General features: G+C 48.6%; 120 protein-coding genes, 8 tRNA genes and 3 CRISPR repeat arrays (2 of these 131 running past the window's edge). Of the genes, 93 read left to right on the top strand and 35 right to left on the bottom strand.

What is annotated here, in order from left to right; translation table 11 throughout:
* Together moaC and N186_RS02480 are read right to left on the bottom strand one after the other, a co-directional pair.
* Positions 1-357 carry the 5' portion of a cyclic pyranopterin monophosphate synthase MoaC gene (moaC, locus tag N186_RS02485; RefSeq protein ID WP_020962199.1) on the bottom strand. The gene continues 99 nt to the left of window position 1, outside the view, so only the first 357 of its 456 coding nucleotides appear in the window; its start codon is at positions 355-357; its stop codon lies off the left edge, out of view.
* 2 nt (positions 358-359) lie between these two features.
* Positions 360-905 (bottom strand): MogA/MoaB family molybdenum cofactor biosynthesis protein, encoded by a 546-nt coding sequence (locus tag N186_RS02480; protein WP_052885501.1) that lies wholly within the window; start codon positions 903-905, stop codon positions 360-362.
* 65 nt (positions 906-970) lie between these two features.
* Here N186_RS02480 and N186_RS02475 point away from each other — a divergent pair, with 65 nt between their 5' ends.
* Positions 971-1561, top strand: coding sequence for a hypothetical protein (locus N186_RS02475; protein WP_020962197.1), 591 nt, complete (start codon positions 971-973; stop codon positions 1559-1561).
* Positions 1509-2042 carry a DUF1947 domain-containing protein gene (locus tag N186_RS02470; RefSeq protein WP_020962196.1) on the top strand — a complete coding sequence of 178 codons (534 nt, stop codon included), beginning with the start codon at positions 1509-1511 and terminating at the stop codon, positions 2040-2042. The genes N186_RS02475 and N186_RS02470 overlap by 53 nt, the downstream gene beginning before the upstream one ends.
* A gap of 3 nt (positions 2043-2045) precedes the next feature.
* Here the strand turns inward: N186_RS02470 and N186_RS02465 are convergent, their stop codons facing one another.
* Both N186_RS02465 and psmB read right to left on the bottom strand, forming a co-directional pair.
* A complete protein-coding gene (locus tag N186_RS02465; protein WP_020962195.1) occupies positions 2046-3995 on the bottom strand; it encodes a beta-CASP ribonuclease aCPSF1 in 1950 nt (649 codons plus the stop codon).
* Positions 3996-4030: 35 nt separating this feature from the next.
* Entirely contained in the window at positions 4031-4627 is a 597-nt protein-coding gene (psmB, locus tag N186_RS02460; RefSeq protein ID WP_020962194.1) for an archaeal proteasome endopeptidase complex subunit beta, read from the bottom strand.
* A 115-nt stretch (positions 4628-4742) separates the two neighbouring features.
* On the opposite strand from psmB, the gene N186_RS02455 reads away from it, so the two are divergent.
* A complete protein-coding gene (locus N186_RS02455) occupies positions 4743-6014 on the top strand; it encodes a translation initiation factor IF-2 subunit gamma (RefSeq protein WP_020962193.1) in 1272 nt (423 codons plus the stop codon).
* A gap of 60 nt (positions 6015-6074) precedes the next feature.
* Positions 6075-6545 carry a UPF0179 family protein gene (locus N186_RS02450; RefSeq protein ID WP_240366752.1) on the top strand — a complete coding sequence of 157 codons (471 nt, stop codon included), beginning with the start codon at positions 6075-6077 and terminating at the stop codon, positions 6543-6545.
* Here the strand turns inward: N186_RS02450 and N186_RS02445 are convergent.
* On the bottom strand, positions 6475-7284 hold the full coding sequence (locus tag N186_RS02445) for a peptidylprolyl isomerase (RefSeq protein ID WP_020962191.1): 810 nt from the start codon (positions 7282-7284) through the stop codon (positions 6475-6477). The genes N186_RS02450 and N186_RS02445 overlap by 71 nt on opposite strands.
* Before the next feature lie 122 nt (positions 7285-7406).
* On the opposite strand from N186_RS02445, the gene N186_RS02440 reads away from it, so the two are divergent.
* The 6 genes from N186_RS02440 (at position 7407) to N186_RS02415 (ending at position 12837) form a co-directional block, all read left to right on the top strand.
* Entirely contained in the window at positions 7407-9605 is a 2199-nt protein-coding gene (locus N186_RS02440; protein ID WP_187147046.1) for a CDC48 family AAA ATPase, read from the top strand.
* A gap of 5 nt (positions 9606-9610) precedes the next feature.
* On the top strand, positions 9611-9859 hold the full coding sequence (locus N186_RS02435) for a hypothetical protein (protein WP_148681993.1): 249 nt from the start codon (positions 9611-9613) through the stop codon (positions 9857-9859).
* On the top strand, positions 9849-10889 hold the full coding sequence (fen, locus tag N186_RS02430; RefSeq protein ID WP_020962188.1) for a flap endonuclease-1: 1041 nt from the start codon (positions 9849-9851) through the stop codon (positions 10887-10889). Before N186_RS02435 ends, fen begins: the two co-directional genes overlap by 11 nt.
* Complete coding sequence (locus N186_RS02425) at positions 10874-11365, top strand: DUF371 domain-containing protein (RefSeq protein WP_020962187.1); 492 nt, start codon at positions 10874-10876, stop codon at positions 11363-11365. The genes fen and N186_RS02425 overlap by 16 nt, the downstream gene beginning before the upstream one ends.
* A gap of 151 nt (positions 11366-11516) precedes the next feature.
* Positions 11517-11906: a hypothetical protein gene (locus N186_RS02420; RefSeq protein ID WP_020962186.1), complete on the top strand. Its 390-nt coding sequence runs from the start codon at positions 11517-11519 to the stop codon at positions 11904-11906.
* Positions 11890-12837 carry a ParA family protein gene (locus N186_RS02415; protein ID WP_020962185.1) on the top strand — a complete coding sequence of 316 codons (948 nt, stop codon included), beginning with the start codon at positions 11890-11892 and terminating at the stop codon, positions 12835-12837. Before N186_RS02420 ends, N186_RS02415 begins: the two co-directional genes overlap by 17 nt.
* A 102-nt stretch (positions 12838-12939) precedes the next feature.
* Here N186_RS02415 and N186_RS02410 read toward each other — a convergent pair whose 3' ends face one another.
* Positions 12940-13146 carry a DUF433 domain-containing protein gene (locus N186_RS02410; RefSeq protein ID WP_020962184.1) on the bottom strand — a complete coding sequence of 69 codons (207 nt, stop codon included), beginning with the start codon at positions 13144-13146 and terminating at the stop codon, positions 12940-12942.
* Positions 13147-13292: 146 nt separating this feature from the next.
* On the opposite strand from N186_RS02410, the gene N186_RS02405 reads away from it, so the two are divergent.
* From N186_RS02405 to N186_RS09810, 4 genes are all read left to right on the top strand, one after another.
* Positions 13293-14699, top strand: coding sequence for a hypothetical protein (locus tag N186_RS02405; RefSeq protein ID WP_148681992.1), 1407 nt, complete (start codon positions 13293-13295; stop codon positions 14697-14699).
* Between the two features lie 180 nt (positions 14700-14879).
* Positions 14880-14956: transfer RNA gene (locus N186_RS02400), tRNA-Ile, on the top strand.
* 90 nt (positions 14957-15046) lie between these two features.
* Positions 15047-15138 (top strand) — tRNA-Asp (locus tag N186_RS02395).
* A 185-nt stretch (positions 15139-15323) separates the two neighbouring features.
* On the top strand, positions 15324-15668 hold the full coding sequence (locus N186_RS09810) for a type II toxin-antitoxin system HicB family antitoxin (protein WP_052887125.1): 345 nt from the start codon (positions 15324-15326) through the stop codon (positions 15666-15668).
* Between the two features lie 260 nt (positions 15669-15928).
* Here the strand turns inward: N186_RS09810 and N186_RS02390 are convergent, their stop codons facing one another.
* From N186_RS02390 to N186_RS02380, 3 genes are all read right to left on the bottom strand, one after another.
* On the bottom strand, positions 15929-17344 hold the full coding sequence (locus N186_RS02390; RefSeq protein WP_148681991.1) for an ATP-binding protein: 1416 nt from the start codon (positions 17342-17344) through the stop codon (positions 15929-15931).
* Entirely contained in the window at positions 17304-17585 is a 282-nt protein-coding gene (locus tag N186_RS02385; protein WP_020962179.1) for a ribbon-helix-helix domain-containing protein, read from the bottom strand. Before N186_RS02385 ends, N186_RS02390 begins: the two co-directional genes overlap by 41 nt.
* A 444-nt stretch (positions 17586-18029) precedes the next feature.
* Positions 18030-19133 (bottom strand): hypothetical protein, encoded by a 1104-nt coding sequence (locus N186_RS02380; protein WP_020962177.1) that lies wholly within the window; start codon positions 19131-19133, stop codon positions 18030-18032.
* Positions 19134-19370: 237 nt separating this feature from the next.
* Positions 19371-19652: a CRISPR direct-repeat array (repeat unit 26 nt; unit sequence GCTTTCAATTCTTTCTCAGTTGCATC).
* A gap of 420 nt (positions 19653-20072) precedes the next feature.
* Between N186_RS02380 and N186_RS02375 the strand changes: the two genes are divergently transcribed.
* The 3 genes from N186_RS02375 to N186_RS02365 all read left to right on the top strand — a co-directional run bounded on the left by N186_RS02375 (position 20073) and on the right by N186_RS02365 (position 21082).
* Positions 20073-20167 (top strand) — tRNA-Trp (locus N186_RS02375).
* Positions 20168-20304: 137 nt separating this feature from the next.
* Positions 20305-20718 carry a hypothetical protein gene (locus N186_RS02370; RefSeq protein WP_148681990.1) on the top strand — a complete coding sequence of 138 codons (414 nt, stop codon included), beginning with the start codon at positions 20305-20307 and terminating at the stop codon, positions 20716-20718.
* 61 nt (positions 20719-20779) lie between these two features.
* Positions 20780-21082, top strand: coding sequence for a hypothetical protein (locus N186_RS02365; RefSeq protein ID WP_052885500.1), 303 nt, complete (start codon positions 20780-20782; stop codon positions 21080-21082).
* Here N186_RS02365 and N186_RS02360 read toward each other — a convergent pair.
* The 3 genes from N186_RS02360 to N186_RS09435 form a co-directional block, all read right to left on the bottom strand.
* Positions 21079-23592 carry a DNA-directed DNA polymerase I gene (locus tag N186_RS02360; RefSeq protein WP_020962174.1) on the bottom strand — a complete coding sequence of 838 codons (2514 nt, stop codon included), beginning with the start codon at positions 23590-23592 and terminating at the stop codon, positions 21079-21081. The genes N186_RS02365 and N186_RS02360 overlap by 4 nt on opposite strands.
* 4 nt (positions 23593-23596) lie before the next feature.
* Entirely contained in the window at positions 23597-23812 is a 216-nt protein-coding gene (locus N186_RS02355; RefSeq protein ID WP_020962173.1) for a hypothetical protein, read from the bottom strand.
* Between the two features lie 75 nt (positions 23813-23887).
* Positions 23888-24043, bottom strand: a complete 156-nt coding sequence (locus N186_RS09435) for a 50S ribosomal protein L40e (protein WP_148681989.1) — start codon at positions 24041-24043, stop codon at positions 23888-23890.
* Between the two features lie 195 nt (positions 24044-24238).
* On the opposite strand from N186_RS09435, the gene N186_RS02345 reads away from it, so the two are divergent.
* A complete protein-coding gene (locus N186_RS02345) occupies positions 24239-25510 on the top strand; it encodes an ABC transporter substrate-binding protein (protein WP_020962171.1) in 1272 nt (423 codons plus the stop codon).
* Between the two features lie 32 nt (positions 25511-25542).
* Here the strand turns inward: N186_RS02345 and rimI are convergent, their stop codons facing one another.
* From rimI to N186_RS02330, 3 genes are all read right to left on the bottom strand, one after another.
* The gene (gene rimI, locus N186_RS02340) at positions 25543-25965 is read right to left on the bottom strand and encodes a ribosomal protein S18-alanine N-acetyltransferase (protein ID WP_187147074.1); all 423 of its coding nucleotides are present in this window, start codon (positions 25963-25965) and stop codon (positions 25543-25545) included.
* 97 nt (positions 25966-26062) lie between these two features.
* Positions 26063-26623 carry a TATA-box-binding protein gene (locus N186_RS02335; protein WP_052885627.1) on the bottom strand — a complete coding sequence of 187 codons (561 nt, stop codon included), beginning with the start codon at positions 26621-26623 and terminating at the stop codon, positions 26063-26065.
* A gap of 138 nt (positions 26624-26761) precedes the next feature.
* Positions 26762-27214, bottom strand: coding sequence for a signal peptidase I (locus tag N186_RS02330; protein ID WP_020962168.1), 453 nt, complete (start codon positions 27212-27214; stop codon positions 26762-26764).
* Between the two features lie 122 nt (positions 27215-27336).
* Between N186_RS02330 and thsA the strand changes: the two genes are divergently transcribed.
* Together thsA and N186_RS02320 are read left to right on the top strand one after the other, a co-directional pair.
* On the top strand, positions 27337-28974 hold the full coding sequence (gene thsA / locus N186_RS02325) for a thermosome subunit alpha (RefSeq protein ID WP_020962167.1): 1638 nt from the start codon (positions 27337-27339) through the stop codon (positions 28972-28974).
* A gap of 59 nt (positions 28975-29033) precedes the next feature.
* The gene (locus N186_RS02320) at positions 29034-29321 is read left to right on the top strand and encodes a DNA-directed RNA polymerase subunit K (protein WP_020962166.1); all 288 of its coding nucleotides are present in this window, start codon (positions 29034-29036) and stop codon (positions 29319-29321) included.
* Between the two features lie 5 nt (positions 29322-29326).
* Here the strand turns inward: N186_RS02320 and N186_RS02315 are convergent, their stop codons facing one another.
* Positions 29327-29737, bottom strand: coding sequence for an arcadin 1 (locus N186_RS02315; RefSeq protein WP_148681988.1), 411 nt, complete (start codon positions 29735-29737; stop codon positions 29327-29329).
* 316 nt (positions 29738-30053) lie between these two features.
* Positions 30054-30466: a CRISPR direct-repeat array (repeat unit 25 nt; unit sequence GATGCAACTAAGAAAGAATTGAAAG).
* Between the two features lie 102 nt (positions 30467-30568).
* Here N186_RS02315 and N186_RS02310 point away from each other — a divergent pair.
* From N186_RS02310 to N186_RS02300, 3 genes are all read left to right on the top strand, one after another.
* Positions 30569-30844 carry a ribbon-helix-helix domain-containing protein gene (locus tag N186_RS02310; RefSeq protein WP_240366750.1) on the top strand — a complete coding sequence of 92 codons (276 nt, stop codon included), beginning with the start codon at positions 30569-30571 and terminating at the stop codon, positions 30842-30844.
* Positions 30841-31311, top strand: a complete 471-nt coding sequence (locus tag N186_RS02305) for a PIN domain-containing protein (protein WP_148681987.1) — start codon at positions 30841-30843, stop codon at positions 31309-31311. Before N186_RS02310 ends, N186_RS02305 begins: the two co-directional genes overlap by 4 nt.
* A 344-nt stretch (positions 31312-31655) precedes the next feature.
* Positions 31656-31760 (top strand) — tRNA-Thr (locus tag N186_RS02300).
* Positions 31761-31858: 98 nt separating this feature from the next.
* Here N186_RS02300 and N186_RS02295 read toward each other — a convergent pair.
* Together N186_RS02295 and N186_RS02290 are read right to left on the bottom strand one after the other, a co-directional pair.
* Positions 31859-33343, bottom strand: coding sequence for a glycine--tRNA ligase (locus N186_RS02295; protein ID WP_187147044.1), 1485 nt, complete (start codon positions 33341-33343; stop codon positions 31859-31861).
* An 88-nt stretch (positions 33344-33431) separates the two neighbouring features.
* A tRNA-Val gene (locus N186_RS02290) sits at positions 33432-33538 on the bottom strand.
* Between the two features lie 382 nt (positions 33539-33920).
* A CRISPR array of direct repeats spans positions 33921-34744; the repeat unit is 25 nt; unit sequence GATGCAACTAAGAAAGAATTGAAAG.
* 220 nt (positions 34745-34964) lie between these two features.
* Here N186_RS02290 and N186_RS02280 point away from each other — a divergent pair.
* The 12 genes from N186_RS02280 to N186_RS02225 all read left to right on the top strand — a co-directional run bounded on the left by N186_RS02280 (position 34965) and on the right by N186_RS02225 (position 46103).
* Positions 34965-35057, top strand: a tRNA-Lys gene (locus N186_RS02280).
* 83 nt (positions 35058-35140) lie between these two features.
* Positions 35141-35383 carry a DNA-directed RNA polymerase subunit H gene (locus tag N186_RS02275; protein WP_020962160.1) on the top strand — a complete coding sequence of 81 codons (243 nt, stop codon included), beginning with the start codon at positions 35141-35143 and terminating at the stop codon, positions 35381-35383.
* Entirely contained in the window at positions 35380-38769 is a 3390-nt protein-coding gene (locus N186_RS02270; protein WP_020962159.1) for a DNA-directed RNA polymerase subunit B, read from the top strand. The genes N186_RS02275 and N186_RS02270 overlap by 4 nt, the downstream gene beginning before the upstream one ends.
* A 3-nt stretch (positions 38770-38772) precedes the next feature.
* Positions 38773-41445, top strand: coding sequence for a DNA-directed RNA polymerase subunit A' (locus N186_RS02265; RefSeq protein ID WP_020962158.1), 2673 nt, complete (start codon positions 38773-38775; stop codon positions 41443-41445).
* Positions 41438-42640, top strand: a complete 1203-nt coding sequence (rpoA2, locus tag N186_RS02260) for a DNA-directed RNA polymerase subunit A'' (RefSeq protein ID WP_020962157.1) — start codon at positions 41438-41440, stop codon at positions 42638-42640. The genes N186_RS02265 and rpoA2 overlap by 8 nt, the downstream gene beginning before the upstream one ends.
* Positions 42641-42645: 5 nt before the next feature.
* Complete coding sequence (locus tag N186_RS02255; protein WP_020962156.1) at positions 42646-42957, top strand: 50S ribosomal protein L30e; 312 nt, start codon at positions 42646-42648, stop codon at positions 42955-42957.
* Positions 42958-43001: 44 nt separating this feature from the next.
* Positions 43002-43403, top strand: a complete 402-nt coding sequence (locus N186_RS02250; protein ID WP_240366749.1) for a NusA-like transcription termination signal-binding factor — start codon at positions 43002-43004, stop codon at positions 43401-43403.
* A gap of 91 nt (positions 43404-43494) precedes the next feature.
* Positions 43495-43938 (top strand): 30S ribosomal protein S12, encoded by a 444-nt coding sequence (locus N186_RS02245; protein ID WP_148681985.1) that lies wholly within the window; start codon positions 43495-43497, stop codon positions 43936-43938.
* Between the two features lie 6 nt (positions 43939-43944).
* The gene (locus N186_RS02240) at positions 43945-44817 is read left to right on the top strand and encodes a DNA-directed RNA polymerase subunit D (RefSeq protein WP_020962153.1); all 873 of its coding nucleotides are present in this window, start codon (positions 43945-43947) and stop codon (positions 44815-44817) included.
* A gap of 45 nt (positions 44818-44862) precedes the next feature.
* On the top strand, positions 44863-45225 hold the full coding sequence (locus N186_RS02235) for a 50S ribosomal protein L18e (RefSeq protein ID WP_020962152.1): 363 nt from the start codon (positions 44863-44865) through the stop codon (positions 45223-45225).
* Positions 45226-45239: 14 nt separating this feature from the next.
* Positions 45240-45698, top strand: coding sequence for a 50S ribosomal protein L13 (locus N186_RS02230; protein WP_020962151.1), 459 nt, complete (start codon positions 45240-45242; stop codon positions 45696-45698).
* 6 nt (positions 45699-45704) lie between these two features.
* Positions 45705-46103, top strand: coding sequence for a 30S ribosomal protein S9 (locus tag N186_RS02225; RefSeq protein WP_020962150.1), 399 nt, complete (start codon positions 45705-45707; stop codon positions 46101-46103).
* 180 nt (positions 46104-46283) lie between these two features.
* On the opposite strand, the gene N186_RS02220 is transcribed toward N186_RS02225, so the two are convergent.
* On the bottom strand, positions 46284-46526 hold the full coding sequence (locus tag N186_RS02220; protein ID WP_020962149.1) for a DNA-directed RNA polymerase subunit N: 243 nt from the start codon (positions 46524-46526) through the stop codon (positions 46284-46286).
* Positions 46527-46587: 61 nt separating this feature from the next.
* Here N186_RS02220 and N186_RS02215 point away from each other — a divergent pair, with 61 nt between their 5' ends.
* Positions 46588-47334, top strand: coding sequence for a hypothetical protein (locus N186_RS02215; protein ID WP_020962148.1), 747 nt, complete (start codon positions 46588-46590; stop codon positions 47332-47334).
* 20 nt (positions 47335-47354) lie between these two features.
* Here N186_RS02215 and N186_RS02210 read toward each other — a convergent pair.
* Positions 47355-47429: transfer RNA gene (locus tag N186_RS02210), tRNA-Val, on the bottom strand.
* 722 nt (positions 47430-48151) lie between these two features.
* Between N186_RS02210 and rpsB the strand changes: the two genes are divergently transcribed.
* From rpsB to N186_RS02190, 4 genes are all read left to right on the top strand, one after another.
* Positions 48152-48796, top strand: coding sequence for a 30S ribosomal protein S2 (rpsB, locus tag N186_RS02205; protein WP_052885624.1), 645 nt, complete (start codon positions 48152-48154; stop codon positions 48794-48796).
* A gap of 61 nt (positions 48797-48857) precedes the next feature.
* Entirely contained in the window at positions 48858-49727 is an 870-nt protein-coding gene (gene amrB / locus N186_RS02200; protein ID WP_020962146.1) for an AmmeMemoRadiSam system protein B, read from the top strand.
* Positions 49728-49745: 18 nt separating this feature from the next.
* Positions 49746-50840, top strand: coding sequence for a type 2 isopentenyl-diphosphate Delta-isomerase (fni, locus tag N186_RS02195; RefSeq protein ID WP_020962145.1), 1095 nt, complete (start codon positions 49746-49748; stop codon positions 50838-50840).
* A gap of 18 nt (positions 50841-50858) precedes the next feature.
* Positions 50859-51296, top strand: coding sequence for an archease (locus N186_RS02190; RefSeq protein WP_020962144.1), 438 nt, complete (start codon positions 50859-50861; stop codon positions 51294-51296).
* Positions 51297-51302: 6 nt separating this feature from the next.
* Here N186_RS02190 and N186_RS02185 read toward each other — a convergent pair whose 3' ends face one another.
* Complete coding sequence (locus N186_RS02185; protein ID WP_020962143.1) at positions 51303-51692, bottom strand: HVO_A0114 family putative DNA-binding protein; 390 nt, start codon at positions 51690-51692, stop codon at positions 51303-51305.
* 73 nt (positions 51693-51765) lie between these two features.
* Here N186_RS02185 and N186_RS02180 point away from each other — a divergent pair, with 73 nt between their 5' ends.
* The 4 genes from N186_RS02180 to N186_RS02165 all read left to right on the top strand — a co-directional run bounded on the left by N186_RS02180 (position 51766) and on the right by N186_RS02165 (position 56203).
* Complete coding sequence (locus tag N186_RS02180; protein WP_020962142.1) at positions 51766-53214, top strand: RtcB family protein; 1449 nt, start codon at positions 51766-51768, stop codon at positions 53212-53214.
* Positions 53215-53271: 57 nt separating this feature from the next.
* Positions 53272-53874: a 30S ribosomal protein S7 gene (locus N186_RS02175; RefSeq protein ID WP_020962141.1), complete on the top strand. Its 603-nt coding sequence runs from the start codon at positions 53272-53274 to the stop codon at positions 53872-53874.
* 79 nt (positions 53875-53953) lie between these two features.
* Positions 53954-54931, top strand: a complete 978-nt coding sequence (locus N186_RS02170; RefSeq protein WP_020962140.1) for a replication factor C small subunit — start codon at positions 53954-53956, stop codon at positions 54929-54931.
* 6 nt (positions 54932-54937) lie between these two features.
* Positions 54938-56203: a replication factor C large subunit gene (locus N186_RS02165; protein ID WP_020962139.1), complete on the top strand. Its 1266-nt coding sequence runs from the start codon at positions 54938-54940 to the stop codon at positions 56201-56203.
* Here the strand turns inward: N186_RS02165 and N186_RS02160 are convergent.
* From N186_RS02160 to N186_RS02145, 4 genes are all read right to left on the bottom strand, one after another.
* Positions 56194-57504, bottom strand: a complete 1311-nt coding sequence (locus N186_RS02160; protein ID WP_020962138.1) for a Cdc6/Cdc18 family protein — start codon at positions 57502-57504, stop codon at positions 56194-56196. The two genes, N186_RS02165 and N186_RS02160, sit on opposite strands and share 10 nt — an antisense overlap.
* 88 nt (positions 57505-57592) lie before the next feature.
* Complete coding sequence (locus N186_RS02155) at positions 57593-58078, bottom strand: hypothetical protein (RefSeq protein WP_020962137.1); 486 nt, start codon at positions 58076-58078, stop codon at positions 57593-57595.
* Positions 58060-59172, bottom strand: coding sequence for an o-succinylbenzoate synthase (gene menC / locus N186_RS02150; RefSeq protein ID WP_020962136.1), 1113 nt, complete (start codon positions 59170-59172; stop codon positions 58060-58062). Before menC ends, N186_RS02155 begins: the two co-directional genes overlap by 19 nt.
* Positions 59163-60035 (bottom strand): GNAT family N-acetyltransferase, encoded by an 873-nt coding sequence (locus N186_RS02145; RefSeq protein WP_020962135.1) that lies wholly within the window; start codon positions 60033-60035, stop codon positions 59163-59165. Before N186_RS02145 ends, menC begins: the two co-directional genes overlap by 10 nt.
* A 104-nt stretch (positions 60036-60139) precedes the next feature.
* Between N186_RS02145 and N186_RS02140 the strand changes: the two genes are divergently transcribed.
* The 6 genes from N186_RS02140 to N186_RS02115 all read left to right on the top strand — a co-directional run bounded on the left by N186_RS02140 (position 60140) and on the right by N186_RS02115 (position 64190).
* Positions 60140-60227: transfer RNA gene (locus N186_RS02140), tRNA-Ser, on the top strand.
* A gap of 140 nt (positions 60228-60367) precedes the next feature.
* Positions 60368-60844 carry a 30S ribosomal protein S13 gene (locus tag N186_RS02135; protein WP_020962134.1) on the top strand — a complete coding sequence of 159 codons (477 nt, stop codon included), beginning with the start codon at positions 60368-60370 and terminating at the stop codon, positions 60842-60844.
* Positions 60845-60846: 2 nt separating this feature from the next.
* A complete protein-coding gene (locus N186_RS02130) occupies positions 60847-61356 on the top strand; it encodes a 30S ribosomal protein S4 (protein WP_020962133.1) in 510 nt (169 codons plus the stop codon).
* A gap of 2 nt (positions 61357-61358) precedes the next feature.
* Positions 61359-61847 (top strand): 30S ribosomal protein S11, encoded by a 489-nt coding sequence (locus N186_RS02125; RefSeq protein WP_020962132.1) that lies wholly within the window; start codon positions 61359-61361, stop codon positions 61845-61847.
* 232 nt (positions 61848-62079) lie between these two features.
* The gene (locus tag N186_RS02120) at positions 62080-62901 is read left to right on the top strand and encodes a hypothetical protein (RefSeq protein ID WP_020962131.1); all 822 of its coding nucleotides are present in this window, start codon (positions 62080-62082) and stop codon (positions 62899-62901) included.
* 83 nt (positions 62902-62984) lie between these two features.
* The gene (locus N186_RS02115) at positions 62985-64190 is read left to right on the top strand and encodes a pyridoxal phosphate-dependent aminotransferase (protein ID WP_020962130.1); all 1206 of its coding nucleotides are present in this window, start codon (positions 62985-62987) and stop codon (positions 64188-64190) included.
* A gap of 42 nt (positions 64191-64232) precedes the next feature.
* Here the strand turns inward: N186_RS02115 and N186_RS02110 are convergent, their stop codons facing one another.
* From N186_RS02110 to N186_RS02085, 6 genes are all read right to left on the bottom strand, one after another.
* Positions 64233-64595: a roadblock/LC7 domain-containing protein gene (locus tag N186_RS02110; RefSeq protein WP_187147043.1), complete on the bottom strand. Its 363-nt coding sequence runs from the start codon at positions 64593-64595 to the stop codon at positions 64233-64235.
* Between the two features lie 105 nt (positions 64596-64700).
* Positions 64701-65252, bottom strand: a complete 552-nt coding sequence (locus tag N186_RS02105; RefSeq protein ID WP_020962128.1) for a GTP-binding protein — start codon at positions 65250-65252, stop codon at positions 64701-64703.
* Entirely contained in the window at positions 65215-65631 is a 417-nt protein-coding gene (locus tag N186_RS02100; protein ID WP_020962127.1) for a roadblock/LC7 domain-containing protein, read from the bottom strand. Before N186_RS02100 ends, N186_RS02105 begins: the two co-directional genes overlap by 38 nt.
* Positions 65632-65656: 25 nt before the next feature.
* Positions 65657-66424 carry a hypothetical protein gene (locus tag N186_RS02095; protein ID WP_148681983.1) on the bottom strand — a complete coding sequence of 256 codons (768 nt, stop codon included), beginning with the start codon at positions 66422-66424 and terminating at the stop codon, positions 65657-65659.
* Positions 66425-66461: 37 nt separating this feature from the next.
* Positions 66462-67658: an HIT domain-containing protein gene (locus tag N186_RS02090; protein ID WP_148681982.1), complete on the bottom strand. Its 1197-nt coding sequence runs from the start codon at positions 67656-67658 to the stop codon at positions 66462-66464.
* A gap of 5 nt (positions 67659-67663) precedes the next feature.
* Positions 67664-69028, bottom strand: a complete 1365-nt coding sequence (locus N186_RS02085) for a hypothetical protein (RefSeq protein ID WP_020962124.1) — start codon at positions 69026-69028, stop codon at positions 67664-67666.
* Positions 69029-69172: 144 nt separating this feature from the next.
* Here N186_RS02085 and N186_RS02080 point away from each other — a divergent pair, with 144 nt between their 5' ends.
* The 26 genes from N186_RS02080 (at position 69173) to N186_RS09425 (ending at position 93256) form a co-directional block, all read left to right on the top strand.
* Positions 69173-70270, top strand: a complete 1098-nt coding sequence (locus tag N186_RS02080; protein ID WP_020962123.1) for an aminopeptidase P family protein — start codon at positions 69173-69175, stop codon at positions 70268-70270.
* Positions 70271-70276: 6 nt separating this feature from the next.
* Entirely contained in the window at positions 70277-70906 is a 630-nt protein-coding gene (locus tag N186_RS02075; RefSeq protein WP_020962122.1) for an endonuclease dU, read from the top strand.
* A 23-nt stretch (positions 70907-70929) separates the two neighbouring features.
* Positions 70930-71973: an S-methyl-5-thioribose-1-phosphate isomerase gene (mtnA, locus tag N186_RS02070; RefSeq protein ID WP_020962121.1), complete on the top strand. Its 1044-nt coding sequence runs from the start codon at positions 70930-70932 to the stop codon at positions 71971-71973.
* A gap of 84 nt (positions 71974-72057) precedes the next feature.
* Complete coding sequence (locus N186_RS02065) at positions 72058-72456, top strand: hypothetical protein (protein ID WP_148681980.1); 399 nt, start codon at positions 72058-72060, stop codon at positions 72454-72456.
* Between the two features lie 132 nt (positions 72457-72588).
* On the top strand, positions 72589-72987 hold the full coding sequence (gene rplX / locus N186_RS02060; RefSeq protein WP_020962119.1) for a 50S ribosomal protein L24: 399 nt from the start codon (positions 72589-72591) through the stop codon (positions 72985-72987).
* The gene (locus tag N186_RS02055; RefSeq protein ID WP_020962118.1) at positions 72971-73726 is read left to right on the top strand and encodes a 30S ribosomal protein S4e; all 756 of its coding nucleotides are present in this window, start codon (positions 72971-72973) and stop codon (positions 73724-73726) included. The genes rplX and N186_RS02055 overlap by 17 nt, the downstream gene beginning before the upstream one ends.
* A complete protein-coding gene (locus tag N186_RS02050) occupies positions 73726-74274 on the top strand; it encodes a 50S ribosomal protein L5 (RefSeq protein ID WP_020962117.1) in 549 nt (182 codons plus the stop codon). The genes N186_RS02055 and N186_RS02050 overlap by 1 nt, the downstream gene beginning before the upstream one ends.
* Before the next feature lie 5 nt (positions 74275-74279).
* Positions 74280-74444, top strand: a complete 165-nt coding sequence (locus tag N186_RS09430) for a 30S ribosomal protein S14 (protein WP_148681979.1) — start codon at positions 74280-74282, stop codon at positions 74442-74444.
* 13 nt (positions 74445-74457) lie between these two features.
* Positions 74458-74847, top strand: a complete 390-nt coding sequence (locus N186_RS02045; RefSeq protein ID WP_020962116.1) for a 30S ribosomal protein S8 — start codon at positions 74458-74460, stop codon at positions 74845-74847.
* Positions 74837-75334 carry a 50S ribosomal protein L32e gene (locus tag N186_RS02040; RefSeq protein ID WP_020962115.1) on the top strand — a complete coding sequence of 166 codons (498 nt, stop codon included), beginning with the start codon at positions 74837-74839 and terminating at the stop codon, positions 75332-75334. The genes N186_RS02045 and N186_RS02040 overlap by 11 nt, the downstream gene beginning before the upstream one ends.
* A gap of 5 nt (positions 75335-75339) precedes the next feature.
* Positions 75340-75792 carry a 50S ribosomal protein L19e gene (locus N186_RS02035; RefSeq protein ID WP_052885621.1) on the top strand — a complete coding sequence of 151 codons (453 nt, stop codon included), beginning with the start codon at positions 75340-75342 and terminating at the stop codon, positions 75790-75792.
* Positions 75785-76375, top strand: a complete 591-nt coding sequence (locus N186_RS02030; RefSeq protein ID WP_020962113.1) for a 50S ribosomal protein L18 — start codon at positions 75785-75787, stop codon at positions 76373-76375. The genes N186_RS02035 and N186_RS02030 overlap by 8 nt, the downstream gene beginning before the upstream one ends.
* Positions 76376-76418: 43 nt before the next feature.
* A complete protein-coding gene (locus N186_RS02025; protein WP_020962112.1) occupies positions 76419-77027 on the top strand; it encodes a 30S ribosomal protein S5 in 609 nt (202 codons plus the stop codon).
* 5 nt (positions 77028-77032) lie between these two features.
* Complete coding sequence (locus N186_RS02020; protein ID WP_052885620.1) at positions 77033-77503, top strand: 50S ribosomal protein L30; 471 nt, start codon at positions 77033-77035, stop codon at positions 77501-77503.
* A gap of 267 nt (positions 77504-77770) precedes the next feature.
* On the top strand, positions 77771-78235 hold the full coding sequence (locus N186_RS02015; RefSeq protein ID WP_052885619.1) for an uL15 family ribosomal protein: 465 nt from the start codon (positions 77771-77773) through the stop codon (positions 78233-78235).
* Between the two features lie 2 nt (positions 78236-78237).
* Complete coding sequence (gene secY, locus N186_RS02010) at positions 78238-79668, top strand: preprotein translocase subunit SecY (protein WP_020962109.1); 1431 nt, start codon at positions 78238-78240, stop codon at positions 79666-79668.
* A gap of 99 nt (positions 79669-79767) precedes the next feature.
* Positions 79768-79980 (top strand): FaeA/PapI family transcriptional regulator, encoded by a 213-nt coding sequence (locus N186_RS02005; RefSeq protein ID WP_020962108.1) that lies wholly within the window; start codon positions 79768-79770, stop codon positions 79978-79980.
* Between the two features lie 169 nt (positions 79981-80149).
* Entirely contained in the window at positions 80150-80983 is an 834-nt protein-coding gene (locus N186_RS02000) for a putative RNA uridine N3 methyltransferase (protein WP_020962107.1), read from the top strand.
* 738 nt (positions 80984-81721) lie between these two features.
* Positions 81722-82879, top strand: coding sequence for a type III-B CRISPR module RAMP protein Cmr4 (cmr4, locus tag N186_RS01995; RefSeq protein WP_020962105.1), 1158 nt, complete (start codon positions 81722-81724; stop codon positions 82877-82879).
* Positions 82876-83394, top strand: a complete 519-nt coding sequence (gene cmr5 / locus N186_RS01990) for a type III-B CRISPR module-associated protein Cmr5 (RefSeq protein ID WP_020962104.1) — start codon at positions 82876-82878, stop codon at positions 83392-83394. The genes cmr4 and cmr5 overlap by 4 nt, the downstream gene beginning before the upstream one ends.
* A gap of 9 nt (positions 83395-83403) precedes the next feature.
* Positions 83404-84861, top strand: a complete 1458-nt coding sequence (gene cmr1 / locus N186_RS01985) for a type III-B CRISPR module RAMP protein Cmr1 (protein WP_020962103.1) — start codon at positions 83404-83406, stop codon at positions 84859-84861.
* A gap of 97 nt (positions 84862-84958) precedes the next feature.
* Positions 84959-85795, top strand: coding sequence for a type III-B CRISPR module RAMP protein Cmr6 (gene cmr6 / locus N186_RS01980; protein ID WP_240366748.1), 837 nt, complete (start codon positions 84959-84961; stop codon positions 85793-85795).
* Complete coding sequence (cas10, locus tag N186_RS01975) at positions 85788-89093, top strand: type III-B CRISPR-associated protein Cas10/Cmr2 (RefSeq protein ID WP_020962101.1); 3306 nt, start codon at positions 85788-85790, stop codon at positions 89091-89093. The genes cmr6 and cas10 overlap by 8 nt, the downstream gene beginning before the upstream one ends.
* Positions 89090-90109 (top strand): hypothetical protein, encoded by a 1020-nt coding sequence (locus tag N186_RS01970; RefSeq protein ID WP_020962100.1) that lies wholly within the window; start codon positions 89090-89092, stop codon positions 90107-90109. Before cas10 ends, N186_RS01970 begins: the two co-directional genes overlap by 4 nt.
* 2 nt (positions 90110-90111) lie before the next feature.
* Positions 90112-91866 (top strand): hypothetical protein, encoded by a 1755-nt coding sequence (locus tag N186_RS01965; RefSeq protein WP_020962099.1) that lies wholly within the window; start codon positions 90112-90114, stop codon positions 91864-91866.
* A 1075-nt stretch (positions 91867-92941) separates the two neighbouring features.
* A complete protein-coding gene (locus N186_RS09425; protein WP_148681976.1) occupies positions 92942-93256 on the top strand; it encodes a hypothetical protein in 315 nt (104 codons plus the stop codon).
* 44 nt (positions 93257-93300) lie between these two features.
* Here N186_RS09425 and csx1 read toward each other — a convergent pair whose 3' ends face one another.
* Complete coding sequence (csx1, locus tag N186_RS01955; protein ID WP_020962097.1) at positions 93301-94956, bottom strand: CRISPR-associated CARF protein Csx1; 1656 nt, start codon at positions 94954-94956, stop codon at positions 93301-93303.
* A 1100-nt stretch (positions 94957-96056) separates the two neighbouring features.
* On the opposite strand from csx1, the gene N186_RS01950 reads away from it, so the two are divergent.
* From N186_RS01950 to N186_RS01930, 6 genes are all read left to right on the top strand, one after another.
* Entirely contained in the window at positions 96057-96254 is a 198-nt protein-coding gene (locus N186_RS01950) for a hypothetical protein (protein WP_020962096.1), read from the top strand.
* A 42-nt stretch (positions 96255-96296) separates the two neighbouring features.
* Complete coding sequence (locus N186_RS09860) at positions 96297-96425, top strand: hypothetical protein (protein WP_276114282.1); 129 nt, start codon at positions 96297-96299, stop codon at positions 96423-96425.
* A 172-nt stretch (positions 96426-96597) separates the two neighbouring features.
* Complete coding sequence (locus N186_RS01945; protein ID WP_148681975.1) at positions 96598-97605, top strand: 50S ribosomal protein L3; 1008 nt, start codon at positions 96598-96600, stop codon at positions 97603-97605.
* 7 nt (positions 97606-97612) lie between these two features.
* Positions 97613-98413 carry a 50S ribosomal protein L4 gene (gene rpl4p / locus N186_RS01940; protein ID WP_020962094.1) on the top strand — a complete coding sequence of 267 codons (801 nt, stop codon included), beginning with the start codon at positions 97613-97615 and terminating at the stop codon, positions 98411-98413.
* Positions 98410-98694, top strand: coding sequence for a 50S ribosomal protein L23 (locus N186_RS01935; protein WP_020962093.1), 285 nt, complete (start codon positions 98410-98412; stop codon positions 98692-98694). Before rpl4p ends, N186_RS01935 begins: the two co-directional genes overlap by 4 nt.
* Positions 98695-98705: 11 nt before the next feature.
* Positions 98706-99452 carry a 50S ribosomal protein L2 gene (locus N186_RS01930; RefSeq protein WP_020962092.1) on the top strand — a complete coding sequence of 249 codons (747 nt, stop codon included), beginning with the start codon at positions 98706-98708 and terminating at the stop codon, positions 99450-99452.
* 676 nt (positions 99453-100128) lie between these two features.
* Here N186_RS01930 and N186_RS01925 read toward each other — a convergent pair.
* Positions 100129-101301: an NAD(P)/FAD-dependent oxidoreductase gene (locus N186_RS01925; RefSeq protein WP_020962090.1), complete on the bottom strand. Its 1173-nt coding sequence runs from the start codon at positions 101299-101301 to the stop codon at positions 100129-100131.
* A gap of 295 nt (positions 101302-101596) precedes the next feature.
* Between N186_RS01925 and N186_RS01920 the strand changes: the two genes are divergently transcribed.
* The 8 genes from N186_RS01920 to rtcA all read left to right on the top strand — a co-directional run bounded on the left by N186_RS01920 (position 101597) and on the right by rtcA (position 110257).
* The gene (locus N186_RS01920) at positions 101597-101965 is read left to right on the top strand and encodes a 30S ribosomal protein S19 (protein WP_020962089.1); all 369 of its coding nucleotides are present in this window, start codon (positions 101597-101599) and stop codon (positions 101963-101965) included.
* 16 nt (positions 101966-101981) lie between these two features.
* Positions 101982-102488 carry a 50S ribosomal protein L11 gene (locus N186_RS01915; protein ID WP_052885618.1) on the top strand — a complete coding sequence of 169 codons (507 nt, stop codon included), beginning with the start codon at positions 101982-101984 and terminating at the stop codon, positions 102486-102488.
* A complete protein-coding gene (locus tag N186_RS01910) occupies positions 102485-103162 on the top strand; it encodes a 50S ribosomal protein L1 (protein WP_020962087.1) in 678 nt (225 codons plus the stop codon). The genes N186_RS01915 and N186_RS01910 overlap by 4 nt, the downstream gene beginning before the upstream one ends.
* Positions 103159-104046, top strand: a complete 888-nt coding sequence (locus N186_RS01905) for a 50S ribosomal protein L10 (protein WP_020962086.1) — start codon at positions 103159-103161, stop codon at positions 104044-104046. The genes N186_RS01910 and N186_RS01905 overlap by 4 nt, the downstream gene beginning before the upstream one ends.
* 58 nt (positions 104047-104104) lie before the next feature.
* A complete protein-coding gene (alaS, locus tag N186_RS01900) occupies positions 104105-106831 on the top strand; it encodes an alanine--tRNA ligase (RefSeq protein ID WP_020962085.1) in 2727 nt (908 codons plus the stop codon).
* Positions 106832-107614: 783 nt separating this feature from the next.
* Positions 107615-107968: a nascent polypeptide-associated complex protein gene (locus N186_RS01895; RefSeq protein WP_020962084.1), complete on the top strand. Its 354-nt coding sequence runs from the start codon at positions 107615-107617 to the stop codon at positions 107966-107968.
* A 20-nt stretch (positions 107969-107988) separates the two neighbouring features.
* Positions 107989-108630: an archaetidylinositol phosphate synthase gene (gene pgsA / locus N186_RS01890; RefSeq protein WP_020962083.1), complete on the top strand. Its 642-nt coding sequence runs from the start codon at positions 107989-107991 to the stop codon at positions 108628-108630.
* 574 nt (positions 108631-109204) lie between these two features.
* Positions 109205-110257, top strand: a complete 1053-nt coding sequence (gene rtcA, locus N186_RS01885) for an RNA 3'-terminal phosphate cyclase (RefSeq protein ID WP_187147041.1) — start codon at positions 109205-109207, stop codon at positions 110255-110257.
* Between the two features lie 3 nt (positions 110258-110260).
* On the opposite strand, the gene N186_RS01880 is transcribed toward rtcA, so the two are convergent.
* The gene (locus N186_RS01880; protein ID WP_020962081.1) at positions 110261-111049 is read right to left on the bottom strand and encodes an SAM hydrolase/SAM-dependent halogenase family protein; all 789 of its coding nucleotides are present in this window, start codon (positions 111047-111049) and stop codon (positions 110261-110263) included.
* Positions 111050-111065: 16 nt separating this feature from the next.
* Here N186_RS01880 and N186_RS01875 point away from each other — a divergent pair, with 16 nt between their 5' ends.
* A complete protein-coding gene (locus N186_RS01875) occupies positions 111066-111644 on the top strand; it encodes a hypothetical protein (RefSeq protein WP_148681973.1) in 579 nt (192 codons plus the stop codon).
* On the opposite strand, the gene N186_RS01870 is transcribed toward N186_RS01875, so the two are convergent.
* On the bottom strand, positions 111624-112217 hold the full coding sequence (locus N186_RS01870) for a THUMP domain-containing protein (RefSeq protein WP_020962079.1): 594 nt from the start codon (positions 112215-112217) through the stop codon (positions 111624-111626). The two genes, N186_RS01875 and N186_RS01870, sit on opposite strands and share 21 nt — an antisense overlap.
* 168 nt (positions 112218-112385) lie before the next feature.
* Between N186_RS01870 and N186_RS01865 the strand changes: the two genes are divergently transcribed.
* Complete coding sequence (locus tag N186_RS01865) at positions 112386-112637, top strand: hypothetical protein (protein WP_240366747.1); 252 nt, start codon at positions 112386-112388, stop codon at positions 112635-112637.
* 13 nt (positions 112638-112650) lie between these two features.
* Positions 112651-113236, top strand: partial view of a ribosome biogenesis/translation initiation ATPase RLI gene (locus N186_RS01860; RefSeq protein WP_020962077.1) — the 5' portion only. It continues 1226 nt past the right edge of the window; only the first 586 of its 1812 coding nucleotides appear in the window; it begins with the start codon at positions 112651-112653; the stop codon falls past the right edge of the window.

Below are 113236 nucleotides of genomic sequence, written 5' to 3'. Positions count from 1 at the left end.
CCAAATCGTGAGAAGGGCCACGCTGACACCCGTAAGGGCCTCCATCTCTACGCCTGTCCTGGCAGTTGTCTTCACGTTCACAGTGACCTTTGCCTCTTCGTCAAGCAACTCCACGTCAACCTGTACAGATGTTATTGGAATAGGGTGACATAGGGGTATAATTTCCCACGTACGTTTAACGGCAAGAATAGCCGCGGTCTTAGCCACGGAGACAACGTCGCCCTTTGGGACCTCGCCCCCTCTAATCTTCTCGATTGTCTCCCTGCGTAGCTTTATAGCTCCAACAGCCGTAGCCTCACGGTAGACCTCCTCTTTCCCAGTTATATCGACCATTCTCACTTTCCCGGCTTCAGACATAGCTACTTACCCCTAGCCAGCGACAGGATATGCCCGCTTTCGGGCAATATAAGTTTCTCCAATGCAAGTTTCACTGCGTTCGGCGAGCCAGGCAAGAGGAACACGAGCTTGCCAGAAAAGATGCCGGCAACACTGTTTGTTAGGAAGGCTGGAGGCCCTATCTCGTTGTAGCTAAGATATCTAAAGACGTCCCCAAAACCAGTCAGGGTTTTCTCGAGGACTTGTCCAAGCGTCTGGATCGTTACATCGCTGGGCGCGGGCCCCGTCCCGCCACTAAACACAATCACGTCTATATCCTCCCTGACTGCAAGCTCCAGGAATGCTTCAAGCAAGAGCCGCGGGTTGTCGGGAATCAAAACGTATTCTACAAGCGTGTCGCCGTTTGCCTCTATGAGCTTTTTAGCTACTTCTATGGACTCGTCGGGTATGGTTTTTTCTCCAAGCTTTGCCTCGAAGCGCGACGTGCTGACCGTGACAAAAGCATACCTGAGGTTTTTCAGGGCCTTGGCTTTGTGCTCATGCATCCCAGAATGGGTATGGTGCGGCATCGATTATTCACCAGTCTTAACTATGCGGCAAGAACTTTTATATTGTACGATGGTCAAAATAACGCGTGGAAGAACGGAAAACACAGCAAGAGCCACAGAAGATTATCGGCGAAGGCCGGCTGTCAGGCGACAAAGTAATAGTTACAGACAGCGATGCCGTTTCGAAGCTTGCCGAGAAGGGCTACGGTTTCCAGACGACGTCCGGGCTAGAACTTTCACTTGTTGAAGCCGCATACCTCCTCCACAGGGGCCTACTCAAAGTGAAAAACGAGAAGGGGGAAGAAGTCCAGTTCAGCGAACTTGTAAAGCTAGCGGCCCAGGGCGACCCCGACTTCTGGCTGAAGCTGAACGTGTATGCAGACCTGAGGAATAGGTCATTTATAGTCCGGCAGGGGGTAAACCCACGCGAGTTTCTCCTCGACTGGAAAAAGAAGAACAAGGTGCACCGCTTACTCATAAGGATCGTAGTGGAGGGCACAAAGATGGGGTTCGAAGAGTTTGAAGACATGTTTAGAAGGGCCCTAGAAAGCGACAGGGAGCTCGTCGTGGCAGTAGTAGATAAAGAGGGCGTCGTAACCTATTATACTGTTGAGGGTGGAAGCTATGAGCAAGTCTCCAAAGGAACTGAAGATAGTTTCGAGGTACCTTCTGAGTAAGAAGGACAGGAAGAAGCTAGAGGAAGAAGCAGAGAAGGAGCTTGGAAAAGACTACGTCGCTAAGATACAGGAAGCAGAACGCGTAGAAATAGCCATAGTCAAACATCCAGAGCTCAGCGAGCTCTACTTTCTAGACAACACCCTGGCATTTGTCAGGGTAACAGGGGACGGATTCATACCCTCTCTATACTATATCTACAAGGCTAATCTATCCCCAAGCTACCCCTCCGTATACGTTGATGCCGGCGCCGTGCCAAAAATCCTAAACGGTGCAGACGTAATGGTTCCAGGAATAAAAAAGATAGAGGGAGAATTCGGGCCCAACACAAGGGTCCTCGTAAAGGAACTAGACAAGGCCAGGACAATAGCTATAGGCTTATCCCTGATGAGTTCACAAGAAATCAAGACCAGCCAAAAAGGAAAAGCCATAAAAACGCTCCACTATCTAGGAGACGAGGTCTGGAACCTCTCAACAAAGTAGCCCCTATACGAGGCGTATACTCTCGGCGTTCTGCGGGGCCCTCACTTCGAAGCTTAGGCCAGACTTCTTCTTGAACCACTCGCTGCCAAGGTAACGCATAAACTCGTCTATCTTGCTTGTCTCGCCATGGTTGAGGATAACCGTTTTAGGTGTAGGCTCCATTCTACGTATAAAAGCCTCTAGCTGCCTCCTGTCGCTGTGCCCAGAAAAGCCCTCAACCCTGTATACCTGCATTTTTAGATCCTTTGTTATGGCTTTCCCAGAGGGGTCTGAGAACGTTATCTTCCTGAGGCCTCCAAGAATCTTTCGGCCAAGCGTGCCCTCAACCTGGTAGCTTACGAAGACAAGACTACTGTTCTCGTCGTCTGCAAGCATCCTTAGATAGTCCAACACGGGGCCGCCCGTAAGCATGCCGGATGTAGCGAGAATTATTGCCGGCCTCTTTTCTATCACGTCTTCGCGGGCCTCGCCACGTATAACGTGGATATTCTCAGAAGTGAACGGGTTTTCATCGTTATAGATCATGCCCCTGATTGTTGCCGAGAGGTATTCTGGGAAAGTCATGTGTACAGCTGAAACCTCGTCAATCATGCCCTCGATAAATATGGGTAGCTGTGGTATGGCCTGCTTCTTCATCAGGTCAAGCAAGGCCAGCAGAACCTCCTGGGCCCTGCCCACTGCGAGGACAGGTATAAGTACTATGCCGTTTCGCTGTGCAGTCTCCAGGACTATTTTCCCGAGCTCCAGCTTCGCGTCATCCTCGCTTGGCAAAACATCTGTCTTGGAGCCGTAGGTGCTCTCAATAATCAAGACCTCTGCCCTCGGGAACTTGTTGTATGCAGGGTCGAGAAGCATTGTCCTCGCATACTTCACGTCGCCAGTATATACTATATTTATCAGGCCGTCGCCTATATGTAGATGGATCATAGCTGATCCCAAGATGTGTCCAGCCCTGTAAAACGTCAGCCTAATCTCCGGTGCAATGTCGGTAACTTCTCCATATGTCATCGTGTACGTGTTGAGAATAAACGAGTTCACGTCACGCATAGAGTATAGCGGGTCTTTGCCTTCACGTTCAGACACCTTTACGTAGTCCTCCAAGAGGAGCTTCGCCAAGTGGAGGGTTGGCTCGGTCATGTATACGGGCCCCTTGTAGCCGTGCTTGAACAACACGGGCAGGGCGCCTATATGGTCGAGGTGCGCATGGGTAATAACGACCGCGTCCAGGTCGTCCACGTCGAACTCTGGCAAATCGAACAATGGTAGCTCGTCACCATTGCCCGTAGGCTTTAACCCAGCGTCCATGAGGATGTTTGCCTCCGGCGTCTGTACCAGGATGGCGCTCCTGCCGACCTCCCTTGCCGCGCCGAGCGAGACTATCCTGACCATCTGTGTCGGGAAAATAGGCTTCCTATAGACCTTGTAGCCAAGCTTCTTCAGGAAATCTATTCTCTCTTGCTTCGACGCCCTGTACAGGTCCCTGATCTCCTTCACGGTTCTCGAGTGGACCGGGGGCCTCCTCAATACACGTGGGGTCCAAAGCGTCTCGAAGAATATGGCGTTTAGTGCGTCCTGTGTAACTTTCTCCGGAAAGAGTACCTCTATTTCGACCTCGCCTGTGATATCGTTGAAGTAGACGTTTTTTAGCCCGGCCTCTGCTGGTATGAGCTTCTCGATTACTTCCTCTGTCTCTTTTTCGCTTTTTCTCTTTTCTGGGTCGCCCCGAATAATGACCCTCTTCTTAATTGTCTTGGCAATCTTCTTTACAAGCTCGCCGTCGTTTTCCAAGAACACTTGTGGGCGCCTCGTGTATATGGCTACCTTTGGCCCCTCAAAGTCTACCTTTGTTATCTCTGTATCCCTGGGCACCGTGCTGAATATTGCCTCACGGATTTCCCTGGCAACTGCAACTATTGATTCCAAGAATTTCACCTGGAAAAGGCTCTTAGCCAAATTGCTAGTGAAAAATCAAATATATAAACCCTAGCCTAGCGCCTTATCAGCTTTACTCCCTCCCTTGTAACTGTAGCCACGTCTACGCCCTCGCCGCTCCCGGGATCCCTTGCCAGGGCAACATTAACCGCCTTGACAGCGAGGTTAACGGCTTCCTCGAGCGTCATGTCTTCCCTGTATTCGTGCTCCAGCATCGAGACAGCGTAGGGAGACCCCGAGCCTGTAGCGGTGTATTTCTCCTGCGTAACCGTGCCGAGCCAGTCCACCGAGTAGAGGGATGGCCCGTCGCCGTCCAGCCCGCCTATAAGCATCTGGACGAGCAGTATTGGTCTATAATTGAATAGGATAAGCGACGTCAAGGTGGCTAGGCTCTTGACAGGTATAGGTGTCCCAACAGTCGTCTTGTAGTATCCAGCCTCAACCTTGAGCCTATCGATAAGCATTTGTGCGTCTCCAACAGTCCCAGCTATAGTCGCCGCTACATGTGAATCTATCTCGACTATTTTCCATACCTGCTTGTTGGCAATATAGCTCCCAGCCGTTGCCCTCCTATCAGCAGCAAGAACCACAAAGTCCTTACCCACTATTCCGACAGTAGTTGTGCCCTTCAGGAAGTTCTTTTCAATAGCCATACCTAACCCTAACCATCATGAACGCGATACATATAAATTAATATCTCTGCGGAGCTCCGGCTACACGTTCCCATCTGCTACAGGTTTAAATAGAGGACAATAATTTTTCCCCCATATGAGTGATGATGAATTTGCAGAAGCCATTAAAAAACAGCCACTAGTCAATATAGGTACCGCGGGACACGTCGACCATGGCAAGACAACGCTGGTCCAGGCGCTTACGGGTATATGGGCCTCGAGGCACAGCGAAGAGATAAAGAGAGGCATAACCCTAAAGATTGGCTACGCTGATGCCGAGATATACAGGTGCCCAAAGTGTCCCCCGCCGCAGGCCTACTATACTAGTGCCACGATGCCTAAGGACGGGAAGTGCAAGTATTGTGGAACTCCCCTAGAATTCGTTAGGAAAGTCTCGTTCGTCGACGTGCCGGGACACGAAATGCTCATGTCAATCATGCTTGCAGGCACAGCCCTCATGGATGGCGCACTCCTGGTCATCGACGCTACTAAGGAGTGTCCCCAGCCCCAGACCCGGGAACACTTGACGGCTCTCTCAATAATCGGCGTGAAAAACATAGTTATCGTCCAAAACAAGATAGACGTTGTCTCGAAGGAGCGTGCAAAGGAAAACTACGAAGAAATAAAGAGGTTTGTCGAGGGAACAGTAGCAGAAAATGCTCCAATTATACCTGTGTCAGCTCTACACAAGGTCAACATAGACGCGCTGATATGGGCCCTCGAGAAGTACATTCCTACCCCCAAGAGAGACACATCCAAGCCCCCCAGAATGTACGTGATAAGGTCATTTGACGTCAACAAGCCTGGCACCAGCGTCAAGGACATGGTTGGGGGAGTTCTGGGTGGAACAGTTGTCCAGGGCAAGTTCGAGCTTGGACACGAGATAGAGATAAGGCCTGGAATCAAGCTAAAGAAGGACGGCCAAGAGGTCTACGAGCCAGTCTACACCACTATAACCTCGCTAAAGACGGGGAACCAGCCGCTTGAAAAAGCCTACCCAGGAGGCCTAATAGCAGTGGGAACAACACTTGACCCAAGCCTCACAAAGGCAGACGCGCTGATTGGGAACGTTGTAGGCTACCCGGGCACTCTGCCACCGGCTCTCTACGACGTAGAGATAGATACATATCTTTTAGAGAGAGTCGTGGGAATTGATCAGCCCCTCAAGGTCGAACCAATCAAGGCGGGCGAAATACTGCTGATAAACATCGGCACCTCCCTGTCCATCGGGCAAGCGACAAGCACCAGAGACAACGTGGTACACTTGAAGCTCCGCATCCCAGTAGTGGCGGAAAAGGGCGACAGGGTCGCCATCTCTAGGCAGATCGCCGGCAAATGGAGGCTTATAGGCTACGGCTACGTAAAGTAATTCCCCCTTTCCATGTAGAAGCAGGAGCGTCGATGGGAAATGGGGAGAAAAACAATATCAATGGTAACCGAGTCCTTCGCGTCGAAGGGGTCAATTTTCCAGCCGATGCTTTCCAGCAAGTGCATTGGCTGTGAAAACTTCTCTGTATGCATAGGCGCGCTCAGGCCACTAGTCAGCTATAGGGTGGTCTCTACCCGGAACCACTACAACGTGTGCCCGGCGCTGGCGGAGAGAATGCAAGTAGTCGAGGTAGAAGAGTTGCCCTTCCAGGTGATTCTAGAAGCCCAGGTAGCGATACCGGGTGCATCTGTCCGATACACTAGGCCATCTTGTGGCGAGGACATAAAAAAGCAGTACCCCCTAGAGTGCAACCCGGTCTACCTAGAAGAAGGCGAAAAAATAAACGTTATAAAGCGTGTCGCAAAAGTCGGAGAAAACCTTTACCTATGCGAAGTGGAGGCTACTGCTCCTCCTTCGCCTCGGCTCTGGATTCTTGCGAAGCACTTTCTTGCCCAGCGGAAGACTCCTTAGACTCCTCCTTCGCTGCTTCTCCTTTCTTTTCTTCCTCCTTCTTTGGCCTCTCGATGGGCACCTTGGCTACGAATTCTACATTGTTGATATTTTCGAAGTGCCTCTGGACATCCCTCACAAAGCCGCTGAGTAGCGTGAAAGCGTTTTCAATGAGGAATATCGAGGTTGGCACCTCTATTTTTACTGTGTCTCCGGCTATCTCTGTCTTTATGTTTTCTTTGGGGATGTTCCTGAACCACCTGTGGAACAGTTCCCTAATTTTTTCTGCATCGTCCTTGAGGATCTTTTCGAGAGTCAACTCTACCTTGACCTTTTTGCCTGCAAATGGATGGTTAAAGTCTATTGTAACTCTGCCCGCGCCTATCCTTATGACGCGGCCCCTCCTTCCCTCGATCTCTACTTCTTCGCCGACCCTTGGTATGACCCCCCTGCTTGAAAGCTCCCTCGCTGGGAGAATCACGATGTTTTTAGGGTCTCTCTCGCCGAAGGCCTGGGAAGGCTCGAGGACGAACTCTCTCTTTTCATTCTCATTCATCTCTACAAGTACGTCCTCGATGGGTTTTATGACGAAGCCCTCCCCAATAATGACTAGTTCAGGCTCGAAGACTACGTTCTCGGTCTTGAGCCCAGCCTTCTCGGCAACCTCCTTGTAGGTGGTGTCAATAACTTTTTCCTGCGTGTCGTCGAGCACCGTGAGCGTGTAGTTGATCAGTACGAATTCTCCCTTCTGCAGTCCCATACTTTTATCGCCGCAGTGTCGAAGAATTCATCTAAATATTAATTTTACCTTTTCCAAGCCTCCATGAAAAGCAAATTTATAAGCACAGTTTCATCTTTGATTTTAGGTTTCTGGTGACTAATTTGAGTGATGGAGAAAAACCCCAAGAAATAGAGCTGAAGGTCTTGGAGGTCAGGCAACACGAGGCTGGAAGAGGCAGAGTAAGAATAGACGAAGACGCAATGGAGGCACTCGGCATCAGCGCGGGCGACGTCGTAGAGATAGAGGGCAAGAGAAAGACCGTGGCAGTGGCGTGGCCGGGCTACGCCGAGGACAAGGGGAAAGGAGTCATAAGGATGGATGGCTGGACACGTAAAAACGCCGGGGTAAGCATCGGCGACAAGGTGAAGGTGCGCAGGGCCGAAGTAAAGCCAGCAACGTTTGTCAGGCTGGCCCCAGTCTCAATGACGCTAGCGGTGGACGAGAACTTCATTGCATATGTCAAGAAACGCCTGCTCGACAGGCCGATAATAGAGGGAGACGTTATACAGATACCCGTACTTGGGCAAGTGATACACTTCACTGTCACAAACATAAAGCCAAAGGGAGTAGTAGTCGTAACCGACAAGACACAGCTAAAGATACTTGAAAGACCAGTAGACACAGGCAAAATACCAAGGGTCACCTACGACGACATCGGAGACCTAGAGGAGGCCAAGCAGAAGATACGTGAAATGGTCGAGCTGCCCCTCAGACACCCCGAGCTCTTCAAGCGCCTAGGCATCGACCCGCCGAAGGGCATCCTGCTCTACGGCCCCCCAGGCACAGGCAAGACCCTGCTGGCAAAGGCCGTCGCAAACGAGACAGACGCATACTTCATAGCAATCAACGGCCCAGAAATAATGAGCAAGTTTTATGGCGAAAGCGAGCAGAGGCTAAGAGAAATCTTTGAAGAGGCAAAAGAGCACGCCCCGGCAATAATATTCATAGACGAGATCGACGCCATAGCCCCAAAGAGGGAGGAAGTAACAGGAGAAGTAGAAAAGAGAGTAGTAGCACAGCTACTAGCACTAATGGACGGACTCGAGGCACGCGGAGACGTGATAGTCATAGGCGCAACAAACAGGCCCAACGCTGTTGACCCAGCCCTCAGGAGGCCTGGCAGGTTCGACAGGGAAATAGAGATAGGCATACCAGACAAGCGTGGACGCCTAGAGATACTCAAGGTACACACCAGGAGCATGCCGCTAGCAAAGGACGTCGACCTCGAGAAGCTAGCAGAGATAACACACGGGTACGTAGGCGCAGACATAGCCGCCCTCTGCAGAGAAGCCGCAATGAAGGCCCTGAGAAGGGTTCTCCCAAAGATAGACCTAGAACGCGAAGAAATCCCAGTAGAAGTCCTAGAGACAATCGAAGTCACAATGGAGGACTTCATGAATGCATACAGAGAAATAACTCCAAGCGCCCTCAGGGAAATCGAGGTAGAAGTCCCAACTGTACGCTGGACCGACATAGGTGGACTAGAAGAAGTAAAACAGCAACTCCGCGAGGCAGTAGAATGGCCACTGAAATATCCAGACTCGTTTAGGCGCCTAGGCATCGACCCGCCCAAGGGCATCCTGCTATATGGTCCGCCAGGCACTGGCAAGACCCTGTTGGCAAAGGCCGTAGCCACCGAGAGCGAGGCAAACTTTGTAAGCATAAAGGGTCCAGAAGTCTTCAGCAAGTGGGTAGGAGAAAGCGAGAGGGCAGTAAGGGAGCTCTTCAGGAAGGCCAGACAGGTCGCCCCAAGCATAATCTTCATCGACGAGATAGACGCCCTCGCGCCGATGAGGGGACTCGTCTCGACAGACTCGGGCGTAACAGAGCGCGTAGTAAGCCAGCTCCTCACAGAGATAGACGGCCTAGAAAGGCTTGAGGGCGTGGTCGTGATTGCCGCCACTAACAGGCCAGACATTATTGACCCGGCTTTGCTGAGGCCTGGAAGGTTTGACCGCTTGATATATGTCCCGCCGCCAGACGAGAAGGCCAGGCTAGAGATACTCAAGGTACACACGAGGAACATGCCGCTCGCAGAAGACGTAGACCTCCTAGAAATAGCCAAAAAGACAGAAGGCTACACAGGGGCAGACATAGAGGTGCTCGTGAGGGAGGCTGGTCTCCTAGCTCTACGAGAAAACATAAACATTGACAAGGTCTATGCCAGGCACTTCGAAGAGGCACTAAAGAAGGTCAAGCCGTCCCTCACACAGGACATTATAAAGTTCTACGAGGCCTGGAACGAGAGGGCCAGGAAAGTCTCCAAGCAACAGCTAACCGTAACAGGATTCTACGTGTGAAGAAAATGAACAACGAAGCCGTCCTATTCGTTCTCTCCGAGCTTAAACGGAACAACGGGACACTAAACGACAAAGACCTCTACGAAAACGTAAACAAGGCCCTAAAATACGTCGGGCAAGAAATCTCGCCCAAAGAGTTCAACAAGCTACTCCTCATACTCGAGACACGCGGCTATATAAGGGTCGAAGGCTCCAGGAAAAACATGAGGATAATCAAGCTACTAAAGAAAGAGGCGAACACAAGTGGGAGTTAAAATAAAGGAGCTAGTAGAGCCCGTAGCAAAGGAGGTAGACCTAGAATTCTTCGCCAAAAAGGTCATAGCCATAGACGCCTACAACATCCTCTACCAGTTCCTCGCAACAATAAGGCAGAAAGACGGCACACCCCTAATGGACGCACAGGGCAACATAACCAGCCACCTCAACGGCCTATTCTACAGGACAATAAACTTCGTAGAGGTAGGCATAAAGCCCGTCTACGTCTTCGACGGCAAGCCCCCAGAACTCAAACAGAAGGAGCTGGAGAGAAGGCTACAGGTAAAAGTCCAGGCAGAACAAAAATACAAGGAGGCAATCGAGAGAGGAGACCTCGAGGAAGCCAGAGTCTATGCACAGCAGACCAGCAGGCTCTCCACGTCCATGGTCGAAGACGCCAAGCTACTCCTACAGTACATGGGCATACCATACATAAACGCCCCAAGCGAGGGAGAAGCCCAGGCCGCACACCTAGCAAAAAAGGGAGACGCCTGGGCCACGGGCAGCCAGGACTTCGACTCCCTGTTGTTCGGAAGCCCCAGACTAGTCAGAAACCTCGGCGTCACCGGCAAGAGGAAGCTGCCCAGGAAAGACGTCTACGTAGAAGTAAAGCCAGAAATAATAGAGCTGGAACAGCTCCTAAAAACACACGGCATAACACATGAACAGCTAATAGTCATAGGCATACTCGTAGGCACAGACTACGCCCCAGAAGGCGCAAAAGACATAGGCGTAAAAAAGGCACTAAAACTAGTCAAAGAGCTCAGGGACCCCGACAAAATCTTCAAAACAGTCGAGTGGCAAAGCGACGTCCCGCCCCAAGAAATACTAAAGCTCTTCCAAAACCCACCAGTCACAGACAACTACACCCTCACGTGGAGACAGCCAGACAAAGAAAAAATCATAAGCCTACTAGTAGACAAGCACCAGTTCTCCCTAGACAGGGTAACAAACGCCCTAGACAGGCTAGAAAAAGCATACAACACACACTTCCGCCAACAATCACTGGAAACATGGTTCGGCTTCTAGACGGCACACCCATAGAGATAATCAACGCCAAGGGACACCCAAACATACGCGCAACCCACAAAACCACAATGGAGATAACCAGAGACCCAGAACTCACACCACGCGGAGACTGCATCATCGGAGTAAAAGCAGACAAAGCCGCAAAAGACCTCTCACCACAAACCCTAAACCTAATCAAGACCCCAGCCCCAATACTAATCATAATCTACCTACCACAACACGACACATACGACCACTTCTACGCCCACGGAAACCCAAACCTAAACCCCACACACCCAGCCTCCATAGTAATAAGAAAAAGCACCTACATCGACCCACGCACAATCGCGACACAGTCCCAAAAAGCCGCAAACGACCTACCACAACACATCAAAAACCACCTAAAAAACCCAGACACCCACATACAACTCATAATCACACACCCAAACCAAACACCACAACAAGTAATACAGCTAATCAAGAGCCAGTCATATTAAGTGAAAGAAAAATCCTAAACTATGAGGAAGCCTTTTTCTAACTTTGAACAAGAAAAGAACAAAAAGCTGTAATTCATCGCAATTTAGATTTTTTATCTAACAAAGCGATAAAGCTTAATATTTGATAATACAAACTTCTTAATAGAGGGACATGCGTCTGCTCCAGGGCATTTTAAGTTTAGATTCCATAGGAAAGCTCCGAGAAATAGTTGAAACATCCAAGAATGAACGTGAATTCTGCGAGCTCCTGGCAAATCATTTAGGAGCAAGAGCCCACACAGTAATCAACGGTGTAGAAGCAGATTTGTCGATAGACACAGAAGCCTGCGAAGTAAAGCTGTATCCTTCAAGGTTCTACAGTGGCTTTGGCCAAGCGCTAGCACTTGTACACATAGCAGGATTCAAAGATGTATGTGTCTTCCACGTAGTAAAGACAATTAGTGAAGAATACATGGAAAATTTAAGGAAGCTTTGCACTGCAACCAATCTCAAGGCATGCGTATATTCAGAGGTGAGCGGTTTACATGTCATCAACATGTAAGGTTGTATCTTTTGTATCTGCGTCTGGCGGCGTTGGAAAAACAACACTAGCAATATTCCTGGCAAAGTGGCTCGTCGAGAAGAGACTTGTCTCGCCACTAAAACTGCTAATACTAGACCTAGATCCCACAGCTGGGCTAAGCCTTTCTTTGATGGACGAAGATAAATATGACGACAGTCTTACAAAAGGGTCCACCCTGGTTAACCTTTACAGAGATTACAACAAAGGCTTGATTACGAGAAAAATTAGTGACTACGTCACGCCGGTAAAACATGGAGGTGTAGAGCTTAACATTCTACCTCCAGGAGAAGACTTAGAACAAATTGTGGAGGAACTCTGGAATACCGGGCGTCCAGGCCCCGAGTTTCGAGAACTCCTAGAGAAAAGCGGAGCATATAACTTGTACGACTTTATAATTATTGATAGTGCCCCATTCTTCGATGTACGCTACACGGTTTTAAGCATATATGCTGCTACACGATACGTAGTCGTCCTAAGACCATCCATAGTAGATTCCAGGAGAACAGCCAGAATGCTGAGAAGACTCATGAAATACGCAAAAGATTTTGGGCTGTCGACCCCAGACTATATGGCAAGGTTTCTCGGAGTCATTAATCTAGCTAAGTCAGGAACAATAGAAGCAGATGCACTTTTAAACCTAAACTTCGTAGGCGTAAAACCAGCCAGAGGCTATAACCCACTCAAACATCCCAGTGATGAGAGACGCAAAAACCTAGAAAAATCAATTGAAGGACTTAGAAAGGTTATCAATTTCTCTAACTACGTACTACCCCTAAACGCAGACATATCAAGGCTCGAATTCAAAGAGATAATCAAAGGCGGAAAAAGCGATGACGATCTAAAGAACACAACAGAAAACCTCTTAAAAGACATATGGTCACACGCCACATGCCAAAAAAGCATAACATAAACCCAACGAGAACTCCATGAAGCCGACAACTAGAAGAGACGATCCCTTAAGCCTAAAACACACAGCCTATTACAAGCTTGACCGCTGTATCCCCTGCCATCCTTAACACGATGCAAAATAACGTAACGCCTCCCTTATCATCTCCTCATTCAGGCTGGGATAATAGTCCCTAACAATCTCCTCTATAGACACGCCGGCCCCAAGAAGCTCAACAACATCACTAACCAGAACCCTGGTTCCCTTAAACACAGGCTTACCATGACAAACCTCGTCATCAATAACAATATACCTACCAATCTCCAGCCTCATAACCCTAAAATAAACACACGGGGGTTTAAAATCTAAACGAAAAAGCGGACAAAAATTGCCCATAAATGGTGATTATTAGGAGAAAAACTAAAACATGTTTCATGACTAACTAAAAAGCCACTATTGGTGTTCTTCCTTTCTTTGGCGTGAAGAAAAACAGCATGCAGGGTGACTTACAAATTTATTTATTCTTGTTTTTAAGAGAATATACATTAGATGCCAAAATGACGCAGTCTAACGAAACAGATTCATATAAAGAGGTGATTCTTCAAGAATTGCTTAAACGAACTTCGCTACCGCTACTCGGCGAAGACATAAAAGTCGCTGTAAAAATGCTGAAGGCTTCTCTAATAGGAAACAAAATTTCCTTCAGCAAAGATACAATTTTAGAGGTGGCAAAACAATTAGGCTTAACACCAAGCCTTAGCGAGATTAAATCACCTAGGCCCAATCTGCCAACTACTTATAGGGCCTATTTCACGATTAGAGATAAGTCGGTAACTATAGCAATTGAACAAACAGACATTCCCCTTGTACATAAATTCAATTCTCTAGAAATTCGATGCAAAAGTGCCGGAACTATCAATTCATACTTTTTGGATTTCTATGACTTCATTAGTAATTTGATTGCGAAAGGTATATTTGTCTTTGATAGAGACAATCCAAAAGAAGTCCTAGTAAAAGATCCAGAAAGATTTAGAAAAATCCTGGATGACCTAGAAAACGAGTTTTCAGACAAATTAATAATACCCGAGAAAAATATTTTTCTTTCGATACTTCTTTCCTACCAGCGTATAGTAAACTATTACTTCCTAAAAAAAGGCGACACACTTATACGGCTTGAGAGAATTGGCAAAACACTAAAATATGTTGACAAAAGAGTTGTAATAGTACCACAAGACATCGTTAGAGACAGTGAACTAATCCTCGAAGTGTTCATTTCTGCAACAGAAGAATCTGGTGCTTTGTGGGCCGGAATAACCCCAAGATGGTACAGTATACACATATTTCTAAACCCATGCGAATCAATATGGAGTTCCATGGCAAGCTACGAAGAGATTAAAAAGTACCAGATAAGCTTTGAAGATAAGATTACACTAGACAACGAACTTGAAAAATTACTTCTAAGGACTGTAAAAGGCATAGACAAAGAGTTTTTGTTAAAAAGCGGCTTATTCAGATTATCAAGCACAAAGCCAAATAACAAACAAGGAACGAATCTTCATCAAGAAGTTCAAGAACTCCTTGCTAATTTGGGCAGAGAACTAGAACTTCAAAGCATCATCGAATACAATCTTGGGAACACCAGAATAGATGTTGCCTGGCTAGACAAGGGCCTTCTAAAATTCGCCTTCGAAATAGTAATAGAGGGAAGCATCCTAGAAGCACTCTACAGACTCCAAAACGTGAATGCTGAGAAAAAGATACTTATAGTTAAAGATGATCGACTAAAAGAAGCAGAAGGAAAAGCCCACAACGAAATAAAAATCATACCCCTCTCATACCTCTACAACCGTAGCAAAATAGACCTAATTAGACACCTGCTACTCTAATAAGAACAGGAATACTGCTACATCCTCCCCAAGACCATATCTCACAGACTGCCACATGTTTCCTATAAGAAAATGCCCAAACACATCCAGTGCAAACTCATCATCAAAAGCCAGCAGAAAAACTATGCACATGCAAAGAAAAATTTATTACCAGACAACCCCTACTAAAAAACGACCTTAGGGCCCGTGGCTCAGCCTGGTGGAGCATCCGGCTGATAACCGGGGGGTCCCGGGTTCGAATCCCGGCGGGCCCACCACCCACCTCCTTCTCACACTCCTAGCCCCACACAGCAAAACATTTTTAAGCAGTCCCCAGAATAAATAACCGCAAACAACAACTATTCGTAGCCCCGGTCGTCTAGTGGCCCAGGAAGGCTAACCCTGGAATGGCGGCCTGTCGAGCCGCAGAACCCGGGTTCGAATCCCGGCCGGGGCGCCACGCCCCTCTTTTAGCTCATCGCTGGAAATAAATTCCTGCTACCGTTTAGGTTGTGGATATGTGGAAAAATTTGAATATAACAATGTTATTTCTAAGCATAACAATGTTATGCATATTATTTTGAACAGAGAAAAACAAAAATAACAAAGTTATTATTAAGAATAATTTCGTTATTAATTCTTGCCTTGAAGGTTTGCAAGGTAGCTCTCCAAGGAGAATCCTCTTCCAACCAAGGCACCGAGGCTCATACTGCTAGCACCAGAATATTTGGGCAAAGCCCGACTCTTCACGATGAAATTTTGTGGCTTGCCTTGCCGATAGGACTTAAAATGGCGATCAGTTTTATTTTAGGGGCAACCATGGAGTTGCAAGCCGTCCTGTGGAAAGAAGAAGACATGTACATAATCAAGGAGGTCACTACAGGCGTAACGACACAAGGGAGAACAATCGAGGAGGCCATCCAAAACCTGAAAGAGGCGCTTGAACTTTACCTAGAAGAGTTCCCAGAGATTGTGGAAAAATCGAGATAGGGTTCAAAGCTTTCTTTGATAAAGAGAAGTCTGTTATAGGTACCTTACTAGTACTAAATGGTACTATGTTTCTAACTTCTATTAGTACTTAAATGGTACTGTATCGGTACCAATATTGTGTTGTTACAAGAGTAAAAGAAAAAGTGGTACTGGCACGTAGGATATGTGTCTCTCTGGGTCGGAGTCTAAAATGTCTCTGGTGAGTACTATGGTGTTTGGGGATATTGTTTTCCTATTCAGGTATTTGCGATATTTGCATTCTATTTGGAAACGGTATAATTGTTCTTTTTTCTGATGCATGAGATGAAGTCAATTTCTTTGGACTCTGATGTGGGTGTTTTTCCATACATTAGTACTCTGTCGTAGTTTATTGTTCCTGGCAAGTGTTCAAAGAGTTGCTGTGCTAGCAAGAGGTGGGAAGCCACCACGCTTTCTACGAAGAGCCCCTTGAATTTTTCATCTTTTAAGAGTGTTCTCGACTTTTCCAGCGGATCGGGTATGTTGTTTAGGTATGCATATAGCGAGTAGAAAAGGAATGGGTCGAGTATGTATAGTTTAGGGTTTTCATTGTAGTTTGGCTGACACTGTGTGTCTTTCCTTTCACTATATGAGAAGAAAAATGCCCATGTCGATTTTAGATATTGTAAGTATTGGTCCCTGATTTGCTTTTCCTTTAAATTTCTTTCTATTTCTGTAAGGTCGGATACGTTAAAAGGTCCGGATAGCTTTTTAGGATTCACAAGCTCAGTTAGAATCTTTCGAAGAAGCTGTGGATCTAACCCTGCCTTTTTTGAATCATTGATAAGCAGTTCGGCTATTTCGTAATAGAAGTTTTCCGTGATCTTTTTATTCTCATAAAACTCTTTGACTGCTTTTGGATAACCGCCATGGATTAAATAAGCCTCAAACATCTCTTCAAGCGATGCACCAAATCCGTTGTAGAGATCCCATAAATTTTCATTGATTTTTCCTTCTTTCAAATCAACAAGAATATTGAATCTTATACCTGCTTTTCTTTTTCTACCACTGCTTAGGTACGAATCCAACTCGCTACTTAACCCCTCTGCTACTTCTGAGAAACGTAAAGGAGTAAAAAGCAAGTTTCCTCCCAAGTTAAATGCCGTTGCTAGTTCGCCTCGTCTACTGCTACTAAGCTTTTCGGCTGCCTGTGCCAGATCCATTGAGTGGCTTCCAGTAGCTATTATTATTAGTCTTCCTTGAGAAAGTAATCCTTGATCTGAGATGTTTTTTAGAACCAGTGACCAATTTTCATACATGGAGACTTCGTCTAAGAAAATGTACTTATCTCCCTCGGTCTTAGCCAGCGTTTCTAATATTTCAAGAAGGCTAGTATTCCCAAGTCTCTGGTAGTCAAGTGAGATATAGTAGATGCTTTGAGGATCGATTCTTAGCTCATTGATTAAAGAATATATAAGTAATTTTATCACTGTAGTTTTACCCGCGCGCCTAGGACCTCTAATCGTTACTATCCCGTATTTGTTTCGGTTCCTCTTTAATGTATCCCTGATATAACGGTACATCCGGCTGATGACTTTGTAGGGTTCACGTTTATACTCCAAGAACTCTTTATCTTTTTCGTACCAAAGGCCATCTACCCACCACGGGTTATACAGTCTAAGTTTTTGTCGAAGCCTCTCTACGGATGTACCGCTCAAGGTACTCCACCCGCTTCTGCAGCTTGATGAGGTCGAGGCCTATCCTCCCGAGCTCCTTCCTCATTTGGTCCTGCCTCTGGAGCAAGTACTCCAAGTTCTCCTCTATGCCTCCCTCAATCTCTCCGAGGTGTTTAAGCACGAGCCTCTTAACGTAACCAGGCACAGTTAGCCCCTGCTCCTGGGCCAGCTTTTTGAGCTCCTCGTAGTGCTCCTCGTCAATATAGAACTTTACCTGCCTCAAGCCGCCTCGGTACTATAACGGTACCAAGAGGTACTTAAAATTAGTGTTTATGGTTGCTAGAAATGAATCTTTCTGAACTGTATAGTACCTATAAGGGTACCAAAAAGTACCAGAGAACCAACGTCTAGGCCAACATTCAGTGAAGTCTACAGATTCCTCCAAGTAATCTATAATACATCGAGCAGAGTATCTTAAACTTTACTTAATATACAAAAAACTAAATTTTATAAGCCTAAAGCAGGCATCATAATTCCAATATTTCTATCCTTTTGGGCTCCATTCGCCAATTATTTGTCCTCTTTTATGTTTCTTTCCGCTTCTAGTGGCTACACGATAGTATTTTTTCGTTTTCGGGTTGTGTATACGTTTGCGTTTTTTAGTGGCCATGCTTATATTGTTAAAAACAGTTCTATAAATAATTGATTTCGAAAAATGATGAACTTTTTAGGAAATTTTTACTTTAACTCTTTTTGTCTCGCTTGGATAGGCTGTGCGCCATAGAAACCAAGGGATGTCTTCTCTAATTTCTCTAAAGTCTTTGAAGAGAAATGGAAAGACAACTAGCATCGTGGCCGAAAGCGAAAACAGTAGGAATGGTAAAGGATTCATCAGAATGCTTAGTGAAAGTGCTGGAATCAGGAAGCTAAATGTTTCTATAATGTCCGTTGCCTCGAATAGGCCATTTAGAAAAGTCTGCATATTCTTGGATAGGGATTTGAATGCAAAAAGTGCAGGTTGTAGAGAAACAGCTGATAAAGCCGCTATAAATAAGTAGTAAATGTTTGTTTTCCATACTTCATAGAGCACCAAAGCGAAACTAATGAGGGCCAATAATGCCAGGCCGATATAAACTTGAAGGACTCTTCCAGAAAATTTTCCCCTTAGCCTAACTGCCTTCTCAAGGTGACCAGCAGGGGCTTCCAGAGCATTTCCTAACACTGCAAACAAAACTGCAAAAGTGTATTTTGCCGCACAAATTACTGCTTCTCGAGGCGTCCGTGCCACTGGCTGCCTATCAAGCATTTTTCTTAATTCTTTTCGACCGATAGGCTTTGCATCGAAAATAGTAGGGTCATCTAGTAACTCATGATATTTTCTAGCTTTCTTCTCTATCTCGTCGTGAAGCCATTTATCATAAGAAGGGACACATCTGTCTTGAACATAGTGCAGGACTTTTCCTAGCTCAGCTATTCCCGCCTCAGAAACAGTTCTATACCTTAATATTTCCCTGCGTACCTTATCTAGTCTGCCCAATATATCTCTCTTTTTGTTGTATAATGCAAAGAATAACTGTACATCAGATGGTAAGTTCTGGGAAGCAACATCAATATTCTCTGAGTGATGAGCTATCCTTCTTCTATAAACCCTAGTACCACCCGTTTCGAAGTCAAAATATCTCATTTCAGCATATTCGGCTTCCTCATCCAGCTTCACGTTTTCTCTAACCAGCTTTCTATCAAAATTTCTTGGTAACACTACTGGCAACTCCATTGACCTAAGATAAGAAAGAGCCCTCTGAGTTACTACCTTATGTGTTTCCCCATGCATTAAGACCAAATATACTGATCACTGACAGCTAATAAAAGTTTTAGACGCCAACATCTTTCATCCATGAAAAATCATATAGCACGCCTGAGAAGACCAAAGAGATACTCACCAGGAAAAACTTGGAAAACCAATCTAGAAGATCCCGGCAAACACAGGCAACCCCCTACAAGAAAGGAGACCCTAGAACAAGTGTGCGCGCACTCCAGCTCGACCCCACATACAAGGGAAAAAGATGTGGTTCTCAATTCTTTCTTAGTTGCATCCGTGGGTGGCTGTACGACACGGTACTTTGCATGTATCTCTCTTTCAATTCTTTCTGAGTTGCATCCTCACCGACGGGCGCGTCGTTTTTCATGCCATAGACTTGCTTTCAATTCTTTCTCAGTTGCATCGCAGACATGGAAAATTGAACCAGATTTTGCTATTAGCTTTCAATTCTTTCTCAGTTGCATCTCTTTTGTGCGAAAATGACTACTGCATAGCAGGACTTTTCGCTTTCAATTCTTTCTCAGTTGCATCCGAATTGTTTTGCTCGGGTGGGGTTTATATGTTTAACGTTTAATTTTTTGAAGAAGCCTGCAAAACTGCCCTAGCACTCAAAATTACACGTTGGAAGCTTCTGAAACTTCCCACCAGGGAATCTTCCCAGAATGCCCCGTTTTGGGTCGGGAATTCTTCCCGTAATCTCTTTTCAAAATAACCTTCCCAACGAGAAACTTCATAAACAACTTTTAGTTTTCCTTCAAGGAAAACGTTGACAAAAAGGCGTTATGCATTTACGATAGAGGTTGGTAGAGGCAAGTAGTTCTCTTCCTCAATGTTTTATTCTTGGCGTTGCTCTGTTTCTGACTTGACCGCTCGAGCCCGCAGAAAAATCTCAACCTTTCACGGTAAAGAAAAATTTATTACCAAACGAGCTAAATATCAAAATGACCTTTTGGGCCGGTAGCTCAGCAAGGTAGAGCGGCGGTCTCTTAGAGAGGTCGAGGCTCCAGACCCGAAGGTCGGGGGTTCAAATCCCTCCCGGCCCACCAGTTTTCGCTTGATTGCTTGGGGTGTCTAGGCTTTTCAGAATCATCTTGGAGTGTTTTGGCTGGTGTGCCGGGCGTGGGTTGCCGCTTTTCATTGCGTGCGCTGTGCGTCTCGAGCGGCGACCTTTTGGGCGCCCGGCATGTATTTATTTTGGTTTGGGTTTATGTTTTTGGTGGTTGTTGTGGAGAGGGATATTGAGCTGATTAAGCGTAGGATGTTGCTTGAGATGCAGAGGAAGATGCTTGCCAGGGAGGCTAAGAAGCCGGCTGAGGCGGTGGACTACTATTCGGTTTTCTTGGAGCACTTGACCGAGGATGGGCGCGAGATGTTTAATCGTGCCCTTGAGCAGTACGGGGAGGTCGCGAAGAAGGTTGCCGTGAAGATTGGCCAGCTTTATCATAGTGGGCGCCTCAGCGGGAGCCTCGATGCTAGTGCTGTTTACTGGGTTTTCCAGGAGATAGGCCTGCCCATCAGGATAGAGACTAGGATTGTCTACAAGAAGGGTGGCGAGGTCAAGTCTATCAGTGACATGTTGAAGGAGGAAGAGGAGTAGGCCTCGGAGGGCATCTTTATATACTTGTTGACTGGTTTTTTGTTGCATTGGGTGCATGTATATGGGTAAAGCCGTGAAGCTGATATTTGTCGGCGCGGACTGGGCCCCCTTCAATGATAAGCTTAAGCGTTTGTGCCAGGAGGTCGCCGCTGCGAAGGGCGTAGAGTTCGAGGAGAAGAAGGAGGACTACGTCTTCTTGACCAAGTACGGCGAGACAGACGAGCTTGGGGGAGCCGACATCCCGCAGGTCTTTGTCCAGTTCGACGATGGGACGATAAAACATGTCTTGACGAAGGTGCCGGTCGTAGGGATGAACCCCGACTTTGAGGCCGCCAGGAAAAAGCTGGAGGAGGCCTTGGCCTAGAATAGTGTCTGTGTTTTTCCTTCTAGTAGGTCTTCGAAGTCTATTTCTAGCGCGTCTAGGACTTGTTGGAGGGTTGTCTTCATTATTTCGATGTATTTGTCTGGGTCTATCTCGTCGAGCCTTGCGACCTGTACGGCTTTGACTCCCTCTTTGTTCCTGGTCTTCACGAAGGCTATTATCTCGCCCTCTGGAACCGCTTCTTCCAGCTTGACGTCGGGTGGGACGAGTTTGAGTTTCTTCCTGTATTCTAGGAGCTGTCTCGCCGCCTTGACGTGTTGTGGGGTTGTCTTGGTGTATTCTTTGAGGGACTTTGTGAGGGCTACTTTGAAGGCTAGCTGGTCTAGTGGGACCTCGTGTTTCTTTAGGTGTTTGAGCGAGTCTTTGACTTTCTCTTCGACTTTTTCTACGGATTTCTCGAATACGAGTATGTTGTCTGCCTTTGACAGCTCTGCGATGATGTCTGAGAAAACGTTCTTGATGTAGTCGGGCGTGTTCCTCTTCTTGCCCGTGAGGCCCTTTATGTCTACCTTGCCCTCCTTTAGGAGGCCCAAGTAGTTCTTCTTGCGCTTGCTGAATACGACCCACTTGTACTCCTTGTCTATGCTCAGGTCGATCTGCAGGTCGTTAAGGACGCCCTGTAGGAGGCTCTCCAGCTTATCTTGCGTGGGGTTCCAGAGGAACAGGCTGTCCGTGTCGCCATATAGGACTGGGATGCCCATCTTGACGGCTTTCTCCATGGTCTTCAGGATCGAGTACCTGCCCAGGGCTGTAGTGCTCTCGGCGACTGGTGGACAGTAGAGGGAAAACGATTCCGCACCGAAGACTCCATAGCTGGCGTTTAGGAAGACCTTGAGCGCCGACTGGATGACTTCGTACTGCATTTTTTCTTGCTCGTCTTTGCTTGCCTTTGCTCCTTTCTTGTAGACGTAGACCCTGAGGTCCCTGAGGATGCCTATAATTTCAGACATCAGCCCCCTCTTCCTTTTACACACCCAGTGCGGCGTGCCAGGTATCTTGTTGTCCCTGCACTCCTCGTGTGGGCACCGGACGGTCTCGTAGCTCAGGTTCCACTTCTTGATGACACTTGGGTATAGTGAGGCGAAGTCCACGACCACGACGTTGAAGTACACGCCGGGCTTGGGATTGATGACTATTGCGCCCATGTATTTCTTCCCCTTTATGATGGCCTTTGTCGAGGTCTGACCCTTTATGCTCAGTATGTCCTCTGGGTTCGGGATAAGCCAGCCCCTCTGCCTGTGCTCATAGTAGAACATGTTTCTGATCCACGCAGAGATGTTGTGGCGCGTCAGGTCCTCTATTGGGAGCTTCGATATCCTCATCATCAGTATAATGAGCTTCACTACCAAGTCGTCGTTGAACGCCGTGAGCTTGTAGGTTAGCTCCGCGTCCCGCAGGTTGTACTCCACGAGCCTCTCAGGCGTCATCTCGCTGATAGCCTCGTCGTGCTTGACCTTGCCGATGCCGAGCAAGGCGCTTGCGACCTCGTCAAGGGTCCTCCCCTCCCTGTACTTGTTTCCAAACGCGTAGACCCTCATCGACCTATTCGTGAAAAACGCGTAGAGGTCAATGTGGACAGCGTTCTTGAGCTCTGCGTACTCCGCCTTTGGGCTCCACTCGATCGGTATCTCTTCTGGCTTGAATCCAAGCTTCTTGGCCCTGTTGTATAGGTAGGGCAGGTCGAAGTTGTCCCCGTTAAACGTGAGGACGACTGGGTACGCGTTTATAAGGCTGAAGGCGGCCGCTAGCAGGCTCTTCTCGTCCTCGAAGACAGTTATCTTCGCGTCTCCCAATTTTATCTCTGGGACCTCCTGCCACCTCTTCAGCAACAGTACGCCCTTCTGGCCGTCAGACGCATAGTAGGCCACAGCGATGACTGGCTTTTCCGCGTTCTCGGGCTTGGGTATTATCCCCTGGGGCGACTCGACCTCTATGTCTATGGCTATCCTCTTGAGCTTCGGTATGGGAGTGTTCAGTATCTGGGCCCACGAGAGGTACTCTGCGAGCTCAGTCTTGTCTTTCACCATTTCCCTGATTAGCTTCTCAATGTGCTCGGGTATCGGCGATAGGACTATCTTCGGCTTGCCGTCTTCAAGAGTATAGGGCATCCCCGGGATAAGGTTGCTGTCATATATGTAGCAGTGGTGGTACTTTATCTTGGCCTCCCACGCGTGGCCCTTCAACTGTTCCCTTATGCTGTCCTTCGCTCCACCTATCGACAATGGGTCAAGGGCCTCCACCTTCGTCATCAAGATCCATCTGTCGCTCAGCGGGTCGTACTTCTCGACAACGTCCAGCCTATTGAAACCCTTGTGTTTCAGGACGTCTGGGTACCTCTCGGCCAGCTCGTCGGGCTTCAGGTCGGTGAGGAGATACGGGTGGTGGTCGCTGTAGTCGGGAACCCTGACCAAGACGTGCTTCTCGTCGTCATAGAAATACATTTCAGCCCTTGCTTCTTTCCCGTTGTACTTGACCGAGAGGAGGTATAGCATTATGTCACCTAGAGAACCTTTCCAGGCTCCACACGTTCTTGCGGTACGCCTTCTTGTACTCGTTGTAGTGCTTCTTGCAAAGGTACACCCTGCCCTTCACGTCTTCCTTCAACGCGAGTCCAGACTTGCTCTTCTCGAACTCTTCCCTAGAAATCGACCTAACAGCCTGCTCGTTGCAGTCCTTTATCGAGCACGTCACGCCCTTAGAAATCTTACCCATTAAACCACCACAAATAATGGGTTCAACAGAGATATAACTTTATGTCTTAGAAAACATCTAGGGGAGAAATACCGTTTACTTCTTGTACCTCTTGGGCCTCAAGTCCCTGCTGTGGCACCTCCTACATCTCTCGGCGTTCCACGGGTTGCGGGCGTTACACTTCCTACATATCTTTACCCTGAAGTGGTGATTCAGAGCCAGCTGGAGCTTTTCAGGGTCCCTAATCGGCAAGAGTACCACCTAGCTACATTCACATATCTAGCCACTTTTAAGCTTATCGATAGCCGGCACAAAGAAGAAAACAGAAACCACTATATAAGCAAGCATGACAATGTTTTTAAGAAAACCTTTTTTAAATGAAGCCCATGTGCCGGTTATAGCACAGCCTTTAAATAAAGCAAACCGAAGGCTTCCCCTCGACCAAACATGTCAAACACGGGTCAAGCGAAAAACCCCCTGTTCAAGAACACACTGGTCATACTGATAGTCGGCCTCCTAATAGGGGCAATCCTAGGCTACGGGGCATCCACGCTACTCCAACACCCGCAAGCCCAGACAACAACCCAGCAGACAATCACAGTCCCAATAGGAGCCCTAGTCGAGCTAACAGGAGACCTCTCATCATACGGAAAGAGAGACCAGCTCGCCATGCAACTAGCAATCGAAGATGTCAACAGCTTCGCTGAAAAGATCGGCTCACCCTTCCGGTTCACACTCCTCGTAGAAGACTCGGGCACCTCGCCAGAACAGGCACTAGCCAGGATAAAGACCCTTGCCGCCCAAGGCGTACAGGCAGTAATCGGCCTAGAAGCTAGTAGCGAGGTCTCAGCAGTAAAACAGTTCGCAGACTCAAACCACCTCGTAGTCATAAGCGTAGGCTCCACGGCCATGTCCCTCGCCCTCCCAGGAGACTACGTGCTAAGAGTAGTACCACCAGACAGCTTCCAGAGCAGGGCCCTCGCACGCATAATCTACACCCTCGGCTACAGAAACGTGGCAGTAATCTACAGGAACGACGCGTGGGGCGTAGGACTCTACGAGTCCTTCTCCGCTAGGTTTAAACAGCTAGGCGGAAACGTCGCCGGAGTCTCATACGACCCCAACGCAAAGGATCTAAGCGCCGAGGTTAAAAGGCTCTCAGACATCGCCTCCGCAATGGGAGCCAACACGGCAGTGCTATCAATAACCTTTGAGGACGACGGAATAAACATATTTAGGCTCGCAGTAAAAGACCCCGTACTCTCAAAGCTCAAGTGGTTCGGCACAGACGCTGTAGTCCAGTCAAGCAAATTCACGGCCGAGGCCGGAGGCGAAATAGTAACACTCGGAGGACTACCAAGCACAATATTCCAGCCCACAGAAAACCAGAGGCTCCAAGACTTCATACAGCGCTTCAAGCAGCGCAGTGGAGGCGAAGAACCGCACGCATACGCAATGGTCTCATATGACGCAGTCTGGCTAGTAGCGCTCTCCGTAATGCTCACCGGAACCTACACAGGTGAAAAACTCGTAACAACCATCCCACTCGTAGCCCAAAAATACAACGGTGTCACAGGCCTCCTCACCCTCGACCAAAACGGAGACAAAGCCACAGGAGACTACGCAATATGGCAAGTAGTCAAGACAAGCACAGGCTACGACTGGCAACTAGTCGGATGGTACAACTCAGCCACAGACACGGCAACATTTAGCGGATAATATTCCTTGAAAAGAAATCAGAAATTTTTTGACTAGGCTGGTCTAGCCATTAGATATGCGTCTTCTCCATCCAGATAGTAGCCTTGCAGAACCTTGACCACGTTGAAGCCGAGCTTCTTGTACAGCCTAATCGCGGGCTCATTGCTAACCCTCACCTCGAGATAGTACTCCTCAGCCCCATAATACTTCTTCATCGCCTCCATGGCCCTAGTCATAAGGCTGTACCCTATACCCTTCCCCCTCCAACCCTCCAAGACCGCGATAGAGATAACGTGGCCCCTCCTACCCACCCTATTAGCCGTATACAGGTTGTCGTATTCCACCCTACACATAATATAGCCAACAATCCTGCCCTGCGCCTCCGCGACCAGGAAAGCCTTCCCAAAATTCCGGTAGTGTAGCTCAAAATAAAACGCCGGGTAATTCTCGGGCAACACCCTCCGGTTAATCTCCATCACGTCGTCCAGCTCTTCCCTGCGCACCTCACGAATAACGTATTCCTGAGACGTCTAGTTCACCCTCCCAGAAACAAGAAACAAAAAAATTTTATATTTATGGCTCTTCGAACAAGACGCCTTGCTCCTTCAACAACTTATGAATATTGTCCACAGCCCTCCTCACTTCCTCCTCCTTCTTAGCCCCTGTACACACGACCTTTCCACTGCTGAAGATCAATAGCACGACCTTCGGGTCAGACATCCTGTAAATGAGCCCAGGGAACTGTTCAGGCTCATACATCGAGTTCTCTAACAGGAACGCGGCACGCTCAAGGTCCACCGTGCCCCTGAGGTTTGCACTCGCAACAATGTTCTGCACCTCGATTATCGGCTCGTTCTTTATGTCTATGCCGTGCGCCTTCAACAGCTTGATAATGCTTTTGACCGCCTTCTGTACCTCCGCCTCCGACTTCGCGCCCGTACAGACCATCTTGCCACTGCTAAAGATCAGCGTCGCCGTCTTGGGCCTTGGAAGCCTCAAAACGAGTCCCGGGAACTGCTCAGGCGAATATTCAGCATGAGGAATACGTTCCGCTATTTTTTCTAGGTCTAGCCGCTGGTTTAGCGTCACGGAGGCTACAACGTTTTGTATTTCATATGTGGGTTGTTTTGCTATTTTTATCACCCCTTTTTATTTATGGTTTAATAAAGGACATATATATTTTTAAGCCTTAAAAACTATGTTTAGAGATAAGGCTCTTTTTCCCTTTCTGCATGGAAAGCGTCGATACAGAAAACAGTGTTTAGGCCCCGTCTAGCCACCGCGGAGGAATTCAAGTAGTGGTTTTATGATGTATTTTTGGACATACTCGATTAGTGGGTTTAGCATTAGTCTTAGGCTACCTATGTAGGGGACCACGACTTCTACTTTGCCGAGGATAATGTCGTTTGTTGGCTGTATTGGGTCGGGCACGGGGTTGGCGTCGCCTTTGACCGTGTAGTTGTATCCTTGTGTTTTTATTATCCTGTGAACAATTATGTCTTGACCGGAGTAGTATAGGACAATGTCTCCTGGGGTGTAGTTTTCTTGTCCCGTTACTATTACTATGTCTCCGACATGTAATACGGGCTCCATGGACCAGCTCGAGACGACAGCTATGGGTGTTAGGAGGTGTGGGGTCTTTATGCTGGAGAACATGAAGAGTACTACGAAGACGACGATTATCGCTATAGCGTAGATTAGTATCTCTTTTTCCGAGTCCTTCACGTGGGGTTTAGGTTTTTGTCGTTATTTATTTGTTGCCCTTTCTCATTCTCTTTGGGCTTGTTTTCCCTATAGAAAAGTTTTTATAGAAGCGATAATTTTTGAGAAGTGCTGGTGAAGTAGATATGTCTCAGCCGGTAGGTCAAATTCCTGTATTGATACTTAAGGAGGGAACCCAGAGGACAACTGGGAGAGACGCCAGGAAGTCCAACATTTACGCCGCGAAGGTCATCGCCGAGGCTATGGCTAGTAGTCTTGGTCCTAGGGGCATGGACAAGCTACTCGTAGACTCTTTTGGCAATGCCACAATTACTGGTGACGGCGCGACTATCCTGAAAGAGATGGAGGTTCAGCACCCGGCCGCAAAGATGATGGTCGAGATTGCTAAGGCCCAGGACGACGAGGTCGGCGACGGAACGACCAGCGTGGTTGTCCTTGCTGGGCAGCTTCTGGCCAACGCCGAGGAGCTCCTGGACCAGGAGATCCACCCGACCACTATTGTCGAGGGATACGAGAAGGCCCTTGTCGAGGCTACAAGGATAGTGGACGAGATTGCCGAGAAGGTTGACCCGCTCGACAGGACTGTCCTAGAGAACGTGGCCAAGACTGCTCTTTCGAGCAAGGTTGTTGCCGACTTTAGGGACTTCCTTGCAAAGATAATTGTGGACGCTGCCCTAAACGTTGTCGAGAAGAAGGACGGCAAGTACGACCTCAGCCTGGACGACATCAAGGTCGAGAAGAAGAGGGGCGAAAGCATAACTGAGACCACCCTTATTAAGGGCATTGTCCTAGACAAGGAGGTTGTGCACCCGGCGATGCCGAAGAGGGTCACCAACGCCAAGATTGCTCTGCTCGACGCGCCTCTCGAGATCGAGAAGCCAGAGTGGACCGCGAAGATAAACGTCACCAACCCGGAGCAGCTAAAGATGTTCCTAGACCAGGAGGCAGAGATACTGAGGAAGAAGGTAGAGAAGATTAAGGAGAGTGGTGCTAATGTTGTTTTCTGTCAGAAGGGTATTGATGATGTTGCTCAGTATTATCTTGCTAAGGCCGGTATTATGGCTGTTAGGCGTGTGAAGAAGAGTGATATGGAGAAGCTTGCCCGTGCTACTGGAGCGAAGATACTTACACGTGTAGAGGACATCTCGCCTGAGGCCCTCGGAACAGCTGGGCTCGTCGAGGAGAGGAAGGTTGCAGACGAGAAGATGGTCTTCGTAGAGGGATGCCCCAACCCCAAGAGCGTCACAATACTAGTAAGGGGCGGAGCAGACCACGTCGTAGACGAGGCTGAGAGGGCTATCCACGACGCGCTGAGCGTTGTCAGGAACGTTATCAGGGAGCCCAAGATCGTCGCCGGCGGAGGAGCAGTAGAAATAGAGCTCGCCATGAGGCTTAGAGACTTCGCTAGGACTCTGCCCAGCAGGGAGCAGCTAGCCGTCAACAAGTACGCTGACGCCCTTGAGAACTTTGTAAGCATACTTATACAGAATGCCGGAGAAGACCCCGTCACCGTCCTCGCAGAGCTCAAGTCTAGACACGCAAAGGGAGAAAAGTGGGCAGGCATCAACGCCTATACTGGCAAGATCGAGAACATGTACAAGATAGGCGTCACAGAGCCTGCCGTGGTAAAGAAGCAGGTACTGAAGAGCGCCACTGAGGCCGCAGTAATGATCATGAGGATCGACGACATCATCGCCGCCCAGCCGCCCAAGTCCAAGGAGAAGGAGAAAAAGGGCGGCGAAGAAGAGAAGCCCGAGTTCTAAACCACCTTTTTCCTAGATAAAAAAACTTAAATACATTTATTTTTGTCATTCTTGTCCTTATGATTAGTCAAGATAATCTAGGTTCAGAGGAAAAAGGATTTGAAATAAAAATTGGTCCCCCGTGGCTCACACGCTTCGAGCGAGCCAAGATCATTGGCATCAGGGCCCTCCAGATCTCTCTGGGCGCCCCCGTCCTCGTAGAGGTGGGGTCCCACGAAACAGACGCTATACGCATAGCCGAGAAGGAGCTCGAGTCCGGCCTCCTGCCAATAATCATTGTCCGCTGGACGCCCGAGGGAAAGATCCAAGAGATACCCCTAAAATACCTAAAACTGCATCCGCCCTAGCGGCCCTACTCCCTCTTTAACCTGATTATTTTTCCCGAAACCTCTACAGTAAAGAAGTCCCCAATGCTGGGCTTCTCCGCGAAGCTCTCCCACTCGTCCTCCGTAAGCACCACGGTTACCCTGGGGATCTTCATCACGTTGCCAGAGAGCCCCGGCATCATGCGCATCACCTGGGAAATTATCGGCGCAATCTCCCTAGCGATCTCGCTGTCGTCCCGCTGTATCACCACGGGGCCAGGCACCTCCCTCTCCTCCGTCAGCTCAAGCCTGATAAGCTTCTCGCCGAATGGTGTATCCACAAGCGAGATATTCGTGACCTTCGCCCTAAACGATATACCAGCCTCACTCATATCCATAGTAAAACCAAGCCCACCTTTAAGTATTTCTAGCACCCACACAGCAAGCCAACCCCACACCAACCAAGAGAAACAGAGACCCACCACAACACATCTAAGAGACGTAGATGCACCAAAGAAGATGCCACATAGAAACTCATAACATGCATACATTTGAAGACTAAAAGTTATTTATGAAGTTTCTCGACGAGAGGATTATTTTAAAAAGAGATTACGGGAAAACGTCCCGACCTTAAACGGGGTGTTTCGGGAAGCCTCCCGTATGGGAAGTTTCAGAAGTTTCCAACGAGTAATTTTGAGTGCTGGGGCAGTTTTGCCGACTTCTTGATAAAATTAAACGTTAAACATATCAACCGCGTCCGAGCAAAACAAATCGGATGCAACTAAGAAAGAATTGAAAGATGCATATCCAAGTAGCCCCACTGCGACAGTGAAGCTGTACAGATGCAACTAAGAAAGAATTGAAAGCGAGCCGCTATACGAATATGGCGTAAACTACAAGAGCGATGCAACTAAGAAAGAATTGAAAGGAGAAACCTCTTGTCTCCAATCTTCATAACAATAAATCTGATGCAACTAAGAAAGAATTGAAAGTTCAAGGTGCCGTAATACTTCAAGACGTACTGTACAAGCTTGTGATGCAACTAAGAAAGAATTGAAAGTCCGCTATTTTAATTCCTTCTCTTAGCAGGGGGTCTCCGATGCAACTAAGAAAGAATTGAAAGTTGACTACATTGGGGTTACCGGCTCCAAGCGTAATCGTGGATGCAACTAAGAAAGAATTGAAAGGACAAGCTCGCCGTGTATGTTGCCTTTTCTTGTAGTCCGCTAGGCAGCTAAGAAGCGCGCTAGGTGTTGTTCGGCGCAGTGCTTGTTGGAAAGATATTTTATATGTATACATCTATGTATACTTGTGGGTTCAAGGGTTGTCCCGTCAGGCTGGGTGAAGATGAGCTGAAGAAGATAGATGTGCTTGTGAAGTATGGTGTTTTTCGGTCACGGAGCGAGGCCATTAGGGAGCTTGTCCGGCTCGGCGTCAAGCTTGCCTATGTGTCTGAGGTGTTGGAGGCAGTTGAGAGGCTTTTCGAGCTCGAAAAGGTAGAGGGCAGGATACCGGTAGAGCTGGGCGGTGCGACGCGGCAGCTTCTGGAGGAGAGGGAGAGATGAGTTACATCGATACGAGCGTTGTTGTGGCTTCTCTTGATCCTCTTGATCCTCGGCGCGAGTTGGCCCTAGGAGTGCTAGAGAAATTGAGGGACAAAAGGGTGTCGGAGCTTGTGTTGGCGGAGCTTGCAAGCATAGTTTCGAGGAGGAGAACCGTGTTGCACAAGACGCTGAGGAGGATTGGGGTTAGAGACGAGTTGGCAGTGCCCGTTGTTCTCCTCTACGTGTTGAAGAGGTTCGGCCTTCAGTATAGGAGAATTGATGGCCGGGGAAACATTTGTCCCTTGGGCGATTTTTACTTGCCGCTCGCGTTAGCCATAGAGCTGTCTTCTAAGGTCAGGCTTAAGATCCTCGACCTTCTCCACTTGGCCTATATTGCGGCCCTGAAGGAGCAGGGGAAGAGATACACGAACTTGTCACGGTTGATGATGGCTTCAAAAGGGAGGAGGAAGCTATTAAACGCGAACTAAAAATACAGATAAAAACAATAGGTAACCCATTGTAGACCCATGTTAGACTTTTCTCATTAAGTAACTGTATATTTAGATGGTGCGTGACGCCCCGGCTAAAGCTTCCTATGCATAGTCTCGTAGAAGCAAGGGGCCCAGCAGTCTCCCGCCTTCCCTAGAAGGGTTGCTGTATGGAAAAAGATCACTCATCTAGAATATCCGGAAAATTGAAAGTTGAAGTGGCTTTGTGGCATGCGTTTGGCTTGTCTGCCCTCTGCGTGTTCGAGGATGTGTTTAGGCGTGGGGTTTTGGAGAAAAAAATAAAACCCCTTGTTGAATAGTGATGGTGGACTAGCGCACTAAAAGCCCCGGTAGCTCAGCTCCGGTGGAGCGTCGGCCTTGTAAGGTCGAGTGTTTGGGGGCTTCGAGATAGCCGAAGGTCCCGGGTTCAAATCCCGGCCGGGGCTCCATTTTTTGCGTTGTGGATAAATATGGTTTAACGGTTTTCATTGTTGATGATGAGTGACTTGCCGGAAAGAATTGTGACTGGACGGCACGGTATCTGAGCCTAGGTGTTTACGAGTTGTAGGATTTTTTCGGGCAGTTTTTCTACATGTTCTCTGACTTGTTGCTTTGTGTCTCTGAAGCGTATCGTGACGGTGTTGTCCGTGAGTGTTTGCCCGTCTATCGTTATTGTGAAGGGCACGCCTATCTCGTCTGCCTTCGCGTAGCGCTTGCCTATGCTCCCGTCTTCGTCGTAGTAGCACCTCACGACCCTCCTGAGCTTGTCGTATACTTCACGCGCCTTGACGTCTAGCCCGTCGCGCTTCACGAGTGGGAACACGGCTGCCTTGTAGGGGGCGATCTTCGGCTTTAGTTTTAGGAGTGTCCTCTTTTCTTCCCTCACGTATGCGTCCGTCAGGACGGCCATGATTATTCTTTCTAGCCCGAACGAGGGCTCTATGACGTATGGGACGACTGTCTTCCCGTCGTCGACTATGTGCAGAGCCTCGCCGCTGTACTGTATGTGGCGCTTGAGGTCATAGTCAGACCTGTTGGCTATACCCTCTATCTCTTTCCAGCCCATGTACGGGAAATAGTACTCGACGTCGAAGGTCTGGACAGCGTAGTGGGCGAGCTCGGTCTTCACGTGCTCCCTTACCCTGAGCCTTTCCGGCCGGAGGCCGAGGCCGTGTAGCCACTTTATCGACTCTCCTATCCAGTACGCGTGCCACTTGCTCTTGACTATCCCGGCCTCGACTGCCTCGCCTAGGGTCATTTTCCTGGCCTCGCCTATGCCCCTCTCCTGGTCCTCAGCGGTCAGCATGTTTACCTCTAGGCCTGCAACATCGCCGAAGCGTGGACAGTCGTCGAGCTTCTCGGGGTTCACGAAGTACTCTATCTCCATCTGTGTGAACTCCCTGAGCCTGAAAAGGAAGTTCCTAGGCGAAATCTCGTTCCTAAAAGCCTTGCCTATCTGGGCTATCCCGAATGGCAGAGTAGCACCCATGCTGAACACGACGTTCTTGAAGTTCGTGAATATTAGCTGGGCAGTCTCAGGCCTTAGATACGCGGTCATGGACTTCCTAGGCCCAACCTCCACGCTGAACATCAAGTTGAACCTCTGGGGATCCGAGAGCCTGCCGCCACACGCTGGGCACTTGACGTTGTGCTCCTCTATCAGCCTCTTTAGCGTCTCGGCAGTATACTCAGGGATCTTTATGCCTAAGTCCTCCAAGAGGTGATCGGCCCTGTACTCGGTCCCACACTTCTCGCAGACCACGATGTAGTCGATAAAGCTCTCAACGTGCCCGCTAGCCTCCCAAGTCCTAGGATGAGTGATAATAGCGCCGTCTATGCCGTACATGTCGTCCCTGGTCTCAACAAACCACCTCCACCAGTCATTCAAGACGTTCCTCGCAAGCTCAACCCCGAGGGGGCCATAGTCAAAGAAGCCGGAAAGCCCCCCATAGATTCTCCCACTCGGGAAAACAAAGCCCCTCCTCAGACACAGGTCCGTCAACTCGTCAAGTGTAACCTCCCTCTGAGACATTCCTCCCCACTTCCCCATCAACAAAGACAAAACCATTTTTAAACAATGCGGTCCACACACGAGAAAAAATACAGCAAACACGCGGCAATGGTGGGCCCGCCGGGATTCGAACCCGGGACCTCCGCCGCTCCCAGAGTCGAGCCCCAAACACGGCGCCTTGTGAGGGCGACATCCTAACCGCTAGACGACGGGCCCAAAGAGCCGAAAAATAGAGCCAACCTAGAGTAATAAAGTTTTCTCCCCAAGGGTCGAACAACAAAAACCTAGCCCCAACAAACACCAAACACAGGCACCAAGACCCCTAGAATCTTCTACGACAAACATCATTTCCACTTTGTCAATGTTTTCCCATTAGGAAAACTAAAAGTTATTTATGAAGTTTCTCGTTAGGAAGCCTATTTTAAATTTAGGTTTACGGGAAAAATTCCCGACCCAAAACGGGGCATTCTGGGAAGCTTCCCAGTAGGGAAGTTTCAGAAGCTTCCAACGGGTAAATTTGAGTGCTAGGGCAGTTTTGCAGACTTCTTGATAAAAATAAACGTTAAACATATAAACCCCACCCGAGCAAAACAATTCGGATGCAACTAAGAAAGAATTGAAAGTTAGGGCGTCTGCGTTAGCTACTACGAAACTATTTCTCAAGATGCAACTAAGAAAGAATTGAAAGCTTTGTAGAAGGTGGGGGATAAGCATTCTAATCAGAGAAGTCTGATGCAACTAAGAAAGAATTGAAAGTAAAATTAATCCCAAACCGTAAGTTGTTCGATTGGTTTCGATGCAACTAAGAAAGAATTGAAAGCAAGGCCGCAAATCTTATCCCTGACGGAATCGTATAGTCGTGATGCAACTCAGAAAGAATTGAAAGTGATTGACAATGTGTCGGGCCAAAGTATACGCTCTGACCCTCGATGCAATTCAGAAAGAATTGAAAGGCGGTGAGGTTGAGTGTCCACGAGTCTGCTGGGTAAGAGGTGTATGGATACAACTAAGAAAGAATTGAAAGTCATGTCCAGGTATCCATATGCTATGAGCGTCTTCAGGATGCAACTATGAAAGAATTGAAAGCGCTTTCGAATGGTATCAACCAAGTCGTCCCATATCTCACTGATGCAACTCAGAAAGAATTGAAAGGCTTTCCACTCTTTCCCATCAAAGACATGAATCGTTAGAGTATCCCGATGCAACTAAGAAAGAATTGAAAGTTCGATGCTCAGTACAGTTAACCTCATCGTACTCCAGCTCAGATGCAACTAAGAAAGAATTGAAAGAATATCGGGGACGCAACGGCTACCCCCTTCATTGCTACCGGGATGCAACTCAGAAAAAATTGAAAGAGAATCCTAATCAAGCCCCTCGCCTCGTATTTGTGCAAGACCGATGCAACTCAGAAAGAATTGAAAGCTCGTCCTTTATCTCATCGAGTTAGCGCGCGGGTATCTGAGAGATTTAGCTGGGTGAGCTTGGGTGTCTTTCTATTGGGTTCTGTGACTGGGCTTTATGTGTGTCTTTTGTTTATTGGTTGAGGTGTGTGTAGGAGAGGCGCCTTGAGTTTTCCCTTGCAGAGTGCCGAGATGATTCGCAAAAAATTTTAAAACCTGATGTGTGTTTTGTGTTTCTGGTGGGGCCGGTAGCTCAGCTAGGTAGAGCGATGGCGTGGTGCACGTCGAGGCTTTTAACCCATAGGTCCCGGGTTCAAATCCCGGCCGGCCCGCCAGTTTTTCTCGTTTTTTCTTTGAAAGAAAAGTTTAAAAAACAAGTTTTTGTCAATAGTTTCTAGCTACGCGGTAAGGGTTTGTTATGCCGAAAAAGTTCAATGTTTTGGAACATGAGCTGGTTCCCAAACATGTCTTGCTGTCTGAGGAGGAGGCTCTAAGGATTCTAAGGGCTATGGGCCTGAAGAAGTCTGACTTGCCCTGGATCTATTCTACTGACCCGGTTGCGAGGGCGCTTAAGGCTAAGCCTGGAGACGTCGTAATGATTATTAGGAAGAGCCCGACTGCTGGGGAGTCTGTGGCCTTTAGGCTGGTGATGAAGGGATGAGTAGACCAAGTGTGGCTAGGCTGTCTAGCAGTGACCGCTGGGCCCTTGTCAAGGCTTACGTGGACGAGCTGGGGCTTGTTAGGCAGCACCTGGACTCTTTTAACGCTTTTCTCGAGAGGGGCCTGCAGGAAATAGTTAACGAGGTAGGCGGAATAAAGGTCGAGAGCCAGGGCGTCGAGGTCAGGTTCGGCAAGATCGAGGTTGGCCAGCCGGTTTTCCGCGAGGCGGACGGCTCCGACGTGGCTTTGACGCCTATGATTGCTAGGCTCAGGAACATCACCTATGCTGCCCCGCTCTACCTGACTATGAGCCTCTACGTGGACGGGGAGGAGAGGAGGACAGAGTCAGTGTTCATAGGCTACTTGCCGATAATGGTGAAGAGCAAGAAGTGTGTCCTCAGCACGATTACCAGCGAGGACGAGCTCATCAAGTATGGGGAGGATCCCTATGACCCTGGAGGATACTTTATCGTTAACGGGTCTGAGCGCGTCATCGTGATGCAGGAAGACCTCGCCGTGAACAGGGTTCTCGTTGACTATGGTGGTGCTAGTAGCTCTGTCACGCATACTGCGAAGGTTTTCAGTGTTTCTTCTGGGCAGAGGTCCCCCCTGACGATCGAGAGGACGAAGGACGGCATGATTTATGCCTCTTTCCCCGCGTGCCCCACAAAGATACCTGTAGTTGTCTTGATGAGGGCTCTCGGGCTGAAGACGGACAAGGACATTGTCTACGCTATTAGTGGCGACCCTATTATCCAGCAGGAGTTCCTGCCTGTATTGATGGAGCAGACCAAGATTGCTTCGAGCGTGGAGGAGGCGCTGGACTACATTGGCTCGAGGGTCTCGCCTGGACAGCCCAAGAACGTGAGGATAGAGCGTGCACAGCAGGTTCTAGACGAGAACTTCCTTCCACATATTGGCAGAACTCCGAACGCGAGGGTCTCGAAGGCCTTCTTTGTTGGCCAGATGGTGTCGCGGCTCCTGGAGCTCAAGCTTGGGATGCGTGGCCCAGACGACAAGGACCACCTTGTCAACAAGAGGCTTAGACACGCTGGCGAGCTCATTGCACAGGTTTTCCGTGTGGCCTTTAGGCAGCTTGTCAAAGAGATGACCTACTCTATCGAGAGGCACACGACGAAGTCCAGGGACATCAATCTGATCAGTATTGCTAGGCCCGACATCATTACTGACAGGCTTAAACACGCCTTGGCTACGGGCAACTGGGTGGGCGGGAGGACGGGCGTGAGCCAGATCCTCGACAGGACAAACTATCTTTCTACGTTGTCGCACCTCAGGAGGGTTGTCTCGCCGCTTTCCCGTACACAGCCACACTTCGAGGCGAGGGAGCTCCACTCTACGCAGCTTGGGAGGCTCTGCCCGGTCGAGAGCCCCGAGGGGCAGAACTGTGGGCTGGTCAAGAACCTGGCGCTCCTTGCTACTGTCTCGAACGGGGCGGACGAGAAGCAGGTCTATGATCTGCTTGTTTCTAGGCTGGGGGTTACGCCTATCGAGAGGACTATTGGGCAGAGGGTGGCTGGTGCCCGTGTATACCTGAATGGCAGGCTTATTGGCTACGTGGAGAATGGGAGGGAGCTGGCCGGGACAATTAGGAAGCTGAGGAGGGAGGGAAGGATAAGCCACGAGATAAACGTGGCCTACTACATTAGCGAGTACAATGTTGGCGGGGTCCAGGGTGCAATAGAAGAGGTATACATTAACTGTGACGCAGGGAGGATTAGGAGGCCCCTAATAATCGTGGAGAACGGTGTCCCCAAGCTCACGCACGAGCACGTCGAGTTGCTTAAGAAGGGCCAGTGGACGTGGAGCGACCTCATAGAGAACGGCATCGTTGAGTACCTAGACGCGGAGGAAGAGGAAAACGCGCTTGTCGCCAGCGACCCCTCACAGCTTACTCCCCAGCACACGCACATGGAGATTGTGCCTGCGGCAATGCTGGGGATAATCGCTTTGACTATTCCGTTCATCGAGTACAACCAGTCTCCGAGAAACTCTTACCAGGCGGCAATGGCCAAGCAGTCCCTAGGCATACCCCACTACAACTTCAAGCTTAGGATGGATCCCAGGATGCATGTAATGTACTATCCACAGAAGCCACTCGTAAAGACACGCATCTTCGACCTTATCCCGCTCGACAACCTGCCCTACGGGACAAACATGGTCGTAGCAGTGCTGACGAGCGGTGGATACAACATCCAGGATGCAGTCGTCATAAACAAGGCCGCGATAGAGCGTGGCATGTCGAGGTCTGTCTTCTTCAGGACGTACGAGGTCGAGGAGAGGAGGTACCCGGGCGGCCTTGAGGACAGGATCGAGAAGCCCAAGATGGAGGAAGAGCTCCTCGACATAAAGTCGGCACAGGCATACGAAAACGTTGACCCAGTCGACGGCATTGCCTACGTGGAGTCAGAGCTTCACGGAGGCCAGGTTCTAGTTGGCAGGACGAGCCCGCCGAGGTTCTATACGAGCACTTTCGAGCCGAGGGTCATGTCTAGGAGGAAGGACACGTCTGTCACCCTGAGGCACGGCGAGAAGGGTATAGTTGACAGGGTTCTAATAATGGAGAGCCAGGAAGGAATAAAGCTCGTAAAGGTAAGGGTCAGGGACCTGAGGCCGACAGAGCTTGGAGACAAGTTTGCGTCGCGCCACGGACAGAAAGGAGTAGTGGGCATGCTTGTCCCACAAGAAGACATGCCGTTCACCGAGGAAGGCATAACGCCTGACCTATTGATCAACCCCCACGCCATCCCGTCACGTATGACCGTTGGACAGTTGCTGGAGGCCCTAACTGGGAAGGCGGCGGCCCTCAAAGGCACGCGTATAGATGCCACGGCTTTCGAGCCCCCGTCGCTGGAAGACATACGTGAAATACTGAAGAGCTATGGCTTCAGGAGCGACGGCAAGGAAGTCCTCTACAACGGTATAACCGGAGAGAAGCTTGAGGCAGAGATATTCATCGGCGTGGTGTATTATGAAAAGTTGCACCACCTTGTAGCCGACAAGATGCATGCACGTGCAAGGGGAAGAGTCCAGATACTGACGAGGCAGCCAACAGAGGGAAGGGCGAGGGAGGGCGGTCTAAGGTTCGGAGAAATGGAGAAGGACTGCCTGGTCGGTCACGGTGCATCCATGTTGCTGAGGGAGAGGCTTCTAGACAGCTCGGACAAGACCACTATCTGGGTTTGCGAGAACTGTGGCTACATGGGGTGGTTTGACGCGAAGAAGAACGCCCCCGTATGCCCAGTGTGTGGGGACAAGGGTGTCCTGCACCCAGTAGAGGTGTCCTATGCGTTCAAGCTGTTGCTACAGGAGCTCCAGGGTCTAGGCCTCTCAGTAAAGATACTGTTAAAAGACAAGGTACATGCATAGGTGATGGGTATGAGTACACGCGAGTCGTCCAAGATAATTGCCGGGCTAAAGTTCGGCATTCTCTCGCCAGAAATGATTAGGAAGCTCGCCGTCCTAAGGATAGAGACAAGCGAGCTGTACGACGACGAGGGCTTCCCGATTCCAGGAGGTCTGATGGACAGGAGGATGGGCTCAATAGAGCCTGGAGCTGTCTGCCAGACGTGTGGCAATAGGTTCACGAATTGTCCCGGGCACTTTGGCTACATCGAGCTGGCCCGGCCCGTCGTCCACCCAGAGTTCACCCCGTATATCGCTTTGCTCCTGAAGGCTACTTGTAGCAAGTGTGGCAGGCTTAAGCTCGACGAGGAGCGCATAGAGAAGGCCAGGAAAAGGATGGAGGTTTATTCACGCAAGTGGCCCAGCCTAAAGATAAAGTACGCCAACACATTGCTAAAAGAGGCCGCAAAGGCAACGGAGTGCCCCCACTGCCACGCCCCACAGTACAAGATCAAGGTTGACAAGCCCTACACGTTCTACGAGGAGAGGGAGGAGGGCCTTGTCAGGCTGACGCCCCTAGAGATATGGGAGCGCCTCTCAAGGATACCCGACAAGGACCTCGAGGTAGTAGGCATAGACCCCAAGGAGGCTAGGCCCGAGTGGATGGTTCTAAGGGTTGTCCCCGTTGTTCCTCCAAGCGTTAGGCCGTCTATCACGCTCGAGTCTGGAGACCGCTCGGAAGACGACTTGACACACAAGCTTGTCGACATTATCCGTGTCAACCAGAGGCTCAAGGAGAACATTGACTCTGGCTCCCCATCCCTAGTTATCGAGGATCTCTGGGGTCTTCTCCAGTACCACGTCGCGACGTATTTCGACAACGAGCTTCCAGGTATACCGCCTGCTAGGCACAGGTCTGGAAGGGCCCTTAGGACCCTTGCACAGCGTCTGAAAGGCAAGGAGGGAAGGTTTAGGGGGAGCCTTGCTGGGAAACGTGTAGACTTCTCTTCCAGGACGGTCATTTCTCCTGACCCTAACCTCAGCATTAACGAGGTCGGTGTCCCGATAGACGTTGCAAAGGTATTGACTGTGCCCGAAAAGGTCACCTCCTGGAACATCGAGAAAATGAGGCAGCTCGTCATTAATGGCCCCGACGTTTGGCCAGGCGCTAACTACATCATAAAGCCGGACGGGTCCAGGATTGACCTGCGATTCGCTAAGCACAGGGAGGAGCTCAGCCAGGCCCTGGCGCCGGGCTACATTGTTGAGAGGCACCTCATGGACGGCGACATCGTCTTGTTTAACAGGCAGCCCTCGCTACACAGGATATCGATAATGGCACACGTGGTGAGGGTTCTCCCATACAAGACTTTCCGCCTAAACCTCCTCGTAACTATACCCTACAACGCGGACTTCGACGGTGACGAGATGAACCTACACGTGCCGCAGAGCGAGGAGGCCCGGGCCGAGGCAAGGGAGCTGATGCTCGTGGAGAGACACATCATGACGGCGCGATATGGGGCGCCGATCATCGGTGGTCTACACGATTATATTACTGGGGCTTACCTGTTGACTAGGAAGGACACGCTCCTAGACAAGAAGGAGGCCCTAAGGCTGCTCTACCTCGGAAACAACTCTGAGCCCCTAGTCGAGCCAGCGATACTCAAGCCGGGGCCCTACTGGACAGGGAAACAGCTAGTCAGCATGTTTCTGCCAAAGGGCCTCAACTATGTTGGACGCGCAAGTGTTGCACCCTCTTCTGGGAAATGTGACGAGGAGTACTGTGAGAACGACGGCTACATCCTGATCAAGGACGGCAAGCTCCTGCTAGGAGTCTTTGATAAGCAGGCTATCGGCGCAGAGAAGCATGGAACCGTCCTACACGAGATTGTACGTGAATACGGCGTGGAAAAGGCCAGGGAGCTAATGGACGGCATGTTTAAGGTCTTTGTAGAGTACCTCGACAAGTACGGCTTCACGATGGGTGTCGACAGCGTAGAGATACCCCCAGAGGCAGAGAGGGACGTGCAGGAAATAGTAAGGGAGGCAGAAAAGAGGGTCCAGGAGCTCATAGAGCAGTACAGGTCTGGAGAGCTCCAGCCGATGCCGGGCAAGACTCGTAAGGAGACCCTCGAGGACCTCATAATGAATGTGCTGGCTGAGGCGAGGACGAGGGCTGGAGAAATAGTTAGCAGGCACCTTGGACTACTTAACCACGCGGTCATAATGGCTAGGACGGGAGCAAGGGGAAGCATGCTGAACCTGACACAGATGGCCGCGATTGTCGGACAGCAGTCGGTTAGGGGCAAGAGGATAGAGAGGGGCTACAGCGGTAGGACGCTGTCACACTTCCCTGTCAACGACCTGTCTCCACAGGCCAAGGGCTTCGTCCAGAGCTCTTTCCGCAGGGGCCTGTCCCCAGAAGAGTTCTTCTTCCACGCGATTTCTGGAAGAGAGGGACTGGTAGACACGGCCGTTAGGACTGCCCAGTCCGGATACATGTACCGCAGGCTCCAGAGCGCAATGCAGGACTTCTACGTGTCCTACGACGGCACCGTGAGGAACAGCGAGGGCCTAGTGATACAGTACAGGTACGGCGAGGACGGCGTCGACCCGTCTAGGAGTGACCACGGGAAGCCGGTAGACGTAGACAAGTTGATTAAGAAAGTTCTTGCGATGAGGGGTGAAAGGCATGAGTAAGGAAGCAAACGTTATGTCTCCAGAAGAGCTCTGGAACGAGATCGAGAAATACCACGAAACGTTGCCTCTCTCCCTACGCAAAGAGCTGTACCAGAAAATACTCGACGCAAAGCTGACCAGGGACGAGGCACTACAAGTAATAAACGAGGCGATACGCAGATACCTGTCGAGCCTCGTTGCGCCGGGAGAAGCCGTAGGAATGGTTGCCGCCCAGTCCCTTGGAGAGCCTGCAACCCAGATGACCCTAAGAACCTTCCACTTTGCAGGAGTAAGAGAGCTAAACGTGACGCTCGGACTGCCGCGCCTCATAGAAATAGTCGACTTGAGGCGCGAGCCGTCGACGCCTCTGATGGAGATCTATCTTGACCCCAGCCACGCCAAAGACCTCGACTTCGCGCTTAAGATTGCGAAGGAGATAGAGCTGACCACAATCGAGAACCTTTGCAACACGATCACGATAGACTTCTACCAGTTCGCCATCATCATGGAGTTTGACCCAGAGATGATGGAGAACAGGGGTGTAACCTTCGAAGACGTAGAGAGCGCGCTTGAAAAGGTAAAGGGTAAGAAGGGCAGAATCGAGCGGGAAGGCAACACGGTGATTTTCTACACGGGCCTAGAAGAGTTGACGAAGCTAAGGAGGATGTATGACAGGGTTCTGGGACTCAGGATAAAGGGCATAAAGGGCATAAAACACGCGATTGTCAAGCCTGTGAGGGACGACAACGGCGAGCTCGTGGAGTACGTTATTCTGACAGAGGGAAGCAACCTGAAGGCTGTTCTAGGCATAGAGGGGGTCGACCCGACCAGGACGACTACAAACAACATAATGGAGATATACGAGGTTCTCGGCATCGAGGCGGCGAGAAACGCGATAATCAAGGAGATAAAGAGGGTCCTAGACGACCACGGCCTAGACGTGGACTACAGGCACATCATGATGGTTGCAGACGCGATGACCTATTCCGGCAAGGTTAGGCAGGTCGGCAGGCACGGCGTGGCAGGCGAAAAGGGAAGCGTACTCGCGAGGGCAAGCTTCGAGGTAACAGTCAAGAACCTCGTCGAGGCCGCGCTGAGGGGCGAAGTGGACGAGCTGAGGGGAGTCATAGAAAACGTTATAATTGGTAGCAGGCCTATACCCCTGGGTACAGGCGCAGTAAAATTAAAAATGAGGTATGAATTTCCCAAACAGTGATCGGTATGGGTGCAGACTTCATAAGGGAGCTACAGACAGCCATAAACACTGGCAAGGTCGTGCTAGGCTCTAGGAGGACGATAAAGCTACTCTCAACTGGAAAAGCAAAGCTAGTCATCCTTGCCAAAAACGCCCCCACAATCGTGGCCGAGGAAATAAAGTACAAGGCGAAAATATCAAATACACCGCTATACGTGTTCGAGGGGTCAAGCAAAGACCTCGGCGCAGCCTGTAACAAGCCCTTCTTTGTTTCGGCTATAGCCGTCATAGACGAGGGCGAGAGCGGGCTACTAGACCTCGTAAAGGGACAAGCATGAGCGCCGGCGCGAACAGGCGTCTAACAAACGAAGAGCTACAGTTGATGAGTTTTTTTGAGGACATCACGAAGATACCGCCCAAGGATCTTCTCTACGACGAGGCTTTCCAGCGATACATTTTCCTCGTAGATAGGGGCCTGGCACCCCTCGCAGTGGGCAAAGCCGGCTCCAAGATCAGGATGCTCAAAGAGTTTCTCAAAAAAGACGTAGAGGTCGTCGAGGACGGGTCAAACCTAGAGGAGCTCGTAAAGTCGACTCTTTTCCCCGCGAGGGTTGTCGAGGTAAAATTAAAGGAGGAGGGCGACAGGAAAATAGTCATAGCAATTGTCCCGCCTGACCAGGTCGGCATAGCCATCGGCAGAAACGGCAGGAACGTTCAGCGAGCGCGGCTCATCCTTGGAAGATACTACGGTGTAACAGAGGTAAGGGTTCAGCCAAGCGCTTGAAGGCCCATTGTCTCTACACTTTTTATTTCTCCAGGAGCCTGACCAAAAAACTTTATAAAAAGCCCAATTAAAGAAAGTCGAGGTGTATAGATTGCCAGGAAGTAAGTCTCCTCGTGGAATGTTTGCCGCTAGGAAACTAGAACTCAAGAGGAAAAAGTTCAGGTGGAGCGACCTCGAATACAAGCGGCGCATGCTACAGCTCAAAAAGAAAGTAGACCCCCTCGAGGGAGCCCCACAGGCCAGGGGAATAGTCGTAGAAAAGGTGGGTATCGAGAGCAGGCAGCCCAACAGCGCTGTACGTAAATGTGTCAGGGTACAGCTACTAAAGAACGGCAAAGTCGTGACAGCCTTCCTCCCAGGCGACGGCGCGCTCCTCTTCGTAAACGAGCACGACGAGGTAATAATCGAGGGTATCGGTGGACCAGAAAGCAGGGCATATGGAGACCTGCCAGGAGTAAGATGGAAGGTAATCAAGGTTAACGGCGTCTCGCTGAAAGAGATACTCAGAGGCAGAAAGCAGAAACCAACGAGGTAAGGCTTCGTGTCTAATCCCCCCAAATTTCGCCTTCTATCCAAGAAGGGAAACAAGGTTATATTCCAGCTTGAAGACGCTACCCCAGCGTTTGCCAACGCGCTACGCCGCGCAATAATATCTGAGACGCCCTCCCTCGCAATAGACGAAGTAATAATACAGGAAAATACCAGCGTTCTATGGGACGAAATGATCGCCCACCGACTGGCAATGGTTCCCCTCAAGGTGGACACTGAGACTTATGACGCCCTGAGAGAACTCTACGAGGATGGAAAAGACCCACAGGTAATCTTTACGCTCGACGAGGAGGCCGTGGAAAGGCCGAAAACCGTCCTCAGCGGGCACCTCAGATTCGAAGGCGTCGAGGGCGCAGTCATCACAAGTGAAGCATCAAGCATAGAGCCAGTCTCAAAGAATATCCCCATCGCAAAGCTGGCCAAAGGCCAGAGGCTCGTCTTGACTGCCATTGCAAGGATGGGGACAGGAAAGGAACACGCGAAGTGGCAGCCCGTAGGCCCCGTAGGCTACAAGTTTAAGCCAGTCATAAGGGTCCTAAAGGAAGATCTCCCCGAGGACTATGTCTCTAAAATTATAGCTACCTGCCCCAGGAGGGTCTTCGGCTACAATTCTGGAAAACTAGTCGTCCTAAACGAGTGGGCATGCTCGCTCTGCAAGGAATGCGTAGAAGCATTTCCAGAAGCCGTCGAGGTCACGTATAACCCCAACGTGATACAGTTCAACATGGAGACGCTTGGCACCCTCCCACCCGAAAAAATCATTGAGACAGCAATCGACGTCCTAATAAAGAAAACTGAGAGGTTCAGCCATCTAGTTGAAGAATCCGTTAAACAAGCTCTGGCAGGAGAGGTTCAACCCCAATGAGAAAGTTTTTATCTACTGTTTTTTTGAATAAAGAGGTGTGTTGATATGAAGAGAACAGGACCCACAAACATACATCTAAGACTGCTGATAAGCAAGCTTAGAAAGTACAGCAGGATGTATAATGCCCCAGTATGGAGAGACGTCGCAGAGTTCCTCGAGAGGCCGCGGAGGAAACGGGTAGAAGTAAACCTTGGCGACATCGACAGGTACATAAATGAGGGAGACGTAGTAGTTGTACCAGGCAAGCTCCTAGGAGGAGGAACAATAACAAAAACAAACGTTACCATTGCTGCTTGGAGGTTCAGCCGCTCGGTCCCCCGCAGGCTCGACGGAAACGTGAAGCTTCTATCTATCGAAGAGCTCCTTGAACAGAACCCAGAAGGGAAAGGTGTAAAAATAATCGCGTAGAAAGGTGATGTAGAATGGCGACACAGGAAAAAGTTATAGTTATTGATGGGGCCGGCCACATAGCTGGGAGGCTGGCCAGCGTAATAGCTAAGGAGCTCCTAAAAGGAGAAAAAATAGTCGTAGTCAACGCCGAAAAAATAATCCTAACCGGCAAGCCCCAGAGGGTAGTAGAGAAGTACAGTAAGAGATGGGTAGAGTGGAAGACATACTACAACCCCGACATGAGGGGACCAAAATATCCAAAGACGCCTGACAGGCTCTTCAAGAGGATGGTTAGGGGGATGTTGCCGAAGGAAAAAGCCATGGGCAGAGAGGCCCTCAAGAGGCTCTATGTCTACATTGGTACCCCGTCCGAGTATGCAGACGCAAATAAGGTAAAGATACCCGCCGCCCTCTACAAGAACGAGCTAGTCCCATACATAACGCTGGGCGAACTATATAAAAGCCTAACAAACAAGGATATAGAGGGGTAGATCCACATGAAAATGGTGCTAGCCTCTGCGAGGAGAAAAACCGCTAGGGCAAGGGTAATACTCCGCGAGGGCAGAGGAAGAATATTCATAAACGGGACCCCACTCGAGCTCCTAGAACCCGAAGTCATACGCCTAAAAATAATGGAGCCAGTAAAGCTCGCAGGCAAACTTGTCCAACAAGTAGACATCTACGCCGAAGCAGAGGGCGGAGGCATAGTTGGACAAGCCTCAGCAATCAGGACCGCGATCGCCAGGGCACTAGTCGAGTGGAGCGGAAGCGAGGAACTCAAAAAGCTCTACCTTACATATGACAGGAGGCTACTCGTAGAGGATCCACGCCAAACAGAGCCCAAGAAGCCCAGGGGCAGGTCAGCAAGGGCAAAGAGACAGAAAAGCTACAGGTAAACGGGTCCAGCTCTCCATTCTCTTCTTCTCAATTTTACAAGTCCATAGGCGACCGGCTGACAGTCTCTCCCCATACCTCCTAAATTCTCATGACTCGTGACTGGCACGTAGAATTTTCACAAACAAAAAACTTTCCGATTATTTTTGTTCCGAGAAAAATGCCGCCGGGAACCTAAGCTGTTAGGGTTGGCGTGAACGTGCCGGCGGGGCAGGCTGAACAAATTCTTCTATCGTGCCGTACTTTATGACCTTGTCGATCACGTCTACGTGGGACAAAAACATCCTCCTACAACAATACCTAGTAATACCCATGTCGTCCAAGACTTTTCCGGGGTCCTCCCCGTTACTTACACGCGTGGCAAACTCGCTCCACTTGTCCCCGATAAGGGCGCCACACGTAAAGCACCTGACAGGGAATATCATGAATTCTCAACAGCCCATTTCCACAGTCATATTTATTAACTTTTCCTAACCCCATAGACCCGTGTATAGTTCAGCGCCGAGACCCCTAGTCGTCTCGCTCCGGCACGAAAACCTTCTACACTTCCTCGAGAACCAGCTCCGAAACCTCCTCAAGGCACAGACAAACATATTGCTAGCATTCTCAGAAAACTATTCCTCCTGGGTAAAACAGTTCATAAACGTAGATCCCCTATGCATAGACAGTCCCACGCTAGACACATTCACAAAGAGCCTTGAGAGCCGCCTAACAGACCCAATGCTCCCTAGCCTCGCAAAGAAAATACTCACCGCTAAGAACCCCAGAGAAGCCGCAACCCTCCTAGCACAAGAAGACCCAAAAAACCAAAGGATATACAAGACCCTACTAGAAATAGCCTCCACAAGCCAAGTCAAACCGGAGACAACATGCGGCCAAGAGCTGCCAGTCCAGCTATTAACAATAACATTAACCACACACCCCGTACTCGTCCACGCCCTGCTGGCATCAAAAGCCTCCATGGCGCCTGCATCCACTTTCATAACCCTCACATGCAGGCAATGGCTAGAACTCTACACCCACACCCAAACATTCGACCCCGCACAGATATTCCTCCTGACAAAGCCATGCAGAATACCCTTCGACTCCACCTTCACATACATATTCCAAAACAGCCTACTCATATTCACAAACATTAGCCCCAAAACCCTAGCCATCCTATATGAAGAAAAGTCAGACACAATACTCCTAGCCCAAGACACCGACAAAATAAGCAGAATAAAGCTATCATGAAACGTTTCACGAAGAGAAAATGGTGGGCCCGCTGGGATTTGAACCCAGGACCACCTCCGCGTCAGGGAGGCATCCTGCCGCTAGACGACGGGCCCTAGACGTCGCAGAATAGTAGAGCTTGATGGGTAATAAATTTTTCTCCCCAAAGCACGAATCATGCATCAAGGATCTACAAGCTTTACACCCAGCACAAAACAGGAAACACGCCCCATCATTAACTAGCTTACATCAATAAAGCATTTCTATTTTGTCAATGTTTTCCCATTAGGAAAACTAAAAGTTGTTTATGAAGTTTCTCGTCGGGAAGGTTATTTTAAAAAGAGATTACGGGAAAAATTCCCGACCCAAAACGGGGTGTTTCGGGAAAGTTCCCTATCGGGAAGTTTCAGAAGTTTCCAACGGGTAAATTTGAGTGCTAAGGCAGTTTTACAGACTTCTTGATAAAATTAAACGTTAAACATATAAACCACACCCGAGTAAAACAATTCGGATGCAACTCAGAAAGAATTGAAAGTGATGTGCCTTTGTTGATGTTGATTCCTCTAAATTCTATGCTCAAGATGCAACTCAGAAAGAATTGAAAGCTCTCATCTTTAGAACATTTTCCCATTCAGCTTTCCACGATGCAACTCAGAAAGAATTGAAAGCGAAAGGAAGACTGTCCTATGCACACTTAACGACGACTTCGATGCAACTCAGAAAGCGCGCGCTCCAATAGATGCAACTTAGAAAGGATCGATGGTTTTTGGTATGTTTGTTTTGTGCAGGAGGGACAAGTTTATATAGTGTTTTTTGAAAAGGTATGGAGGCGTTGCTGATGAGTCTGGAGGAGTTGAGGTCTCTTGAGGGGCAGTTGCTGATACCCTTGGAGATGTACTTGGCAGCGGGTATAAGGATTGGCACTAAGGTGAAGAGCAAGTTCATGAAGCCTTTTATCTACAGTGCTAGGCCTGACGGGCTCTACCTGCTCGACGTGAAGAAGACTGACGAGCGTATAAGGATAGCCGCGAAGTTTATCGCGAGGTATGACCCGGCTAAGGTCGTCGTGGTTTCTGGGCGCCAGTATGGTCACAGACCTGTCAAGAAGTTCTGTGGGCTTGTTGGCTGTAAACCTATTCTTGGAAGGGTTCTGCCTGGGACATTCACAAACCCGGCTCTAGCACACTTCACTGAGGCAGACCTCTTGGTCGTCACTGATCCCCGCGTGGACGAGCAGGCCGTTACTGAGGCAGGTCAGATGGGTATCCCTGTTGTCGCGCTTTGCGACACGGACTCGCCCATATCCTATGTCGACCTGATTATTCCGACGAATAATAGGGGCCGCAAGGCGCTTGCCCTCGTATTCTGGTTGCTCGCTAGGGAGGTGCTCAGGGCGAGGGGCGAACTTGCACCTACGGCCGAGTTGCCAGTGCCTCTTTCAGACTTTGAGGCTAGGATCCTGACGACCGGAGAAGTAGTCTAGGCTGTCCACAGTTTTTAGTGTAAGTTTTTATAGCTCGGAGTCCCCATTTTCATGGAGTGGTATGGCTTCAGGAGTGAGGGTACGCTCCCCAGTTAACGCTGGCTATTTTTACCCCGCAAACCCAGGCGAGCTCGCCGAGACTCTCAGGGCCAGCTTCCTACATAGGCTCGGCCCGGGCAGGTTGCCGGAGAAGGCTCCACGTGAATACACTGGTAGAGTGATAGGGGTCGTTGCGCCCCACGCGGGCTATGTCTATTCTGGTCACGTCGCGGCCCACTCGTATCTCGAGCTTTCAGACGCCGGCAGGCCAGACGTTGTATTCATTTTGGGGCCTAACCACCACGCGCTTGGGGTTCCAATTGCTGTCGACGAGAATGACGCCTGGGAGACCCCGCTCGGCCAGGTAATGGTCGACAAGGAATTGGCGAAGGAGCTCTCCTCGCTGGAACGCATAGTCCTGTTCGACTATCAGGCGCATTTCTACGAGCACTCGATAGAGGTACAGATCCCATTTCTACAGTTCACTTTTCCAGAGACGCCGAGGATTGTACCGATCTCGATGATGCTCCAGACGCCCGAGGCTGCTGTCAGGGTTGGAAAGGCGATTGCAAGCCTTATCAAGAACAAGGGGCTGAAGGCGTATGTTATCGCGAGTAGCGACATGAGCCACTATGTCGAGGCCAGGATAGCGAGGGAGAAGGACTTCAAGGCAATAGAGAAGATAAAGGCCCTAGACGTAGAGGGGCTGTACGACACTGTTATAGAGGAGGACATATCGATGTGTGGGCCCGGCCCAGTAATGGTCTTGATGCAGGTTGCACGTGAACTAGGATATACGAATGTGAGGCTTCTCAAGTACGCGGACTCCGGCGACGTTACTGGGGACAAGAGCAGTGTTGTTGCCTACGCGTCTCTATCGTTTGAAAAATAGGGGTATGGTGGATATAGAATGAATAACGAGGAACTGATTTTCTCGCGCAAGGACCAGCACCTAATCTTCGCTGTAAAAGAAAAAGTAGAGTCCACGGCCACTACTATGCTCGAAGACGTAAAATTTGTCCACCAGACGATACTAGACTACGACTTTTCCGAAGTAGACGTGTCCACCCAGTTTTTTGGCCACAAGGTAAACGCCCCACTAGTGATAAGCGGTATGACAGGCGGCACACCTCTCTCCGGAAAAATAAACTCTATGCTCGCCGAGCTGGCCGAGGAGTTCCATATACCGATAGGTGTCGGCAGCCAGAGGGCGGGCCTCAAGGACCCGTCAGCTGCAGACACGTTCAGGGTTGTAAAGGAAAAGGCGCCCGACGTTCCCAGGATCGCTAACATAGGCGCGAGCCAGGTATCCATGGGTCTATCTGTGGGCGACGCCGAGAAGCTCATCGAGATGATCGACGCAGACGTCCTTGCCGTCCACCTGAACCCACTCCAAGAAGTTCTACAGCCCGAAGGCGAGCCAGTGTTTAGAAGCTTCCTGGCAGGCCTCGAAAAACTTGTCAGCTCTGTCAGTGTCCCAGTTATCCTGAAGCAGACCGGGGAAGGCTTCGCGAGGGAGTCAGCGAGGAAGCTCGTTGGCATCGGCATAAAGGGTATAGATGTAGGCGGCACGGGGGGCACGTCCTTCGCCGTGATAGAGGGCCTGAGGGCGAGGCTCATGGGTCTAGACGTTCTCGAGGAGATTGCAAGAGACTTTGCCGACTGGGGTGTACCCACGGCCGCCAGCATACTCGAGGTCAGGTCGGTTTTCCCAGACATCCTGCTCGTAGCGACGGGTGGTGTCAGGAACGGCGTAGAAGTAGCCAAGGTGATAAGGCTAGGGGCAGACTTTGCAGGCATGGCCCTGCCAGTGGTTAGGAGCGTCTATCATGGCGGTGTCCCAGGGGGCAGAAGGTTCCTGGACAAAACCCTGAAGGAGCTAAGGATAGCGGTCTACCTCGTCGGGGGAAAAGATCTCAAAGACTTAAAGAAGGCGCCAATAATCGTGACTGGGAAACTCAAGGACTGGATTATACAGCGTGAACTCATAATTAGAAGTGAATAGGCAGGGGGCATGCGCGCCATGGAGAAAAAAATCGGCTTCGAGCTGTTGCCTCACACTGCCGACATAACTGTGAGAGCGGTTGGAAGGAGCCTAGAGGAGGCCTTCGCCTACGCGGTCATAGGGCTATTCGGGGTAATGACAAACGTGGAGAGCATCGAGCCCCGGGAAAAACGAGAGGTCACAGCAGAAGGCTTCGACCTAGAAAACCTGCTCTACAATTTCCTCGAAAAAATCCTTTTCCTGTTCGACACGGAGCAGTTCCTTGTTTCCCGCGTAGACAACATAGCCATAGAGCCCCAACCGGATGGATACATTGTCAAGGCCACTGTTTCGGGGGAGCGCTTCGACCCAGAGAGGCACGAGTCCAGGGTACTCGTAAAGGCCATTACCTACCACGGGATGCGTATCTATCAAGAAGGCGGCCTCTACGTAGTCGAGTATACACCCGACATCTAGCGGTATCTATTTCTCTGCGAAAAGTATCTCGATTCTTCTAGCTGTGATTTCGACTGTTTTCTTTTTTCCCTGCTCGTTCAGCCTTACCAGTTTCCACCTTGCGAGAAACCTTAGATCCCGGGAAACGTTTGGCGCAGACCTCCCAAGGCTTCTAGCAAGCTCGCTTACCCCTATGTCCTTGTTCTTCGACAGGAAATCTAGAAGCTCGAGGATTCTCGTGTTTAGAATCTTTCTTGCGACGTGTGGAGGTAGCTCTTCCCTTATGTACCATGTATAAGTGAAGTCCCCCTCCTCCTCGTAGAGGGAGTACAGCTCTCGTAGTTCAGGGTGTTTCTCGAGGTTTCCGGGGGCAAGGTCGTCCCGTGTAATTTTTCTCTCGAGGTAGACCTTTATCATTATAGGAAAAATTTATCATGTCAGGATAAAAATGTTTATGTTTATTGCCAGCTAGAGAGACTAGGTGAAAAATATGGCTCCACCATTAAGAAAGATAACTGACTACTTGTGGGAGATCCCACAGAAGTACAAGCCTGGAATGAGGGTTCCAGGTCTCGTAATAGCTGACGAAGTGCTAATAGGCAAAATGAAGGAAGACCTCACACTCGAACAAGTGGCAAACGTTGCTGTCTTGCCGGGAATATACAAGTATTCGATTGTTCTGCCAGACGGACACCAGGGCTACGGGTTCCCCATTGGGGGCGTAGCGGCATTCGACGCGAACGAGGGCGTGTTGAGCCCGGGAGGAGTCGGATACGACATAAACTGTGGAGTGAGGGTTCTCGCGACAAACCTAATGGAGCAGGAGGTTAGGCCAAAGCTACGCGAGCTGGCAGAGACACTTTTCAGGAAGATCCCATCTGGTCTGGGAAGCACAAGTGGCTTGAGGCTCAGCTTTTCAGAGCTAGACAGGGTTCTAGAAGAGGGAGTAGAATGGGCCATAGAGAGGGGCTATGGCTGGCCAGAGGATCCCGAACACATAGAGGAGCGCGGCAGAATGGAGGGTGCAGACGCCGGCGCGGTCTCAAACGAGGCAAAGGAGAGGGGCAACAACCAGCTTGGAACCCTGGGTAGTGGCAACCACTTCCTCGAAGTCCAAAGGGTAGACAAGATTTACGACCCCGAGGTCGCGAAATACTTTGGCATCGAGAGAGAGGGACAAGTAACAGTGATGATCCATACTGGTTCGAGGGGCCTAGGGCACCAGGTAGCCAGCGACTACCTCAAGATAATGGAGAGGCTCGTCAGGAAATACAACATGCCGCTCCCAGACAGGGAGCTAGTCTCTGTCCCCGCAACCGCTCCCGAGGCCGAAAAATACTTCGCGGCAATGAAGGCAGCCGCCAACTTCGCTTGGACAAACAGGCAGGTGATCACTCACTGGGTGCGTGAAAGCTTTAGGCAGGTCTTCAAGACTGATCCAGACAAGCTCGGACTAAAAATCATATACGACGTTGCACACAACATTGCTAAGCTCGAGGAACACGTTGTCGATGGGAAACGTGTAAAGGTCTACGTCCACAGGAAGGGGGCGACCCGCGCCTTCCCGCCCGGTCACCCGGAGATCCCACAGGACTACAAGACTATAGGCCAGCCAGTCCTTATCCCTGGATCAATGGGCACAGCTAGCTACATACTTGTTGGGACGCCCAAAGCCATGGAGCTGACTTTCGGCTCTTCGCCGCACGGGGCCGGCAGGATGCAGAGCAGGGCAGAGGCTAGGAGGCAGGTCAGGGGACAAGAGATCAAGGCCGAGCTCGAGAACAGGGGCATAGTCGTTAGGGCTGCGAGCCTGGCCGTCGTTGCGGAAGAGGCGCCAGACGCATACAAGGATGTGGACAGGGTTGTCGCCGTTGCAGACGCTGTTGGGTTCGTAAAGAAAGTAGTGAGGATGACGCCGATAGCTGTGGTTAAGGGGTAACGTGCGTCAAAGCGAAAAAGTTATATTTTTCTCAAAATGCAAGTGGTGGGAGAGTAAATGGCTGAAGGCGACCAGTTCATATCAACGCTTGACGGCGAGGAAATCAAGATATTTGACAAGTGGAGCACGCGTGACGTAGAAATTAGGGACCAAAGCCTAAAGAGGTACCTATCACTGAAGCCTGTCCTTGTCCCCCACACAGAGGGAAGACACGCAAAGAAGAGATTCGCAAAGTCGAGGGTCTCAGTCGTCGAGAGGCTTGCCAACAACCTGATGAGACCCGGGAGAAACGCAGGCAAAAAGATGCTCGCGCTCAACATTGTGAAAAGGGCTTTTGAAATCATCGAACTAAAGACGGGCAAGAACCCCATACAGGTCCTTGTATGGGCAATTGAGAACGCGTCGCCACGCGAAGAAACAACCAGAGTTGTTTACGGTGGTATCCTCTACCACGTGTCAGTAGACGTCTCGCCGCAGAGAAGGGTAGACCTAGCGCTAAGATTTATCTCTGAAGGCGCAAGGGCCTGCTCAATGAACAATCCCAAAACAATTGAAGAGTGTCTAGCCGACGAGATTGTCGCCGCGGCATACGGAGATGCCAACAGCTACGCGATACGCAAGAAGGAAGAAATCGAGCGTGTAGCACTAGCCGCAAGGTAAAAGCTTCTCCAGGAGTTTCAGCCTTTTTTGTGTAATATACTTATATTTTTCACCAACATACGTATCAGTGTGAGCGTTTATGGTTGAAGAGCTTTGGGTAGAAAAATATAGGCCGAGAAGTCTCGACGAAATTGTTGACCAAGAAGAAATCGTGAAGAGGCTGAAAGAATTTGTCAAACAGAAAAACATGCCGCACCTCCTTTTTGCCGGCCCGCCTGGTACTGGAAAAACCACTGCCGCCCTCGCGCTGGCCCACGACCTCTACGGGGACTATTGGCGCGACAATACCCTCGAGCTCAACGCGAGCGACGAGAGAGGCATAGACGTGATCCGGAGCAGGATCAAGGACTACGCGCGTACACTCCCATTAGGAGACGTCCCATTCAAGCTCGTCATACTTGACGAAGCCGACAACATGACTGGGGACGCCCAGCAGGCACTCAGGCGGACAATGGAGCTTTTCTCGAAGAACACTCGCTTCATACTGATAGCCAACTATGCGTCCAAAATTATTGAGCCTATACAGTCGAGATGCGCGGTTTTCCGCTTCCAGCCACTGCCCAAGGGCGACGCCTTCAGCAGGCTGAAATGGATAGCGAAGAATGAGGGGATAACAGTCGACGAGCAGGCCCTTGAAGCAATATGGGAGGAGAGCCAGGGAGACCTACGCAAAGCGATAAACACGCTACAGGCGGCGTCAGCGATAAGCAAGAACGTCACAGAGGAAGTTGTATACGCGGCGCTGGGCCGTGTAAAGCCTAGGGAAGTCAAGGAAATGATCGAAAGCGCCTTGAGGGGAGACATTATAGGTGCCAGAGACAAGCTAAGGGTGCTCCTCTACAACTACGGATTGTCGGGAATCGACATCATAAGGTATATACATAGGGAGGTTCTCTCACAGAAATCAATCAAGCTTGACGAAGCAACACTAGCAGATCTGCTCGTCCTAGTTGCCGAGGCAAACTACAGGATTGTCGAGGGCTCAGATGACGAGATACAATTAATGGCGTTGCTGTCAAAGCTTGCAGTCCTTGCAAACAAGTCCAAGAAGGGATAAGCCGAGATGTCTACCAGTGAGCCTCGACTAGAGGTTCCATGGGTCGAGAAGTACCGTCCAAGCAAGATAGCCGAAGTAGTAAACAACGAGGACGCCAAAAAGAAGTATGTGGCATGGATTAATGCCTGGCTTAGAGGCAAGCCCCAGAAGAAAGCCGCCCTACTCTACGGGCCGCCTGGAAGCGGCAAAACAAGCATAGTCCACGCGACGGCACGCGAATTCAACTGGGAACTAATCGAGCTAAATGCAAGCGACGTAAGGTCCAGGGAGGCTCTGAGACAAAGGGTCTCGGGAGCCCTAGACACGGGCTCCGTCTTCGGCTACCAGGGAAAAATCATACTCCTAGACGAGGTTGACGGCATATCCACCCGGGAAGACGCTGGGGGGCTACAAGCCATCCTAGAGCTAATAGAGAAAACAAGGTGGCCCATCGTTCTGACAGCCAATGACCCCTGGGACCCCAAGCTCAGGACACTCCGCGACGCATGCGAGCTCATTGAGTTCAAGAAGATTGGGAAGAGAGACGTGGTAAAGGTTCTCGAATCGATATGCCAAAAGGAAAAAATCGAGTGCCCCAAAGAGGTTCTCTCAGCTATAGCCGACAACTCTAAGGGCGACCTAAGGGCCGCAATCAATGACTTGCAGTCTATAGCGCTAGGCAAGAAAACCCTAAGCGTTGCAGACCTACAGGTTTTGGGCGACAGGGCTGAACAGGAAAACATGTTCGAGATAGTTAGGACCGTCCTAACAGCTAAGAGCCCTGAACAGGCTCTAAGCGTGACGAGGTTGCCGTCTCTTGACTATGAAATGCTCCTCCAGTGGCTAAGCGAAAACATCCCATACCAGTACGAACAAAGCCTCCAAGCCATTGCAGACGCCTACAATGCACTCTCGTGGGCAGATATAATGTTGTCAAGGATGAAACGTGAACAACAGTGGTCCCTCCTCTCATATGCGCTTGAACTTATGACAGCCGGAGTGTCTAGCTCTAGGGAACGCCCACCATTCAAGTTTGTCAAGTACTCTTTTCCAGAAAAAATAAGGATCCTTGCGCGTCAAAAAGAGAAGTTTGAAGAGTACAGAAAAGTAGTAAGGGAGGCGTCTAGCAGGCTACATGTGTCCACTTCAAAGTTCCGGACAGAAGTCCAGCCATATCTCCAGGTAATTTTAGAGGAAGACGAAGAAGAAGGAAAAATGATTCTGAGAAGCCTAGGCATCCCAGAAAACAAGATAAACGTTGTTTTCAAAACAGAGGAAAAGGCTCATTCTTGAGGAGGCTTTTCTCCCCGTTGCCTCGCATTGAGTTCTCTACTGATAGAATCTCTGAGTATCTTTTCTAGTACGCTTAGAGGAATCCTGTTTATCCCGACCTCGCTATTCTCGCTGGCGTTTGGAATCGAAATCAGCGTGGTTTTGCCCCTATACGTGCTCCTGCCGATCCTAGCATCTATGAATCCCAGCTTCTTGAGCATTTGAACAGTTTCCCATACCCTTGTATATTTCAGTGGTTTTTCGCCAAACCTATTACATACGTCCTCGTATTGGAGAACCACGGTTCCCATGTTTACGTATGCTTTTTCTTTTTCGGCCAAGAGGAGCTCAGTTACAGCTAGGAGGATCAATTTTTCGTGTAGAGACAATTTCTCTATCATCTCTTCGTCTATATAGCTAGGGAGAACACCCTTATTCATAACGTATCTAACGTGTTCAGGCAGGATTACGTCTTTGCCCTCTTCCTCTGCCTTGAGTGCGGCATAATACAGGATCTTTAGCGATATCCTCGCGTCGCCTAGACCCGTTTTTGTCTCTGGAACGTATCCAACGGTATCCGCAATCATGGATATGATTTCCTCCGAGACGGCCTCTTCTTTGATCGCCTTGTCAGCCTGTATCCTGGACCACAGTATGTCTTCGAGCTGGCTCGAAGTATACGGGTCGAAACGGACTACCCTTGCAGACAAGGAGCTAACAACTGCCTTGTCGAGGTATTCGAGGCTTTCCTCTAGTTGCCTAAAGATAACTATTAGACCCACCCCCATTCTTATTTCTGGCAGTATCTCGTTTAGACGTGAAAAAACATATAGCAAGTCGTTTCCGTCCCCCAGTTTTGCGATAATGTCGGCCTCGTCGAGTATAATGATTAAGTTGTGGCCGCGCCTATCGATGAAATTTAAGACATACTGTGTTAGCTCTTCAGATGAGAATCCCCTTCTCGGGATATCTAGACCACTATCGTTTCCAAGCTTCCTCAATACTTGGAACTTTGTTCGATATTCATGCGCATTTATATAGCTTACAAGTATTGGAGGCATTTTTCCCTGGTCAGATTTCTCCTTGATCTCTTTACCTATGCTTCTCGCAACGGCTGTCTTCCCCGTACCCGAGGGTCCCGAATAGATAACCGTCCTTAGGATTTTCTTTTGCCCCCTATACACGTCCTGGAGAATACTTAATGTTTCCTCGATCTGTGTTCTTCTGTGTGGAAGCTTGACTGGAACATATTCATTGCTAAGTTTTCGCTCGTCTAGTATTATCCTTCTACCGTTAAAGTAGCCATTGAAACTCATAGACATCTATCCGTCTCTCCTAAACAGATATTTCCCAGAAAAAACAATGCATAGAATAATTAATGTTTTGGTACGAGAGAATCTAGAGGAGCTCCTACGTTTTTGGACTCTCGCGTGTGTATACCACTTCCGTGAGCAGGACATCGCCGTGTTCATCTACTTCGATGGTATAGGTACCCTTGTTCGTGTTTAGGAGTCCAGCCTTTCTTAGTCTTTCCATTATCTGTGTGTAAAATTCTTGTTTCCACCCTTCTAGTTTCCCAAGCCTTACGGATATCTTCCCAACAGGAACCCTGTTTTGTGTAAAGAAAGACACTACCTCTTCGACAACCTTGTTGATGTCGCTACCCGCTATCCGCCTAACTACGAATTTTACCTTGAGTAAATGTCTAACTGGATATTTCTTGAGAACACTAGCTAGAGCCTCTGCGTTGATACATGTGTTTAGGATTATTTTTCCGGCCTTTTTTTCCTTGAGATTGACCGACGTGTCGTATGGGAATAACAAGTCTAACAAGTCTCTTGCAACCCTGTTTTCGTGGCCACTTTCAACGCTGACAATTACTTCGTGGCAGACCATTTCTCCACCAAGGATTTTTCAATAAGGTCTGTTCTAACCTCTACACCTATTCCCTTCTGTCTTGGTACTTCCAGTGTCCCATTGCTTGTCAGTTTCCACGGGGGCTCAACGATGTCTTCTTCCCAGTACCTGTCTGAGGCAGAGATGTCGTTGGGGTAATTGACTGCCGGGTGGGATGCTAGCGCCACTAGGAAAGCCCTCCCAACTCCCGTTTCCAGCATTCCCCCTATCCACGCGCCGATGCCCAGCCTCGCCGCGGTTTCCAGGATTTCTTTTGCCCTCAGTATCCCGCCTACCCTTGCAGGCTTTACGTTAACTATTTCGCATGAGCCCAGCTTGTATGCTACTAGGAGGTCTCCCAGCGTCTTGATGCTTTCATCTAGGCAGATAGGTGTAGTGAGCTTGCGGCTTAGGATGCTGTGTTCTACCAGGTCGTCCCATGCAAGTGGCTGTTCAATCATGAGTAAACCATAGTTGTCAAGCTTTCTTAAGACCTGCATGTCCCTCAACGTGTAGGCCCCATTGGCGTCGACCTGTAGAGGTATGTCTCCGAACCTATCCCTGATGGCCTTTACTGGCTCAACGTCGTGGCCGGGCTCTATCTTTATCTTGATACGCCTGTAGCCCTCCTCAAGCCTAGTCTCAACTTCTGAGACGAGCTGGTCAATGCTCCTCTTTATGCCTATACTTACACCTGAGACTATCTCTTTCCGAACCCCACCAACGATATCTGCAATGCTTTTCCCCTCAAGCCTGCCATAAAGGTCGAGGAGAGCCTCCTCGACAGCCGTCTTAGCCATCGGGTAGCCCCTTATCCTCGACACTGCCGCGTGAAAATCGTAGACGTCTTGGATTTCTCTCTGGAGGACGATTGGGGCAATAAAGTTGCGGATAATAGTTGACGATGTGTCGTATGTTTCATAGCTATACCATGGCCCATGGTCTGCGACGAGCTCGCCCCAGCCCTCCTCGCCCCCCTTCTCCTCCACACGTACAAGTACAACGGGCCTCTCCTGGACACTTCCGAAACTAGTCCTAAATTCGTCTCGGAGCTTCATCCTGAGATAAAATAGTTCCAGCCTCCTTATCTCCACAGACAATTCCCCTCCAAAACCTCGTCAAGACTAGACTTTACTACAAGATAAAAGTTGCGTGGCTCGCCGTCTATGTTTCCCAGAACATGTTCACATATTATGTATCCCCGGGAAAGATAGAAGCGGACAGCGTCCCTAAAAAGGAGCTTCCACTTTATGGCAGACTCCAGGTCAATGTCCCTAAGCTTGTTAATGTCGTATGGGAACTCTAGTGCAACAAGGTCTTTTTCTGCGACCTCAAGACTGGTCGCAATCCTCACCACGCCATTTCTAGCCGTTTTTATGGGAAAATATGCTTCCCCAGCAATCTCATCAAAAGATGGAGGCGTATACTTTCCACTTAGCCTCTCCCTAACCCTCCTACTATTAATCCACCACTCCACCATAAACCTGTCAGTCGGCAATCCACGGTTAAGCTCGTCATGTAGCTCGCCATAGTAGTCCACGTAAAATCTCCGCGCGATGACACCGAGCTTCCCAAAGTTAAACCTGGCGTTTCTGCCCTGGTGAGGGTCAAATGTCCAAGTGACGAGGTCATATTTTCTCGACAATGCCCACTCTCTCTGTAACAATTTTAGTTGTTGGGCAATACCGGTCCCCCTATACTCGGGCAAAACGCCGAGCATGTGTGAGTATAGATAGTATCCATATTCCTCGCTGTACCCTATAAACCCCAGAGCGAAGCCAACGACTTTTCCATTGGATTCTGCCAGGAGCAAAAATCCTCCACTCTCGTCTACAGCCTTAAGAACATGTACCGGGACGATCTCGCTTGTCTCCATGGACCATGCCTCACGCATAACTTCGACGACGCCTTTGTAGTCCTCAATGGTGGATGTCCTGCGGAATACCACGTTTTCCATTGCATCTAGCTATGGCGTCGAGCTGGATAAATGTTTCCCGCCAGACACTGAAAAACATACAGACGCGATAAACTTAATAAGTATCCAGAGAAAGCTTATTCATAGCCGGGGTGGCCGAGTGGACCAAGGCGGTGGACTTGAGATCCACTACCCCAAAAGGGTGCCCGGGTTCGAATCCCGGCCCCGGCGCCACTCTTGTCCTCCCAAATGTTTGGCTCAACGCTTCACTCCTAGACTAATTTTCAGGACTTTTTCCATAGAGCAGTTTCCCAGGGAAGACAAAAGAAAAAGAAAAATTTTTATTTATAGATAAATCAAAGCTAAGGGAATGTATGTCTAGTGAGTTCAAATACATAGTCCGTGTTGCTGGGGTAGACCTCCCAGGAGACAAGGCGTTAGCGTATGCGCTAGCCGACATAAAAGGTATAGGCGTGTCAACCGCACAAGCAGTCGCCATAAAGCTTGGATTAGACCCCAAGAGGCTTCTTGGAACGCTCTACGACGAGGAAATAGAGAAACTGTCCAATGCACTAAGGGAAATCGAGAAGCTTGGACTACCGGCCTGGATGCTTAACCGTAGGAAAGACCCGTTCCTCGGGGTAGACAGGCACCTAATAACCTCGGATCTCCTCATAACAGTTAGAAACGACATCGAGTTCATGAAGAAGATCAAGAGCTATAAAGGCACAAGGCACATGCTCGGCTTGAAGGTTAGAGGACAGAGGACAAGGACAACTGGTAGGACGGGTCTAACAGTGGGTGTAAAGCGTGGAAAAGAAACCCCACAACAGCAGAAGAAAGGTGAGTAGGTATGGGTGACCCTAAGAAATCAAGGAAGAAGTGGCAGGGACCAACACATCCATGGAGAAAAGAAACCCTAATGGAAGAAATGCAACTAGTAGGTGAGTACGGCCTCAGGAACAAAAAGGAGCTCTGGATAGCCCGCTCGTTGCTCAGGGAGATAAGGGCAAAGGCAAGAAGGCTTCTTGCACTTCCACAAGAAGAAAGGATACAGCTCGAGAAACCATTGATCTCGAGGCTATACAAAATGGGCCTGGTTCCAAGCGAAGACGCCAGCCTGGACGACGTCCTGAGCCTAACTGTCCGCGATGTCCTGGAGCGCAGGCTCCAAACAATAGTCTACAGGAAGGGGCTTGCAAAGACAATCAGGCAGGCCCGCCAATTGATTACGCACGGTCACATTGCTATAAACTCGCGCCGCGTGAGGAGCCCAGGCTACCTTGTCAGTAGGGAAGAAGAAAACCTAATAGGCTATTATGAGGGTTCACCAATAGCTAAACAGGTTCAGGCAGGTGCGTAACTATGGCCGAAGAAAAAGAAGTCGAGAAAACTACTGAAAAAGTAGAGGAAACAGCCGAGAAGCAGGAGAAAAAAGAAAAACGCGAAGAGCGCTCTTCAAAACAGGTAAGGGGAGACGTCGGCATAGCTTGGATCTATGCAAGCTACAACAACACCATTATCCACATTACCGACCTCTCTGGTTCTGAGACAATTGCCTTCGCATCTGGAGGAATGGTTGCAAAGGCAGACAGGGACAAGCCCTCCCCGTGGGCAGCAATGCAGGCGGCCATCAAGGCGGCTAAGACCGCGCTTGACAAGGGCATAAAAGTTGTACACGTAAAGATAAAGGCTCCAGGAGGCTACGGCCCCAAGACACCTGGACCAGGCGCTGGGCCAGCAATAAGGGCTCTTGTAAGAGCTGGGCTAATGGTAGACAGGATAGAGGACGTCACGCCGCTACCCACGGACAGCATTAGGAAGCCTGGCGGCAGAAGAGGAAGACGCGTCTAGCCGCCGTTGTTTCTCAAAGTCCTTTTTCTTTTTATTGAGAATATTTTTGCAGGGATCAGGCCGGAAACCTTTTCTTCATCTATCTGTGCTGCAATGGGTCATCATTTCTATACATGTTTTCCTCTTCGTGGATTTTAAATCTTGTGCCTATTGTTCCCGAAGAAAAGATGGGTATCCTTTTATATACTCTTGGCACATTATAATTAGCTGTCATAGTTCGTGGTGTAGAAAAGTGCCTTGGATCGGGCTTCGCAAGGGATGCGTAGAGGAAAAAGATATCGAGAAATATCTAATGGAAAATGGCATCCATTACGTAAGAAAAATTGAGCTAGAGGTACAAGTCGGAGACGAATGGGTACCATTCCTTGTCTTCGAGGTTCTCGGGATGATAGAAGGCTTCGCAGAGGAAATGTCACATACTTTTAATTGCCTCTCTCTCGAAAGCGGCCCCCACTTGGTTCTCGGAGAGATTTCCGCTAAACTGTGGGACGAGGGTGCTAAAATTATCTTTCCAGACGGTTCTCAGCGAATAATTCCAATCTACACGTTTGACGCTTTTTTAGACGTCCGGATGCCAACAAACAAGGTCAAAGGGCTAAAAGGCCAGATAATTATCGCTGGAAACATCTTCGACCTACCACTAACACTAGAAGACTTAGCAAAAATCGAAAAGATGGGTAAAAAATACATAGAAAAAGTCGAGAAAGCAGCGTCAGTCTACGGAGTCACAAAAATACTATCCAGTGAAGTCCGAGAAAAGCTCCTAGAAAAAGAGAAAAAAGAAATAAAATACGAGGTTGACTACGACGCGGGACTAGCAATAGTAATGGTAGGCAACAAATTGCAAACAGTAACCATCCCCCGGCTCGTTATTCTACTCGCGGAGGAAAAAATGTATGAACAGATAAAAGAAGTGTATAGCTCGGCGCCTGAACCCCTTAAAAAGAAGCTTAAAGAATCTCTACTCGAGTACTACGAGTTCAAAAAGGCTAACAGGCAAGAGAAAGAAGCGCTCGAAAAACTTTTTAGAGACATTGGTATCGCCCCTAACTAATCTTTCGTGCTGATTTTATGTTTTTAAAGATTGATAGCTAAAAATATATTTATGAGTTAGACGCATAAATTAATCGAGAGACAATGCCCAGATTAGCAAGTAAACCCCAAACAATAACCGCTTCTCCGATTAGGCGAATAGCTACTCTATTAGACGAAGCACGTAGAAAAAGTGACATAATCAGCTTTGGAGGTGGTGCCCCCTCCCTGCCCCCACCACAAGAAGTTATAGATCACCTAATCAACTACATAAAGAGCTACCCGCAAAAGGCCGTAGGCTACGGCGCAACTAGGGGGATGATAGAGCTTAGGGAGCTAATAGCTGAAGACCTAAAGAAATACTGGAACGTAAGCTATGATCCAAAGGAAGAAATAATGATCGTCAACGGGGGAACCGAGGGCATTTACCTAGCGCTGGGAGCAATACTCGAAAAAGACGAAGAGGTAATCGTCCTAGATCCAACATACCTCGGCTACCACGAGCCAATCAAGCTCTTCGGGGGGAGAGTCCGCACAGTCCCAGTCAGCGTGGAAAACGGGTACCAGCCAAAAATAGAAGACGTCAAGAAGGTAATCTCTCCACTAACGAAGGCCTTTATCCTTCTTAGCCCAGACAACCCGACGGGCAGAGTGGTCACAGAGGAATTCGTGAGGGACCTCGTAGACTTAGCCGTGGAGCACGACTTCTGGATTATTTTCGACGCGGTCTACAAGCATATAAGCTATGGCAGGCCTACGCCATGGGTAGACTCATTTAAGGGTGCCCGGGAAAGAACGATCACAATTAACAGCTTCAGCAAGGAAGCCTCTATTCCAGGGTTCCGACTAGGATACATCACGGGTCCCCCCGAGGCAATTGAGGTCATGGAAAAGCTAAAACAGTACGTTTCGCTTGCGCCGGACACACCCGGGCAAATAGCTATGATAAAGTTCCTGGAAAGCGGTATAAAGGATAGGTACCTCAACGAGATAGTATTACCGACCTACAAGAGAAGACGCGACTTTATGTATAAATGCATACAGGAATACTTGCCAGAGGCCAAGACATCACTCCCAGAGGGAGCATTCTACTTCTTCGTAAACCTGGAGGAATATCTAAAGGCTATGGAGCGCGACGACGAGGAATTCGCAAACAGGCTCCTCTACAGAAAAAGCGTCGTAGTTATTCCAGGCAAATACTTTGGAGAAATGGGTAAGGGCCACGTTAGGATGACCTTTGTCTCGGAACCGGAAGAGAGAATAGAGGAAGGATTAAAGAGAATGAACGCGTACGTCTACAGCTATATGTAAAAACTGTTAAACATTTTTTCGCTAAGCATTTGCTATTGGGGTTTATCCCCCAATTTTCTTCTTTATGTCTCTTAGTGTGTATAGTAGTACTCCTAGACGTGTGTCTTTGTTGAATAGTACTGCTAGGTATCCTATTTGGCCTAGCTTGGTGTATATTATTCCTGAGCCGTCTGGGGCGTTGACCGTGATCCATTCTGCCTCTCCCTTTCCCAGCTCCGTGCTAGCCCTGTTGCCGACCTCGCTTAGCACAGCAGTCAAAGCTGCGACCTTCTCCTCAAGCTCCTTGTCAGCAAGGCTACTAAACAAAGGCAAACCATCACTACTCGAAACAACAAAACCCTCAACACCGCTAACCCTAGTAACACCCTCAACAACACGTCTAATAGCTTCTACATCTAAGCTCAATGTTCTCACCTTTTCAATAGATAATGTATTTTTCCGGGTATATTTTTTATTCGTTTAAAATAGCGATAAGATGATACAATTTGTTATGGAAACAATTTTTCTTTATCAATGGTCTGTTTTTATGCTGGGCTTTGTAGTTACTATAAGGTTTACTAGCTGTTTCAGGACTCCCAGAGCTACTATTTTGTCTCGTGCAACGAGTGGATAGACAATTTCTGGACTAACACTAAGTATCTGCGCAACTTGGCGTGGCGGTACTGCGCCTTTAACGTCCTGCTTGTTCACAGCTATAATGTGTGGGTAATTGCCGAGGCTCTTCATATACAAGTACAATGGCTTCGCCCTGTAGACTTCCATCATGTTGCTTCCATCTACAAGGAAAATGTAGCCATGCATTCCATAGCTTAGTACTCTCCACATGAACTGTAGCCTTGTCTGTCCAGGAGTCCCAAACAAATAGACAGGCATTCCGTCCACTGTTACTTTTCCATAGTCGAAGGCCACTGTGGTGTATTCTTTTACCTTTTGTTCCCCTGGCGAGGTTACTGGAACCTCTGTCGTGAGAATGGTCTCGGAGACTGTCTTCACAAACGTGGTCTTGCCGCTTGCATACGCGCCGCTAACCAGGATTTTGAGATAGCCTTGATGGCCCAACATACCCAACACCGGCAGTCTTAACTACGTCTTCCTCGTATTTTCTAAGAACAAGGTGTATTAGTCCAAGGTTAGGCTTGGGTGAGGTCGAAAGCGCAATAAAGGAGCCGTTAATAGAAGAAATCACGATATGTTCTCCATTCTCAAACTCCACGTCGACCCTCTTTACCTTCGAGTTGAAGATGTCTCCAAGAGCGTCAAGCGAGCCTAGGGCCGCGGCAGAGGCTACCGCCAAAAACTCTGCTTGGGGCTGGTCAGGAGCTATAAATGCAACTGGTATACCATCTCTCCAAGCAAAGACAATAGAAACTATTGCGTCATGTGTCTCCTTTACTATTTTTGCCAGCACACCTCTAAGTTGCTCTCTAGTTACTTCACTCATTCGACTACACCATTTTCACATATTTTTAAAAGCTTTTCTTGCTTACAACATTCGCGAAATATTTGCTTATCGCTTTTTTAGCGGCTTCTACGGTTTCCTTAGGGACTTCCTCGGCGTCAGAGAACTCTAGGATGCCGTAGACAGATAGATCCTTAACCTCGCCCAAGTAAAAGACCTCAGCCTTCCTTCCACCCCTCACAAGCGACACGTTTTGAGAATTATAGAGCTTTAAAACATCCAAAAGGACAGCCGGCTCTTCACTACTTTTTCCAAATGTTTCAACAGTGTAGCCCTGAGACGTGATGATACAGGCAAACTTGACTTCTGGGAAATGAAGAGGTATATCGGAAAGGCTTGACAATTCAACCTCTTTTACCACGGTGGGTGTCGGTCGTACGGCCGGCTGTACGGGTCTGGGTAGGGTGGGTTCACGTGATACTCTTTTTTCGAGTATAAGAACCTTTGTCTCGAGCTGAGACGCTTTTGTAGTAAGTTGGACAATGTTGTCCTGCAACGGGGGAAGTATTTCTTTTTTGAGAGTTTCGATTTCTTTCTGTAACTGGGAAACTTTCTCCTCGATACTGTTTACTTCTGCTGAAATCTTAAGGAAAATTTCTTCTTTTTCGTGTTCTTTCTCTTTTGGAACCCTCCCAGAAAAAGTTTTCAAAAAATAAATAAATGAAATCAGTAAACCAATCGACAGGCCGAGAGAACCAACAGCTATGAAAACTAGGATCAAACTGTCCAGGGGTAATTGATAAAGCGTCAAAGGACTTGTAGCTAGAGACATCATCAAGAAACACTTGCTTATGAAATATTTATCACTATTGCTAAAAACCAGGCTGTAGAGAGGAAAGTGCTTCTCGAAGCTGGCTAGCCGCCTCCTCTGGAACCACACGGGCTACACGTACAGAGTCCAGCATCTCTATCCCCCCTATGCTTTCAAACGGGATCACGTCTACAAAGAGGTGGAAATAGGAGCTGTAGCCAAAGGGCAAGCTGTAGAACAACACGTTGCGGTCACGTGCTATTCCTACCTTGTCCATGGCTATTGAAACAAGCTTCAATGTCTCAGCAAGTCCCCTAATCTCGTCACTCGTCAAGTCAGTAAACCTAGCTACGTGCCTCTTCGGTGCAAGTCTCACATGGTAGTTGCGGCGGGGAGACGATGTAGCCCAAGCTATCCAAGTAGAGTTCTCGTAAAACATTCTCCCGTCATGGCGCGACGTGCAGAGGTGGCAGTCGTTTTCTTTACGCATCTCCTCAAAGGCTTGAAGAATAGACTCCATGAATGCGCCGTGGCCGTCCTCGTTGAGGTCAAAGTATACCTGAGAGTGGAGACGCGGCTGGCTCCCTCCCGCCAGCCTACCGATGTTGAAGAACGGGTAGACAGGTATCAGCCGAAAGCCCCTCCTGAAGCTTTCCTCCACAGAAAACTGTATAGCTTTCTTCATCGAGCTAAGCATAGCGGCTAGGACTTCAACTGGGACATCGCTTAGGGTCTCATAGTACCCCGTAGGAAAAGTAACCAGGTTTATCCCAAGCGCTATCTTTGTGTACCTGTCTTCAACCATCCTTTCGACTCTTTCTTTTATTTCCGGGTCTATGTGGCGGACCATCGCCGGGAAACGGTTAATTATCGTGACTGCGGTGTAGTTTTTAAGAGTGTCACAGAGGATAGGCTCAACACTGAAAGGCGAGTCCAGAGGCTGGTCATTCAGCGTTACTGGGATAACGTAGTCTTTTCCCTCCAATATATCCTTGAAAGCGTCCTTAACAATTGATTCTCTAGACTCGCCTGGCCTATACGACCTAACAGGGCTAACGTAGCTAAAGTGGCCTTTCCACTTCCCGATAGCTACAACTTTCCCAGTTTTCTCGTCGACAAGCCTTATCTCGGCCGCAGATAAGGGGTCCCACCTCTTCCTAGGCACGTATCTAGCCTTGTCATCGGAAAAGTTGAACCTCGAAACTATGCCCCAATGCATGAAGGGAATATCTTCATAGCTCATTGCCAATCTGGCCACATTATTCACCTTTGCCTGAAGCCTAACACCACGTATTCACTTGATAAATATTCAAGCAAATAAAAGAATTCCTCACCAACTGAGGGCCTCTGACTACTCATAGCTGTTTCAAACGCCCTCCTAGCTGTATAACCCTTTTCGACCAGAGACAGCATTGTATAGGCAACCTCTACAAACTGCGACCTGCACATACGTGGCACAGTCATTCTTATGCTTGGCGTTGTTGTTTCAAAGACTTCTGGGGGGAAACGGGTCAACTGTGCCAGAACACTTCTGTATTCTTCTGGCGAAAACGGCGAAACATATACAACAATTGTCTGGTCCTTCGGCAAAGAAACAATCCTTTCCTTGTCTTCGCGGTGAAGCAAGTAAACATGCACATTTTCACCAATCATCCTCCTGACTAAACCCGCTACGTACTCCTCGTCTTTCAAACAGAGACCCATCACTACTACATTGGAAATATTCCTAAGTATGCCCTCGGATTCGGCCCCCCTCAATATAGCTGAAATATCCCTAAATACAATGTCTACAGCGGGCCTAGGTCTTTTCTCCTCCCCCTTCTTTCTTCGCGTAGAAAATGAAATTCTTGGAATAGAGAATCCTCCAAGAAGAGCTATACCTAGACCAGTCCCAGCCATAAAGAGCAGGCCAGCAACTGAGCTCACATAGTTTAAAGTGTACGCGAAAGAGGGAACGAAGACAACTAGGCTTCCCAACGTTATGCCTCTTAGCCTCCCGCTCTTGCCAGAAACAGAGGCGACGATGAAACCCGAGATAAGGCCGAGCAGGCTTGCCAGAAGGAAGGGGTTCTTCATTATCTCTTCGAAGAGCACAAGGTAAAAAAGGCTCGCCGCGCTTATGGGATTATTGGAAGAAACACTCGAGTATATACCGCCAGGCAATAGGAGAAAGTAATCAACAAATGTATTTTCAGCCCTGACCCCCGAGAAAACAAACAACACCAAGGAGAAAACTAGTCCAGAGGAAACAGCCTCCCGGTAATCTTCCCCCGCGACCTGGCTAAGCAAAACACCCAAAACAAAGGGGAGAGTTACTGGAGCAAGCACAGCCAAAAGAGAAGACAACAGTATCAGAACGGCCCCGCGCCAATTCTGGACATTTTTGAAAAGGATGAAAAGCGATGCAGGGAGAAAAATCAAGGCGTATGCATATTTACCGTTAAGGTAGCTGACCAGAACCGGCAAAAGCGTGGCAAAGGCTACGCCCAGCGTTGGGCTCCCAAGAGAAGCTATAAGTGGGACAAGAGAAAATGGACTAGGGGGCTCCTCGATTAATTTGAGGAAAAGTGTCACTGCTATATAGGTGCTGACCCCAGCCAGGAGGTTTCTAGCCACGACCCTACTCATAGCTTCACTAATAGTGGAAAGGTACACACCAATGTAAAAGGGTATCGCTGGTTACTTTGTCTCCTTAATCTTAATGTCGAATTGGCACATGCCTAGGGGGATAAAAGAGTATTATTTATTAAGATGACCCCCGGTTTAAAAGTCGTGATCAACTACAAAAAGCACTTGGAAAATGTTATCGAGTCGATTCTTCATAAAAATGGCTTGTCATTTCTCCTAGTATTCTCGCCTTCCAACATTTTCTATGTAACAGGCTCCGATGCGCCTTCAGCACTGGTGATATCTCAAAACGGGGAAGTCTCTGCGCTGGTCACTAGGCTCGAATATGTTCGGGCAGTATCCGAAATGAGGCTAGGAGAGGCATATGCATTCACGAAGCAGGACGAGGTAAGCGAGTACGAGAAGATAATAAAGGGAGACTTGTACGAAGCCATAGCCCAAATCGTTGGCAGTGGCGAGAAGATAGGAATAGTTGGCGGTAGCCTCGAGCTAAAAGACCAGCTCAAAGGCAAGCTAAACAGAGAGCTAGCAGACTATACAAAGGAATTCTACCTTCTGAGGCGCTCTAAAGACGACGAAGAAGTAAGACTTATGGAGCAAGCCTCTAGAATAGCTGAACAGGCGCTGAGAAGAGCAATAGACCTGATCGAGCCCGGAGTAACCGAGTCAGAACTCGCCGGAGAAATACTAAGGGTAATAGTCTCGTCAGGCGCAGAGCCCTCGTTCCCGCCAATAGTTGCCTTTGGAGAGCACTCTGCACACCCACATGCAAAGCCAAGCCTCAAAAAACTCATGAGAGGAGACCTAGTAAAGATAGACCTCGGTGCAAAGTACCAGGGGTATTGTTCCGACATGACTAGAACATTCGTGTATGGAGACCCGTCCGAGAAACAGAAAAAGATCTATAGGGCTGTTCTAAGGGCGCAAGAAGCCTCCATCGACGCTGTAAAGGAGGGTGTAAAGGCTAAAGACATACACATGATTGCATATAATGTCCTAAAGGAGGAAGGCCTCTCTGCATACTTTAACCACGGTCTGGGCCACGGGGTAGGCATAGACATACACGAGGAGCCCTACCTAAACTCGCAGAGCGAAACAGAACTCATAGTCGGAGACGTGGTCACGATAGAGCCGGGCGTCTACCTGGCTGGGTACGGCGGTGTCAGAATAGAGGACATGTTGCTGGTTCAGCGTGGAACAAGCAGGACACTGACATTCTTTACCAAGGACATAGCCCTATAGTGCGCCATGCTTATTTCAAAGCCGGCCTTCAGGGTTCTAGGAATCTCGGAGTGTTTCAGGAAACGTGCAAAGAAGTCTGTATTGGCAGCCATTGTCTATCGTCGGGACGGCTATCTGGACGGGGTCTATTTTACATTTACAAGTATAGGAGGCATGGATGCAACAGACTCGATCCTAGGCCTCTACAAGTCCATGAACAGGAAAGACATCAATGTGATAATGCTTAACGGGTGCATTATTTCCTGGTTCAATATTGTCGACCTAAAGAGGCTAAACAAAGAAACAGGCCTCCCAGTTATATGTGTAAGCTACGAGGAGTCCAAGGGGATAGAAAAATACATAAGGGAATACTTCCCAGGCGACACACAGAGAATAAAAGCCTACCGGGAGCTCGGGCAAAGACAGCTCGTCTACGTCAGGCCTACACGGTCATATGTCTATGTCAGAGCTGAGGGGCTATCCCTAGAGGAGGCTAGACAAATACTCGACGCCACAACGAAGACAGGCAAGGTTCCAGAGCCCCTAAGGATATCCCAGATGATAGCCAGAGCCGTCCACACGTTCCTAGAAGCGGCTGACCCCCTTCTACTAGGAATACAGCCCCCAGACACAGGCATGCACGAAAAGAATATTTGAATCCAGACAGCTTAGAAATCACTATGTTGAACCTACCCAAGACAATTGTCTGGGAAAATGGCAGGGTCAAACTTATCAACCAGAAGCTTTTGCCACACAAGCTCGAATATATCGAGACGGACAACTGGGAAAGAGTCGTAAAATCAATAAAGGACATGGAGATTAGAGGCGCACCCGCAATAGGGGTTGCAGGCGCCTTCGCGGTAGCCCTCTTCGCAAACAAGTATGACGGAGAAAACCTAGAAAAATTCATGCAGGACCTGGAAAAAGTCTCCAGGATAGTTGCAACTGCCAGGCCGACTGCGGTAAACCTTTCATGGGCAGTAGAAAGGGTAAAAAACGTTGCAAAAACAGCGACAAGCGTCGAGGAGGCGAGGAGGCTCATCCTAGATGAAGCCCTAAAAATACAGAGGGAGGACGAGGAGGCAAACAGGAAGATAGGCGAACTAGGCGAGCCACTCATAGAGGACGGAGACACGGTCATAACGGTATGCAACGCCGGCTCCCTTGCCACGAGCTACTGGGGCACTGCTACAGCCCCACTCTACGTGGCAAAAGAAAAGGGTAAAAGCTTCCGCGTTATAGCGCTCGAGACCCGGCCCTACCTCCAGGGGGCGAGGCTGACGGCCTGGGAGCTAAGCATGGCCGGCATAGACGTCGTCGTGGCTACCGACAACAGCATAGGCATTTTGGCCATGAAAGAAAAGATAAACCTCGCAATCACTGGGGCCGACAGGATAACAAGCATAGGATACGTGGCAAACAAGCTCGGCACATACCCCCTAGCGCTCATGTCGCGTGTACACAACATACCCTTCTACGTGGCGGCCCCGTCAAGCTCATTCGACCTTAAAGCCAGGGGCCCCGAGGACATAGAAATAGAGATCCGTAGCTCAGACGAGGTAGTCTACATTGGAAACATGAGGATAACCCCTGAAAACGTGAAGGCGATATACTATGCCTTCGACATTACCCCGCCGCAACTCGTTACAGGTATACTCACAGAGAAGGGCATAATATATCCGCCCTACGAGAAGAATATAAAAAGAATCATTGGGAAAAATTAAACTTAAAATTTAGAATTTCTCGCACCCTACAAAACAAACGATTCAAATTTTAACCAGAAACGATATATCCCTAACAGTGGCTCCGTGATGGACATCAGGCTGATAAGGCTAAAACGGCTCGAAGACCTGATCCACGTCCTAAACGTGGTACAGGTCCCCATAGTGCATCACCTCGCACTAGACTCGAGGCACATCTACTTTATACCATTCTTTCTCAGTACAGACTCCAGCATAATATACTTCTACGAGAACGAACGCAGACTCGAAGGAAAATTCCTCCTCTTCAACAACTTCACAGGAGAAGTAGACATCACAGACAAATGGACATCTGACACACGCTTCACAATAATCCCGATAATTGACGTGGAGTACCAGAACGTGTTCCCCGAGAAACAGCTCCTCAGCGAGCTTAGAAACCAGCATGCAAAAGAGAAGCGTGAAAAAGAGAAAAAATCCATAATTAAAGAGGAACAAAGCCAGTAATTGTCTTATAATTACTGCATTTTTACGCAGAGAGTCTTCCCAGGCCTCCCTTGCCAAATTTGATTGCTCTTTCTGAAAAAATGTTTTTATATTGCCCTACTTACCCTTAACTTCGCGTTGGTGTAGTGCTATATGAGTAGTGATAAGGTATCCTCGCAGCCGAGAAAAGTACGAAAGCGTGAAATATATACAGCCCAGCTACACGTCCGGTCTAAGAGGCTAGTCGCCCCTCTATCCAAAGAGCTGTCCCAAAAGCTCGGATTGAAAAGAATACGTGTAAGGAAGGGCGACAGGGTCCTCATTGTTCGCGGTTCTTTTAAGGGACACGAGGGAAAAATCACCTCGGTTGACGTTAAAAGGGGCAGGATACACGTGGAGGGTGCAATGCTCAGAAAAGCAGACGGCACAGAGGTGCCATACCCAATACATCCATCAAAGGTCGTTGTCCTAGAACTGGACCTATCTGACCCCAGGAGAAAAGAACTAGTAGAAAGAAAGAAACAGGTGGTGGTAAGTGGTCAGACGAGTTAAAGCCTCACTTAGACACTTGAGACGAAGCGTAGCGCCGCCCTTCTGGCCAATAAAGCGAAAAGAATACACTTGGACAGTTAAGCCCTCCCCAGGCCCACACCCTCTAGACAACTCGATACCACTAGGAATAATCGTCAGGGACGTCCTCGGCTACGCTCAGACAATGAAGGAGGCAAGGAGAATAATTTCCTCCGGAAAAATCATCGTCGACGGAAAGCCAGTAAAGGACTACAAGTTCCCAGTTGGGCTAATGGACGTGATCCATGTTCCAGCTGAAGACAAATACTTTAGGGTGATACCCGACCCGGCCAGGAAGCTCAGGCTGGCAGAGATAAAGCCGGATGAGGCCGGCCTCAAGATAGCCCAGATCAGGAGGAAAATGACTGTAAGCAATGGGAACCTACAGTTCACGCTACACGACGGAAGGAACATTCTTGTCAAAAAGGACTCAGACCTATACCAGAAGGCCCTCTCCTTTAAGACATACGACGCCCTACTAATAACCATACCCCAGCAAACACTACAGACCCACATACCACTCGACAAAGGCACACTTGCCATCGTATACGAGGGGCGAAACGTCGGCTTCCTTGGAACAATACAGTCTATACAGCAGGTCTTCAAGAGGGCGCGCTCACTCGTAGAGCTAAAGTCCCCAGAGGGAGAAATCTCTAGGACGATCCTCCAGTACGTGCTCCCAGTAGGAACAGAAAAACCACTCGTAACGGTGAAGGTCTAATGGCGAAGACAAAGCTCGTCCTGGAAACAGACCACCCAATGCGGAGAGTATTCATAGGCAAAGTAGTAGTAAACATGGGCATCGGCGAGGGCGGTGAAAGGCTGGCACGCGCCGCCAAGCTACTAGAAGAGCTCACGGGCCAGAAGCCTTCCCTTAGGAGGGCAAAGAAGACTGTCCGCGAATTCGGAGTGAGAAAGGGAGAAAACATAGGCGTAATGGTCACACTTAGGGGCCAAAAGGCCATAGACTTCCTGAAGAGGGCGCTCGCAGCCATAGACTACAAGATCCCCGAGAAAAGCATAGACAAGCACGGCAACGTCTCTTTTGGTATCAAGGAACACATACTCCTCCCCGGAGTCAAGTACGACCCAGAAGTGGGAATCTTCGGCTTCGACGTCATTATCGCGATGGAGAGGCCGGGCTACAGGGTGGCAAGGAGGCGCCGCAAAAAGTCCAAGATACCCAACAGGCACAGGGTCACAAAAGAGGAAACAATAATGTTTTTAGAAAAGGTGTTAGGTGTAAAAGTCATTAAGACACGCAGGTGATGTGAATGGCGAAGATTCATCCACCAAAAAAGAGGAAATACGGTAAAGGCAGCAGGAGATGTGTTCGTTGCGGCACACACGAGGCGGTCATACGCGCATATGGGCTAAACCTGTGCAGGAGATGCTTCCGCGAAGTCGCAGAAGAAATAGGATTCATAAAGTACAGCTAGGGGTGATGACAAAATGATGTTCGACACTCTGGCAAACGCCCTCGCAACAATAATGAACAACGAGTCTCGCGGAAAAACGGAATGCGTCATCTACCCGTCCTCAAAGCTAATCATAGCAGTCCTCAACACAATGAAGAAGGCCGGATACATAGGGGACTACGAGCTAATCAACGATGGAAAAGGAGGAAAAGTCGTAGTCAAGCTACTAGGCAAGATAAACAAGGTCGGCGTGATAAAGCCCAGGTTCCCAGTTAAAAAGGACGAGTTTGAGGCATGGGAGAGGGAATACCTGCCCTCAAGAGAAATAGGGCTACTCATAGTCTCTACACCACAAGGAGTAATGTCACATATAGAGGCAAAACAAAAAGGTATAGGAGGGGTGTTACTCGCATATGTCTACTGAGGAAAAACAGGTAAATACTGAAAACGTCCCAAAAGAAGAAGCCACAGCCCCAACAACAGAAGCACAAGCCAGCACAGAAGAAAAGAAGAAAATATACAAGCCTACCCTCACAGCCGAGCAACAGAAGATGCTGAAGCTACGACAGCTAATATCTAGGTACAGGCCCAGATTCATACGCATGAACTCCTGGCGCATCAAGAGACTGGAAGACACCTGGAGAAGCCCGAGAACATCCATAGACAACCAAATAAGGAAACAGCTGAAAGGCTTCCCACCATTGGTCAAGATCGGCTACAGGGGCCCCAAGCTCGTCAGGGGTCTCCACCCATCCGGCTTCGAAGAAGTAGTTGTCTACAACGTAGAAGACCTCCAGAACGTCGACCCAAAACGCCACGCCGTGCGCATAGCCCGCACGGTAGGCAGACGCAAGAGGGCAGAAATAATTAAAAAGGCCGAAGAAATAGGTGTAAGGGTCCTTAACGGGTGATAAATGTGGACGTATCTGTAGCTAGGAGGCTCGCGGCCGAAGTCCTTGGAGTAGGCGAGAGCCGGATCTGGATAGACCCCGAAAAACTCGACGAGGTATCAACAGCCATAAGCCGTAGCGATGTTAGGAGGCTTATCAAGAGTGGAGTCATAAAGGTCCTCCCGCCGAGCACCCCGTCTAGGGGGAGAATAAGAATCAAGAGGGAGAAAAGAAAGAAGGGTAGGGGGCGCGGCCCAGGAAGCAAGAAGGGGCCCAGGACAGACGAGAAGAGGGCCTGGATAGCTAAAGTCAGGGTTCAGCGCCGCTACCTCAAGTACCTAAAGGAAAAGGGACAAATCGACCCCAAGACTTTCCGCCAGCTATACAGGCTAGTCAAAGGAGGAATGTTCAGGAGCCTTGCACACCTCAAGCTATACATGACGCAGCACAAGATACTAAAGGTGGAACAGCATGGCTAGAGGCTCACACTATAGGGTCGCGTTGAAGAGGAGACGCGAAGGCAAGACAAACTATTACAAGCGTAGAAAGCTAATCCTCTCAAAGAAGCCTAGACTAGTAGTCAGGGTACTCTCCAAGACGGCAATTGTACAGGTAGCGATCCCGGCGCCCAAAGGAGACATAATATTGGTCTCTGCACACTCAAACGAGCTAAAGAAGCTCGGCTGGAAAGGATACGGACGCAACACCACTGCCCTCTACCTCCTAGGATACCTCGCAGGCCTAAAGGCGGCAAAGAAGGGCATAAAGGAAGCCGTCCTAGACATAGGGCTACACAGGCCCGTCAAGGGCTCACGCGTGTTCGCGGCGGTAAAAGGCGCGATAGACGCTGGGCTAGAGGTGCCAGTCGGCGAAGAGATGCTTCCAAGCGAAGAGAGAATAAAGGGAGAACACATAGCGTCCTACGCGAAGCAGATGTCCGAGCAGGATCCAGAGGCCTACAAGGCGTTCTTTTCCCAGTACCTACAAAACGGGCTAAAGCCTGAAGACCTGCCATCCCACTTCGAAGAGATAAAGAAGAAAATCGAGGAGTCAGTCAAGTAGCATGAAGGTTTTAATATGCCTGTAAATTAGATGGGTGAGACGTATGGCGTCGGAATGGCAACCAAGAACACTCCTGGGAAAAATGGTGCTAGAAGGCAAAATCAAGTCCATAGACGAGATATTCGCCAAAAACATCCCAATAAAAGAAGTAGAAATAATTGACACGCTCCTCCCAGACCTCAAATCAGAAGTCATAAGCGTCGGATTCGTACAGCGCCAGACAGACTCGGGCGAAGTCTCGCAGTATCAGGTAACAGTTGTCGTGGGAAACGAGAACGGCTACGTCGGCGTAGGCATGGGCAAATCCAGGCAGATCGGAATAGCAATCGAGAAGGCAACCAGGAGAGCCAAACTAAACATCATACCAGTCAGGAGGGGATGCGGAAGCTGGGAGTGCCTCTGCGGCAAGCCACACAGCATTCCATACAAGGTGGAAGGAAAAGCAGGCAGCGTCAAGATCGAGCTCATACCCGCCCCGAGGGGAGTAGGAATCGTTGCAAGCGACGTGGCAAAAACAGTCCTCAGGCTAGCAGGAATAAGCGATGTGTGGTCAAGGTCCTACGGCGAGACAAGGACAACCCACAACATGGCAAAAGCAGTCTACAATGCACTCAAAAAGACATATGAATTCTACCCACCGTCCGACTGGTGATTGAGATGACACTATTATTCGTATTAAGGCTCAGAGGCTCCCCCGACAGGACGCCAGAACAAGAAAAAGCCCTCGAACTACTAAGACTCCACAAGACCTACCACGCTACACTCGTCCAAGACACGCCATCAATTAGGGGCATGCTGACCCAAACCCTCTCCACAGTCGTAACATGGGGAGAAATAGACAAAGAAACACTAGTCCAGCTCCTACAGAAACGCGGCAGAATGACCGGGAACAAGAAGATAACCGAGGAAGATCTCAAAAAACTAGGCTACAACAGCTTCGACGAGCTAGCAGACGCCCTACTAGCAGGTAAAGTGACGCTAGACCAGCTACCCGGCGTAAAGCCCGTATTCAGGCTAAGGCCCCCAAGCGGCGGATTCAGGGGGACAATAAGGAAAAACGTCAAAGCCGGAGGCGAAGCAGGCTACAGGGGGCCAAAAATCAACGAGCTCATAAGAAAAATGCTCTAGACCAACACATTTCTTTACTATTACCTTATTTGGCTTGTTTCTCAACAACCCCAAATTATGCCAGAGTCTCTTATACATCCATTATATTCTTGCCCAGAATCCTAGTTAACAGCCCTGCAGATTTCAAACTTGACACTCCTTCTGCAGACTCTACTTATACGCCGAGGTACAAAAAAGAAAAACGCCTGTCAATTCACTGCATCGGCCAGAAAACCCTTCAGAAATTTTTTTAAAGTCGAATGTCTATAAGCCGAAAAGGTGTCAACATTGGTCATAAGGCGCGAAAAGAAGTCTAGATCCTACCGTGGAAGCAGGACTCACGGCTATGGACGCACGGGGCAACACAGGAAGTCTGGAAGCAGGGGCGGAAGGGGATACGTAGGATACCACAAGCACAAGTGGTCGTGGACAGTAAAATATGCCCCGGACTGGTACGGTCAACACGGCTTCACACGCCACCCCTCACTCGTCACACAATTCAACATTATCAACGTCGGCGTACTTGACTCGAAGATAGCTGACCTGTACCAGAAAGGCATAGCTACACGCGAGGGCGACGCCTACGTAGTCGACCTAACAAAGATAGGCATAAACAAGCTAACAGGCACAGGACAAGTCAGAAACAAGATAATCGTTAAAGTGCCATTCGCCACACAAAACGCAGTCCAAAAAATCAAGCAGGCCGGAGGCGACGTCATACTGCTCGCAGAAAAACCAGCAACCGGTGAATAAGGTTGAGCCTCCAAGACTCACTCAACAGCTTCTTTAGAATCCTGCCAGAAGTCACGAGGCCTGCCAGGAAGCCAAGCCTAAGCGAAAGACTGCTCTGGACAGGCGTCATCCTGATAATCTACTTCATAATGGGACAAGTACCACTCTACGGCATACCAAGACAAACCCAGGGAGGCATAGGTGCACTAGAGTTCCTGAGAATAGTAATGGCGTCCAAAAGAGGAACCCTAATCGAGCTAGGCATCGGGCCCATAGTAACAGCAGGCATCGTGTGGGAACTACTAGTAGGAAGCAAACTCATAAACCTAGACCTCACAACCCCAGAAGGACGAAAAACATTCGCGGGACTCCAAAAGCTCACAGCCTTCCTCTTCGCTGCCATTGAAGCACTCGCCTACATATGGGGCGGCGTATACGGTGCACTAACACAGCAACAACAAATACTAGTCTTCATACAGCTCTTCATAGCAAGCACATTCATTATCCTAATGAACGACATGCTAGAAAAAGGCTGGGGCATTGGAAGCGCCGTCTCCCTTTTCATAGCCGCTGGCGTGGCACAGCAAATATTCTGGGAACTCTTCAGCCCCATCGGCCCCCTAGCCGACGGGCTATATTACGGATTCTTCCCGTCCCTCGTAGTCGCGCTCGCCCGTGGAAACTCTACACTCATAATGTACGCTATCTCTAGGCCCGCAGGATACCCAGACCTCGTAGGCTTCCTAGGAATGATCGCCATGCTACTCGTATTAACCTACATGGAGTCAATGAAGATACTCATACCAGTCTCCAGCACCAGGTTCGGAGGAGTAAAGACACGCATACCCCTAAAGTTCCTCTACGTCTCAGTCATGCCAGTCATCTTGGTCGGCGCCCTATACGCAAACATAGCAATGTTCACCCAGGTTTTATGGCCGAGGGTCAACCCGGGAAACCAGAACCCCTGGCTAAACATCATAGCAAGATACAACTACACAGAGTACGGCCCCGTCCCCTTGCCAGGCTCACTCGTCTACTACATCTCGCCCCCAAGATCCCTCGCATCCGCTCTACACGACCCCGTCCACCTAGTTGTCTACGCGTTGCTCTACATTGGGCTAGCAGTCCTCTTCGGAGTCGCATGGATCCTCACCTCGGGAATGGACCCCGAGACACAGGCAGAGCAGCTAGTAGAAGCACAGCTCCAGATACCAGGCTTCAGGAAAAGCGAAAAAGTCATAGCGTCGATGCTCAGGCGCTACATCTGGGGCTTAACCATTCTCAGTAGCATCATTATAGGAGTAATAGCAGTGCTAAGCGACCTACTCAGGGTGATGGGCGGAGGCACAGGAATCCTCCTCCTCGTAGGCATCATAATACAGTACTACTCGATACTCGCCAGTGAAAGAGCACTAGAAATGTACCCGTCCCTAGCGAGGCTCATAGGAGAATAGTTTTATTTTTAACGAAAAACCTTTTAGTCTATCTACATTTTTACACAATAAAATGGATAAAATTTTAATAACTCACAATTTAAAATACATTGACCAAATATGCCCAGAAAGGTAACAGACAAAATAATCGAGAGGAAAAAGCTCATCCACGACTTCCTCAAAAAACACGGCCCAATGCCCACAGTCGAACTCGTAAGAGAGCTCGGCCTCTCACACAGCCAAGTCTTCTACATACTCAGGCTCCTCCTCAGGGAGGGCAAAGTAAAAGAAGAAAGAAGAGGCAAAATGGCCTACTGGGTCGCCCTCGAATAAGCGTGGCAAAAACATATAAACAAAGGCAACCTACAAGACACAGGTGAAAACAAATGGGCGGAAGACAGAGGACATCAATCTTCCTAGAAAAGAAAAAGGAGCTAAGAGAGAAAAAGGGCAAAGAATCACAAACAAAGTAGTTTTTTAGTCCCCCAGACGGTTTTCTCTAATGTGGCCTCCCCCAAAACCCAAGCCCAAAAGAATAATAGCAATAGCCTCCTCTAACTTCTCCAACCTCAAAGAGCCAGCAAGGACACTACATATAGCACTCCTAGCCCGGGCCGCAACCATCTTCCGCGTAGAACAAATCATAATCTACAAAGAGTCAAACAAGCCCTGCACACCAATAAAGACAGTCCTCGAAGCCCTAGAAGCACCACAGTACCTGAGAAAATACCTAGTTCCAAAGTCCAGGCACCTGCGCTACATCGGAGCTGCCCCGCCCCTACGCTCCCCAAGCCACCTACTCAGAGACGAGCAAAGCCCATACCGCGAAGGCTACATATTGAGGCGCACAGGAGACAAGGCAATAGTAGACATAGGCCTAGAAAAGCCAGTCCAAGCAAAGGTACCACCAGGCCTCGGGCCACGAGTAACACTCACACAAAAACAAGGTCACTGGCAATACATAGACCGAGAACAAATACCAGTCTACTGGGGCTACACAGTAACCTGCCAACAATCACTAAAACAAACACTCCAAAACCACACCACCCCAAAAACACTCGTCATAGCAACATCCAGAAAAGGCACACCAATAAACACCCTAGCCACCCAGCTAAAAACAAAAATAGCCACAGCAGAAACACTCCTAGTACTCTTCGGCACACATAACAAAGGCATACAAGAAATCGCCACACAAGAAAACATCAACCCACAACACTACATACACTACACACTCAACACCGCACCACTACAAGGCACAAAAACAATCAGAACAGAAGAAGCAGTACTCACAACAATGGCAATACTAAACCTCCTAGACCAACAAACAACAACCTAGCCCAAAAACCACCACACAAATACCCCACGAAACCTCCCTCTATCCCCAAACACTTTACACACTCATACAAAGCTAGCAATATTGAAGAAAAGAGAAAAACAGAGATTTTTACATCGTGATACACGGTGGGAGGAAATGGTTCCCCTAAAAATCTCTGTAGAAACGTTTTCCACGGGAAAAGTTTGCAGATTAGGGGAAGAAGACATTTCTGAAAATACATTCTTCCCTGACCCCTCTTCTTGATCTATATCATTTATAAGTCACAATTGGAAAACTAAAACAAGATAATGTGTTCCATGGAAAACTTTGACATAAATACACTTTCACACCACAGAGAAACAAATAAATAACACCAATACAAAATAAATCCCAAGGAAAGTGTATCAGAAAAGAATGAATTGAAAGCCATGTTTTTTTGTGAATAGAGAAGTTTTTGTTTATGAGTATCAGAAAAGAATGAATTGAAAGAGGATAGTGGCAATTATGCTGTAGAACAAGACGAAGCGTATCAGAAAAGAATGAATTGAAAGCAAACTATTATCTCACTTCTTGTTCCCATTATCCCACCCTGTATCAGAAACGAATGAATTGAAAGCATAAATTAGGAAAGCGCGTGTGGCTTTGCGGTATGATTTTTGATGAAGGGTCGTGAACATGGCTGTACTATATTTCGGAGTTTGTGCTTACTACACAAAAAACCATTAAATTTTTATATGGAATTACAGTAAATATAGTTGTATGTTGTCATCAAACAATTTTTTTAGGTTACCTTCCAGCTACACACTAGCAGATGTCTTCATAATTGAGGCCTTGACACACCTGCACGTTGGTTCAGGTAAGACTGGCGGAGCTATAGATCTGCCAGTTCAAAGGGACGAGAACGGTTATCCATGTATCTATGCTAGTAGCCTGAAGGGAGCACTCAAGACGTCTCTCCTCCATGGAGCTATTAAGATGGGTCACACCAAGGACGAAGCTTTGGATCTCGTTAGAGCCCTTTTGGGATCAGAGCCGGGAGACGAAGAATCGTTCCAGTCTAGCGTGGCTATTCTCGATGCATACCTTCTGGCTATGCCTGCTAGGAGCCTTAAGGGTGTATACGCCTATGTCACTACGCCTACATTGCTGAGGAAATTTAAGCAGTACTTGGATCTCTATTCTGCTATACAGATCGGGATCTCTAAAGATGCTTCAGCATCTTCAAGCCAAAACGTGACCTCAAATTCTCAGTCGCCTCTCTCGCTTATTTCCGACACTCTCGAGACACTGATAGAAGAGGCAGATAATCTTTCAGAAAACCAGTACTTATGTCTCCGATATAACAATCTATGCGAAAAAGTTCAGATCCAAAATTTGGATAACAAAATTGTACTTGTGGAAGACATGGTTCTGGATCCATACCAAAGCAAGAAGAATCTCGATGCTAACAATTTAAAGAGCTTTTACCATAACCTAGCCATAACAGAGAAACCCATAATCGTGTTAAACGACACGACAGGCAAAGAAGTCATTGACAGAAGTATCCTCGTTCTTGCACACGTAAGTCTAAATGAAAACAAGACAGTAGACAACGGGCCGTGGACAACCGAATACATCCCCTCCAAAACAAGGTTCCTAAGCATGGCTCTCTATAAGAAACCACAAATCTCTAAGGCTATGCTTGAGAAATATCTGCAAAATAAAAATAGCAATTTAACTGAGGAAACCTACAAGGAGGTTCTACAAAAACTTTTTCCAAATGACCAAAAAATAGCAAACTACGCTGAGGTTACGAAAAAAGCCTTTCAGAGTCTTATAGAAGAACTCCAGAATTACATAATAATCGGCGGACGAGAAACCGTTGGAAAAGGCATCGTAAAACTCAACTTCACAAATTATAGAGGCGAAGCTCAATGACTACCCAAAAAGTAGGCCCCGTCGAGTTGGCGCTTGAAATATTCAAGGAAATTGCAGAAAATGACGTAAAAAGTGAAAAAATAGGCTCCAAGCTACGGACAAGAGCAAGAGAGGGGCCGGAACTCATAAGAACAATGGGGCTTATACCCACGCTTTCCTTCTACTATGCCAAGGCCCAAGATGCCCTCCTATCATCGAAAAAGGAACCCGAGCCCGTCGCCTATATGCTCTACCTAAAAGCCATCTTGTTATACCTAGAAAAGATAGGTATAATTCAAAATGCAAGCCAAGTATTCTACCTGCAAAAAGAAATTGAAGAGCTACAAAATAAAAAAGATGCCAGCGGGGATGGAAAAAACAAGCAAATAGAGGAAAAAGGAAAACAATTAAAACAAAATATGCTCTCTATTCTCGACGATCTTCTGAACAAATCATCCGTTGCAAAAAATCTACTTGACCCCTACCTCATAGAATTCAAGAGACTATGCGAAGCAACATGGGAAAGAGAAAAATAGGGAAACGATATGGCTACCCTCAGCACTATACAAAATAAGATCCTGGAAAAAGAAAACCTGCTAATAAGTGTAAAAGCAAGGCTACTATATCCACACATCGGGGGCTATACTTCAAGACCCTACGACCCCGAGACAGGTACACTGGAGCCGCCAAGACCTACCGAAATAAAGGCCCTATGGCGCTGGTGGGCAAGAAGCCTGCTTTCAGGAGCCTACGGAGGAACCAAGGACTATAAATTTCTCGACAAAGAAATTGGGGAATTCCTAGGTAGAACCGAAGAAACGCCACAAACCTCGTTGTTTCACTTATCGGTAACTGCAACAAACTATAGTGATTTAAAGCAACAGTTTTCAACATATTATAATTATTTAAAACGAAAATATCTAAACAATGAAAGAGATCTTCAAAATCTTATTAAAGTTTTTTTCACACGAAAGCACAACATTACCAGGCTTTTTCTAGTTTCCCTAGGTGCACAGCGAGAGCAAAAAATAAGCGAAGTTGCAGTTATCGATAAGTATAACAATTTACACATAACTATAGACTTGCTTTTAACATTTCCATTTACCCAGCAAAGATATCCTCTAAACATGCTTCGATTTGCCCTCTGGAGCTTCTTTGTTTCTTTGATCCTAGGCTCTGTTGGTTATGGTTCAAGAAGAGGTTTAGGCTCGATAATTGTTCAAGAAATCAAAGAAAACCCAGATCTTTTGAAGTATTACCCCGAATTAGGAACGGACTTAGCAAAACTCAAAGAGATAATTGCAACTCTAAATAATGGCGACCGTGAAAAAATCGAAAAGAAGCTAGACGAATTGGTAAACCAAGCTTACGAAGTTGCCAAAGGCTTCAAGGAGAACTTCAAGGAGGACTTATCCCACATTGTTAATACAACTAGTTTTCCCGAAGTTCCATCAGTGATACCTAATGGAGACTTTTTTAAAATGGAAGTATACCTGTGTAGTGACCCCTCAATAGCATTGCAGTGCATCTCCAAGAGCACACTGAAAAATGAATGGCTAAACACACTGAAAAATGAACTGCTAAATGTTGATGAGGCTTCGGAGACTCAACCTATTTACAGGTCTCAACTTCATACATGGATCCTGGGTCTCCCACGTAGCTCTAAAGGTAAAGGCTATTACTTAGATAGATCTAAAAGGGATCCAGGTAGGAGGGTCTCAGCTATTCAATTTAAGCTATGGCAAAACAAGAATAAAACATTCGTTATTGTTTACGGATTTCTTAGCAAAGATTGGAAAATAGACAAGCTTAATCATTTTGCAGGAAGCAAAGAAACACGGGTTTCACGTGAAGATATTGTTTATGCCGATGGTCAGCGGTTCAAACCTCAGAATAATAATGAATTATTTTTGTCAAAAGCGTTTGAAGCAGCTTGGAGCTTTATTTCCAAGATTTTGAATAAATGTTGCAGTGGTGGTAAAAATGGCCGAACAGAACATTAGAGGAAGGCTTTCTCAATTATTTTGCAAGCAGATCTTTCTAACACAACTTGGGGAGGTTAACTTATTGTCGTTTGCGTCATTGTACACGTATGCATGTTTGGAAAAATATGAAAATCTTGGAGAATTGAAGAGGGAATTGGCAAAGAGGCTTGTGACTGCAAGGACTCCACTAGGAATGGACAATGTGCTTGAAGAAGTTAAAAAGGCTCTTGAAAGCAACGGTTTCTACGTAAAGGTCTTAGAATTCAAGTCCACGTGGAGGAGCTTAGTAGGAACCAGCGAGTCTAGTTTCTCGATACCCTTCGAGGTGGGCCTCTTCTGGGATCCAGTCTACAATCTTCCATTTATACCTGGAACAAGCATAAAGGGAGCGGTTAGAATGGCCTTTGCACAACTCTTGGCCAAAAGGCTGAACATAGTGGGAACAACAAATCAGGTAAAGGATTCCAGAGTCTCAAGTGAGGTTGCTAGAGTTTTTGGCGAGGGAGGCGAAAGGGGTCATGCGGGCCTTGTTGGGTTTGTAGATGCTTATCCAATAAAATATGACGAAAGGTTGCTTGACCCAGACGTTGTTACTCCTCATTATCAAGACGCAAAGAACGAGTTGGAGGCTCAGCCAATTCCAAATGTGTTTATTGCTATGTCCAGGGGCATCACTTTCAGAACTATGCTCTTCTATGTTCCACCAGAAGGGATCCCGGGGAGAAGAGAATCGAAAAAACATACGTTAAAGGTGGTCAACAACATTGGAGACAATAGTGGACAAGCCGACATATTTAGGGGTAACCTTGCATCTCAAATTAAAGACCCTGAGAGGCTTGACCCAGATACAATCCCCCTTTTAGACCTCAGCGTTCTATACGCATTTGCAATGGGGGTTGGTGCAAAGACCTCTGTTGGTTACTCGCGTTTCGAGGTGATTAAATATGAGTAGCTCGTTCCTGTCCCCCCACGGGGAACAAATATTCGAGTTGAAAATCGCGGCACTTCTTCACGATCCCCCACACAAGCAATGGCTTGAAAACCACGAAGAGACAGCTAAGAAGTGGATAGGTGAGCTTCTAGGGAAAGGCGGCGAAGCACAGATACCAGACGAGGTTCGAAGAGCAGACAGACTGGCTTCAAGCATAGACCGGTACCTGCTATCTATCTTGATGGGTGACAAGTATATTCCTGGCTTCTTGGCCACAAAAGAGATAAAGCTGAAGAACACAATCAACCCACTCTTTGAGATAGATATCAAGCAGTGCGACAAGACACAAGCAGACAAGTTTTTCCAGGAGCTAAAGGAAACACTTGGAGGTCTTAACCTTAAGGAGAAGTATCTCGCACTCTACTCCATCTATGAGTTGCTGTGGATCGACAAAAATCTCCCAGTCGGTCCTGCAGACACCAGGGTTCCAACCAACACGGTTTTCGACCATGACTACGCCACTGCTACGGCCCTCAACTGGATCACAAAAGACGGGTACGACGGCTACCTAGTAGGATTCGACATTCCAGGAGTCCAGGAATACATAGCTTCGAGCCGAAAACTACGTGACGCGGCTATCTCGAGCTACATCATTTCTGCATTCGCCTGGTATATTATGTTGCCATTCATAGAAGAGTTGGGGCCCGACGTAGTGATAATTCCCTCGCTTAGAAGTAGCCCATTCTTCCTCCATTGGGTCTCAACCAGGCTTCACGGAGAGGTCCAAAAAAAGATCAAACAGCTTATGGAAAAGTATGTCTTAATCAGCAAAGACCTTCAAGACCTTTATCGCGTACTCAATATGCCGCCCTTTGCTTCTTTCCCAGAAAAAGCTGTTCTCGTGCTTCCAGTCGAGAAAGTTGAATCATGCAATATTGAGCAGGTTCTCCATGAAAGGCTAGCTGAAGCGTGGCGCCGGCTCTGGAGAACAGCAGAAAAACTCTCAGAGGCACGTGTCAAAGAGAAGGATGCGAGTCTTGTATGGAAATTCATTAATAAAGTATTCAAGTACTATGATAAGGAATTTAGCAATTCCGGGTTCGACAAAGTTCCTCCAGTCACTCTGCGTGTCCAACTCGTGAGGATCAACGGTCAAAAAGCATTATGGCAGATATATGACAATGCCTATCGAGAATTGTCAAGGAAATTTGAAAATTTGAAAAATGTTAGGGCAGATGCACGAGTTAAGCTAAACTTATTTAACCTCACAAAGAATGCTTTCAAAGAGGGGCTAGGATACCCCAAGAAATCAAGAAAAGCCTTTGATTACTGCACCCTATGCGGAACTCTGCCCGCCATTATAATTCTTCCTTCTGAAGAAGACGAAGATGGAAAAGATTTTGCTTTCTTCATTTTTAAAGTAGTCGAAGAAAACTCTGATCCCATTGAAGCTGAAAGCCTCTGGCATAAAAAACCTCAAGAAGAAATAGAAAAATTTGAGAAATGGTTCAAGGACTATACAGCAGAGCTAGAAACCTTCAAAGCAGTGTTTACACCGGGTGAAAGACTTTGCCCGTGGTGCTTCCTCAAACGCGTCGTAAGCATGGAGCCCAGGCTCTTACGTATACTCCTAGAAGACAAGGATCCGGAAAGCCTTGTAAATGAGCTAATTTCTCAAGAAACACCTGGAATTAGGATCCCCTCAACCTCGGATATAGCTACTTATAAGCTAAAAGAAGAACTCATCAATACCGTAATACATAAACTAGAAAAAGAGACTCTACTGAAAGATCTTACAGAAGTACTTAGCAAATCGCTAGGGACGCAACTCGCTCAGCAAGGCTCTAGAAATCTTATTGGGCTTTCGTTGCTTTGGACTGCACAAAGACGGCTCGAAGAAAAAATAGCAGGTAAACTTCGAGACGAGGAAACTTTACCATTAAGACTTGTTGTGAGGCTAGACCCAGAAACATATTGGCTTGGAAGAGAGACAGATATTAAAAAGGAGTGGCTAAGGCTATTCAAACAACTCGACCTTGAGAAGTGGCTATGGAGCTACTACTCACTCATTATTGCTGATGGGGATAGTATTAGCTCTCTGCATGATGGCAGAGTCTCAGCTTTCTTTGGCACATCGTGGGATAACAGAAATGTAAGAAATGATGTAAGGGTCTTAAAAAAGAAAATTATTGAGAGCTCCGCTATTGGAACATATAGCGAACTTATTAAAGATGCTATTGAAGCTCTAGAGTCATTAGCAAGTGATACTTTTATTGAAAAATGGAGCAAGATACTAGAACAACATTATCCCGCAGGCATGCTGAATTCCCAGCAGGTAGCCCAGCGTCTCAACAACTTCTTACAAACACTCGAAAATATACTCAATGATGAGGACAAGCTTCCACTAACGTTAACCTATCACACAGCATTAAGCGCCGCGCTAGTTCGAGTCTCACTACTAGACGCTGCTACAATCCTTGAGCTAGGAGGATTCGTTGTCTACGCGGGAGGCGACGACCTTCTCGCTTTCTCTCCAGTTCACAAGGCTGTTGAAATAGCTATTTGTACAAGATCCCACTTTGCTGGCTCGTGCAAGCGGGGCAAACATTCGTTTAGTAATGTGAGATTAGAGAACGGCTTCCTAGTGGTAAACAATGCGTGTCTACCCATGCTCCCTGGCGTTGGACGTAGCTATAACATAAACACTGCCCACTATCTATATCCGCTTCAGCTGGTCATCTCAGATGCCAGGGAACGCCTTAAGGATGCCAAAGAGAAAATAGTCTCCTCCTACTGGGAGCCCTCATTAGCCGTCATTCTTGACGTTCACAAAGACCTTGCAGCGTTCACGTATAGTCCGCGGGGCGGAGGCTCTACAACCTATGTACCAATAACCTTGGGGAGAATAGGATACATAGATACCCACAGGTATCTTGAATATTTGGCTGAACCGCTAGAAGTAGTTCAAAGGGTCATAGAACTCATCGAACCTTTAAGCTTAGGTAACCCACAGTTTACTGTAAGCCTACTCTACGACATAGAAGAATACAAAGATCTACTCACAAGCACGATTACAAAGTTGGGATCAAAATTTAATTTGTCTCAAAGATTAATATTAAGGATAATTGAGAGAAACACCTACGCCAAGCCACAGTACGCGCAACAGCTATACAATTCGATACTTGGAGAGATGTCGGAATTGATATCTCACGCCAAGGTCATCAACACTAATCCAAAAGAAAAGAACGAAAAAGAAATCCACCTATTTGTATCACTTATCAGAGGTGTTAGGAATATTAGGGGTGGTATGAGGACATGAAGACCAGAATACTCTTCGAAGAACTTGAACCATTAATGTTCAGAGGACCAGGCGAGCTAGACCCAAGCGCTAGAGGAGTCGCGACTCTGGCACAGTCCACAGGCTGGCCCTCTATAAGCACAATAACTGGCACCATTCTATCTGAAGTAATGTCTATGAGAGGAATTCATCCATCCAACCCTGCCAGTGAGTGGGAGAAATTTGTTGACAACTACATGAACCTTTTGGATAGACTTGCAATAGAATGGATACGTGGACCCTATTTATGGGACGAGACTCAATATGTAAGAGTACCGATACTTCTTGCGGGCAAAGCTCTGCATTATACCTTTCCACAAATAATTGCTAAAATCATCACTGAATTTATAAACAAAGAGATAAATGTTTGGGAAGTCATCAAGAGAATAACAGAATATTCAGGACTGCCAATTAGCATTCAAAAAATTGGAACGGCATTAACGAGCAGAGATAAAGGAATAAAAAACGTGCGGGAAGGCTACCTCTACGCCGAGACGTTTGTATCGCTAAAACGCAATGCCATCGCAGTGGAGGTCGGGTCTTCTTCGGACGATATTCTAAAGGATCTTAATAACAAGCCAGTCAAACTAGGCGGCGAAAACAGATTCGTTGAGTCTAAATTGGACGGAGAACTTCCCTTAGCTAGTTCTTTAGAAAAATTCAACGAAGGATACGTAGTGCTCTTGTCGCCTTTCCTAATGCTTGAGACGCCCAAAGCAGTCGTAAATAACGATGGCATAATAGAACTACGCTACCGAGACATGCAAGCAGAAATCATCATGGGACGCATCGACATAAAAGGTCTTGGCTTCGCAGTAAATGAGACAAAGAGAAAGCCAATACTTCCGGCAATACTCGAAGGATCAATCCTGAAAGTGAAGAACTGCTCTGACACTCTCAGACTAGGCCTATACGGATGCCTACACAATAACCTTACACAAGAAGAGTCACTATTTGGCAGAATTGGTTTTGGAAGTTTCTACGTATTGGGGGTATAGCCATGACTTCATCAGGTCTTTCCTCAAGCAAAGATGATGAGTGCTTCTCAAAATACGAGGAAGTTTTTTTATTTTCAACGTGGGGAGACCCCGCCGAGTGGGAAAGCAAGAATTACTGCATAGAATGCATAATAAATGAAAAGAAAACTAAAAAATGCCTCCAATCCTCACAAGAAAAGTTCTTTTCTACGACTAGAAGTATTATAAATATCCTTCCCACGAATATCCTGGATAAAGATAAAATTTGCATTTTCCTACAGGACACTCTCTTGATTAACCATATAATAGAGCCGAAAATAGAACTGAAGAAAAAGATAGAATATTGGTGGAGGGATTCTCAGGACAATATAAAGCATCGCAAAGACCTTTTTGAAAGTATTCTACGATACATCCTGAATACTGAAGCTTTTAAAAATGACTTTAGAAAAAGTTCAAAGATCAGTATTAAAGATAAAGAAGATGCCTCTAAAATATTTAAAATACTTCCCGGGACAGTTTCCTATAAATATCAATCTAAATCTAACTCCAACTCTAACATTACCTATTTGTTTATTTGGCGTGGCGACGATTTCTTCTCTTATATTCTCGGAGGCATTCTAGCCTATGCAATGGATAAATTGAGACTTTCCAGAAAAAACAATATTGCTGTAATTTATGATACATCTCATGGGGTCAACTATTTTGCTCTAGCGCTTGAAGAAGCTATACCTCTCGCATGTTCGTTGCTTGCCCTTCAAAAAGCATTTACAGATACGCCAGAATATCAGATACATCTATTTCATTATAATTCACAACCCCTCATATCTGTCTCTAAAGCTTCGAGTACTCCCTCAATTTCACTTGATCTAGTCTCATATAAGCAAATGAGATTCTACAAGAAACAAGGCTTCTTCGTAAATAACGGAGTCTTTTTCGATACGTTGAGAACAAGGATTGAGAGCATACTCTCCCAACAGCGATTTGAAGACATATATAAGAGACTACACAATAAAGTACCCGGTATAGATACATGGGAACAAATCCTAGCCACTGCACTACTCTTTGTGAGGGGTATTCTTCCCTGGGCACTTCACATAGCTAGATTCACAAAATTAAACAAAAACGGTGAAGACTTGTCGATCGAAACTATTCTCAACCAGGCGATTGAGCGACTAGAAACTTCAGAAATAGAATTTACGAGAAATAAAGGAAACTTCGAGTATATAGCGACGTATAGATGGAATAAGCAGGGAACACCAGACATAGATGCCATCACGTTGCTTTCTTTAAGTGCTATATTAAAAGAGGCATCCAAGAAAATCTTAGCGTCGTGCGATTACACAAATGAAATCATAAGTGACTTAGAAAAGAGCCCTACATACTCTAAGGACCACAGTACAGTGGTAGACGTTCATGAGATATTTAAAGCAGAAAGCTGCTCCTCTATTGAGTTAGACAAAATAGCTGAACTAGCAGAAAAAGTCTACTCAAAACCCTTCAGCGTTATTGCTAGGACAGAGATCGAGAGAATAAAAAGTTATTTCGACAACACAGCCAGCGAGAAGCCGTCTAAATATTATGAGTGTTGGGCACTCAAAGATTTCCAAATCTACATTCCCAAGAGTGGTCAACCAGAGGAAAGAGATTTCTATGCACATTTAGGGCTAGTAAGAGGAACCAAGCACTCAATAATACAAAGAAGAGGGGACAATGACTATAAATTAATTCTTGGCACATATAACGACATTGTTTCCTATCTTAAGCAGTGGGGAGCATAGCTAGCCATGAAGGAACGAAGCAAAAACTTACCCCAGTTACTATAAAATTTCTTAGCACATAATAATAAATAACTTTAAACTCTTTTCCCCCAGCTGAATTCCAACCTTTGCAATTACCCACTTTTCATCCTGTCTACCGACTGTTGCTTTTTCGCCTAGCTCCACACATATAGCCAGGTCACTACAAAGATATATAAAGATATAAAATTTAAAATGAATCGAGAACTTCATCAAAAACAACGCATACTCAGGCAACAAAATAATATTAAAGTTATTTTAAATAATAACATAGTTATCACAGCTATTTTAAACAGAGAAAAACAAAAAGACAAAGTTATCACTAAAATAACATAATTATTACCAGAATCCTCGACAAAAAACTCAAGCCAAAAACGCAGACCTCACATCTAAGCCAAAAAGCCCCTCACCAAAAAACTAACCACTGCCCCTCCCAGCCTCACACTAAAATTCCCCTGCCATTTTCACGGTCAAAAAGTCACGCCACCTACAACCGCATCGCGTGCACTCCCTATCAGAGACGCAACTCCAACCAAGACGCATAAACAGCATAGGAAATTTAAAGGACTCTCTACCTCGTCTAAAGCTAAAATTTTTGAAGAAAAGAGAAAAACAGAGATTTTTCCATCGTGATACGAGGTAGGAAGAAAGGGTTCCCCTAAAAATCTCTGTAGAAATGTTTTCCAAGGGAAACTATAGCGTTTTAAGGGAAGAAGACTTTTTGTAAAATAAAGTCTTCCCTAACTTCTCTTCTCGATCTATATCATTTATAAGTCACAATTGGAAAACTAAAACAAGATAATGTGTTCTATGGAAAACTTTGACATAAATACACTTTCACACAACAGAGAAACAAATAAATAACACCAATACAAAATAATCCCCAAGGAAACGGTATCAGAAAAGAATGAATTGAAAGTCGCTCATTTCCCGCTCACCTTTTCTAATAATTTGACATGTATCAGAAAAGAATGAATTGAAAGTTCGGAAAGCTAACGCTCTTACCCTTGATAGTAATACCAAGTATCAGAAAAGAATGAATTGAAAGAATATAAGAGTGCGCACACTATACGCAGTAGAAACAACAGACGCAAAAATCCAAATACCCCTAGTAATCATAGGGCTCCTCGACTCCACCGGCGACACCCCCTCAAGGCTACTAGCTAGCACCCTCGAATACGTGAAAACATTAGGCCTCAACATAGGGGGAAGAAAAAGCCCCGGCCTCGGGCTCCTCGCCCTACAAAAAGCAGAAATATACGCCTTCCAGCCAGGAAAAGACCAAGACCAGCACGGCGAGAAGCTTGCATTCCCATTCAGCGACAAACCCATATCGATAGAGGCCTTCATAGAAAAACTAAGATCTACGTAGCAATCCAGCCGAAAAACAAAGCCAAAAAATCTATAATATCTTTTTTAAATTCTGCTAAGTATTTTCAGATATTCTTGAACTTTGCCCCTATTATACTTTATCTTTGAGACCGTCCACCTGTCAGCTTGCCTCGAAACTACAACTTTTTCAATTATGGTGTAGGAGAGCCCAGCGTGTGCCGAAATGTTCCTAGCATTGTTCTCGTCTATTACCTCCTCCTTCTTGAAATTCCTAACTTTTTCTTCTACATCATTCAAAATATAGATGCACGGCAACTTGCTCTTCTTTTGTTCTAGCTCCTCAAATGCATGGAAAAGACTGACATCTACCTCGACCTCGTTCTCTCTCAAAACTAGGTGTTGGGCTATGCCCCCAAGCATGGCCTTATTTTTGTCGAACTCGTTTAGACAGTTCTGGAATGTCCCAATGAATGTGTCCAGTTTTTGTTTTTCACGCTTTGCTATTAACGATGCATACTTAAGCCCCGCCTCCTGGAGCCTCTCAGCAACACGTTTAAGGTATTCTGCGAGGTCGCTCTTCGCCGCATCCACGCATAAGCCATTACTTTTTCCTCTCTCGTCTTCGGCGAGCCTCCTAAGGACACTATAAAGGATGCACTCTAGCACCCTAGCTGTCTCGGGAGAGGGGTATGTAACGACTTTCTTTACATCGTCCTTCTCTGGCTGGTCTTCAATCTCGCTACAAGGGTCACTAGTAAAGCTTTCAAGGAAGCTGCACAGGCTGTAACCAAGCCTCTCCCCATTCTCGTCTAAGGCGCCGGGAAAAGTCAACGCCACCGCGGCGTTCTCTAGGAGCCTTGTAAACGTCTCAAGAGAGACAAGCGCCTCGGCAACCCTCTTGGAACCCTTTACTGATGCCTTCCTTAGCTCAGAGATACTCTTGGAGCGGAACAACAGGATGTCTCGAGCAGCCATTGCGAACTGAAGGGCATTCGACAAGAGTGTAACATCCAATATGCCCAGGCTCTGCGGATTAGAGGCCTGCTGGGAGGTAGCCTGTGGAACAGGTTGCACAGCGCCAAGCTGTGCTGGCTGAGGGGACTTATCAGTTCTCTGGGGCTTGGTAGGAGGGCTAGGCGGCTCGGAGTTAAAAATTACTAGGTTTTTTTCCTTCCCCGCAACGATCGCGCTAGTCATGGCCGCATAGAGAATGGCAGTCGTCTGATAGTTAATCCCATGAGTAATGTCTACGACTAGAAAAGTATGGTCGTCTGCCAGCCTTTTATATATCTTCATGAATGCCTGTGTGAAAATATGTGTTGGACTACCCCTGTACGATAGACCCCCATACGTGCCGACTCCAGGAGTAACGACAACTTCAATCCTCTCCTTTATCTCCTCTTTTATCTCCTCACAACACGTAGAACCCTTGACAAATTCCTCCAGACTATTATCATAAACATTCAATGCATCGTTGCGAATATTTTGTGAAGAGACACTAGCAACAGTATCCAAACCAAAAACAACACCATGAACATCGAGCCCCGCACTAGACAACAGGCACAAAAGAGACACCGTAGAACTCCTACTCCTGCACTCTAGCTCCCTGGCCCCCTCGCCAAGAACCTTCCTCAAGCCAGGGTGCTCCAAGCTCTCAACAGACAGACGGTAGCTAACTTCATCCCACCTCCTCGGATCACCCCAAGAAGCAACAACAAGAACCTTGGACTTTTCACTCATACCTATATAATCCCATCAAGCCCTATATAAACATTCACAACAAACAATGGCAAAAAAGCCACAACCCAAGAACCAACACCCGACGCATTCGGCTCAGACCACCGACACCAGGGCATATCTATAATAAACGATCAGTGATAATAATAACGTTATCCTAAATAATAACATAGTTATCACAGTTATTTTAAACAGCGAAAAATAAAAATAACAAAGTTATTATCAATAATAACAAAATTATCATAAAATCACCCATAACAAGGACGCCAACATAGCTAGTCCAAAAACCAGCCAAAAACACCCCCACCGAAACCACCACAACCTCCAAACATCAAATAAACAGCCCCTTCATCAAACAGTAGGCCCAACCAAAGGCACACAGACACCCCTAGAAATTCACGTGTCGCTCCTATGAGTATAACTCAAATAATATTGAAGAAAAGTGAAAAACAGAGATTTTTCCATCGTGATACGGGGTGGGAGGAAATAGTTCCCTTAGAAATCTCTGTAGAATCGTTTTCTACGGGAAACTTTAACGCTTTACGGGAAGAAGACTTTTTGTAAAATAAGTTCTTCCCTAGACCCTCTTCCCATTCCATATCATTTACAGTCAACAATGAAGAAACTAAAGAAAAATTAATACTTCCAATGGGAAGACCCTGCACAAAAACACTTTCACACAAAACCAAAACAAATAAATAACACCACAACAAAATAAACCCCAAAGAAACAGTATCAGAAAAGAATGAATTGAAAGATATGCGATGAGACGTAAGAATCCACGGTGGGTTATCATCATAGTATCAGAAACGAATGAATTGAAAGGTGTAGAGCTTGACACTCTGCCTCGCCTTCTCAGCGAATTGTATCAGAAACGAATGAATTGAAAGTTTGTAGATATGATTTCATTCATTTTCTTCACTATATCGCTGTATCAGAAAAGAATGAATTGATAGGCTTTTTCCTTGAGAATCTTGTTCAGTCTAGATTTGTTCTGTATCAGAGAGGAGTGGTTTTTTGGGTTCTGGGGGGCTTATGATTTTGTGTTTGAAAGTTGCTTGCATGGGGGTGGCTTAAATTTCTAAAAGCTTGGGGGTGGAATTGTGTTTAAATCTGGGAATAGAGGTCTGGATACTGGGAGGGGTGGGAGCGTGTGGGTTGAGGGCATCGTGAGGCCGGTTAGGGTGTCGAGGTACTATGTTGGTGGGGCTCAGGAGGTCTTTAATGTCTTGTTGGGGGAGTTTAGGGCCCTAGAAACTATGTGGGCGATTGTTGAGGCTAGTTTTAATTCTGGCAACTAGTGGTGGGAGTACCACTTCGCGGTTACTAGTGGGGAGGACGGCTTGACAAAGGAGCTTGTAGGGGCTGTTGAGAGGATTGCCTGGAGGCACGGGTTAAAGTATGACTATGTTATTGTTGCCGATGAGAAGAGGTACGTGTATATGTACATAACATTCACTTCCCGCGAGTAGCTTTTCTAGCCTGGTAAACGTGTGGCTCCGACAAGACCACGTGAGCCTTCGATGCTTTTTCTGTGTAGCGTTGTTGGTGTTTTTCGTGCCTTGTGTCTGGTGGCGGCGTGTATGCAAAAAGCTTAATAAGTGTTGTTTATTGGTAGCTTTTTGTAGTCATGGTTGGTGATGTATAGTGGCTAAGGGGCATAGACCGCGTCGTGGTTCGCGCGCGTATCACCCGAGGAAGAGAGCACGCAGTATAGTTGGCAGGGTTAGGAGGTGGCCTACTGGGCGCGAAGGCTTCTTGGGGTTTGCAGGCTACAAGGTCGGCATGCTCCACGTGATAGGAGTCGAGACGCACAAGTTTAGCCCGTTCCAGGGACAGGAAGTAGTCTACCCAGCAACGGTGATCGAGGTCCCGCCTCTAAAGGTTCTGGCCGTCAGGGTCTACGGAAAGACGCCGGGCGGCAAGAAGGCCCTATGCGAGGTGTGGGCCAAGGACTTGCCAAAGGACCTTGAGAGGGTCTTCACTGTGCCGAAGGAGCAGGCAAGCCAGGAGGAGCAGATGAAGAAGCTGGAAGAGGTCAAGGACAAGATAGCAGAGGTAAGGGTCATAGTGGCTACGCAGCCAAGGCTCGCGGGCCTCGGCAAGAAGAAGCCAGAGGTATTCGAGATAGCTGTCGGCGGCCAGCCGGACAAGGCCCTCCAGCTCGCCCTCGAGAAGCTCGGCAAGGAGCTCACAGTGGCTGACGTCTTCAAGGAGGGCGACTATGTCGACGCCATAGCCGTGACGAAGGGCAAGGGCTTCGCCGGCTCGGTCAAGAGGTTCGGCGTAGAAGAGATGCCCCGCTGGCACAAGCACAGGAAGGGCCACAGCAGGATCGGTAGCGTGGGCCCACAGAAGCCCTCGATAATGTTCTACGCGCCGTTCCCAGGACAGCTTGGGTTCCACCAGAGGACAGAGTACAACAAGAAGATCCTCAAGATCGGCGACGCCTCGACAGTGAAGGAGATCAACCCGCCGGGAGGCTGGAAGCACTACGGCCTAGTAAAGAGCCAGTTCATAATCATTGAGGGCAGCGTCCCAGGGCCTACGAAGAGGCTCATAAAGCTGAGGCACGCAATTAGGCCAGGCAAGGTCACGCCTGTGCCACAGATAACCTATCTAAGTACTGCCCAATGGCAGGTCTCGGGGTGAATAGGCAGTGACGCAGACAGCTAAACTATTAGAGGTCCCCGTCTACAACTTGAACGGGGAGCCAGTAGAAAAGATAAAGTTGCCAGCCTTCTTTGCGTCCCCGATAAGGGTCGACCTCATCAGGAGGGTCTACCTGGCCCTCTTCACGTCTAGGCTACAGCCAAAGGGCACAGACCCACTAGCGGGCCTAAGGACAACCGCGGAGAGCCTAGGCGTAGGGCACGGCATAGCAAGGGTTGCACGCATAAAGGGCGGCATGAGGGCCGCACGAGTAGTCCAGGCGGTCAAGGGCCGCAAGGCTCACCCGCCCAGGGTAGACGAGGTCATACACGAAGAGGTAAACAAGAAGGAGAAGCGTAAGGCACTGTTGTCCGCTATCGCGGCTACGGTGGTAAAGGATCTTGTCCTCTCTAGGGGCCACGTTGTCCCAGACAAAGAGTTGCCCATCATCGTAGCGGACGACTTCGAGAAGATATCAACGGCAAAGGAGCTGAGGGAGGCGCTCGGCAAGCTCGGCCTCTGGGAAGACGTAGAGAGGGCACAGGAAAACACGAGGATTAGGGCTGGCAAGGGCAAGATGCGTGGGAGGAGATACAAGAAGCCCAAGAGCCTGCTAATCGTTGTTGGCGAGAAGCAGGGCGTAGAGAAGGCCGCGAGGTCCATGCCTGGCGTGGACGTTGTCAGGGCAAGCGACCTGTCCGTCCTGCACCTGGCCCCGGGCGGGGTTCCTGGGAGGCTCACCTTATATACTGTTTCTGCCGTAAAGGTTCTGGAGGAGAGGCTGAAGGACGAGGTGCTGTATAAATGAGTAGCAGTAACACGGGTAAAAAGGGAGACATAGGGGTAATAGTCAAGCCCCACCTTACAGAGAAGACTCTACAGTTGATCGAGAAGACCAACACCCTTACATTCATAGTTGACAGGCGTGCTACGAAGGACGAGATAAGGAGGGCCGTAGAGGCCATGTTCGGCGTAAAGGTCGAAAAGGTCAGGACACTGATAACTCCGCTTGGGCAGAAAAAAGCTTATGTAAAGCTCGCAAAAGAGTACTCCGCAATGGATATAGCGAGCAGGATGGGTCTAGTCTAGGGTGGTGATGAATGGGTAAAAGGCTACTCGTACAGAGGAGGGGCCGCGGCGGCAGCGTGTTTAGGAACCCCGGCTGGAAGAGGATAGCACCTGCAAGGTACCCGCCATACAACCCAGAAACATTCAAGGAGAAGGTCCTCGTAGGCGTAGTCAAGGACATTGTCCACGAGCCGGGCAGGGGCGCGCCACTAGCAATTGTAAGGTTCGAGGACGGGACAACAATGTACATGGTACCCCCAGAGGGCCTAGCAGTCGGCCAGAAGATATACTACGGCGCAAAGGCTCCAATAGTCCTAGGAAGCATAACAGCCATAGGAAACGTGCCAGAGGGAACAATAGTCTCAAACATCGAGCTGAGGCCAGGAGACGGAGGAAAAATCGCTAGGAGCAGCGGCGCATACGCCCTAGTCCTCGCGCACTCAAACGGTAAGACACTCATACAGTTGCCAAGCAAGAAAGTAAAAGAAGTAGATAGCGAGGCAAGGGCAACCATCGGCATGGTCGCTGGAGGTGGCAGAATAGAAAAGCCACTCCTAAAGGCAGGCAAAAACTGGCACAAGTCAAGGGCCAAGTCATTCAAGTACCCAACAGTACGCGGCAAAGCAATGTCTGCATACGCCCACCCAGCAGGCGGAGGATCACACCAGAAAGGACTAACCCCAGCCCCCAGAAACGCCCCACCAGGCAGAAAAGTAGGACACATAGCACCAAGAAGAACAGGAAGAAAGAAGGGAACATCAAGAACCCCCACACAGTAAGCCCCCTTATTAGACATTTCTCCCTTTATCCCTCCACCGTTTTCTTCAAATTACCCAACCAGATAACCTAGCCAAATCGCCAGCCAAATCCCACACAAAAACAATTGCTCAGCCAAAAACTGCATAGAAGCCCAAAGGATTCTCCTCCATGCCTCGCCAAGCATCACAACCAAAACATAGAAAATATACATGGCATTACGTCAAGTCCACCTAACTGTCTGACCTAAAAGTTATTTATGAAGTTTCTCGTTGGGAAGGTTATTTTAAAAAGAGATTACGGGAAAAATTCCCGACCCAAAACGGGGCATTCTGGGAAGCTTCCCTGGTGGGAAGTTTCAGAAGCTTCTAATGTGTAATTTTGAGTGCTAGGGCAGTTTTGCAGACTTCTTCAAAAAATCAAACGTTAAACATATAAACCCCTCATGGGCAAAACAATTCGGATGCAACTCAGAAAGAATTGAAAGTCCGAACGTGTACCTCTACTCTTCAACAATAAGACACCGTTCGATGCAACTCAGAAAGAATTCAAAGGTAGGAGTTTGTTGAGCCATCCACGTGTAAACGTGTCTGGATGCGCACTAGGTAGGGCTTTCTCTAGAGATTGTTTTGGTGGATCGCTTGTTTGATTTCTTGAAGAAATTAGGGGAGAAAATACATGGCGTAGAAGGTTGTTGGCTTATCTTGATATTGTTCTGAGTAGTGTGCTTTCTAGTTTTGTCGCTGTTCCTCCTCCTATTTTGCCCTTTATGTCTCTCATGACTACGGTTTCTATGAGCATTTTGCTTATGTATGGCATTTTGCCGAATAGTAGCCTGTTTTCCCAGACCATTAGTGCTGTGTTGTAGCCTACTGAGACGAGGCTTTTGGGCTTGGACGCGAGGAATATTGGCTGGTGTGTGTATGTTGGGTCTTTTCCTTCAAGCTGTTGGGCTATGTTTTTGGCTGCCGTCTTGCCCTGTAGTATTGCTTCTTCCGCCATCTTCATTGCGTAGTCAGAGTCTAGGGCGAAGTGGTTTATGTCGCCGACTGCGTATATGTTTGTGTAGTCTTGTAGCTGTAGGTTTGGCTTCACGGCTATCCATCCACGCTTAACCGTTTTCACTGGCTGGTCGAAGGCTATGCTTGGGGCCTTTACGCCTAGGCTCCATATCACCAAGTCGCAGTCCAGCGTTGTCGAGTCCTCAAGCTTTAAATGGTTGCTCGACGCCTCTACGACGCCGTTGCCCTTGATTATCCTTACGCCTTTCTGGGACAGGAACTTCTCTATTATCTCCGAGGCCTTGGGCCTGTTCAGCGTGGGCATCAGGTAGGGCATCTTCTCTACTATCGTGACGTTTTCTCCGCCAAGCACCTCTGCAAGCTCGCCGGCAACCTCGACGCCCGTGAGGCCACCGCCGGCGATGCACACCCTACACTTGTCTCCGTGCTTCTTCAGCTCCTCCTGTATCCTGAGGTAGTCTTCGAGCCTCCAGGAGGCAAGCGTCTGCTCGGCGCCCGGTATGTTGTAGTACTCCGTCGTCGCGCCAACAGCGATTATGAGGTAGTCATAGGGGACCCTGTCGCCGTTGCCAAGTACTACGGTTGACTCCCTTATCGAGACACCCGCGAACTCGCCCTGTATGAACTTGGCGCCCAGCCTCTTAGTGATCTTCTCAAAGGGCTCCGTGAGGTCCTCAACGGTCTTCTTTTTTGACAAGAGGTATGGCAGGGACGGCAGATACGCGAACATAGGGCTTCTGTCTATCAGTGTTACCTCGTGTCTCTTTGTTACGCCTAGCTCTGACAGTGTCTTAAGTGCATAGAAGCCGCCGAATCCTCCTCCAACGACTACGATCCTTTTTTCGCTCACAAATAGTTATAGCTAAACAGTAGAATTAATTTGTTTAAATAATGCGTATTATATATAACGTTTTATATGTTTCCCAGTTAACTAGGTAAGCCAGCCCCTCCAGGTCTTCCCCTAATAGCCAAAACCATGTCTCCATTCAGTGGCGCCTCAGCGTGCCTAGCCAGGAAAACAGTGGCTCTGCACAAAAAATTTAAATCACTAAAAAACATTTCCTTGAGGTATACGTGAGGGGATAGAGTTGGAAAGCAGTCTAAAGTTTACGTATCGGGGCTACACGATCGACGAGCTACGGCAGATGCCGATAGAGAAGCTTGCAGAGCTCTTCCCAGCCAGGCAGAGGAGAACACTCTTAAGGATCTTCAAGCAAAAGACCAGCGAGGAGCACCTCAAGCTTCTCGAGAAGATAAGGAAGGCCGAGGAGCTCGTAAGCAAGGGCAAGAAGCAGCCGACCATTAGGACCCACCTGAGGGACTTCATCATCTTGCCAGAGATGGTCGGGCTAACGATACACGTCCACAACGGCAAAGAGTTTGTACCAGTCGAGATAACGCCGGAAAAGATCGGGCACTACCTCGGAGAGTTCGCGTTGACGACAAAGAAGGTTGAGCACGGAGAGCCAGGCTTAAAAGCAACAAGGTCATCAATGTTTGTGGCCTTGAAGTAGGTAGCGGGTGGACGCCTTGTCGCAGAACACAAAGGTATTTAACTTCCTCGTGGACGGGGGCAAGGCAACAGCCGGCCCACCCATAGGGCCAGCCCTCGGCCCACTTGGACTAAACGTGATGCAGGTAGTCAAGAGGATAAACGAGCTTACAGCCGACTATGCCGGGATGCGTGTACCCGTAAAGGTCATAGTCGACGTTGAAAAGAAGACCTTCGAGGTGGAGGTCGGCACACCCACGACTGCCGCCCTGATCGTCAAGGAGCTCAAGGTTGAGAAGGGTGCCCACCAGCCATCCAAGGAGACAGTCGGCAACCTGTCCATGGAGCAGGTGATCAAGATCGCCAAGATAAAGATGAAGGACATCGGCGCCTCAAGCCTCAAGGCGGCCGTAAAGACTGTCGTTGGCACAGCCCAGAGCATGGGCGTGACTATTGATGGTAAGCCCCCCAAGCAGGTTATAGAGGAAATCGAGAAGGGTCTATACGACGAGCTTATAAAGAAGCATGAGGGTGAAGCAGGATGAGTACACAGGTTGTTAGCCACCTGGGAGACCTAAAGGAGGGCATAAAGCAGGCCCTAGCCTCCTCGCCAAAGAAGAGGAAGTTCGAGCAAAGCGTAGAAATGGTCGTCGTGCTCAGGGACGTAGACGTCAAGAAGCCCGAGAACAGGATAAACACTGTCGTCGTGCTTCCATACGCGCCCCCGAAAAAGCTCGCCAAAGTAGCCGTGATTGCCAGCGGAGACCTAGCACTGAAGGCCAAAGAGGCCGGCGCAGACATAGTCATAGACAAGGACGAGCTCAACAAGATAGCCAACGACAAGAAGGCCCTGAGGAAGCTCGCAAAGAAGTACGACTTCTTCCTAGCATCGACAGACCTTATGCCCCTCGTGGGTAGGATCCTAGGTAAATACCTGGGTCCACGCGGCAAAATGCCACAGCCGGTTCCGCCAAATGCCCCCGTAAACGTGCTAATTGACCGCGCAAAGAAGTCTATAAGGATAAGGATAAAGGACCAGCCACAGATCGCCTGCAGGATAGGCACAGAGTCCCAGCCAGTCGAACAACTGGTCGAAAACGCCAACGCCGTGCTAAGCGAGATACTCAAGAAGTTCTCCGCTTCAAACATTGGCAAAATATATTTCAAGCTGGCTATGGGTAAACCTGTTAAGATTGCTAGAGAGGGTGGCAAAAAGTGAGCATACAGAAAGCCGTAACGGTTAAGAGTAGCCCGGCACGCCAGAGAAAGGCGAAGCAGCTAGAAGAATACGTCAACGCACTACAGCAGTACCGCTACTTCCTAATAGCATCCATCACTGGGTTGCCGGCATCAGTCCTAAAGCAGAGCAAGAGCCTCCTCAGACAGGACGGCTCCCTCCTCAAAGTAGTAAAGAACACTGTGTTCCTCATAGCCCTCGAAAAGGCTGGGAAAAACCCAAAAGAAGCAGAGCAGTACCTCAAGGGCCAAAACGCCGTCATATTCACTAACAAAAACCCATTCTCGATAATATTCTTCCTCGACAAGCAGAAGATAATGCGCGAGGCCAGGGCAGGAGACGTTGCGACAAACGAGATCGTCCTACCGGCCGGAAACACGGGCATACCACCAGGCCCAATGATCAGCAACTTCAACAAGCTCGGCATACCGACAAGGGTCCAGGAGGGAAGCATCTGGATAGCCAAGGACACAGTCGTGGCCCGGCCAGGAGACGTTATATCGCCTGAGCTGGCAGAGCTACTGACAAAGCTAGGGCTGAAGCCCATCGAGAGCAAGCTACAGATAAAGGCAATATACCTAGACGGCCGGATAATCTCTCCGAAGGACGTAGAGCTAGACGTAAAGCTCTGGAGGGACAGGCTCTCCAGCGCCCATACACAGGCATACAACCTAGCGTTCAACGCCGCTCTGCCCTTGCCACAGGTGCTCCCAGCCATAATTGGCAAGGCCCACATGGAGGCCATCGCCCTCGCGGCGCAGGCAGGGTTCCCAGCCAAAGAAGCAGTCCCAATGATACTGGCCAAGGCAGAGGCACAGGCAAAGGCCCTCTACGAGAAGCTAAAGGCCATAAAGCCCGAGCTCTAAGGCATCCTATACTTTTTGCTCGCATATTTTATATATCTGTTCTCGGTGAGTCATAACTATGAATAAGGAAGAGTTCATCGACCTGCCATTCTTCAAGGAGAACGGCTGGATAAAGAAGACCTGCCCAGTCTGCGGGAGGACCTTCTGGACCCTTAACCCAGACAGAAAGGTCTGCGGAGACCAGCCATGCGAAGAATACGGCTTCATAAACAAAAGGGTCGGCACAAGGCCCGAGTCCCTCACAGAGGTCAGATCCAAGTTCATAGACTTCTTTGCCAGCAGGGGTCACACCCCCATTAAGAGGTACCCAGTCGTCGCTAGGTGGAGGGAAGACGTTTTCCTAGTCGGCGCCTCGATATACGACTTCCAGCCCTGGGTCACAGAGGGCCTAGTCCCGCCCCCAGCAAACCCCCTAGTCATCTCCCAGCCCAGCATCAGGCTGACAGACCTCGATAACGTCGGCAAGACTGGGCGCCACCTCACGGGCTTCGAGATGATGGCCCACCACGCATTCAACATAGGCGACCAGAGGGTCTACTGGGCAAACGAGACAGTCACCTTTGCCTACGAGCTGTTCACGAAGGTCTACGGGATAAAGCCAGAAGAGATAACCTTCATCTTCGACGTGTGGAGCGGCGGCGGCAACGCGGGCGAAGACTACGAGGTCATGGTCAGGGGCCTAGAGGTAGCGACGCTCGTCTTCATGCACTACAAGACGACGGACACAGGCGAATTCATACCGATGCCTAACAGGATCGTCGACACTGGCTACGGCCTAGAGAGGATCTACTGGCTACTCACGGGGAGCTACAACGTCTACGAGGCAGTCTTCTCTGGCATAGTCGAGAAGCTCAGGAAGCAGGCAGGCGTCTCCAAGCCGCCGGAAGACCTCCTATACTCGCTAGCAGTGAAGAGCGGCAGGCTAGACTACAAGAACCCCCTAGAAGCAATGGAGACCCTAAAGCTAGTAGCCTCAGAGATAGGCCTGTCCCTAGACGAGGTCCGCAGGATCCTCGCGCCAAACGAGGCAATCTATGCCATAGCCGACCACACGAGGACACTCACGTGGATGATCGGGGACGGGGTAGTGCCTTCTAACAGCGGCGCGGGATACCTGGCGAGGCTACTGATAAGGCGCAGCATAAGGCTCCTAAAGATGCTCCAGCTAGACCTCCCACTCAGCGAGATAATCTCGTGGCAGATAAAGTACTGGAAGAACGACTTCCCAGAATACGAGGAGATAGAGGACGAGATAAGGGACATCATAGACTACGAGGAAGAAAAGTTCGCCGACACCCTCAAGAGGGGAGAAAAGGTAGTCAGCGACCTTCTCTCGTCCCTCAAGAACCAGGGGGCAAGGGTTGTACCGGGAGACGAGGTCCTCAGGCTCTACGAGAGCCACGGGATACCCCCAGAAATGCTCAAAGAAAAGGCCGAGGCAGAGGGCCTACAAGTAGACATCACTGGCTTCTACAGCAAGCTCGCAGAGCTCAAAAACAGGGCAACAGCCGAGGAGAAAAAAGCAATCCAGCTACCAGTAGACCCAGCCACAGTCTCAAACCTGCCCCCCACCAGGACGCTCTACTACGAGGACGAGAAAATGCATAGCTTCGAGGCAAGCGTCGTAGCCATCGTGAACGGGAAATACCTAGTCCTCGACCAGACAGCCTTCTACCCAGAGGGCGGCGGACAGCTGGCAGACATAGGCCAGATAAGCCACAGCAAGGGCACATGCACAGTCAAGGCGGCCTACAAGGTCGGCAACGTTATCCTACACGAGTGCGAGGGACAGCTACCTGAAATAGGGGAAAAGGTCCACGGCAACATAGACATCGAGAGAAGGCTAAACCTCATGAGGCACCACACCTCCACACACATCGTCCTAGGAGCACTAAGAAAAGTCCTAGGCAAACACGTGTGGCAGGCAGGCGCCCAGAAGACCCCAGAATACGTGCGGTTCGACTTCACCCACCACAAGCCCATAACACCCGAGCAGGCGAGACAAATAGAGCTACTCGCAAACCAAGTCGTAATGGAGGACAGGCCAGTAAAGAAGTACCTCATGAACAGGACACAGGCAGAACAGAGGTTCGGCTTCACCCTCTACCAGGGAGGAGCAGTACCCCAGACAACACTAAGGGTAGTCGAGATACCAGGCTGGGACGCAGAGGCCTGCGGCGGCACCCACTGCGACAGGACAGGCGAGATAGGCCTCATAAAGATACTCGGATTCGAGAAGATACAAGACGGAGTAGTAAGAGTCATCTTCAAGGCAGGCAAGCCGGCCCTCCTACACATACAGGAAACAGAGGAAAAGCTGAGAAACATACAGGAAGCCCTACAGGCAAGCTACACCGAGGTAGACACAAAAGCAAAACAGCTAGCCAGACGTGTAGAAGAGCTAGAAAAAGAAGTAAAAAGGCTAAGAGAAGAAGCACTAAAAGGAAAGCCACAGCTAGCCCCAGCCGCGACCATAGGCGACATAAACATATACATCTTCCACTCAGACGACTACACGCCACGAGAAGCAGCCACAACCATAGCAAAAAACCTCACAAAAAGCATAGTCCTAGCACTAAACACAAACGGAAACTTCGCCCTCAAAATAACCAACGACCTACTAGACAAACTCGACGCCAGAACAATCGGCCAAAACATATCCCAAGCCCTCAAAGGAAAAGGAGGAGGAGTAAACGACCTATACCAAGGACACATAACAGAAACCCAAAACATAAAAGAAGCACTAATCCAAGCAGTAAAGAAAACACTCCAACAACAACAATAACCCCCACCAAGCACCCAACAACTTAGCCTTCTTCCCATGCAAGCACCAAGCAACAAAAAAGATAAAGAGAAAAACAGAGATTTCCCCACCGTGATACGGGGTGGGAGGAAAGGGTTCCCTTGGAAATCTCTGTAGAAATGTTTTCCACGGGAAGCTTTAACGCTTTACGGGAAGAAGCATCTTTGTAAAATACATTCCTCCCTGGTCCCTCTTCCCAGTTCATATCATTTACCATGCACAATGAGAAAACTAAAGAAATCCTACAATGATAAATGGGAAACACTTGCACAAAAACACTTTCACACAACAGAGAAACAAATAAATAACACCCCAACAAAATAAACCACTGGGAAACAGTATCAGAAAAGAATGAATTGAAAGAAAGTGTTTTTTAAGATGAAGATGACCGCATTGAAATCGTGGTATCAGAAAAGAATGAATTGAAAGTGTTGTTACGCTTTACACTGACAATTAATGGGATTTGTATCAGAAAAGAATGAATTGAAAGGTTGCAAAGACGACAATACGACTGAAATATTTACGCAACATATCAGGAACGAATGAATTGAAAGAAAATAAGGACAACGATATCTAAGATATCGGCAAAAAGGTATCAGAAACGAATGGATCTGGGCCTTTTACCTTTATGTGCTTGTCTATGGGACTAGATGTAGTGGGGAAAGGAATAGAATGAGTTTTTGGGCTGGGTGCGGGATTTTTCGTGCTTGTTTGCGGGTGTTAAGAATTATATAGTTCTTTGTGGTTTTTCTTTGTGGTGTTTGTATGTTTAGGCTGAATAGGGAGCAGAGGAGGCTCCTGGAACGCATGGGCCTCAACTTTAAGCCCCTTGACGGCGTCCAGGAGGTACAGCTCAAGATGCAGGGCAAGACCATAGTTATCAGGTCTCCGGAAGTCCAGGTAATCGAGATCAAGGGCGGCTCCAGGATATACTACGTGTCGGGCATAGAAGAAGAGGTGGCCGCGGCGCAACAAGAGGTTCCAGAGATATCGCAGGAAGACGTCGAGCTAGTCGTACTCAAGACGGGCGCCAGCCAGGAAGAGGCAAGGAAGGCTCTCATCGAGGCAGGGGGAGACATAGCTAGGGCAATCCTGCTACTCAGCCAGAAAAAGGCCTAGGCTTCTTTTTTCCACCTGCGTTGCACAGCAAGGTTTTTGTCTATGAACTAGTCATTCCAGACGTGTTGACAAGGATAAAGCAGAGACTAGAAAAAATAGTCGAGCCCCTCGGAAACCTATTCGTAGCCCTGGGCCTCAGCCCCAACCAAATAACCATTCTCGGCTTCCTGCTTGGAGCCGTCGCAGTAGCTACCCTCGCCTTTACGGGCTCCTTCCCAGTTTTCCTCTGCCTCTTCGCGTTCGCGGGCCTAATGGACGCCATAGACGGCTACGTCGCCAGAAAGACAAACAGGGCCACTAGCTTCGGCGCCTTCCTAGACTCAACCTTCGACAGGACCACAGACGCACTGACAGTCCTGCCCCTCTACACGGCAGGCCTCACGAGCACCTACGAGGCACTCCTACTCGTCACAGGCGAGTTCCTAGTAAGCTACACCAGGGCCCGCGCGGAGTCCCTAGGCGTAAAGATGGCAGGAGTAGGCCTAGCAGAGAGGGCAGAAAGGCTCATAGCAAAGGTCTCAATATACCTCCTGCTAGCCCTCAACTACTGGACACCAGCATACATACTGTTCTGGGCACTCGTCGCCGCAACATACTACACAGTCGCACAGCGAATAACCCACGCATACAAAACCCTAACACGCGCCCCAACCAGCGCATAAGTTCTCCAAAAACCAATGCCAAGAACCAGATTAAAGCCCAATTTTTATAATCACACATCATAAGAAAACTAAAAGTTATTTATGAAGTTTCTCGACGGGAAGCCTATTTTTAAAAAGAGATTACGGGAAAACTTCCCGACCTCAAACGGGCTATTCCGGGAAGATTCCCAATTGGGAAGTTTCAGAAGCCTCCAACGGGTAAATTTGAGTGCTAGGGCAGTTTTACAGACTTCTTGCTAAAACTAAACGTTAAACATATAAACCCCTCCTCGGTAAAAAATTTCGGATGCAACTCAGAAAGAATTGAAAGGTAATATAGTAGGATTGGAAAGTAGCGTATCCTGTCCCGATGCAACTCAGAAATAATTGAAAGGTCGGTGGGCTCAAGGTGGCACTGATGTCTATGGTTCTTATTGTGCAATTTTGGAAGAATCGTTGTGAAGTTTTCTAGTTGTGGGTCGATTTAGTGTATTCCTTGTCTCCTTGAAAAGTGTTCTTGCTTGTGTGTTGGTTGATGCTGTTTGTGGGCAAAATGCTATTAGGCCCCCTTGTTGTGTGTATTGTTGGTTTGGGTATGATCGAGGTTGATGGGTCGTTTGGGGAGGGGGGCGGGCAACTGCTCAGGTATAGCATTGCTTTGGCTGCCCTTATTGGTAGCCCGTTGAGGGTCTACAATATTAGGGCTAAGAGGGACCCGCCGGGCCTGAGGCCCCAGCACTTGACGGCTTTGAGGTTTATCGCGGAGCTCGTGTCTGGGGAGGTCGAGGGCTTGAGGGTGGGCTCTACTGAGATAGTTTTTAGGCCTAGGGAGAGGGCGCCGAGGCCCGGTGAGTACAGTGTGGATATTGGCACGGCTGGCAGCGTGACGCTCGTGTTGCAGGCCGCTTTGCCTGTCCTGCTGTATTCGCGTGGGAAGGTTTCGTTGAGGATAACTGGTGGCACCTCGGTTAGGTGGAGCCCGCCCTACAGGTACTTTGAGAGGGTTCTGCTCGCCTTGATTTCGAGGTTTGGTGCACAGGTCACGGCTAGGCTTGTCAGGGAGGGGTTCTACCCGGAGGGCGGCGGCATAGTCAACGTGGAGACATTGCCAAGCTATCCTCTCCACCCGATAAACGTCTCGAAGCCGTCTAGGCCCGATGCGGTCAATGGCGTGTCCTACGTTGGGAATCTCCCATGTCACATAGCTGAGAGACAGCAGGACTCTGCGAGGCGTGTCTTGGAGTCTGCGGGAGTCAAGGTAGGCAAGATAGACGTGGTCTGCAACCAGCCGGCGATCGGGAAAGGAACGGGCATAGTCCTATGGACAAGGATGGGGGACGGCATAATAGGCTCGGACTCTCTGGGGGAGAAGGGCAAGCCCGCAGAAGAGGTGGGGAGGGAGGCCGCAGAGAAGCTCCTAAAGGTGGTAGAGAAGGGTTCGCCAGTAGACCCACACGCCGGGGACAACCTCGTGATATACATGTCTCTTGCCCAGGGCGAGTCCTCTATCCTGGTCTCGGAGATGACTTCCCACACTGAGACAGCGCTCGAGCTGTGCAGACAGATATTGGGCATCAACTATACGAGGCAGGAGACGCCTAACGGTGTGCTCATAAGGGTAAAGGGTGTAGGGCTGGCCCCACAGTAGCATTTACTTGAATATTATTTCTAGCCTGCTCCCAGGCTTCACGCCCAGCCTCCTAGAGGCGTCGCCCTGGTTCACGGCTATCTCCAGGTATCTACAGCTGTCAATATAGGCGACTAGCTCCCCGGGCTGGACGTCTCCAAAAGTCTTCCCAAATTGCACGGCCAGCTCAACGCCCCCAATCTTTAAGACTAGCCCCCTTGGCCTACCCAGCTCTTCAAGGTGTTTTTCACTTATATTCAGGGCCACGTTGCCGAACCTGTCCACGTGGAGGACCTCTGCGTGTATCTTGCTGTCCTCTATGCGTGGCTCTAGGAACCCCTTGTCTACGGGGGAACCATACTCTCTTGCGATCTCCTCTACTCTGCCGCCACACGCGAGGAAAGCTGCTACCGGGGCGAATACGTCTCTCCCGTGGAAAGTATAGGAGAATTTCTTCCTTTCGCCAGGTACACGGGTTATCTCCCAGGCCCTATACGGCTTGGGCGCCACGCATGTCAGGAGGCCGTTGTCTGGGCCCACGAAGAAGTACTTCTCGGTCTGGACTATGATTGGCTTCCTAGATGTCCCGACTCCAGGGTCCACGACTGCTAGCAAAACTGTCCCCGGGGGGAAGTCTTCGTAGCAACACGAGAGGACGTAGCAGGCCTCCTGTATGCTCCACGGGGTGACCTCGTGGCTTATGTCTACTACCTCTGCGTCTGGACACATCCCGTATATTACTGCCTTGACTGCCGCCACGTAGTAGTCGCGGGTCCCGAAGTCGCTTAGAAAACCTATTATCCGCCTCGGCATTGTGCTCACAAGCTAGATGCGAAAACAATATTTAAAGAATCTGCCAGCAAGACACGTGGACGCGTCCACGTTAAGTTTCAGGCTCAAGTCTACGCCCATCGTAGCGGTCCAGCTCTGCTTGTCCAGCGGTGGAGAGCTATGCGTCAAAGATTTACTGCCAAGGGTAGAGGCACTGCTCCCCAAAAACATATATGTGTCTCTCTTCGACGATTGCAGGAAGCTTCCCCCACACGGCCTCCTCTTGTCCGCGCTTGCCTACACGTGTAGAGGCCTATTGGAAGGCAGGACGATTTCCCGGAAGCCGGGCCTCGACCTGCTTCTCTACCTGCAGGGCGACAGGAACATACACGTGGCCGTGCAGCGTTTCTCTTCGGGCTGTGGCAGGAGGATTGGCGCAGTGTTCTTCGCCCTGGGGGTTGAGCCCGAAGACCTGCGGCAAGCAGTTGAAGGTGTCTTGGGCAGTCTAGGCCTCCAGGTAGAGGAACAAGGCAAGAACGAGTCAATAGACTTCTATGCCGAAATCGCTGGTGTCCCCGGGGAAAAAGCGATAGACCATTTGAGGGCCAGGATGGCTCTAGAAGCCCTCGAGGTCTAGGTCTCCCGTTTCCTCGACGTTTTCCTGCTGTTTTTGTCTCTGTCTAGCCTCCCTCCTTGTCTTCTCGACTGAGACGACCATTTTTGGAGGGATGACTGCTATTCCTGCCCTGTCGCCTATCACTTCTACTAGTATCACTTTGGCTGGATAGTCGAGGTTGACTCTGTTCTGTATCTTCCCCGCTATCGCTGTGATCACTTCGTCCCGCGTCAGGTCGGAGAGCCTGATGTGTGTCTCCACCTTGTAGGTCTCGTTTGGGCCTAGCTTCTTCGATGCCAGCTCGAGGGCGGCCTGGGTTATTGCTTCTAGGCTCGCCTCTACTGTTACATGTATAGGCGTGAGCTTCAGTATGTATCTGAAGTACCAGGGGTTGTCGAGTATCTTTTCGTATGCCTTAGAAGCGAAGAACTCTGGGTCTAGGCTTGTCCTAGCAACGACAAGGGAGGGAAGCCCCGTCTTGCTCGCGTCGAACCTTGTGTCTCCTATTTCGCGGGCAAAGTACCATAGCTCCGAGATGCAGTCGTTTTCCCGTTGCCTATACGTGGCGACGACCAGGTTGAACTCGTCCAGCAAGTTTTACACCACGCTCCGAAAAACAATGCAACTATATAACGCTCACGCCCCAAGACCGTTTTTCCCAGAGTTTTCCTTGCGAAATAAATTTTAATAGTTGTTTAAGCTAATAAGAAGTCCTACGCTGGTGATATCCCGATGGAGTTTTGCCCAAAGTGCGGCGGACTCATGGTTCCCAAAAAAGAGGGGAAAAACCTCTACCTTGTATGCTCGTCTTGCGGCTACAAGGTCAAGGTCAAGAAGACCGAGGGCTACTCTACACGTGAAACCGTGACAGAGGAAAAGAAGACAAGGGTCTCTGTATTCGACGTGAGGAGTGTAAGCCAGGCACAGGAGGAGAGGCAACAGGCAAAGGAAGAATACTACGAGGTTTTTCTCGAGACTTATTCCGAGGCAGAGGAGACGGGAGAAGAAGAATAGCGCGGGAGCATAGATGAGGGTAGCCGTAATAGACAAGGCACTCTGCAGGCCGTCCAAGTGCAACCAGGAATGCGTCAGGTTCTGCCCCATAAACAGGTCTGGCGCCAAGTGTGTATGGATAGACGAGGCCGAGAACAAGGCGAGGATAGCAGAAGAGCTCTGCGTGGGGTGCGGCATCTGTGTCAAGAAGTGCCCCTACCAGGCAATAACCATCGTGAACCTCCCAGAGAAGCTCCAGAGAAACCTCGTACACAGGTATGGGGCAAACGGCTTCGAGCTCTTCCGTCTCCCAGTGCCAAAGGAGGGCAGGGCCCTCGGAATCCTCGGGAGCAACGGTGTGGGCAAGTCTACCTCGCTAAAGATCCTCGGGGGAGTCCTGAAGCCCAACCTCGGCATGATAGATGAGCCCCCCGAATGGGACGACATAATAGACTTCTTCAAGGGGTCGGAGCTACAGACATACTTCCAGAAGCTGTCGAACGGCCAGCTACGCGTGGCCTACAAGCCCCAGGCAGTCGACGTGCTGTCAAAGGTAACCCTGACCGTCGGCGAGGCCCTCAAAAAGGTGGACGAGAAGGGGACGGCTAGAGAAGTTGCAG

The sequence above is a fragment of the Thermofilum adornatum genome (assembly GCF_000446015.1).
In the GTDB taxonomy this organism is placed as follows: domain Archaea; phylum Thermoproteota; class Thermoprotei; order Thermofilales; family Thermofilaceae; genus Thermofilum; species Thermofilum adornatum.
This window is presented reverse-complemented; position numbering and strand designations above follow the sequence as displayed.

What these genes read in the sequence shown, in the direction of transcription:
- cmr5 (WP_020962104.1), top strand. Translation starts at nt 82,876, where the DNA reads ATGACTACCCAAAAAGTAGGCCCCGTCGAGTTGGCGCTTGAAATATTC.
- cmr1 (WP_020962103.1), top strand. Translation starts at nt 83,404, where the DNA reads ATGGCTACCCTCAGCACTATACAAAATAAGATCCTGGAAAAAGAAAAC.
- N186_RS01935 (WP_020962093.1), top strand. Translation starts at nt 98,410, where the DNA reads ATGAGTAGCAGTAACACGGGTAAAAAGGGAGACATAGGGGTAATAGTC.
- N186_RS02250 (WP_240366749.1), top strand. Translation starts at nt 43,002, where the DNA reads ATGAGTTTTTTTGAGGACATCACGAAGATACCGCCCAAGGATCTTCTC.
- rtcA (WP_187147041.1), top strand. Translation starts at nt 109,205, where the DNA reads ATGATCGAGGTTGATGGGTCGTTTGGGGAGGGGGGCGGGCAACTGCTC.
- N186_RS01895 (WP_020962084.1), top strand. Translation starts at nt 107,615, where the DNA reads ATGTTTAGGCTGAATAGGGAGCAGAGGAGGCTCCTGGAACGCATGGGC.
- N186_RS02160 (WP_020962138.1), bottom strand. Translation starts at nt 57,504, where the DNA reads ATGTCTATGAGTTTCAATGGCTACTTTAACGGTAGAAGGATAATACTA.
- N186_RS02255 (WP_020962156.1), top strand. Translation starts at nt 42,646, where the DNA reads ATGGGTGCAGACTTCATAAGGGAGCTACAGACAGCCATAAACACTGGC.
- amrB (WP_020962146.1), top strand. Translation starts at nt 48,858, where the DNA reads ATGGCTTCAGGAGTGAGGGTACGCTCCCCAGTTAACGCTGGCTATTTT.
- alaS (WP_020962085.1), top strand. Translation starts at nt 104,105, where the DNA reads ATGAATAAGGAAGAGTTCATCGACCTGCCATTCTTCAAGGAGAACGGC.
- N186_RS02000 (WP_020962107.1), top strand. Translation starts at nt 80,150, where the DNA reads ATGTGGCCTCCCCCAAAACCCAAGCCCAAAAGAATAATAGCAATAGCC.
- N186_RS02115 (WP_020962130.1), top strand. Translation starts at nt 62,985, where the DNA reads ATGCCCAGATTAGCAAGTAAACCCCAAACAATAACCGCTTCTCCGATT.
- N186_RS02230 (WP_020962151.1), top strand. Translation starts at nt 45,240, where the DNA reads ATGGCGACACAGGAAAAAGTTATAGTTATTGATGGGGCCGGCCACATA.
- N186_RS02410 (WP_020962184.1), bottom strand. Translation starts at nt 13,146, where the DNA reads ATGAGGCTGGAGATTGGTAGGTATATTGTTATTGATGACGAGGTTTGT.
- N186_RS02220 (WP_020962149.1), bottom strand. Translation starts at nt 46,526, where the DNA reads ATGATATTCCCTGTCAGGTGCTTTACGTGTGGCGCCCTTATCGGGGAC.
- N186_RS02190 (WP_020962144.1), top strand. Translation starts at nt 50,859, where the DNA reads ATGGAGAAAAAAATCGGCTTCGAGCTGTTGCCTCACACTGCCGACATA.
- N186_RS02095 (WP_148681983.1), bottom strand. Translation starts at nt 66,424, where the DNA reads ATGATGTCTCTAGCTACAAGTCCTTTGACGCTTTATCAATTACCCCTG.
- N186_RS02130 (WP_020962133.1), top strand. Translation starts at nt 60,847, where the DNA reads ATGGGTGACCCTAAGAAATCAAGGAAGAAGTGGCAGGGACCAACACAT.
- rimI (WP_187147074.1), bottom strand. Translation starts at nt 25,965, where the DNA reads ATGGAGATTAACCGGAGGGTGTTGCCCGAGAATTACCCGGCGTTTTAT.
- N186_RS09430 (WP_148681979.1), top strand. Translation starts at nt 74,280, where the DNA reads ATGGCGAAGATTCATCCACCAAAAAAGAGGAAATACGGTAAAGGCAGC.
- N186_RS02305 (WP_148681987.1), top strand. Translation starts at nt 30,841, where the DNA reads ATGAGTTACATCGATACGAGCGTTGTTGTGGCTTCTCTTGATCCTCTT.
- N186_RS02045 (WP_020962116.1), top strand. Translation starts at nt 74,458, where the DNA reads ATGATGTTCGACACTCTGGCAAACGCCCTCGCAACAATAATGAACAAC.
- N186_RS02020 (WP_052885620.1), top strand. Translation starts at nt 77,033, where the DNA reads ATGACACTATTATTCGTATTAAGGCTCAGAGGCTCCCCCGACAGGACG.
- N186_RS01880 (WP_020962081.1), bottom strand. Translation starts at nt 111,049, where the DNA reads ATGCCGAGGCGGATAATAGGTTTTCTAAGCGACTTCGGGACCCGCGAC.
- N186_RS01875 (WP_148681973.1), top strand. Translation starts at nt 111,066, where the DNA reads ATGCGAAAACAATATTTAAAGAATCTGCCAGCAAGACACGTGGACGCG.
- N186_RS02310 (WP_240366750.1), top strand. Translation starts at nt 30,569, where the DNA reads ATGTATACATCTATGTATACTTGTGGGTTCAAGGGTTGTCCCGTCAGG.
- rpoA2 (WP_020962157.1), top strand. Translation starts at nt 41,438, where the DNA reads ATGAGTAAGGAAGCAAACGTTATGTCTCCAGAAGAGCTCTGGAACGAG.
- N186_RS02480 (WP_052885501.1), bottom strand. Translation starts at nt 905, where the DNA reads ATGCCGCACCATACCCATTCTGGGATGCATGAGCACAAAGCCAAGGCC.
- N186_RS02270 (WP_020962159.1), top strand. Translation starts at nt 35,380, where the DNA reads ATGAGTAGACCAAGTGTGGCTAGGCTGTCTAGCAGTGACCGCTGGGCC.
- N186_RS02265 (WP_020962158.1), top strand. Translation starts at nt 38,773, where the DNA reads ATGGGTATGAGTACACGCGAGTCGTCCAAGATAATTGCCGGGCTAAAG.
- N186_RS02125 (WP_020962132.1), top strand. Translation starts at nt 61,359, where the DNA reads ATGGCCGAAGAAAAAGAAGTCGAGAAAACTACTGAAAAAGTAGAGGAA.
- fni (WP_020962145.1), top strand. Translation starts at nt 49,746, where the DNA reads ATGAATAACGAGGAACTGATTTTCTCGCGCAAGGACCAGCACCTAATC.
- N186_RS02135 (WP_020962134.1), top strand. Translation starts at nt 60,368, where the DNA reads ATGTCTAGTGAGTTCAAATACATAGTCCGTGTTGCTGGGGTAGACCTC.
- N186_RS01910 (WP_020962087.1), top strand. Translation starts at nt 102,485, where the DNA reads ATGAGTACACAGGTTGTTAGCCACCTGGGAGACCTAAAGGAGGGCATA.
- N186_RS01930 (WP_020962092.1), top strand. Translation starts at nt 98,706, where the DNA reads ATGGGTAAAAGGCTACTCGTACAGAGGAGGGGCCGCGGCGGCAGCGTG.
- N186_RS02455 (WP_020962193.1), top strand. Translation starts at nt 4,743, where the DNA reads ATGAGTGATGATGAATTTGCAGAAGCCATTAAAAAACAGCCACTAGTC.
- N186_RS02320 (WP_020962166.1), top strand. Translation starts at nt 29,034, where the DNA reads ATGATTAGTCAAGATAATCTAGGTTCAGAGGAAAAAGGATTTGAAATA.
- N186_RS02450 (WP_240366752.1), top strand. Translation starts at nt 6,075, where the DNA reads ATGGTAACCGAGTCCTTCGCGTCGAAGGGGTCAATTTTCCAGCCGATG.
- cmr4 (WP_020962105.1), top strand. Translation starts at nt 81,722, where the DNA reads ATGTTGTCATCAAACAATTTTTTTAGGTTACCTTCCAGCTACACACTA.
- mtnA (WP_020962121.1), top strand. Translation starts at nt 70,930, where the DNA reads ATGTTGAACCTACCCAAGACAATTGTCTGGGAAAATGGCAGGGTCAAA.
- cas10 (WP_020962101.1), top strand. Translation starts at nt 85,788, where the DNA reads ATGAGTAGCTCGTTCCTGTCCCCCCACGGGGAACAAATATTCGAGTTG.
- rplX (WP_020962119.1), top strand. Translation starts at nt 72,589, where the DNA reads ATGAGTAGTGATAAGGTATCCTCGCAGCCGAGAAAAGTACGAAAGCGT.
- N186_RS02365 (WP_052885500.1), top strand. Translation starts at nt 20,780, where the DNA reads ATGGGTAAAGCCGTGAAGCTGATATTTGTCGGCGCGGACTGGGCCCCC.
- N186_RS02180 (WP_020962142.1), top strand. Translation starts at nt 51,766, where the DNA reads ATGGCTCCACCATTAAGAAAGATAACTGACTACTTGTGGGAGATCCCA.
- psmB (WP_020962194.1), bottom strand. Translation starts at nt 4,627, where the DNA reads ATGGCTATTGAAAAGAACTTCCTGAAGGGCACAACTACTGTCGGAATA.
- N186_RS02380 (WP_020962177.1), bottom strand. Translation starts at nt 19,133, where the DNA reads ATGCATGGGGAAACACATAAGGTAGTAACTCAGAGGGCTCTTTCTTAT.
- rpsB (WP_052885624.1), top strand. Translation starts at nt 48,152, where the DNA reads ATGAGTCTGGAGGAGTTGAGGTCTCTTGAGGGGCAGTTGCTGATACCC.
- N186_RS02360 (WP_020962174.1), bottom strand. Translation starts at nt 23,592, where the DNA reads ATGCTATACCTCCTCTCGGTCAAGTACAACGGGAAAGAAGCAAGGGCT.
- N186_RS02005 (WP_020962108.1), top strand. Translation starts at nt 79,768, where the DNA reads ATGCCCAGAAAGGTAACAGACAAAATAATCGAGAGGAAAAAGCTCATC.
- N186_RS02175 (WP_020962141.1), top strand. Translation starts at nt 53,272, where the DNA reads ATGGCTGAAGGCGACCAGTTCATATCAACGCTTGACGGCGAGGAAATC.
- N186_RS02170 (WP_020962140.1), top strand. Translation starts at nt 53,954, where the DNA reads ATGGTTGAAGAGCTTTGGGTAGAAAAATATAGGCCGAGAAGTCTCGAC.
- N186_RS02145 (WP_020962135.1), bottom strand. Translation starts at nt 60,035, where the DNA reads ATGGAAAACGTGGTATTCCGCAGGACATCCACCATTGAGGACTACAAA.
- N186_RS02100 (WP_020962127.1), bottom strand. Translation starts at nt 65,631, where the DNA reads ATGAGTGAAGTAACTAGAGAGCAACTTAGAGGTGTGCTGGCAAAAATA.
- N186_RS02275 (WP_020962160.1), top strand. Translation starts at nt 35,141, where the DNA reads ATGCCGAAAAAGTTCAATGTTTTGGAACATGAGCTGGTTCCCAAACAT.
- N186_RS02425 (WP_020962187.1), top strand. Translation starts at nt 10,874, where the DNA reads ATGGTTCGGCTTCTAGACGGCACACCCATAGAGATAATCAACGCCAAG.
- csx1 (WP_020962097.1), bottom strand. Translation starts at nt 94,956, where the DNA reads ATGAGTGAAAAGTCCAAGGTTCTTGTTGTTGCTTCTTGGGGTGATCCG.
- N186_RS02075 (WP_020962122.1), top strand. Translation starts at nt 70,277, where the DNA reads ATGCTTATTTCAAAGCCGGCCTTCAGGGTTCTAGGAATCTCGGAGTGT.
- N186_RS01920 (WP_020962089.1), top strand. Translation starts at nt 101,597, where the DNA reads ATGCCGATAGAGAAGCTTGCAGAGCTCTTCCCAGCCAGGCAGAGGAGA.
- N186_RS02040 (WP_020962115.1), top strand. Translation starts at nt 74,837, where the DNA reads ATGTCTACTGAGGAAAAACAGGTAAATACTGAAAACGTCCCAAAAGAA.
- N186_RS02030 (WP_020962113.1), top strand. Translation starts at nt 75,785, where the DNA reads ATGGCTAGAGGCTCACACTATAGGGTCGCGTTGAAGAGGAGACGCGAA.
- N186_RS02025 (WP_020962112.1), top strand. Translation starts at nt 76,419, where the DNA reads ATGGCGTCGGAATGGCAACCAAGAACACTCCTGGGAAAAATGGTGCTA.
- N186_RS02295 (WP_187147044.1), bottom strand. Translation starts at nt 33,343, where the DNA reads ATGTCTCAGAGGGAGGTTACACTTGACGAGTTGACGGACCTGTGTCTG.
- N186_RS02165 (WP_020962139.1), top strand. Translation starts at nt 54,938, where the DNA reads ATGTCTACCAGTGAGCCTCGACTAGAGGTTCCATGGGTCGAGAAGTAC.
- N186_RS02105 (WP_020962128.1), bottom strand. Translation starts at nt 65,252, where the DNA reads ATGTTGGGCCATCAAGGCTATCTCAAAATCCTGGTTAGCGGCGCGTAT.
- N186_RS02185 (WP_020962143.1), bottom strand. Translation starts at nt 51,692, where the DNA reads ATGATAAAGGTCTACCTCGAGAGAAAAATTACACGGGACGACCTTGCC.
- N186_RS02345 (WP_020962171.1), top strand. Translation starts at nt 24,239, where the DNA reads ATGTCAAACACGGGTCAAGCGAAAAACCCCCTGTTCAAGAACACACTG.
- N186_RS02420 (WP_020962186.1), top strand. Translation starts at nt 11,517, where the DNA reads ATGCGTCTGCTCCAGGGCATTTTAAGTTTAGATTCCATAGGAAAGCTC.
- N186_RS02470 (WP_020962196.1), top strand. Translation starts at nt 1,509, where the DNA reads ATGAGCAAGTCTCCAAAGGAACTGAAGATAGTTTCGAGGTACCTTCTG.
- N186_RS01970 (WP_020962100.1), top strand. Translation starts at nt 89,090, where the DNA reads ATGAAGACCAGAATACTCTTCGAAGAACTTGAACCATTAATGTTCAGA.
- N186_RS02050 (WP_020962117.1), top strand. Translation starts at nt 73,726, where the DNA reads ATGGCGAAGACAAAGCTCGTCCTGGAAACAGACCACCCAATGCGGAGA.
- thsA (WP_020962167.1), top strand. Translation starts at nt 27,337, where the DNA reads ATGTCTCAGCCGGTAGGTCAAATTCCTGTATTGATACTTAAGGAGGGA.
- N186_RS01965 (WP_020962099.1), top strand. Translation starts at nt 90,112, where the DNA reads ATGACTTCATCAGGTCTTTCCTCAAGCAAAGATGATGAGTGCTTCTCA.
- N186_RS02355 (WP_020962173.1), bottom strand. Translation starts at nt 23,812, where the DNA reads ATGGGTAAGATTTCTAAGGGCGTGACGTGCTCGATAAAGGACTGCAAC.
- N186_RS02415 (WP_020962185.1), top strand. Translation starts at nt 11,890, where the DNA reads ATGTCATCAACATGTAAGGTTGTATCTTTTGTATCTGCGTCTGGCGGC.
- N186_RS02085 (WP_020962124.1), bottom strand. Translation starts at nt 69,028, where the DNA reads ATGAGTAGGGTCGTGGCTAGAAACCTCCTGGCTGGGGTCAGCACCTAT.
- N186_RS01865 (WP_240366747.1), top strand. Translation starts at nt 112,386, where the DNA reads ATGGTTCCCAAAAAAGAGGGGAAAAACCTCTACCTTGTATGCTCGTCT.
- N186_RS02155 (WP_020962137.1), bottom strand. Translation starts at nt 58,078, where the DNA reads ATGGTCTGCCACGAAGTAATTGTCAGCGTTGAAAGTGGCCACGAAAAC.
- N186_RS02235 (WP_020962152.1), top strand. Translation starts at nt 44,863, where the DNA reads ATGAAGAGAACAGGACCCACAAACATACATCTAAGACTGCTGATAAGC.
- N186_RS02435 (WP_148681993.1), top strand. Translation starts at nt 9,611, where the DNA reads ATGAACAACGAAGCCGTCCTATTCGTTCTCTCCGAGCTTAAACGGAAC.
- N186_RS02225 (WP_020962150.1), top strand. Translation starts at nt 45,705, where the DNA reads ATGAAAATGGTGCTAGCCTCTGCGAGGAGAAAAACCGCTAGGGCAAGG.
- N186_RS02370 (WP_148681990.1), top strand. Translation starts at nt 20,305, where the DNA reads ATGTATTTATTTTGGTTTGGGTTTATGTTTTTGGTGGTTGTTGTGGAG.
- N186_RS02445 (WP_020962191.1), bottom strand. Translation starts at nt 7,284, where the DNA reads ATGGGACTGCAGAAGGGAGAATTCGTACTGATCAACTACACGCTCACG.